This is a genomic window from Asticcacaulis sp. MM231 (assembly GCF_964186625.1).
Lineage (GTDB): Bacteria > Pseudomonadota > Alphaproteobacteria > Caulobacterales > Caulobacteraceae > Asticcacaulis.
Map to the genome: position 1 here is coordinate 288,357 of NZ_OZ075110.1, position 115,343 is coordinate 403,699.

At 58.9% G+C, this 115,343-nt stretch carries 84 protein-coding genes and 2 pseudogenes (2 of these 86 cut by a window edge); 47 read left to right on the forward strand and 39 right to left on the reverse strand.

Going from position 1 to position 115,343, the window contains the following annotated elements; all coding sequences use genetic code 11:
• Window positions 1-1,869 carry the 5' portion of a hypothetical protein gene (locus ABQ278_RS20480; protein WP_349322872.1) on the reverse strand. The gene continues 102 nt to the left of window position 1, outside the view, so only the first 1,869 of its 1,971 coding nucleotides appear in the window; it begins with the start codon at window positions 1,867-1,869; the stop codon falls past the left edge of the window.
• Between the two features lie 666 nt (window positions 1,870-2,535).
• Between ABQ278_RS20480 and trbB the strand changes: the two genes are divergently transcribed.
• The 10 genes from trbB to ABQ278_RS20530 all read left to right on the forward strand — a co-directional run bounded on the left by trbB (window position 2,536) and on the right by ABQ278_RS20530 (window position 11,934).
• The gene (gene trbB, locus ABQ278_RS20485; RefSeq protein ID WP_349322873.1) at window positions 2,536-3,516 is read left to right on the forward strand and encodes a P-type conjugative transfer ATPase TrbB; all 981 of its coding nucleotides are present in this window, start codon (window positions 2,536-2,538) and stop codon (window positions 3,514-3,516) included.
• A gap of 11 nt (window positions 3,517-3,527) precedes the next feature.
• A complete protein-coding gene (locus tag ABQ278_RS20490) occupies window positions 3,528-3,857 on the forward strand; it encodes a TrbC/VirB2 family protein (RefSeq protein ID WP_349322874.1) in 330 nt (109 codons plus the stop codon).
• Complete coding sequence (locus ABQ278_RS20495; RefSeq protein WP_349322875.1) at window positions 3,857-4,141, forward strand: VirB3 family type IV secretion system protein; 285 nt, start codon at window positions 3,857-3,859, stop codon at window positions 4,139-4,141. Before ABQ278_RS20490 ends, ABQ278_RS20495 begins: the two co-directional genes overlap by 1 nt.
• 6 nt (window positions 4,142-4,147) lie before the next feature.
• Window positions 4,148-6,574 carry a conjugal transfer protein TrbE gene (trbE, locus tag ABQ278_RS20500; protein ID WP_349322876.1) on the forward strand — a complete coding sequence of 809 codons (2,427 nt, stop codon included), beginning with the start codon at window positions 4,148-4,150 and terminating at the stop codon, window positions 6,572-6,574.
• Window positions 6,571-7,320: a P-type conjugative transfer protein TrbJ gene (gene trbJ / locus ABQ278_RS20505; RefSeq protein ID WP_349322877.1), complete on the forward strand. Its 750-nt coding sequence runs from the start codon at window positions 6,571-6,573 to the stop codon at window positions 7,318-7,320. Before trbE ends, trbJ begins: the two co-directional genes overlap by 4 nt.
• A gap of 263 nt (window positions 7,321-7,583) precedes the next feature.
• On the forward strand, window positions 7,584-8,942 hold the full coding sequence (trbL, locus tag ABQ278_RS20510; RefSeq protein WP_349322878.1) for a P-type conjugative transfer protein TrbL: 1,359 nt from the start codon (window positions 7,584-7,586) through the stop codon (window positions 8,940-8,942).
• Window positions 8,942-9,625, forward strand: a complete 684-nt coding sequence (gene trbF / locus ABQ278_RS20515) for a conjugal transfer protein TrbF (protein ID WP_349322879.1) — start codon at window positions 8,942-8,944, stop codon at window positions 9,623-9,625. The genes trbL and trbF overlap by 1 nt, the downstream gene beginning before the upstream one ends.
• Window positions 9,622-10,497: a P-type conjugative transfer protein TrbG gene (gene trbG, locus ABQ278_RS20520; protein WP_349322880.1), complete on the forward strand. Its 876-nt coding sequence runs from the start codon at window positions 9,622-9,624 to the stop codon at window positions 10,495-10,497. The genes trbF and trbG overlap by 4 nt, the downstream gene beginning before the upstream one ends.
• On the forward strand, window positions 10,494-11,711 hold the full coding sequence (locus ABQ278_RS20525) for a TrbI/VirB10 family protein (protein ID WP_349322881.1): 1,218 nt from the start codon (window positions 10,494-10,496) through the stop codon (window positions 11,709-11,711). The genes trbG and ABQ278_RS20525 overlap by 4 nt, the downstream gene beginning before the upstream one ends.
• A gap of 4 nt (window positions 11,712-11,715) precedes the next feature.
• Window positions 11,716-11,934, forward strand: a complete 219-nt coding sequence (locus ABQ278_RS20530; RefSeq protein WP_349322882.1) for a DUF2274 domain-containing protein — start codon at window positions 11,716-11,718, stop codon at window positions 11,932-11,934.
• 259 nt (window positions 11,935-12,193) lie between these two features.
• On the opposite strand, the gene ABQ278_RS20535 is transcribed toward ABQ278_RS20530, so the two are convergent.
• The 3 genes from ABQ278_RS20535 to ABQ278_RS20545 are packed head-to-tail and all read right to left on the reverse strand — an operon-like array spanning window position 12,194 to window position 14,827.
• Window positions 12,194-12,631, reverse strand: coding sequence for an EAL domain-containing protein (locus ABQ278_RS20535; protein ID WP_349322883.1), 438 nt, complete (start codon window positions 12,629-12,631; stop codon window positions 12,194-12,196).
• Window positions 12,564-14,330 (reverse strand): diguanylate cyclase domain-containing protein, encoded by a 1,767-nt coding sequence (locus ABQ278_RS20540; protein ID WP_349322884.1) that lies wholly within the window; start codon window positions 14,328-14,330, stop codon window positions 12,564-12,566. Before ABQ278_RS20540 ends, ABQ278_RS20535 begins: the two co-directional genes overlap by 68 nt.
• Window positions 14,331-14,380: 50 nt before the next feature.
• On the reverse strand, window positions 14,381-14,827 hold the full coding sequence (locus tag ABQ278_RS20545; RefSeq protein ID WP_349322885.1) for a hypothetical protein: 447 nt from the start codon (window positions 14,825-14,827) through the stop codon (window positions 14,381-14,383).
• 115 nt (window positions 14,828-14,942) lie between these two features.
• On the opposite strand from ABQ278_RS20545, the gene ABQ278_RS20550 reads away from it, so the two are divergent.
• The 4 genes from ABQ278_RS20550 (at window position 14,943) to ABQ278_RS20565 (ending at window position 19,523) form a co-directional block, all read left to right on the forward strand.
• Entirely contained in the window at window positions 14,943-16,043 is a 1,101-nt protein-coding gene (locus ABQ278_RS20550; protein WP_349322886.1) for a glycosyltransferase family 2 protein, read from the forward strand.
• Window positions 16,044-16,281: 238 nt separating this feature from the next.
• Window positions 16,282-16,632: a hypothetical protein gene (locus ABQ278_RS20555; RefSeq protein ID WP_349322887.1), complete on the forward strand. Its 351-nt coding sequence runs from the start codon at window positions 16,282-16,284 to the stop codon at window positions 16,630-16,632.
• Window positions 16,633-16,853: 221 nt separating this feature from the next.
• Window positions 16,854-17,648 (forward strand): metallophosphoesterase family protein, encoded by a 795-nt coding sequence (locus ABQ278_RS20560; protein ID WP_349322888.1) that lies wholly within the window; start codon window positions 16,854-16,856, stop codon window positions 17,646-17,648.
• A 213-nt stretch (window positions 17,649-17,861) separates the two neighbouring features.
• On the forward strand, window positions 17,862-19,523 hold the full coding sequence (locus tag ABQ278_RS20565; protein ID WP_349322889.1) for a polysaccharide biosynthesis/export family protein: 1,662 nt from the start codon (window positions 17,862-17,864) through the stop codon (window positions 19,521-19,523).
• On the opposite strand, the gene ABQ278_RS20570 is transcribed toward ABQ278_RS20565, so the two are convergent.
• The 3 genes from ABQ278_RS20570 to ABQ278_RS20580 form a co-directional block, all read right to left on the reverse strand.
• Window positions 19,464-19,931, reverse strand: coding sequence for a hypothetical protein (locus ABQ278_RS20570; RefSeq protein ID WP_349322890.1), 468 nt, complete (start codon window positions 19,929-19,931; stop codon window positions 19,464-19,466). The genes ABQ278_RS20565 and ABQ278_RS20570 overlap by 60 nt on opposite strands.
• 389 nt (window positions 19,932-20,320) lie before the next feature.
• Window positions 20,321-21,196, reverse strand: a complete 876-nt coding sequence (locus ABQ278_RS20575; protein ID WP_349322891.1) for a UTP--glucose-1-phosphate uridylyltransferase — start codon at window positions 21,194-21,196, stop codon at window positions 20,321-20,323.
• Window positions 21,197-21,310: 114 nt separating this feature from the next.
• Window positions 21,311-21,787 (reverse strand): hypothetical protein, encoded by a 477-nt coding sequence (locus tag ABQ278_RS20580; protein WP_349322892.1) that lies wholly within the window; start codon window positions 21,785-21,787, stop codon window positions 21,311-21,313.
• 314 nt (window positions 21,788-22,101) lie between these two features.
• Between ABQ278_RS20580 and ABQ278_RS20585 the strand changes: the two genes are divergently transcribed.
• Window positions 22,102-22,251: a hypothetical protein gene (locus tag ABQ278_RS20585; protein ID WP_349322893.1), complete on the forward strand. Its 150-nt coding sequence runs from the start codon at window positions 22,102-22,104 to the stop codon at window positions 22,249-22,251.
• 195 nt (window positions 22,252-22,446) lie between these two features.
• Window positions 22,447-22,743, forward strand: coding sequence for a hypothetical protein (locus ABQ278_RS20590; protein WP_349322894.1), 297 nt, complete (start codon window positions 22,447-22,449; stop codon window positions 22,741-22,743).
• On the opposite strand, the gene ABQ278_RS20595 is transcribed toward ABQ278_RS20590, so the two are convergent.
• Window positions 22,740-23,780 carry a PAS domain-containing protein gene (locus tag ABQ278_RS20595; protein ID WP_349322895.1) on the reverse strand — a complete coding sequence of 347 codons (1,041 nt, stop codon included), beginning with the start codon at window positions 23,778-23,780 and terminating at the stop codon, window positions 22,740-22,742. The two genes, ABQ278_RS20590 and ABQ278_RS20595, sit on opposite strands and share 4 nt — an antisense overlap.
• Before the next feature lie 208 nt (window positions 23,781-23,988).
• Here ABQ278_RS20595 and ABQ278_RS20600 point away from each other — a divergent pair, with 208 nt between their 5' ends.
• Complete coding sequence (locus ABQ278_RS20600) at window positions 23,989-25,068, forward strand: IS630 family transposase (protein WP_349319295.1); 1,080 nt, start codon at window positions 23,989-23,991, stop codon at window positions 25,066-25,068.
• A 391-nt stretch (window positions 25,069-25,459) separates the two neighbouring features.
• Here the strand turns inward: ABQ278_RS20600 and ABQ278_RS20605 are convergent, their stop codons facing one another.
• Together ABQ278_RS20605 and ABQ278_RS20610 are read right to left on the reverse strand one after the other, a co-directional pair.
• Window positions 25,460-25,969 (reverse strand): GNAT family N-acetyltransferase, encoded by a 510-nt coding sequence (locus ABQ278_RS20605; RefSeq protein WP_349322896.1) that lies wholly within the window; start codon window positions 25,967-25,969, stop codon window positions 25,460-25,462.
• A gap of 2 nt (window positions 25,970-25,971) precedes the next feature.
• Entirely contained in the window at window positions 25,972-26,274 is a 303-nt protein-coding gene (locus ABQ278_RS20610) for a DUF1778 domain-containing protein (protein WP_349322897.1), read from the reverse strand.
• Window positions 26,275-26,949: 675 nt separating this feature from the next.
• Here ABQ278_RS20610 and ABQ278_RS20615 point away from each other — a divergent pair.
• The gene (locus ABQ278_RS20615; protein ID WP_349321797.1) at window positions 26,950-27,981 is read left to right on the forward strand and encodes an IS110 family transposase; all 1,032 of its coding nucleotides are present in this window, start codon (window positions 26,950-26,952) and stop codon (window positions 27,979-27,981) included.
• Between the two features lie 311 nt (window positions 27,982-28,292).
• Here the strand turns inward: ABQ278_RS20615 and ABQ278_RS20620 are convergent, their stop codons facing one another.
• From ABQ278_RS20620 to galE, 3 genes are all read right to left on the reverse strand, one after another.
• Entirely contained in the window at window positions 28,293-29,366 is a 1,074-nt protein-coding gene (locus tag ABQ278_RS20620; protein ID WP_349322898.1) for a sterol desaturase family protein, read from the reverse strand.
• Window positions 29,367-29,703: 337 nt separating this feature from the next.
• On the reverse strand, window positions 29,704-29,832 hold the full coding sequence (locus ABQ278_RS20625; RefSeq protein ID WP_349322899.1) for a hypothetical protein: 129 nt from the start codon (window positions 29,830-29,832) through the stop codon (window positions 29,704-29,706).
• Window positions 29,833-30,062: 230 nt separating this feature from the next.
• On the reverse strand, window positions 30,063-31,043 hold the full coding sequence (gene galE, locus ABQ278_RS20630; protein ID WP_349322900.1) for a UDP-glucose 4-epimerase GalE: 981 nt from the start codon (window positions 31,041-31,043) through the stop codon (window positions 30,063-30,065).
• A 257-nt stretch (window positions 31,044-31,300) separates the two neighbouring features.
• Between galE and ABQ278_RS20635 the strand changes: the two genes are divergently transcribed.
• A complete protein-coding gene (locus tag ABQ278_RS20635) occupies window positions 31,301-32,467 on the forward strand; it encodes a nucleotide sugar dehydrogenase (protein ID WP_349322901.1) in 1,167 nt (388 codons plus the stop codon).
• A 27-nt stretch (window positions 32,468-32,494) separates the two neighbouring features.
• Here the strand turns inward: ABQ278_RS20635 and ABQ278_RS20640 are convergent, their stop codons facing one another.
• Entirely contained in the window at window positions 32,495-33,010 is a 516-nt protein-coding gene (locus tag ABQ278_RS20640; protein WP_349322902.1) for an acyltransferase, read from the reverse strand.
• Between the two features lie 1,440 nt (window positions 33,011-34,450).
• Between ABQ278_RS20640 and ABQ278_RS20645 the strand changes: the two genes are divergently transcribed.
• From ABQ278_RS20645 to ABQ278_RS20665, 5 genes are all read left to right on the forward strand, one after another.
• Complete coding sequence (locus tag ABQ278_RS20645) at window positions 34,451-35,026, forward strand: hypothetical protein (RefSeq protein ID WP_349322903.1); 576 nt, start codon at window positions 34,451-34,453, stop codon at window positions 35,024-35,026.
• Window positions 35,027-35,311: 285 nt separating this feature from the next.
• A complete protein-coding gene (locus ABQ278_RS20650; RefSeq protein WP_349322904.1) occupies window positions 35,312-36,469 on the forward strand; it encodes a GNAT family N-acetyltransferase in 1,158 nt (385 codons plus the stop codon).
• Window positions 36,470-36,850: 381 nt separating this feature from the next.
• Window positions 36,851-37,243 carry a hypothetical protein gene (locus tag ABQ278_RS20655; RefSeq protein ID WP_349322905.1) on the forward strand — a complete coding sequence of 131 codons (393 nt, stop codon included), beginning with the start codon at window positions 36,851-36,853 and terminating at the stop codon, window positions 37,241-37,243.
• A gap of 73 nt (window positions 37,244-37,316) precedes the next feature.
• On the forward strand, window positions 37,317-38,207 hold the full coding sequence (locus ABQ278_RS20660) for a hypothetical protein (protein WP_349322906.1): 891 nt from the start codon (window positions 37,317-37,319) through the stop codon (window positions 38,205-38,207).
• Window positions 38,208-38,717: 510 nt separating this feature from the next.
• On the forward strand, window positions 38,718-38,912 hold the full coding sequence (locus tag ABQ278_RS20665) for a hypothetical protein (RefSeq protein ID WP_349322907.1): 195 nt from the start codon (window positions 38,718-38,720) through the stop codon (window positions 38,910-38,912).
• 274 nt (window positions 38,913-39,186) lie between these two features.
• Here the strand turns inward: ABQ278_RS20665 and ABQ278_RS20670 are convergent, their stop codons facing one another.
• The gene (locus ABQ278_RS20670; RefSeq protein WP_349322908.1) at window positions 39,187-39,960 is read right to left on the reverse strand and encodes a prolyl oligopeptidase family serine peptidase; all 774 of its coding nucleotides are present in this window, start codon (window positions 39,958-39,960) and stop codon (window positions 39,187-39,189) included.
• 733 nt (window positions 39,961-40,693) lie between these two features.
• Here ABQ278_RS20670 and ABQ278_RS20675 point away from each other — a divergent pair.
• Window positions 40,694-41,713 carry a sterol desaturase family protein gene (locus ABQ278_RS20675; RefSeq protein WP_349322909.1) on the forward strand — a complete coding sequence of 340 codons (1,020 nt, stop codon included), beginning with the start codon at window positions 40,694-40,696 and terminating at the stop codon, window positions 41,711-41,713.
• Window positions 41,714-42,027: 314 nt separating this feature from the next.
• Window positions 42,028-42,861 carry an S-formylglutathione hydrolase gene (gene fghA / locus ABQ278_RS20680; protein WP_349322910.1) on the forward strand — a complete coding sequence of 278 codons (834 nt, stop codon included), beginning with the start codon at window positions 42,028-42,030 and terminating at the stop codon, window positions 42,859-42,861.
• Here fghA and ABQ278_RS20685 read toward each other — a convergent pair.
• The 6 genes from ABQ278_RS20685 to ABQ278_RS20710 all read right to left on the reverse strand — a co-directional run bounded on the left by ABQ278_RS20685 (window position 42,858) and on the right by ABQ278_RS20710 (window position 54,765).
• Window positions 42,858-44,972, reverse strand: coding sequence for a malate synthase G (locus ABQ278_RS20685; protein WP_349322911.1), 2,115 nt, complete (start codon window positions 44,970-44,972; stop codon window positions 42,858-42,860). The two genes, fghA and ABQ278_RS20685, sit on opposite strands and share 4 nt — an antisense overlap.
• A gap of 163 nt (window positions 44,973-45,135) precedes the next feature.
• Entirely contained in the window at window positions 45,136-46,803 is a 1,668-nt protein-coding gene (locus tag ABQ278_RS20690) for a peptide-N4-asparagine amidase (protein ID WP_349322912.1), read from the reverse strand.
• Window positions 46,804-46,890: 87 nt separating this feature from the next.
• Window positions 46,891-49,797 carry a TonB-dependent receptor domain-containing protein gene (locus ABQ278_RS20695; RefSeq protein ID WP_349322913.1) on the reverse strand — a complete coding sequence of 969 codons (2,907 nt, stop codon included), beginning with the start codon at window positions 49,795-49,797 and terminating at the stop codon, window positions 46,891-46,893.
• Between the two features lie 217 nt (window positions 49,798-50,014).
• Entirely contained in the window at window positions 50,015-53,170 is a 3,156-nt protein-coding gene (locus ABQ278_RS20700) for a TonB-dependent receptor (protein WP_349322914.1), read from the reverse strand.
• Window positions 53,171-53,237: 67 nt separating this feature from the next.
• Entirely contained in the window at window positions 53,238-54,212 is a 975-nt protein-coding gene (locus ABQ278_RS20705; protein WP_349322915.1) for a FecR domain-containing protein, read from the reverse strand.
• Window positions 54,181-54,765 (reverse strand): sigma-70 family RNA polymerase sigma factor, encoded by a 585-nt coding sequence (locus tag ABQ278_RS20710; protein WP_349322916.1) that lies wholly within the window; start codon window positions 54,763-54,765, stop codon window positions 54,181-54,183. Before ABQ278_RS20710 ends, ABQ278_RS20705 begins: the two co-directional genes overlap by 32 nt.
• Window positions 54,766-55,528: 763 nt before the next feature.
• Between ABQ278_RS20710 and ABQ278_RS20715 the strand changes: the two genes are divergently transcribed.
• The 8 genes from ABQ278_RS20715 (at window position 55,529) to ABQ278_RS20750 (ending at window position 66,936) form a co-directional block, all read left to right on the forward strand.
• On the forward strand, window positions 55,529-58,744 hold the full coding sequence (locus ABQ278_RS20715) for a TonB-dependent receptor (RefSeq protein WP_349322917.1): 3,216 nt from the start codon (window positions 55,529-55,531) through the stop codon (window positions 58,742-58,744).
• A gap of 276 nt (window positions 58,745-59,020) precedes the next feature.
• The gene (locus ABQ278_RS20720; RefSeq protein ID WP_349322918.1) at window positions 59,021-59,932 is read left to right on the forward strand and encodes a BadF/BadG/BcrA/BcrD ATPase family protein; all 912 of its coding nucleotides are present in this window, start codon (window positions 59,021-59,023) and stop codon (window positions 59,930-59,932) included.
• Window positions 59,929-60,234, forward strand: coding sequence for a copper homeostasis protein CutC (locus ABQ278_RS20725; RefSeq protein ID WP_349322919.1), 306 nt, complete (start codon window positions 59,929-59,931; stop codon window positions 60,232-60,234). Before ABQ278_RS20720 ends, ABQ278_RS20725 begins: the two co-directional genes overlap by 4 nt.
• Window positions 60,164-60,688, forward strand: coding sequence for a copper homeostasis protein CutC (locus ABQ278_RS20730; RefSeq protein ID WP_349322920.1), 525 nt, complete (start codon window positions 60,164-60,166; stop codon window positions 60,686-60,688). The genes ABQ278_RS20725 and ABQ278_RS20730 overlap by 71 nt, the downstream gene beginning before the upstream one ends.
• Before the next feature lie 89 nt (window positions 60,689-60,777).
• Window positions 60,778-61,503 carry a GntR family transcriptional regulator gene (locus ABQ278_RS20735; protein WP_349323059.1) on the forward strand — a complete coding sequence of 242 codons (726 nt, stop codon included), beginning with the start codon at window positions 60,778-60,780 and terminating at the stop codon, window positions 61,501-61,503.
• 152 nt (window positions 61,504-61,655) lie between these two features.
• A complete protein-coding gene (locus tag ABQ278_RS20740; protein ID WP_349322921.1) occupies window positions 61,656-62,396 on the forward strand; it encodes a GntR family transcriptional regulator in 741 nt (246 codons plus the stop codon).
• A 194-nt stretch (window positions 62,397-62,590) separates the two neighbouring features.
• On the forward strand, window positions 62,591-64,684 hold the full coding sequence (locus ABQ278_RS20745) for an alpha-L-fucosidase (protein WP_349322922.1): 2,094 nt from the start codon (window positions 62,591-62,593) through the stop codon (window positions 64,682-64,684).
• 35 nt (window positions 64,685-64,719) lie between these two features.
• Window positions 64,720-66,936, forward strand: a complete 2,217-nt coding sequence (locus ABQ278_RS20750; protein ID WP_349322923.1) for an endo-beta-N-acetylglucosaminidase — start codon at window positions 64,720-64,722, stop codon at window positions 66,934-66,936.
• 6 nt (window positions 66,937-66,942) lie between these two features.
• Here the strand turns inward: ABQ278_RS20750 and ABQ278_RS20755 are convergent, their stop codons facing one another.
• Window positions 66,943-68,436, reverse strand: a complete 1,494-nt coding sequence (locus ABQ278_RS20755) for a tryptophan halogenase family protein (protein WP_349322924.1) — start codon at window positions 68,434-68,436, stop codon at window positions 66,943-66,945.
• 378 nt (window positions 68,437-68,814) lie between these two features.
• Between ABQ278_RS20755 and rsgA the strand changes: the two genes are divergently transcribed.
• Window positions 68,815-69,807: a ribosome small subunit-dependent GTPase A gene (gene rsgA / locus ABQ278_RS20760; protein WP_349323060.1), complete on the forward strand. Its 993-nt coding sequence runs from the start codon at window positions 68,815-68,817 to the stop codon at window positions 69,805-69,807.
• 77 nt (window positions 69,808-69,884) lie between these two features.
• Here rsgA and ybaL read toward each other — a convergent pair whose 3' ends face one another.
• From ybaL to ABQ278_RS20820, 12 genes and pseudogenes are all read right to left on the reverse strand, one after another.
• The gene (gene ybaL, locus ABQ278_RS20765; protein ID WP_349322925.1) at window positions 69,885-71,603 is read right to left on the reverse strand and encodes a YbaL family putative K(+) efflux transporter; all 1,719 of its coding nucleotides are present in this window, start codon (window positions 71,601-71,603) and stop codon (window positions 69,885-69,887) included.
• Between the two features lie 294 nt (window positions 71,604-71,897).
• Window positions 71,898-73,958 carry a hypothetical protein gene (locus ABQ278_RS20770; RefSeq protein WP_349322926.1) on the reverse strand — a complete coding sequence of 687 codons (2,061 nt, stop codon included), beginning with the start codon at window positions 73,956-73,958 and terminating at the stop codon, window positions 71,898-71,900.
• Between the two features lie 274 nt (window positions 73,959-74,232).
• Window positions 74,233-75,354: a tetratricopeptide repeat protein gene (locus ABQ278_RS20775; RefSeq protein WP_349322927.1), complete on the reverse strand. Its 1,122-nt coding sequence runs from the start codon at window positions 75,352-75,354 to the stop codon at window positions 74,233-74,235.
• Between the two features lie 18 nt (window positions 75,355-75,372).
• The gene (locus ABQ278_RS20780) at window positions 75,373-76,386 is read right to left on the reverse strand and encodes a N(4)-(beta-N-acetylglucosaminyl)-L-asparaginase (protein WP_349322928.1); all 1,014 of its coding nucleotides are present in this window, start codon (window positions 76,384-76,386) and stop codon (window positions 75,373-75,375) included.
• Window positions 76,387-76,397: 11 nt separating this feature from the next.
• Window positions 76,398-78,689, reverse strand: a complete 2,292-nt coding sequence (locus ABQ278_RS20785; protein ID WP_349322929.1) for a GH92 family glycosyl hydrolase — start codon at window positions 78,687-78,689, stop codon at window positions 76,398-76,400.
• Between the two features lie 10 nt (window positions 78,690-78,699).
• Window positions 78,700-80,049, reverse strand: a complete 1,350-nt coding sequence (locus tag ABQ278_RS20790; protein WP_349323061.1) for a glycoside hydrolase family 125 protein — start codon at window positions 80,047-80,049, stop codon at window positions 78,700-78,702.
• A gap of 90 nt (window positions 80,050-80,139) precedes the next feature.
• On the reverse strand, window positions 80,140-81,999 hold the full coding sequence (locus ABQ278_RS20795; protein ID WP_349322930.1) for a beta-galactosidase: 1,860 nt from the start codon (window positions 81,997-81,999) through the stop codon (window positions 80,140-80,142).
• Window positions 82,000-82,009: 10 nt separating this feature from the next.
• Window positions 82,010-84,593: pseudogene (locus tag ABQ278_RS20800) on the reverse strand (glycoside hydrolase family 3 C-terminal domain-containing protein).
• Entirely contained in the window at window positions 84,593-85,720 is a 1,128-nt protein-coding gene (locus ABQ278_RS20805) for a glycoside hydrolase family 2 protein (protein ID WP_349322931.1), read from the reverse strand. The pseudogene ABQ278_RS20800 and the gene ABQ278_RS20805 overlap by 1 nt, the downstream one beginning before the upstream one ends.
• The gene (locus ABQ278_RS20810; protein WP_349322932.1) at window positions 85,635-87,233 is read right to left on the reverse strand and encodes a glycosyl hydrolase 2 galactose-binding domain-containing protein; all 1,599 of its coding nucleotides are present in this window, start codon (window positions 87,231-87,233) and stop codon (window positions 85,635-85,637) included. Before ABQ278_RS20810 ends, ABQ278_RS20805 begins: the two co-directional genes overlap by 86 nt.
• Window positions 87,234-87,285: 52 nt before the next feature.
• A complete protein-coding gene (locus ABQ278_RS20815) occupies window positions 87,286-88,917 on the reverse strand; it encodes an alpha-L-fucosidase (protein ID WP_349322933.1) in 1,632 nt (543 codons plus the stop codon).
• Between the two features lie 429 nt (window positions 88,918-89,346).
• Window positions 89,347-92,223 (reverse strand): TonB-dependent receptor, encoded by a 2,877-nt coding sequence (locus ABQ278_RS20820; protein WP_349322934.1) that lies wholly within the window; start codon window positions 92,221-92,223, stop codon window positions 89,347-89,349.
• A 571-nt stretch (window positions 92,224-92,794) separates the two neighbouring features.
• Between ABQ278_RS20820 and ABQ278_RS20825 the strand changes: the two genes are divergently transcribed.
• The 7 genes from ABQ278_RS20825 (at window position 92,795) to ABQ278_RS20855 (ending at window position 101,379) form a co-directional block, all read left to right on the forward strand.
• Window positions 92,795-94,399: a sulfotransferase gene (locus tag ABQ278_RS20825; protein WP_349322935.1), complete on the forward strand. Its 1,605-nt coding sequence runs from the start codon at window positions 92,795-92,797 to the stop codon at window positions 94,397-94,399.
• Window positions 94,396-95,526, forward strand: a complete 1,131-nt coding sequence (locus ABQ278_RS20830; protein WP_349322936.1) for a glycoside hydrolase family 95 protein — start codon at window positions 94,396-94,398, stop codon at window positions 95,524-95,526. Before ABQ278_RS20825 ends, ABQ278_RS20830 begins: the two co-directional genes overlap by 4 nt.
• A gap of 955 nt (window positions 95,527-96,481) precedes the next feature.
• A complete protein-coding gene (locus ABQ278_RS20835; protein WP_349323062.1) occupies window positions 96,482-96,763 on the forward strand; it encodes a glycoside hydrolase family 95-like protein in 282 nt (93 codons plus the stop codon).
• Window positions 96,760-97,446, forward strand: a complete 687-nt coding sequence (locus ABQ278_RS20840; protein ID WP_349322937.1) for a hypothetical protein — start codon at window positions 96,760-96,762, stop codon at window positions 97,444-97,446. The genes ABQ278_RS20835 and ABQ278_RS20840 overlap by 4 nt, the downstream gene beginning before the upstream one ends.
• A 105-nt stretch (window positions 97,447-97,551) precedes the next feature.
• Window positions 97,552-98,160, forward strand: coding sequence for an aspartyl/asparaginyl beta-hydroxylase domain-containing protein (locus ABQ278_RS20845; protein WP_349322938.1), 609 nt, complete (start codon window positions 97,552-97,554; stop codon window positions 98,158-98,160).
• Window positions 98,161-98,168: 8 nt separating this feature from the next.
• A complete protein-coding gene (secB, locus tag ABQ278_RS20850) occupies window positions 98,169-98,561 on the forward strand; it encodes a protein-export chaperone SecB (RefSeq protein WP_349322939.1) in 393 nt (130 codons plus the stop codon).
• 100 nt (window positions 98,562-98,661) lie between these two features.
• Window positions 98,662-101,379: a glycoside hydrolase family 3 C-terminal domain-containing protein gene (locus tag ABQ278_RS20855; RefSeq protein WP_349322940.1), complete on the forward strand. Its 2,718-nt coding sequence runs from the start codon at window positions 98,662-98,664 to the stop codon at window positions 101,377-101,379.
• A 6-nt stretch (window positions 101,380-101,385) separates the two neighbouring features.
• Here ABQ278_RS20855 and ABQ278_RS20860 read toward each other — a convergent pair whose 3' ends face one another.
• The 5 genes from ABQ278_RS20860 to ABQ278_RS20880 all read right to left on the reverse strand — a co-directional run bounded on the left by ABQ278_RS20860 (window position 101,386) and on the right by ABQ278_RS20880 (window position 108,133).
• Window positions 101,386-102,366, reverse strand: a complete 981-nt coding sequence (locus ABQ278_RS20860) for a BadF/BadG/BcrA/BcrD ATPase family protein (RefSeq protein ID WP_349322941.1) — start codon at window positions 102,364-102,366, stop codon at window positions 101,386-101,388.
• Window positions 102,367-102,426: 60 nt separating this feature from the next.
• Window positions 102,427-103,596, reverse strand: a complete 1,170-nt coding sequence (locus ABQ278_RS20865) for an SIS domain-containing protein (RefSeq protein ID WP_349322942.1) — start codon at window positions 103,594-103,596, stop codon at window positions 102,427-102,429.
• Window positions 103,589-104,899, reverse strand: a complete 1,311-nt coding sequence (locus ABQ278_RS20870) for a D-tagatose-bisphosphate aldolase, class II, non-catalytic subunit (protein WP_349322943.1) — start codon at window positions 104,897-104,899, stop codon at window positions 103,589-103,591. Before ABQ278_RS20870 ends, ABQ278_RS20865 begins: the two co-directional genes overlap by 8 nt.
• Window positions 104,900-105,117: 218 nt before the next feature.
• A complete protein-coding gene (locus ABQ278_RS20875; protein ID WP_349322944.1) occupies window positions 105,118-106,038 on the reverse strand; it encodes an EamA family transporter in 921 nt (306 codons plus the stop codon).
• A 10-nt stretch (window positions 106,039-106,048) separates the two neighbouring features.
• Window positions 106,049-108,133 (reverse strand): glycoside hydrolase family 36 protein, encoded by a 2,085-nt coding sequence (locus ABQ278_RS20880; RefSeq protein ID WP_349322945.1) that lies wholly within the window; start codon window positions 108,131-108,133, stop codon window positions 106,049-106,051.
• Between the two features lie 146 nt (window positions 108,134-108,279).
• Between ABQ278_RS20880 and ABQ278_RS20885 the strand changes: the two genes are divergently transcribed.
• From ABQ278_RS20885 to ABQ278_RS20905, 5 genes and pseudogenes are all read left to right on the forward strand, one after another.
• Window positions 108,280-109,365 (forward strand): amidohydrolase family protein, encoded by a 1,086-nt coding sequence (locus tag ABQ278_RS20885; RefSeq protein WP_349322946.1) that lies wholly within the window; start codon window positions 108,280-108,282, stop codon window positions 109,363-109,365.
• A 7-nt stretch (window positions 109,366-109,372) separates the two neighbouring features.
• Entirely contained in the window at window positions 109,373-111,295 is a 1,923-nt protein-coding gene (locus ABQ278_RS20890; protein WP_349322947.1) for an NPCBM/NEW2 domain-containing protein, read from the forward strand.
• A gap of 170 nt (window positions 111,296-111,465) precedes the next feature.
• Complete coding sequence (locus tag ABQ278_RS20895; RefSeq protein ID WP_349322948.1) at window positions 111,466-112,272, forward strand: FCD domain-containing protein; 807 nt, start codon at window positions 111,466-111,468, stop codon at window positions 112,270-112,272.
• A gap of 537 nt (window positions 112,273-112,809) precedes the next feature.
• Window positions 112,810-114,642, forward strand: a pseudogene (locus ABQ278_RS20900) (TonB-dependent receptor); the annotation flags it as partial.
• A 127-nt stretch (window positions 114,643-114,769) separates the two neighbouring features.
• Window positions 114,770-115,343: the 5' portion of a TonB-dependent receptor domain-containing protein gene (locus ABQ278_RS20905; protein WP_349322949.1), read on the forward strand. 137 nt of this gene lie beyond the right edge of the window; only the first 574 of its 711 coding nucleotides appear in the window; its start codon is at window positions 114,770-114,772; the stop codon falls past the right edge of the window.

A 115,343-nucleotide genomic window follows, 5' to 3' on the forward strand; every position in this document is an offset into this window, starting at 1 on the left:
CGCGCCAAAGAACGCCCCCTGCACGGCGCCTGTCAGCCCCATCCCGCCCGCGCTGCCGGGCAAGGCGCTTATAGCTGTGCCCGAAAACTGCGATGTGCCCGACGCAATGGTGGCCGAATAGGTGAAATCAAGCTTTTCGCTACGCGCGACCAGCAAACCATTGCCGTTCATGAACTTAAAGTTCGACGCCAAACCCGACACAGCCCCGCTGGCAAAATTGGCATTCAGCGTCACATCGCTGGCCGTGCGGTACAGCACCCCTGTATCGCCGGTAACATAGATGCCACGCGTGGCGCCTACATACTGCGCGCTCCCGTTTGTCGGCATATCTGCAGGCCGAGTCTGACGGCCAAAGACAAAGAAGGCGTCTTCGGCGGCAATCGCGCTGACCGTGCGGTCATAGGCCGCCAGTTGCACGAAATCGAGCGTGTCGCTCAGGCTTGAGGACAAATCAAACACCAGAAGGCTGGCGTCAAAGCCGTTTTGCGTGCCGCGAGCCAGCTTAGCCTTACCGCCCAGGCCGTCTTCATCGGCGATAAAGCCGGTGAAGGTTTGCGTGTAGTTCACACCGTTCGCAACATAGGCTAAGGTGTACACATCATCCGACGTAAAGCTGGTGGCGCCGGGCGAAACCGTTACACTCACGCCACTTAAGGTATTGTCGACCTTGGTCGTCGCCACGGGATTGGCAACACCGGGATTGGCATTGGTCACAGTGATTAACGCCGAGGGCCCGTAATAGGTCGTGGGCGTGGTGACGCAAGCGGGATGCACGCAGCCAGTCTGCAACGGAGACAGAGGGGCCGGCGGAGTTGGTAGCTCAAGCACGCCGAGGCTCGCCACCCCTGTGCCGACCATGGCCATGATGGGGCCCGATGAAGTCAGGAAATAGCTGAACCCCACTTCGTCAGGGGTCTTGCCCGCTTCGCCATAGAAATGGCCACGTACCTGGCCGTTAAGGGCCGAGCCCGTCGCCGAACCGGTAGCGTTGCCACTAAAACTGCCGTCCGAAGTGGACAGAAAGGTACTGAAATCAAAATCGGGGACATCCGGTAAGGTCGTATAAGTACCGGGCGCGGTCAGACTAGTGCCGGCATAACCCTGGAAATGGCTGGCCGAGCCGTTGATCACGCCGCTGGCGAAATTTGCCACCAACGAGAAATCGCTCTTGGTCTGCCATACGGTCTGGTCGCGGCCATTCATCTCACCGATGGTGAAGCCCTGATAGGTACCGGTGCCCACCTGCATCCCCGAAGTAAAAGCCCCCGAAAGCAGACCATAGGTGCCATAGCTACGCGTAACGCCTTCCTCTAATATGGTTGGGATCGCATAATCTGGTGTGCCGGTATTCGCACTTTGCAGATTGATCAGATAAAGATCGAAAGGCGTACAACCGGTACCGCTACACCCATATTTATATGTGGTGAAGCCGTGCACAATCGTCGGCGTCGAGAAGGCCGCGCCGGTCGAGAAGGTTTGTTGATTTCCGGAAATTTCTTTCCATTGGTAAACTTCGTCACCCGCCGTGCCCGCCGATCCGGCATTCATCGTCATATTGGGAAAGCCTGAGGCGCCCCCATAGACAGTGCTGCTCGACAAGCGATTTTGGGAATCGCGTGTTATCGACGCCACAGCCCCTATCAGGTTTTGCACACCGCTTTTGCAGGCCAACGAATTGGGCTTGGTGGCGCAGTCATTATTGCCGATCCCCACCGTGGTCGGTGGCGGTGGCGGTGGCGGTGGCGGAGGTGGTGGTGGAGAGATCGGCGGGGACATGTTGACGCCGGGACCTCCCCCGCCCCCTCCACAACCGGCAAGGCCCGAGCCAATCGCCAGCAATGCTATAGCCAGATAATAGGTCTTGTTCATGCGTTAGTCCCCCCGATTACGCCTTGCCCGTCTCAACCGTTCATTCAAGACGCGCCTGTTGCACCTATAAGCATAGTTTGTGACGGAAATGATATATAAGTTAAGACTAAGTCCGGCAATTTCATAAAATCCGTGCGCCTGCTGTAACACTTGGCAGAACAAGCTCAAAAATGGTAAAAGCGATCAGTAGCGGATAATCCGAACTGACTGCACTAGACAACATCGAAATTGATCGCAATTTGCGCCTAGCAATATGCGTCCCCTGAAGTCGTAAACATCGTCATGACACTGAACGAACAGTTCCAGGTCGAACGGTTTCGCGACGAGTTCATTTCCGTTCGTTGAAAAACAGCTCTGGCGGGTTCCGAAGCGCGTCAGGCGCCGCATTGCAAAATGAGACGACCAGCGAAACTGTCTTCGTGCCACAGCAAGACCATCACGTTGTCGTCTAGAATCGTGTTGTATGATGTTCGGGTGGCTGGTCGGGCGACACCTGCCACCCGAACATCGCCGTGACGGTTGAGCGTGCCGATCGACGCGATAACCTTTCCGATTGCCGGTATTTCTTTCCCAAACTACGATGACGCAATTTCCATGTTGCGGTCGCCGGTTTTGTGCGCCTCTTAATGACCCCCGCGAGCGTCGCTCAGTTTTTTGGGGGTTATTATGCCGACACCGTCTGCCATTCCGATCGAGACGTTTGCGCGGGGCACGCGCATGCTACACACGGCATTGGGTCCGGCGATTGTAGACCTGCTGGCCGACCCAGACGTCGTCGAGATCATGCTCAATCCTGATGGCCGTTTGTGGATCGATCGTTTGGGCCTCGGGCTTTCCGATACAGGGGTTTCCGTCTCAATTTCCGACGGCGAGCGGATTATTCGCGTGGTAGCGCATCACATCGGCGCCGACGTTCACCCCGGTGCCCCACGTCTTTCGGCCGAACTGCCTGGAACGGGGGAGCGGTTCGAAGGCTTGTTGCCACCGATCGTCACCGGTCCCAGCTTCTCCATACGCAAACCCGCTGTGGCTGTCTTTAGCTTGGATGACTATGTCGCTGCCGGCACCATGACGGCCGACCAAGCCGCCTGTCTGGCTGACGCCATCCGCGCTCGGCTGAACATCCTGGTCTGCGGCGCAACCTCAACCGGCAAGACAACCCTCACAAACGCCCTTTTGGCAGAAATGGCCAAGACCCGCGACCGTATCGTCCTTATCGAGGATACGCGGGAACTCCAATGCACTGCCCCCAACCTGGTCTCCCTGCGTACCAAGGAGGGTGTAGCCACCCTCTCCGACCTGGTACGCGCCTCCCTTCGTCTGCGTCCCGATCGTATCCCCATCGGTGAAGTGCGCGGCCCTGAAGCGCTGGACCTTCTAAAGGCCTGGGGCACCGGTCATCCCGGAGGCGTGGGCACGCTGCACGCCGGCCATCCGCTGGGTGCTTTGTTGCGACTGGAACAGCTCATTCAGGAAGCTGTTGTCACCGTTCCCCGCGCCCTAATCAGCGAGACCATCCATCTAATCGCCGTCCTGTCCGGGCGCGGCATGCAACGCCGCCTGACCGAATTGGTTCGCGTCAATGGCCTCACGCCCTCGGGAGACTACCGCCTATCGCCTGCCCTGCCGTCTCAACGCCACGCCTGAAAGGATACCCTATGCGTGTTTCCCTGACTGTCATTCCACATAAAGCCCGATATCTGACAACCGCGATTGTGCTTAGCCTGATGACCAGCCCGGCGCTGGCAGCCGGATCCAACATGCCATGGGAAGCGCCGCTGCAGTCGATCCTGGAGTCGATCCAGGGCCCGGTGGCCAAGATCATCGCCGTGATCGTTATCATCGTCACTGGCCTGACCCTGGCATTTGGCGACTCGTCCGGTGGCTTCCGGCGCCTGATCCAGATCGTCTTTGGCTTGTCGATCGCCTTTGCCGCCTCATCCTTTTTCCTGACCTTTTTCTCCTTTGGCGGCGGAGCGCTGATCTAATGGCTTCCGATCCGCGAGTGACACCCGAAATAACGTTTTCCTTTTCGGCACCCGTGCATCGCTCCCTGACAGAACCGATCCTGTTGGGTGGGGCACCGCGCGCCCTGGCGATCGTCAACGGTACGCTTGCCGCCGCTCTTGGCTTGGGTCTGCGGCTATGGGCAGCGGGCATTGTGATCGGTCTGATCGGGCATTTGCTCGCCGTCTGGGCCGCCAAGCGTGACCCATTGTTCGTAGAGGTAGCAAGACGTCACCTCCGTTTCCCCCCCTATTTTGAGGTTTGAGTTCTCATGTTCAACCTTGCTGAATACCGCCGTACCGCCGCTCGTCTGCCCGACTACCTGCCCTGGGCGGCGCTCATTGGTGACGGCGTCGTCCTGAACAAGGATGGTTCATTTCAGAGAACGGCAAAGTTTCGTGGGCCGGACCTCGACAGTTCCGTTAGATCTGAGCAGACCGCCGTCAGTCATCGCCTGAACAACGCCTTTAAACGTCTCGGCGACGGCTGGAGCGTCTTCATCGAAGCGCAGCGCCTGGCATCTAACTCGTATCCTTCAAACCTCTTTCCCGATGCGGCGTCAGCCCTGATCGACGCAGAGCGACAAGCCGATTTTGAGGAACGATCGTCTCACTTCGAGTCCGCCTATTTCCTAACCCTCAGCTTCATGCCGGCGGAAGATATCGCGGCCAAGGGCGAAACCTGGCTGTTCGAAGGCGGCCAACCGGGCACTGTGAACGCAAAGGCGCTGGTCGATGCCTTCTTGGACACTACCGATCGGCTGCTAAAACTCCTCATCGGCATCATGCCTGAATGTCATTGGCTCAGCGACGCTGACACCCTGACCTACCTGCATTCCACGGTGTCCACCAAATCCCAACGGGTTCGTGTCCCGGAGACACCGATGTATCTCGACGCTCTGCTGGCGGATCAGCCCCTGGCCGGCGGCCTGGCGCCAATCTTGGGAGCATCGCACCTCCGCATCCTTACTCTCAACGGCTTCCCCACGGCGACCGTCCCCGGAATTTTGGACGACTTGAACCGTTTGGCCTTTCCCTATCGCTGGTGCACGCGCGCCCTGCTCATGGACAAGACCAAAGCCAACCAGGTCCTGACACGTATTCGCCGTCAATGGTTCGCCAAACGCAAGACCATTGGCGCCATCCTTAAGGAAGTCATGACCAACGAGACCTCGGTCCTGGTCGATAACGACGCTTCCAACAAGGCCGTCGACGCGGATATCGCCTTGCAGGAACTGGGGGCCGACTATGCCGGCCTCGCCTATGTCACCGCCACGGTAGTGGTCTGGGACAACGACGCCCGGGTCGCCGATGAGAAACTACGCCTCATCGACAAGATCATCCAGTCCCGCGACTTCACCTGTATCACCGAAACCCTGAACGCTGTCGACGCCTGGCTGGGCACGCTCCCAGGACATCTCTACGCCAATGCACGTCAAAGCCCCCTCTCCACGCTAAATTTGGCCCATATGATGCCCGCCTCAGCCATATGGGCCGGTCCGGAACGCGACGAGCACCTCCAGTCCGCCCCCTTGCTGTACGGCAAGGCCGACGGCTCCACCCCGTTCCGGCTCTGCCTGCACGTGGGCGACGTCGGCCACGCCATGGTCATCGGCCCGACCGGCGCTGGCAAGTCTGTCCTTTTGGCGCTCATGGCCCTGCAATTCCGGCGGTATAAGCAGTCACAGATCTTTGCCTTCGACTTCGGGGCTTCGTTGCGGGCCGCCTGTCTCGCCATGAACGGCGACTGGCATGCGCTTGGGTCTGGCGATCCCGGTGATATCTATCTGCAACCCTTGGCCAGGATAGATCAAGCCGACGAAAAGGCGTGGGCCGCAGATTGGCTGGGCGCTATTCTCCAGCGCGACGGCTTGGTTGTCACGCCGGATGTCAAGGCCCTCATTTGGTCAGCGCTCAGTTCTCTGGCGTCGGCCCCGGTTGAGGAACGGACACTCACGGGACTATCGGTCCTCCTGCAATCTCAGACGTTAAAACAAGCACTTGCTCCCTATTGTATGGGGGGCGGCACTGGCGCAGGCCTCGATGGCGAGCGCGAAAGCCTGCGCTTCAACGCGATACAGGTATTCGAGACGCAAGGACTCATCGGCACGCCGGCTGCGGCGCCAACCTTAAGCTACCTGTTTCACCGCATTTCGGATCGGCTCGACGGCCGTCCAACCCTGATCATCATCGATGAAGGCTGGCTGGCGCTCGACGATCCCGCGTTCGCCGCCCAGCTCAAGGCATGGCTCAAGACGCTCCGCAAGGCCAATGCCAGCGTCGTCTTTGCCACGCAAAGTCTCGCCGACGTCGAGGATAGTGCCATCGCGCCCGCCCTGATCGAGAGTTGCCCGACCCGCCTATTTCTCCCCAATCCCGCCGCAGCGGAGCCCCAGATAGACGCCATCTACCGACGGTTCGGCCTGAATGATCGGCAAGTCCAATTGATCAGCCGGGCCATTCCGAAGCGCGACTATTACCTCCAGTCGCCCTTGGGCAATCGCCAGTTCGAACTGGGTCTGGGTGATATCGCCCTGGCGCTGTGCGCCACCTCATCGAAATCTCTACAAAAAGCAATCGATCAGGTGTCGGCCGACTATCCGGGCGAAGCCTTCCTGGCAGCCTGGCTCGAACATTCAGGCCTCCATTGGGCCGCTGACCTCATACCGACCCTCACCAATCTGGAGACACAGCCATGACGCACGCTTTGAACCGCCGGTCCCTTTTGTCCGTGATGAGTGGGTTGGGTGCGACGGCTGCCTTGGGCCGCCCCGCAACGGCGCAAGTGCTTGTCTACGACCCCACCAACTATGCTCAGAACATCCTACAGGCGACGCGTGCCCTCCAGACCGTCAATAATCAGATCATGTCGCTTCAGAACGAAGCGCAAAGCCTGATCAACCAGGCCCGCAACCTGACAGCATTGCCCATATCGGTTCTGGCCGACCTGCAGCAAACCATCAATAACACCCGCCAACTGATTGGCCAGGCGCAGCACATCGCCTATGACGTTAGCCGTATCGATCACGCATTCCAGTCGCTGTACGGCAGCGTCTCGCTCACGGCGTCCGATACGGCCATGGTGACCGATGCCCGTACCCGTTGGCAGAATACCGTCGGTGCCCTGCAGGACGCGCTGCGCACCCAGGCCACCGTCGTCGGCAATATCGGCGCCACTCAGGACCAGATGACCGCCCTGGTCAATGCCAGCCAGTCCGCCACCGGAGCCTTGGGTGTTGCCCAAGCGGGCAACCAACTCCTGGCCCTTCAGTCCCACCAATTGATGGATTTGATAGCGCTCTTGGCCGCCCATGGCCGTGCGGCAGCCCTGAAAGACGCCGAATCCTCTGCGGCGGTCGAACAGGCGCGCGAGCAGCGCAGGCGCTTCCTGACCGCCAAGTCTGGCTACCAGCCCGGCAACGCTCAAATGTTCTACGGGGACTGATCCATGGACCACGCCCGGGCCCCACGGCTGACGATCATGGCGCTGTCCGCGCGTCCGGTGACCTGCGGGTTCGGCAGGGCCGGACCGAAGACCGACACGTGTCCTCCCGAAACCCATCCGCTGGCATCTGCAGGCGTTGATGCGTCGAGCGCTGGGCTGCAACTCTGTCAGGTGCGGCGGGAACCCGAAGAAGCCTGCCGGCGTCTCTGGGCAGACAACCATCGCCGCTTCCTTAACCCTTCCTCCTATAGCGGATAACCGTCATGCCCACCAACACCGGCGTCATCGACCGCTTCCTAGAAGTCTTCACCCGTTATATCGACAGCGGGTTTGGGCTGGTGCACGGCGACGTCGCTTTCATCGCCTCAACACTGATCGTCATCGATGTCACCCTGGCAGCGCTATATTGGACGTTTGACGGCGCCGGCGAAAACGAGATTATCGCCCGCCTAGTAAAGAAAACCCTGTTTGTCGGCGCGTTTGCCTATCTGATCGGCAACTGGAACAGTCTCGCAGCCATCGTCTTCAACAGTTTCGCCGGTTTGGGACTTGAAGCTTCGGGTAGCGGCTTCAGTATGTCCGACCTGATGCGTCCGGGCAAACTGGCACAAACCGGGCTGGATGCTGGCGCCCCACTGCTTCAGGCAACCTCCGACCTGATGAGCAATCCGGCCGTCTTCAACAACCTCCTCCAGATCGTCTGCCTCCTTCTCGCCTGGATCATGGTCGTGCTCGCCTTCTTCATCCTCGCCATCCAGATGTTCGTAACCCTTATCGAGTTCAAGTTAACGACTCTTGCGGGATTTGTCCTCATCCCCTTCGGTCTGTTCGGCAAGAGCGCCTTCATGGCGGAGCGAGTCTTGGGCAATGTCGTTTCGTCAGGCATCAAGGTCCTGGTCCTGGCTGTTATTGTCGGCATCGGTTCGACCCTCTTCGCCAGCTTCGTTGAGACCAGCTCAAGCACTGCGCCGACGATCGAAGAGGCGATGTCGACCGTATTGGCCGCGCTGACCCTGCTGGGTCTCGGTATTTTCGGACCCGGCATGGCCAACGGCCTGGTATCCGGCGGCCCGCAGCTGGGAGCTGGCGCCGCTATCGGCGCAGGCCTGGCAGCAGGCGGGACACTTCTGGCGGGCGGCGCGATCCTGGGCATGGCAGGACGCGGCGCCACGGCGCTCGCAGCCGGCGGCGGGGCCGTAGCCAACGGCACAGCGGCTTTGGTCGGCGGCGCTTCTTCCGCCTATTCGGTTGGTGCCATGGGCAAGTCAGGCGCCTCCGCTGTCGCCGGCGGCGTGGGTAATGTCGCCAAGGCGGCGGCCGCATCAGCGGCATCGCCCCTGAAACGAGCGGCAGAGGCGGCCCGTTCCAGCCTTAGGTCGAGCTTTCAGTCGGGCGCGCGGCAGGCATTTGCCGCGACCGGTGGCGGATCGACCCAAGGCCCCCGCGTCAACGGCCTGTCACCGGCAAACGGGGTTACGCCATCAAATGACCCGCCTGACTGGGCCAAACGCATGAAGCAATCCCAGACTCTCCATCATGGCGCCAATACGGTGACCCAGGCGGTGCGGTCCGGTGACTCCCACGGCGGCGGGCATGCCGTCAGTCTCAAGGAGGGTGAGTAATGTTCAAACGCGCCTCTAACCACTACGGCCATGCCAGCGAGCCGGATACACCAGGCCAACGCGCGGCCAGGGTCTGGGATGATCGCATCGGATCTGCCCGCGTCCAGGCGAGAAACTGGCGGCTGATGGCCTTCGGCAGCCTGGTCTTGAGCGCAGGCCTGGCGACCGCCCTGACCTGGCAATCGACCCGCGGCACGATTGTGCCCTGGGTCGTGCAGGTAGACGCGGTCGGTCAGACCCAGACGGTCGCCCCGGCCAAGGTCGATTACAAGCCAACCGATCCGCAAATCGCCTATCAGCTCAGCACCTTCATCAGCGATGTGCGGTCGATCTCGGCGGACCCCGTCATCGTCCGCCAGAACTGGCTGCACGCCTATAACTTTATGTCGGACAAGGGCGCGCAGGCTTTGAACGGCTACGCCCAGACCAACGACCCTTTCGCCCGCGTGGGTACAGAACAGGTGGCCGTCGATGTCACCAGCGTGATCCGGGCGTCTTCGAATTCCTTCCGCGTCACCTGGACCGAGCGCACCTATGCCAACGGTCAATTGGTGTCAACGGCCCGTTGGTCGGCCATTCTCACCACGATCATCGATCCGCCTCGGGATCCTGAGCGCCTGCGCAAGAACCCGTTGGGCGTTTATATAACCGCTCTGGACTGGGCCAAGGAGGTGTCGTTATGAAAACCCTCATCACACTGTCATCCTGCCTTCTGGTCGCCGCACCGCCGGTTTGCGAGGCCAAGCCGCGCCCCTATGTGGGACATAAGACTACCGCTGTTTCAAGCCCCGCCCCGCCGGCGTCCGAGGTCCGGGTGGCGATGGAGGCCGCCCGCGTCCGGCCAGCCGCCGAGGCCTTTGCCAACGCCAATCAGGTTTACGCCTACGCCGACAATGCCCTGTTCCAGGTCTATACCAGCGTCGGCAAGGTTACGGACATCGTTCTGCAACCGGGTGAGCGCCTCGTTGGCGCAGGCCCGGTCGCGGCCGGCGACACCGCGCGCTGGATCATCGGCGATACCGAAAGCGGGACAGGCGACCGTAAGCAGGTGCATATCCTCATTAAACCCACGCTTTCGACCCTGTCGACCAATCTGGTCGTCAATACCGATCGGCGCACCTACCATATCGAGCTGACCGCCTTACGAGACACCTATATGGCATGCGTCTCCTGGCGATACCCACAAGACGAGCTACTGGCGGTGCAGCGCCGAGCCGAGCGCATCGCCGTACAAGCCCCCCTCGTCGCGGGTATTGATCCCGAAGCACTCGAGTTCGGCTACCGGATCGATGGCGCCCGCGTCCCCTGGCGTCCCGTTCGCGCCTTTGACGACGGCCACAAAGTCTTTATTGAATTGCCGGCCGACATTGGTAAGACCGACCTGCCCCCTTTGTTCCTGGTGGGTGGCGACGGCAAGGCGGAGCTGGTCAACTATAGAATAGCGGGAAAATTCCTCATCGTGGATCGACTTTTTTCGGTCGCGGAGCTCAAACTCGGTGACCGCACGACGCAGAAAACGGTGCAAATCAAGCGTGTGGGGATAGCGAAGTCATGACCGATGAGACAGCCGTTCCAGAGATTCACACGCCCGACCTACGCTTGCGCACCGAACCTAAGACGGTTCTTCGCCTGTCAAGAAAGGTGTTAATCGGTGGCAGTCTCGTATTCGCCATGACCGGTGGCGGCATTTTGATGTTCGCCATGCAGCCACAGCCGGCAACGCCCAAACCGGTAGAGGTGCAGCCTGGCGCCCAACGCCCGCAGGTGAGCGAAAAGCTATCTGGCTTACCATCGGACTATACCGCCTACCCGGTGCTTGGACCGCCCCTGCCAGGCGACTTAGGGCGCCCCATCCTCTCGGCACAGGCGGCTGAGTTTGGCGGCTCCGTACCGCTTGACGCAGGCTTAAACCCGACAGCAACCTATCAAAACAACGCGTCAGCATCTCCAGCCGTTTCGGCGGTGGAACAGGCGAGGCAAACGGCGATAACCAGCCAGGTGTTTTTCGGAGGGCCGTCGCGCGGCGCAATGGCGCTGGCCGATGGCGCGTCGGCCGTGCCCGTTTCGATGACTGAGATCTTGGACGGACTCGGCGTGCCGGGACTTACGGCCGCGTCCGAGCCACCTATGCCGACGAAGGACACCGACCTCAACCACGCTTCGGACCTTACGACCGTTAGCCATGAGCGCTTGCAGCGACCTGCATCCCCCTACCTGCTTCAAGCTGGCAGCGTCATTCCGGCCGCACTTATTACGGGCCTTCATTCTGACATCCCCGGCCAGGCCCTGGCACAGGTTACGCAAAACATCTTCGATACCCGAACCGGGACCTATTTGCTGATACCACAGGGCGCGCGCCTGATCGGGAAATACGACAGCGCAGTCGCCTTTGGACAAGACCGGTTGCTGCTTGTCTGGGAGCGTATAATCCTGCCCAATGGCGCTTCACTGGTATTGGACAAGGCGGGTACCGCGGATCCGCAGGGCCTGAACGGACTACAGGACCGCACCAACCTTCATTGGGGAGGCGTCATGCAGGCTTCAGCGGCCTCCACCGTGCTCAGCATCGGTGCAGCTAGCGGTAGCGCATCACGCGACAGTGACCTGGTGCGAGCCCTCCGCTCGGGCGCGGCCGATAGCGTCTCACGCGTCGGTCAGGCGCTGGTCGAGCGACAACTGAATGTGTCGCCCTCGATCACGCTGCGTAACGGTCTCCCTCTGAGGGTCGTCCTCGCTCGCGACCTCGTTCTCGAACCCTATAAGGAATAGGCCCATGACAAAGTTGAAGTTAGGCCCACTGGCCGACGACAAACCGATAAAGATCTCCCTAGACCTCCCGGCCGATGTGCACAGGGACCTCGTCGCGTATGGAGACGCTTTGGCGAAGCAGACAGGGCAGCCCGTCGGAGACGCCACGCGCCTCATCGCCCCCATGCTGAGCCGTTTCATGGCTTCGGACCGCGGCTTCCGCGGCACGAAAGGGCAGGTTTAATCTCGCGCACCACCAAAGCCGCCTCCACAGTGTTGTCTTTGCCTCAGCCGTTCCGCCGATGATGATGATGAAGCTGCCCAACCGTCCGGAGGGCCCGCCTGAGCACGAGTGGCCCGCCAAGATGACCTTGGACATCACAATCGATTCCGAGGCCTTCTATAGCAACGTCGTCAATAGGTTCTTGTCCCGGAACGCCTACGACTCAATTCAACGGACGATTTTGTGATCGCGGCCCTCCAGCCGTTCGTCGTCTGACATGTCAACCGACATCGGGAAGGCGCCCCCTATGCCCCACCCGTTTGACAGAACGGCGATCGGCTTTAACACCCGGAAGTTGTTCCGCACCGGTCGGCCGACCAAGCCAGTATCCTTGCGCCTGTTCGCAGCCTTCTGCCGCCAAACACGTATATTGCGCTTCTGTTTCAACACCTTCGGCAGTCACTGTCGCGCCGAAACTCTTGCCAAGTCCGATAATGGCACGGACAATGGCAAGATTCTCCGGCGACGTGGTCAGGTCGGCTATGAAGGAACGATCGATCTTAAGTTTGTCGAATGGGAAGCATCTGAGGTAGGCCAGACTCGAATAGCCTGTTCCGAAGTCATCCAAGGCCACACGAATACCCAGGGTTTTAAGCTGATGCAGAATGCGGATGTTCTCCTCGCTGTGCGTCAGAAAAATCGAATTCCGTAATTTCAAGCTCGAGGCGGTTGGGCGCCAGGCCGGCAAGATCAAGCGCACGAATAACCTCCGCGACCAGGCCGAATCCTTTGAATTGCAGCGGAGAAAAATTCACGGCAATGCGGGCGTTACTTGACCAACTCGCCGCCTCGGTGCACGCCCTGTTCAAGACCCATCTCCCAATGGGTTCGATAAGTCCCGACGATTCTGCAATGGGTATAAACTCGGCAGGTGAGATGAGCCCTCGTGTCGGATGTCGCCACCGCAAGAGCGCCTCAAAGCCCTCCAGCTTTCCTGTGGCAGTGCTCACAATGGGCTGGTATTCAAGAAACAGCTCGCTGTTTGCCAACGCGGTGCTCAGTTCCTCCCGCAGGGTCCGTTCATGATCAGCCCGTTCCTCCATGTCAAATTCGAACCATACGAAGTCGCCCTTACGCGCATTTTTGGCCGCGTAGAGAGCCAGGTCTGCCCGCTTCATAAGTGCATCGGACGTCGTCCCGTGTTTCGACTTCAGGGCAATCCCGGCACTACAACCCACCGATACTAAGTGCCCGTCGATAGTGAAAGGTTCACTGATGGCCTCGATCAAGCGCACGGCTAACGCCTCTGCGCTTTGTTCACTGACCTGTCCAATGTGGAGGATACCGAATTCGTCACCCCCTAAGCGCGCGGCGACGTCGTCTTGTCCGAGTTGAGAGCGCATGCGGTCAGCAACATGGCGCAGGAGCTGGTCACCTGCATGATGTCCCAACCGGTCATTGACAGCCTTGAATTGGTCGAGATCAAGCAGCAAGAGTGCGCAGTCTCCACCTCTCGCTCGCTTGCGGTCCATCTCACGGTCGAGACTATTCTGGAAATTCAAACGGTTTGGCAGATCGGTCAGAACATCGTGCAAAGACAGATGGCGGCTGCGCTCTTCAACGCGCAGCTTTTCGGTCACGTCTTCAGAAATTCCCAGGAGGTATCGCGGCTTACCTTCGATGTCTGGCACGCCAACTTTTTGGGTCCTGAGCGACCGCACACCGGTCGGCGTCGTCAACGGCTCATTGTCTATGCTCACAAGCTTACCGGAAGCGACGACCGCCTGGTCGGCTTGCCGGAACCGTTCAGCGTCTTCCGCATCAAACAGATCAAAGTCCGTTTTGCCGATCAGGTCATGACGGCCGACACCCAGTAACGCCTCACCGGCCTTGTTCAATAGAACGAAGCGTCCGTCACAGGCATCCTTCACGAATACCATCGACGGAATACTCTCTACGACCGCATCAAGGAAAATTTGCGTACTCTTGAGCTCAATGGACGCCTGTTCCCGCTCGGTGACGTCAATATTCCAGACGACGACGCAGGCCTTGTTTTGAAACCGGACCGGGCGCGCATAGCGTAGAACACGAATGCGAGTGCCGTCGGCTTTTACTTTCAGGCTGCGGTGATCCGGATTCAACACACCTTCGGACCCAATGATTTCCTGATACGCAGCCGCGCGCTCTTCCTCAACGTAGAGGTCGAGAATATTCATCGCCAGCAACTGCGCGCGGCTAAAACCATATAAATCGCAGGTGGCGTCATTGACCGCTAGGAATTCAAGCGTGCTGGCGTCGAAAATCCACATGGCGATGGGATTCTGCTCAAACAAAATGTCAAACCCAGAATCCTGCCCAGCCGTAACTGTAACCGCCATGGGTTTGCGGGCAGTAGCATTGTCCTTGTCGTTACGCACGCCTACTCACCTGATGACTAACGGGTGCCGATCCAATCGATCAGTCTGTTCTACAAGGCAGAATACCCCACCAGTGTTGCAAACCCCTTAACTATCAGAACGTCGTTACGTGACCTTCGATTCAATCGCAAAATATCCGCTATTCCAAAGGGATGATGAAGACCGTCATACCGCAGAAAGCCGTCAGGATCGCGGTCCTTCGTCAGCCATTTCAGTTCGGCCGCCTTCATGGGACCGCTTTGTGGCATTGGTGTTGCTGTGAAATGGGGAACGACCCACTCCTGTTCCAGAATGACACCATGCTTACCTCGCAAAAGGGCGCTCAAAGCGCCAAGTCCAATACAGATGGCCTGCCCCATAGTCGTGCTGGCCTGTCCGTACCGCCCGTCGCGCCGCCCTCGTCGATCCTCCGGTTGATAAGCCGGTTGTCGCCATTCAAGAAAAAACGCCTTCTCCGGCCCATGTTCTTTAACTGAGTCCGCTTCCCTGCCGGTCACGGGCCCAAAAGCAGGTCGCGCGCGAGGATGTCGACGACCATCGTGATCCACATTTGCATACGTCCGCCGTTTGGCCCTAAGATATCATCGTTCTAGTGGAGTCCGAAGAATTGCCATGGCGCCAGGCCCTCCTTCTTGCGATACCAATGCGTCAGTGACCCCGACCAGACTATCAGTGGCGATGGCGACCTGCAACGGAGCCACCTTCCTTGAGGCACAGCTCTCTAGCTTGGCCAAGCAAACACGATGGCCTGACGAACTGGTGATCAGTGATGACGCCTCGACGGATGACACCCTGACCATTGCGGCGGCCTTCGCCAAGACAGCGCCCTTTCCTGTCGTCCTTTCGAAAAACGACACACGACTGGGCTTTCAGGACAATTTTTTGAAGGCCGCGCGTTTGTGCTCTGGAAGATACGTGGCCTTCTGCGATCAGGATGACGTCTGGTTCCCAGAGAAGCTATCGATTGTGTATCAGACCCTGGTTCAAAAAAAGGCCAGCCTCGTCGCTCACGGCGCCACGATAACCGACGCCAGGCTCCGCCCAATCACCCGACTGGTCCATGGCGCCGTCGCCAATCGAACCTATGCACGGGGCACGTTTCAACCGTTACCGGGCAATGTTTATGGATTTACGCTTGCCTTCGACAAGGCCCTGCTCGATCTGATCGATCCGGCCTTACGTCCCGACGTCCCCGACCAGCCAGGCGTCAAGCTGTACCACGACGTCTGGGTGGCCCTGCTCGCCTCAAACTTCGGCACCATCGTCCACCTCGAGCGCCCCCTGGCCTATTACAGACAGCACGCCAACAATGTGTTGGGCGCCAGGCGCACCCGTCGCCTTGATCGGCTCGCCGAGCACCTCGACTCGCCGGTGAGCCACTATCGCAACCGTGCAAGGTTTGCATACCAGTGTGCCGAGGCATTTGAGGTAAGTGCCTCAAATCTCGCGGTCGACTTAGCGCTGATGGCACATCAAGGTGCTGCGCTCTACCGCAGGATCGCAACGTCTTTTGGTCAACGGGCGGACCTGTTCGAGCACCCCCAGCGGACCCGACGTCTTGCCACCTTAGTGACCATGCTGGCGTCAGGCGTATATACGTCGAGACGACGCGGCGGCTTGGGCACACTTTCACTTCTCAAAGACCTTCTGTCAGCTTGTAGCGATCAAAGGCTGCGGCTCGGCGCGCTGGAGACACCCCCGCATAGCCCCTAGTCAGGCGCCGCAACGGCTCTCCTGGGCCTTGCCGCGTCGCAGATGTCGCTTCCGCGTCACCGCTGACCCAGACGCCACCCCATAGCGGCCGAAACCAGGTGAGGCCGCGCCGGAAGCGGACGACGGACAAGCGTCTGGCCTAAAGTTACAGTTGCAGTTGCGCTCAGAGTTGCCCCTTGGTAACTATGCTCAAAAGCAACCCGCCCAACGAATCACAAGCGAATCGACAGAGGACCAGATGAAGCCCGCACTCGTTTTCGTTGTCGCCTCTGCCATGGTTTCGACATCCGCAGCGTATGCCTTCGACACAGGCCGCATGGATCGCGCAGGCGACATCGCTGCCGGACAAAACAAGACAGATGTCAGCCTTATCATGGGCGCGCCCGGCAACCGTGAATTTAAGGGCAACCAGGAAGCTTGGCAGTACTGTGGCCGGTCAGGTATGGCAAACAAATACATCGTCATCTATTTCACCTATGGTAAGGTTGAAAAACTGGCGACCTATTCACAAACTTGGGTGGGCAATTGCGATGATCACTATAAGCCGATCACCTGGGAGAAGCCCCAGCCCCAAAAAGCAAAATTCTGATACAAGGGCTCGCGCCGCGCAAAACCGAGATCTGGTCTGGCCGCGCGGCCACGGCTCCATTGCGCCTTCACCTAAAACGGGGCCCGTCTTGCACCGCAATAGGATTTAGGGTTAATAGAAGGATAAATAGGCGAGGCGGCCCTTTTAGCGCTCGTCAGCGCCCCGGCCATCTTCGTCTGGCGAAGCAAGGGTAACGAACGCTAAACCTGAAATGGATAACGATGTTCTGGTTTTCGCCAAAAGCACCGCCAAAGACGCGCGAAACGCCAGGGCCACCGGACGGACCCCAGGTATTCAGCTCGTCGATTGACCGGCTGACCTATGCAATCGGCGATATTCATGGTCGAAATGACCTGTTCCTGAAGATGCTCCTCGACATTCGCAACGACGCCGAAGCGGTGGGCGAAAAACCACGTATCGTCCTGCTGGGCGACTATATCGATCGCGGACCCAATTCCGCCGAAGTCCTCACCTCCATTCTGCGACTGCAGACCCAAACCTGGTGCGACACCGCGGTCCTGGTCGGCAACCACGAATTCGCGCTGATCAAGTTTTGTCTTGATAGCAGTTGCGGATGGTTATGGCTGGAACATGGCGGCACCGCGACCCTGGCGTCCTATGGCATACTGGTGGGGGCCGACAAATCCGACTTTTCTCAGTGGCCGGAACTCCAGCAGAAGGTGATCCGATCGATCCCCAAGTCGCACATGAAGCTGATGTGTGAGGCCAAAATCAAGTTTATTGCCGGCGACTACCTGTTTGTGCATGGCGGCGTCAACCCGGACCTGCCGCTCGACCTGCAAGACGCGGAAACCCTTCTATGGATTCGCGAGGCCTTCTTGTCGTCGCCAAAGTCCTGTGACTATGTTGTCGTGCACGGACACTCGGCTAAGGTGGTTGCGTCAAACCTCGAATGGCGGATCGGCGTAGATACCGGCGCCTATGCCACAGGGATTCTCACCGCCGTGAAGCTTTTAGGCACCACACGCGAGATTATCCAGGTCAGCACCCGATAGATGCGGCAAAGCGATCTATTTAAACAGCCCGTCTGGCAACCCCACCGCCGGGTGGCGGATAGGAGGGTTTCTTTTTACCAGAGCCTGTGTGTGCTCTGGCCACGCAACCCTAGGCCGGATTGGGTTTTACCCGCAACGAGGCAGAGGCTGAAACCATTCCTAAACCTCTGCCATGCTAGAGCCGTTAAGCTTAATGTCGATTGAGGATATGTCGTGACCCGGTTTTTGCTGATGACATGCGCTGTGCTCCTGGCGTCCAGCGCCGGTGGCCACGTCAACGCGCGTGAAGATCGCGCACCCAACCGCGCCGAGGCCTCAGCATCGCACAGCCTGGCCTCAGAGCACGACTACACCTGTCCAAAAGGCGCCTTTACCCGCGAGCAAGCGCCGAATGACGTTCCGGCCGCCCTGCGGACGCAGGCCAGGGCGGACCAGTGCTTTGTGTCACAGGCCGTGCCGGCCGTTACAGAAACCTACCAAGATACGGTTATCATCACCCCCGCTCAGACCACTCAACGCGTCATACCGGCCGTGACAACAAAACGTGTGCAAAAGATTCTGGTGACCCCTGCCCGCCAGGCGCGCGAGGTTGTACCGGCAGTCACGCATATCGTCCGCGAAAACGTCATAGTCACGCCCGCGACAACCCGGGAGGAAACAGTCCCTGCGGAATTCAGGATCGAGACGCAACGCGTTCTTGTTAAACCGGCCAGAACCGAGTGGGACGTCTCAAAACGTGACTTTGGCGGTAGCCGGGACGCGATCGTCACGCCGCATGACTACCAATCCGTCGACATCTACGCCGCGGGCAAATCACTTATCCCAGGCCACGCCACCGCGTCTGCCGACAAGGGCACCCTCGGGGAAACCGAGAGTACAAGCCCGGACTTCATTTATACCCTGAAAGAATACCCGGCCGAATATGAAGAAAGGCAGATACGCGTCCTTTTGAGGCCTGAGACGACCCGTAAAGTCATTGTCCCGGCCGTCGTGGAGAGCCGTGAGCGCGTGGTCATCGATACCCCGTCACGAGAGGTCGTGCACAATATCCCGGCAGAATACCGGGAGGCCGTCGAGGAGGTGGTCTCCGAACCAGAACGTACGGAGACCGTCGTGCTGCCGGCGGTTGTCAAGACCGTCGAGAAGCAACGCATCGTCAAACCAGCGCAGACTCTGTGGACCCTGGTCGCGGCCGTGCCAACGGCACCCGCGCCTATTGCCGAAAGACCCACAAGCCCGGCCGATGTGTCGACACAAGCCTTGCAACACCTAGTGGCAAGAGCTGCACCCGAGCGGCCATCCGCCACGACTCATCGTCCCACAGAACCACAAACCTCCACCGCGCTTGCATCAAACCCCGTGTCAACGCCGGCCGCTGCCGCGCCCTCACCACGCCTGGACTCCAAGACCGGAAAATTTCAATATAAGCTAGGTCCTGGCGATAAATTGCGGGTTCTTGTCTTTGGCGAACCGGACTTGACCGGAGAATTCGTAGTATCTGGCGATGGCCGCGTGTCCATCCCTCTCATCGGCGAAGTGCCCGCCGTCGGGTTGACCTCGCCTGAACTACAAGAAAGCATCCGCACGGCCCTCTCGCCCGCCTATCTGCAGGATGCCCGGGTCAATGTTGAGGTTCTAACCTTTCGCCCCTTTTATATTCTGGGCGAAGTCAACAAACCCGGCGAATATCCGTTTACAAACGGTCTGACCGTCAGCAAGGCCGTCGCTACGGCCTCGGGCTATACCTACCGCGCCAATGCGAAAAAATTCTATGTCAAACGCGATGGAGAAGACAAAGAGCGCCTGATTGACAGTTCATCGAACGCGGTCATCGGTCCCGGCGATGTCATTAGAATACCCGAACGGTATTTTTAAGTCCGGTCTGGTGCGCCGCGTTTGCGTGACACAGTTTGGCCCCTCACAGGCTGCGCTCGCCGCCGCCGTGCGGATGTAAACAGCCACGACCGTGCCAAAAATAGCCCCCAAAGCCAAAAGTTCGGCGATGACATCCTTAACGTCCATGTCGCGATCAATAAATGGCAGCCCCTGAACCAGTTCTATGGCCACGCCAAAGGCGGCGACGACCATGCCAATAACCGGGATGGGCAGTCTAGGAAAAGCGACCATGGCCAAGCCGGTGATGACAAAAAAAGCGCAAAAATGGTCGGCCTTGTCCCAAGCAAAGAAACCGCCCCCCATACCGCTTGGCTTAAACGCATAGTAACTGATGACGGCCAGGGCGACAACCAATCCAAACCGTGCCAAATTTATCCAGATTCGCAACACAATGTCCTTTCTGACTGGTCAGACGAGCAAAAAGAGCGGTCGTTTGAACCGCCATGCCCCTACCAGGAACTGTTATGCAAACGCCGTGCCTCGCGCGCCGCGACAGATGTGCAACACTTGAATATGCGGCCTCCTCATATATGCCCCTTCCAGCGCAGTGGCGCCTGACGAGACATGCAGGCCTGTCGACCTTGGAAAACCTCCGGCAGGGAAAACGGCCTGACCTGAGGGGCAAACACCCGGCCTTTTACACAATTGCTATCGGAATCTGCCAATGTGTAACCTTCGTGCTGCCAGGAGACGAATTGCCGTCCTGGAGGGCCGCGACGCCGGGCGTGACCTGTCTCAAGGCCCGCGCAGATCCAGGTTCAGATCCGCCTTGGGTCTTACTGGAAAAAAGGCAGAAGCGCTTCACGCGCGGCAGTGCCGAGTTCGGGGTTTTTCAGCGCCAGGGCTACATTGGCGCGCAGCAGGCCGATCTTGTCACCGCAGTCATAGGTGACGCCGTCATATTCGAGCGCATGGAAATCCTGGCTTTCCATCAGGCGGAACATAGAATCGGTAAGCTGGATCTCGTTGCCGGCGCCCCTTTCCTGATCGGCCAGAAGCGCGAAGATTTCCGGCTGCAGGATATAGCGTCCCGACACAATCAGGTTGGAAGGCGCGGCGCCCCTGGAGGGCTTTTCGACCATGCCGGTCATCTTGTTGAGGCGGCCGTTCTGGCTTTCCAGAGCGACCACACCATACTGATGCGTCTGGTCGTGCGGCACGGCTTCGACGACAATGATATTGCCGCCGACCTGCTCGTGGGCGTCGATCGCCTGTTTCAGCGCCGGCACCTCAGCGTCCATCACCATATCAGGCAGGATGACGGCGAAGGGCTCGTCACCAACGATATCACGGGCGCACCAGACGGCGTGACCAAGACCCAGCGGTTGCATCTGGCGCACGAAGCTCATCTCGCCGGGCTTGGGCAGTTCGGCCAGAAGCTCGTTGAGAATGGCGATCTTGTTCTTGGCGGCGAGCTGAGCTTCCAGTTCGATCTGGTGATCGAAATAGTCCTCGATGGCGCCCTTGGCGCGGCCGGTGACGAAAATAAAGTGCTCGATGCCTGCGGCGCGCGCTTCAGCGACCACATAGGAGAGAATAGGGCGATCAACGACATTGAGCAGTTCCTTGGGAACCACCTTGGTTCCGGGCAAGACACGGGTGCCGAGACCGGCGACCGGTACGACCGCTTTACGAACGCGCTTTTGTGACACATGAACCTCGAGACATTACAAAGGAAAAATGGGGCGCGGCCAGTCCAAACCGCGAAACCGAACAGGAAGGATGAATCGGAGCGGGCGCCTAGAATATGACCCGCACTTTGAGACTCATTTGGACAAAATGCCGTTGTTCTGTCCGGAATTTTCACGCGTCAGCTGCCTGACAGACTGACAGCGTCTTGCCTTGATTAGGCGCAAGCGCACCTGCCACTGGGTTAATCGCGTAGCAAGATAGGACCGAAAGCCCAGACAATATAAAGGTAACGCCGCCAGTGCCACGCCGCTTAAATCTGCCAGCCAAGCGTAAGGGAGCCCCCCCGCAACCACCGCCGAAGAAGGCGTCAACTCGACAGCGCCGAAATAGGCAAGACAGGCCGCCAAGACGATATACCTTTTCACCAAAGGCAAGGCTGTAAAGGCTATGACTGCTAAACCATAAGCCATCAAAACATGCCCTTGAGTCCCGGTCAGGCCAAGGGCCTCAGCGAGGCTATCCGGCAACGCAACCGCCGGCAACGCGTTGACGAATGCCAGCGCCACCAGACCAATTCGTAAGACAGTTAAACCTACAAAGGCTAGCGACATGAACAAAACGGCTCCAATGACTTAAGCCACAGATTACCGCACGCGAACAAAGAACTTTTTAAATATTATAGTTAACAAATTGTTTACTATAAAAATAGTGTATAAGTTTCACTTCAACAGTATCCAACCGGCAAAAAATAAGCATATTTACATCTTGCTGCACTCCCCGCGCGCTCAACATCAAAGGTCGCGACGGCAAGGTTACGCATACTGGTGTGGTAAAAAATTAATACCAAACGCCGCCGTCGACATAAAATCACGACAAAGGCGGCTCAGTGTTAATGATGTTAGGATACAAGCTTTAGGAGTGTGCCATGCCTTCGGAGAAGACGCCCATCGTCAAGGCTGACGCGACGGGCAAGACCGACGCAAAAAAGGGATCCGCAAAAGAGACGCTCGATCGCTTTCGCGAAAAGATCAAAGACATCCCCGCCAAGGACACCGACCCAAAATCGGAATCGTAAGCCAGCTTCCGCTCGCGGACACTCGACAGGGTAACCTACTCATTGTTTATTTACGTCGCCGCACGCGACGCCCCAGAGTCGATCTAAACCAAAACTCGCACGCGTTCGTCGGCTACGCAAATATCAAGGACGTTGTCACCCGGGTGGTCAAATCGCGGCGCCGTGTCCTTTTCAGCGACACTGAACCTATTGAAAGTGGACGAACTCACGGTTGATACCTTCAGTGCGACAGTGGTCAGTCGCCTGAAGGCTGAGGGGCTGCTGACCAATTATACCGATGGCATACACACCTTGGCGGGCGACAGCGATCTGACATTTATCGATGTGAAACGGGTAGATGGTTCGCTTATGGCGCATTGGATAAAACTGCAACACAAGTTTGGTAGAACTCTTTGGAGAGAAGCGAAACCGTTCCCTTCGCATTCGCGAAATTTAATCAAGCTTTCATCCCGATTGAGGGGTGATTTTTTCACGCCGATCTACACTGTTTAGATCTGCTTGCTATCAAGCGGTGGCGTTATGCGCAGATTAATTACGCCATGGGTATCAAGAATATAATCGACCCCAGCCGAGTTCATCGCCTCCAAAATCGACCTAAGACTTGACAACTTAAAAGTACCGGTAAGTGTGCCATTTGTTGTGAGAATTCGACTAACAGTGGCCTTTGATAGTTGGGACCTTAGTGCAAGGTCTGCGTAACTCCACCCAAGCGCAGCGCTACCGGCCTTGAGCATCGATCCATTTAAACAGGATAGAGAAGCGGAGTCATCTGCCGTCAGCGTTTTGGCCATCGTGGTCAGAGGGGCCGCACTGATATAGCCCGACCATCCTGCGAGCTCGCTGTGCTCATAGAACGGACCGCCTTGTACTTTATACGCACGAGTTACGCCATCCGATCCTGTAACCCGGACCGGCAGGGAAAAAGGTTCCACACTAGCGTTGAGCTTAAAAAGTTCCGCAGCTAGTTCCGCCCGATCCTCCTGAGGCACCACTTCCAGATACTGTCGCCCCAGCAGTTCCCTGTCAAAAGCTAGCTCATCACGCCCAATATAGTCGGTCAAATTCAGATCGGTGTCCGCCCACCATAGGGCACTCAGTTGCCATGTGCGCATGCTTTGCTCAATACGGGTTTGATACTCTTCCAGCCTTTGGAAGGTATAATTGCCTTCAGTTACATCCTTGAGAATGATGAGATTAAGTGTCTCGAAGGAGGGGCCTGGAACCTGACGGAAATCTAGATCAATTCTTCGCTCCGCTCCACCTGGCGATCTTACTCTAATTGTCCGGCGGCGTGGTACGGCTCTCTTGGTAAAAAGAGATAAATCTTGGAAGAAATTAGGGCGGTCATCCGGATGAACGGCGTTAAAAAATGCTGCTCGAACGGCACATTCCGTATCATCGAAGCCAACAATATTTTTTAAGGATTTGGATCCCTTCCAATTACCACCGTCAAACGGAACAGATATCCAGCCGAGCTGAAAAGTTTCTTCAAATAATGATAGTATTTGACTTGAGGATAGAAACGACATTTTTACTGAACCTGCATATATACAAATTGGCCAACATGCGCCAATCACCTGCCCCCTTAGAAGGTATTATTTTACTGCATTTAAGCAGTTGCATTCTATACCGCTTCGGAAAGGGTGCGAATAACAGAAAAAAAGCCAAAAATGTAGTTAGTGTTGCGGAATCAACGGATGGATTCCCTTGATCTTGCAAATATGCGAGTCTGTGTCGATGGACATGGACAAAAGGCTGTTGCTGTCGCCTGAGGCTCGGGTGCGGTTGGAAGGTTGGGTGGCGGACCGGAACACGCCGCAGAAGCTTGTTTGGCGTGCGCGGATCGTGCTGATGTGGGCGGACGCGGCGAGTTTGGCGTCGATTGTGCGGACGCTGGGCAAGACCAAGAAGACGGCCTACCGCTGGCGCGATCGTTATCTTGAGCAGGGTGTCGATGGGCTTGGGCGCGACGCGACCCGGCCTGGCCGTAAGACGCCGTTGAGCGCCGAAGTCATTGCGCGTGTGGTCGAGATGACGCTGCGACAGAAGCCACCGGCTGCCACGCAATGGAGCGCGCGCACGCTTGCCAAGGCGGTGGGTCTGAGCCACACCAGCGTACAGCGCATTTGGAGCGCGCATGGGCTCAAGCCCCATTTGACCAAGACGTTCAAACTGTCGAACGACAAGCAGTTCGTCGAGAAGGTGACGGACGTCGTCGGTCTCTATCTTGATCCGCCGGACCGGGCACTGGTGTTCTCGGTCGATGAGAAGTCACAGATCCAGGCGCTGGACCGCACCCAACCGGGCCTGCCAATGAAGAAGGGGCGGGCGGGAACGATGACCCACGACTATAAGCGGCATGGCACGACGACACTGTTCGCCGCCCTCGATGTCGCCACCGGCAGGGTGATCGGCGAATGCATGAAACGTCATCGGCACCAGGAATGGCTCAAATTCCTTCGACTCATCGACCGCAGCACGCCCAAGGGCTTCGACCTGCACCTGATCGCCGACAACTATGCCACCCATAAGCATCCGGCGGTCAAAGCATGGCTGGCCAAACATCCTCGCTTCCACATGCATTTCACCCCCACTTCGGCGTCCTGGCTCAATCAGGTCGAACGCTTTTTCGGCTTGATAACAGGCGATCGCATCCGCTGCGGCGTGTTCAAGAGTGTCGCCGAACTCGAAGGCGCAATTCAAGACTATCTCGATCATCACAACGCCGATCCAAAGCCCTTCGTTTGGACCAAATCCGCTACAGACATTCTTGAAAAGGTCGCCAGGGGGCGACAGGCGTTAAAGTCACAACATTAGTATACCAAATTACTCGCTGTCTGATGAGACCCATTTCTAATCTGTAGAAACCGGGTGGTCGATTTTGAGCGCTCATCCTTTACGACTATACGGTGCGCTCGGTGTCTTGCTTGTAGATAGCAGTTCTACAACGGAGACATTCGACGAACCGCCGGCAATGTCTGATATCTAGCATCGCGTTGATGGCCAGTGCCCACGCAGCAGCAGCTGATACGCGCGAACTGGGTGGCGCGATCACCCCGGAATCCGCAGGCACTTGGCTTGACGGAGCTGGCGGGTCTGGTAGTCGGGGATAGCCGTAGGTCCCATTACTGCTGGTGCAATTATGGCTTTTGCTCCAGATTTGAAGAGTGTCGACCTTTGGGCTCTAGATCTGCCATCTCAGCCAATCTCAAGACCCTGCTGCTCGAAGCAATTCAGCGATGTCAGCGATAGGTCGGAGCAACGTCAGCGGATCGTCATGAGAGGGCACAAAGCCACGGCGAGCCCAGAAGCTGGCCGCCTCATTGTCAATTGCGTTTACGATTAGCGCCCATCCCCCTAAAAGGTTTGCGGCAACTACACACCTCTGCAAGGCATGTTTAAGAAGGCCCGTACCAATACCCTGCCCTGACCAACTCTCATCTGTCGCAAGCTGACCAAGCAACAAACATGGAACGGGGTCCTGGGGCTGACCCGTTCGGATAGCGCGGGGTAGACGTGACGGAACGACGGCTGTTGGCGCCAGACCATAATACCCAACGACCCGACCTGCCTCGTGAACAACCAATACCGCCGTGAAGCCCTTTGCCTGATTTGAAAGCGCTCTGGTTGTGAGCCATCTATCGAGAGAAGGCTTTCCACACGAAAACAGTGAGACATCGTGCGACTCGCTTAAGAGCTCCGGGCTAGATAATGCCAACGTCAGCTCTCGCCCTTACAGGCGGGAGTTTCCCAAGGTGCAGGGCGGCGAAACAAATTGACCATCTCTTCGACGGGCACCGCAGGGCTAGAAAGAGCCAACGTGAAAGCATCAAAGCCGGCCGCGCTCATGCGTATGGGCATTACCTCCATCAACGCCTCTTCCGCGGCACGAACGGCCGCATCGCGAACGAAATCCGTTCGCGATCGCCCCCGCAGCAGCGCAGCTCGGTCAATCATTGCAATGTCTGCGTCCGGCATGCGCATTGAAACCGGATGATCTTTGCGCTCATTCATAAGTGCCATGGCTCGCTCCTTTGCAGCCAACCTAACAGATCGTACTGCAATTTACAATACAGACTTCAATGCGCCGATACTGCTGAAAAAGTCCAAAATCGCGTCGTCTCTGAAATTTCGCAAATTGAAGGGCATCCCTTTCACCCTATCCACCGCCGACCGTCAGCGATTGTCGGAGAATTGACAAACTTTTCTGACGGCGGCAAGCCGCGCATTGATCCGATTGAGCGTGATGTTTGGTTAGGAGCCTTCTTTAAGGCTTAATGCACAGCCTTCCTGTGGCATGAGAAGACTGTGCGTCAAGCCGTAAGGCCCATGACATCGAAACGGCACACACAGGGTTACGATCATTTTCACACGTCACAACAAATAGACGCAAGCGCCAAACGGCCTGATGGCGACGCTATCGCGCACGGACCGAGCCTGCATCTGACATGAATTGCAGATCATACATAAAGAGTGCCCCTGAGCGCCCTACCCAAGCCAATCCTTCATCTCGGGCACAGGCCTCCAGCCGTCGACAACCTAAATCAGAAAGTTTTCCGAACAGTGTGGCGCATTTTTCAGACCAAAAAGCATGTAAAAACAAAAAATTAGATGGGGTGGTTGCCGCCCCTCCCAGACGGCATCGCAATGTGCCAAAATAGTGGTGTTATAGGCCACTGAGCGGAAAGGACGGCAACCGTGACGAAAGATACAATGATTGGCGTAGATTTGGCAAAGTCTGTTTTTCAACTGCATGGCGCCTCAATGACGGGTGATGTTCGGTTCAAGAAGAAGCTTTCCAGGGATGGTTTTTTGAAGTTCATGACGGGCAAGGCTCCGGCGGTTGTAGTGATGGAGGCTTGCGGCAGTGCGCATTACTGGGCCCGTGAGATGGTCCGGCTCGGCCACGAGGTGAGGCTGATCGCACCGCAGTACGTAAAGCCGTTTTTAAAACGTCAGAAAAATGATGCGGCGGACGCTGAGGCCATCGTGATCGCGGCACAACGGCCGGAAATGCGCTTCGTCGAGCCGAAGTCCCCAGAGCAGCAAAGCCGGGGCATTTTGTTTCGGGCGCGTGAGCGGCTTGTGCATCAGCGCACCGAACTGGTCAACGCCGTTAGGGCCTGCCTTTATGAGTACGGCCACGTGGTTCCGCAGGGGATACATCAGATCAACCGGATCGAAGAAATCCTGAATGAGTCGAACAGTGACTTGCCTGATTTGATGCGCGAAGAATGTCAGGACTTGCTAAAGCAGATCGCTGAAAAAACGGCGCGCATTGATGCACGAACTCACAAGATCAAGGCACTGGCTGAAGAAACTGACGTGGCGCGGCGTTTGCAGACCATTCCTGGCGTCGGCCCTTTGACGGCCTTGGCCGTCGAAGCCTTTGCCCCGCCTATGGAAAGCTTTGAGTGCGGTCGCGACTTCTCAGCTTGGCTCGGCCTTGTCCCACGCCAGTTCTCCTCCGGCGGAAAGGAAAGGCTCGGCAAAATTTCCAAGGCCGGACAGTCCGATATCCGCAGGCTACTCATAATCGGCGCGATGTCGCGCCTGAACTGGTTGGGACGTAAGTCGGTTCCAGAGGGGTCTTGGCTGGCGCGGATGATGGCGCGAAAGCCGCGGATGCTTGTGGCAATCGCCTTGGCAAACAAGATGGCCCGAACAATCTGGGCCTTGCTGACAAAAAATGAGGAGTATCGAGTTCCGGCCCAGGTGGCGGCATCATGATCCATGTGATGCGAAATCTGCCTGGCGTCGGCTAAGGGAGGGTGAAAGAAGGCGATGACCCGAATGGGCGAAAAGATCGAACAGATCTGGATCAGGAAAACCAGTAAAGCTCTATGAGCATCAAGCTCGAAAATTAGATTTGGACCTGGTCCGCAGATCACCATACCGGCTAGCGGTTTCTGAAATACCGCACTTAAAGGCCTTACAGAAGACCGCACTCGATCACTCGCAAATTTAGTTCAGATTCTTCTTGCACTACGGACGGCAACCACAGAAGAGCACCGATCTGATTCAATCAGATCGGAACACATCTAGCCGAAGTGCAGACGACGACGACGTAGCCGCTGGACGACTTCACGTGCCGTCATACTGGCACTCAAGGGAACGGCGCCATCATAGGCATCGTTCGGAAGCTCCGGCATCGGTTGCGGCGCCTCAACACCCGTCAACACCTTTATCGATTTAACGACAGGGTGCACGTACGCACCATAGACGCTTTGATATTCAAGATCGACGTCCGCGCCCCGGCCAATACCATATACATAGGCCTCGCCCGTCTTCGCACGGCAATAGGTACCAAACATGCGATCCCATATAGCCAGCGCAAAGCCCATATTCTTATCCCAATGCTCGAGTTTCACGCTGTGATGAAGATGGTGCATACGCGGGCTTATAAATATCGCTTCCAATGGACCAAAACTGATCGGAAACTGACTATGGCGTAACGGATCCATCACAGCGATCGTGACAATCATGTTCATATTGCCAAGCATAATCACCATGTCGGCTACCGAGAAGTCGTAAATATGTTGGCCAAAACCAAACAGGATGCCGACCAGGACGCCACCGATCGTGAGATCAAGTTTGTCAGCCAAAGGATGCAGGCGCTTGGATGTGAAAGGCGTTAACTGCGTTGCAGAATGGTGCACCTTGTGGATCTCCCACAGGAACGGCACCTTGTGTTGAAGGTAGTGGGAAAGAAAATTGCTGAAGTCCCAGACCACACAGCTGAGGGCGGAAAACACAATGATCGTGATGACGCCGGCCGTCTGAGCTACATAGCCCTCGAACACGACACCAAGAATTGCATTCACGCCCCCACTTACCAGAAGCACAAGCGCAATATGCCCCAACAGGACAATAGCCTTGGTGTACTTGCTGACGAAGTACATCATAATATCGATATAGCTCGACTTATCGCGCCAAGTGTGGAGGGGAAAGCAGTGCTTTAGAAAACCAAAAAAGCTCAGATCTTTGCGAACCAGATAATACTGGTAGCCATAGCTGGCGATCGCAGCGGCAAAGAGAAAGCACCATGCGATCGCAAACATCGGCAAGTGCGTCAGTGATATCCCAGATATATAGGACTTCAGAAATTCCAGCATTCTACCCAGCTCCGTCGAAAATTTTGTCACGACGCATTTATAAATTATTAACAAATTGACTTTCGAAGAATATTGTAAAATTGGCAAACTGATTCGCTGTGATCGCGAATCATGTTCAAAAAAGTGTTATTTTTGCAACGCACAACCCAGTGGGGAATTCAGCAAGGCGAGGCAGCGCCCCGCACTGAAACCAAGCAACCTCGCGAGACCCCAAAGCCACACAACCGCCCGCCTGGATCGCACGAAAAGGCCGCCCAGACCTTGCCGGGCGGCACGCAAAAAACTCAAATGAAAAGCTAAGATGAGCGAAAACGATCGCGAAGCATCGCCCCAAAGACTAAAGCGCCAACACCAGCCATGCGACCAGCGCCCAGAAACCGGTGCAGAAAAGCGCCACAGCCAGCAGCGTCAACCGCAAGGGCACCTTTCCACCCTCAACGCCACGAACATCTTCTGGCGCGCGCACGTCCCGGTCCACAAAAGGGCGCGGCGATCGAGACAGATCGCGGGGCTCACCGCGCGAAGGGAGGAATCCCATTTTATTGACAGGTGAGTCAAATTGGGCGAGGTCTACGGGTAAAAGCTTTTGCACTTCGCGCTCTCCGAGAGGTCGGGTTGCGCTTTATATTTTTATTTTACAAAAATGTCAAAAACTATTTAACGAAAACTTAACCCCTTAACGGCGCACAATCACGACTAATAAGGCCGGGACTTCTGCCAGTTGGCCGCCGTCGCAATCAAGGTGGGCAAATCGCTGTAACGCGGCGCCCAGTCCAAAACGCGCAGAATCCGCCCGCAGTCGGCCACCAAGGTCGCGGGATCGCCTGCGCGTCTGGGACTGAGTGCATGCGGAACCGGAACGCCCAGCACGTCCTGAGCGGTGTTGATAACTTCTTGCACCGTGACGCCCGACCCGGTCCCGACATTCAGGGTCTGGCTATCCCCCCCGGCCAGCAACCGCTTTATCGCCGAGACATGGGCCCACGCCAGATCCACCACATGAATATAGTCGCGCATGGCAGTGCCATCGCGCGTGTCGTAGTCCGTGCCGAAGACGTTAAGCGCCTTGCCGGTGCCAAGGGCCGCCTTACAAACAAGGGGAATCAGGTGGGTTTCCGGCTCATGACTCTCGCCAATCTCACCGTCCGGGTCGGCGCCGGCCGCATTGAAATAGCGCAGCGCCGTGTAGTTCAGCCCGTGCGCGCGCTCCAGCCAATAGAGGGCCTGCTCGAAGGCCAGCTTGCTCGCGCCATAGGGGTTTATGGGGACGGTCGGATGGGCTTCACCAATCAGCTCCGACTGCGGATTGCCATAAACGGCCGCGGTGGACGAAAACACCAGAGCCTTGACATCGGCTTCGATCAGCGCCGACGCAAAAGCCACCGCTGCGCCCAGGTTGTTGTCGTAATATTTGGCGGGATTGCTCGTGCTCTCCCCAACCAGGCTATAGGCCGCGAAATGGATCGCGGAGGTAATACCATAGGTTTTCACCGCCGCAAGAACCGCCTCGCGATCACGCAGATCCGCCTGAATGAAAGGCCCCCATTTGACAGATTGCGCATAGCCCGTCGACAGATTATCCAACGTTACCGGCAAATATCCCGCACTTGCCAAAATCTTGCATGTCTGGGAGCCGATATAACCCGCGCCCCCGGCGACCAAAACTGCGCCAACCATGATGAAAATCCCTTAGACGGCGACTGAAACATCGCCTGAAAATTGAATAAACCATACAAAAATAAAATCTTTGTTGAAATTGTCCCGCAATGCAACAAAAAAGCGCACAAGATCTAGTCTTGTGTATAAACTGGGCTACAGACGCAGGTGAACGACACGCTTGGGCACGCTGAAAGCCCGACATGTCGCCTTGCCGTAAGGTCGCGTTGAAAAGCGCACCTTAGTCTTGACACCACACTCGAACGATGAGGCTTTCCATGAAGATCGCAATTTCCGGGCTGGGCTATGTCGGCCTATCAAACGCCGTCCTCCTGGCACAAAAGAACAAGGTTGTCGCCTACGACATCGTCCCGGAAAAGGTCGCCTTGATCAACAACAAGGTGTCGCCCATCATCGACGATGAGATAAGCGACTACCTTGCCAACCACCCTCTCGACCTCACCGCCACATCGGACAAGGCCTCGGCCTATGAAGGGGCAGATTTCGTCATCGTGGCTACGCCGACCAACTACGATCCGGAAACAAATTATTTCGATACACGTTCCGTTGAAGCCGCGATCCGCGACGTGATCGCCGTGAACAGGCAAGCGACCATAGTGATCAAATCGACCATTCCGGTTGGTTTTACCTCGCAGATCCGTGAAAAAGTCGGCTATGACGCCATCCTCTTTTCACCGGAATTTTTGCGCGAAGGCCGTGCCCTTTACGACAATCTCCACCCCTCTCGTATTGTGGTCGGCGAACGTTCTGAGCGCGCCTTCCAGTTTGCCGCCCTTTTGAAGGCGGGCGCTATCAAGACGGATATTCCAACCCTCTTCACGGGCTCGAGTGAGGCCGAAGCGGTCAAGTTGTTCGCCAACACCTATCTTGCCATGCGCGTGGCTTATTTCAACGAACTCGACACCTACGCCGATCTGGCAGGCTTGGAATCGCGCGACATTATCGAAGGCGTGGGTCTAGACCCTCGCATCGGCCAGCATTACAACAACCCCTCTTTTGGCTACGGCGGCTATTGCCTGCCGAAAGATACGCGTCAACTCCTGGCGAACTACCGTGAAGTACCCCAGAATATGATCCGCGCCATCGTCGATGCCAACACAACCCGTAAGGATTTCATCGCCGACAGTATTATTCGGCGAAAGCCAGAAGTGGTAGGAGTATACCGACTCACCATGAAAACGGGCTCCGACAACTTCCGTGATTCCTCGGTTCAAGGCGTCATGAAGCGTATAAAAGCCAAAGGCATTGACGTCGTTATCTATGAGCCAGCGCTCGAAGAAGCCACCTTCTTCAACTCAAAGGTTATTAAAGACCTGGCAGAGTTCAAGACCATGTGCGACGTCATAATCTGCAACCGGTCAGCCCCCGATCTGGCGGATGTGGCCGACAAAATCTACACCCGCGACCTGTTCGGAACCGATTGATGGGCGCTGCATACCAACCGTAAGGCTTTAGACAGGCAGGTCCCTTATACGCTTGGCGGGAACGCCAACATATAGGCCGTTCGGCTCTGTACTGGTGGTCACCACGGCGCCCGCGCCGACCACGCAACCGCGCGCAATCGTGACCCCCGGAAGGACCGTGACGCCGATACCGATCCAACAGCCATCTTCCACCCGGGTGTGCAGGTTAAGATCGGCACCAAACTTTCGCCTGGGAACCGTGCTTTCGATGGGATGGGTCGTGCTCAGAATTCTAAAGAACGGCCCGGTTCTGATATCTTCACCAAGCGTGATAATCCCGTCGCCGTCAAAAAAACTATGACAAGCGACAGCGGTGTTGCGTCCGATTGTCACGTTCCTCGCGCGACGGATAACACCCCACTGAACCGCGGATTTATCCGCCATTTTCCAGCCCTTACTGCACAGGATGGCCTTGCGAACCTTATCAGGGCACAGCCGGCAGGCCAGGACAATATCGAGAACCGCGCCAAGCTTTATCGCTATGGCCTCACCGATGTTTCGCATATCGCTTTCCTTTGTTCTAAGCCTGCAATCCCGGCGCCAACATGAGTCTGGCTTTGCAAGACCCGTACCAGGTCTTCCACTCTCCTTGGAAGGTCGCTCCTGTCGCGAGACATGGTGGTAACAGAAGGCCAATAATCATCGGTTAATGCGCCAGGCAACTGCAGTGGACAGCGAAGCACAAAAGAAACGGCAAAGACCGGAACCTACAGCCGCGATGGTCAAAGGGGCAGGGTTGCAGAACGGATCCTCTCTCCCCCTTTTTTGCACGCACCATGCCCCTACCGCCGTCATATTCAAAGCAAGAGCTTGTTTTAGATTGCGCAGGCGGACCACGTATGAGACGTGTGTTTTCGCCAGCGTCTGAGATGGATTCGCCGGCGTTCGACCCGCCCGTATCCCAGCCAAAAAGGTATGAGCGGGCCGGACTTTTCCTTTAGTGGCACCCCACGGTCTTCGAGCAGGGCTAAAATGTCGCAGGATCTGAGCACCATTGGTGATCCCTTCTGGCCCCTCCAGAACTTGGTGTGTGTTACTGAAGCGCTTACGTCTGTCTCAGCCGCAATGCTGGGTAATGGCATGGGGTCTAATCGGCCCGTGCACAGATGAGGTCCCTGCCTCGCACCATGTCTGAAACCCTGGCCCATCTGTCTCGGACGGTACCGGTGATAGCCCTTTTCGGGCCACGGGGATCCGGCAAGACGACCTTGGCAAAGAGGTGTGGTGGACCAAACCGAACCTATCTAACACTTGAAGACCAAGGCTTACGCCAGCAGGCGCGTGAAGATCCAGACGCCTTCCTGAACAGCCATAGAGCACCGCTCACAATTGACGACATTCACCTAGCGCCCCAGCTTGTTGACTGTCTCTTGGCGCGACTTGGTGACGCGACCGCCTTCGGCAGCTATTGGCTGATCACATCACATGACGAGGCCCTCGCCGGCCTCAAGGTCGGCCCTGCGATGAGGCCAATGACGGCATATCTTCGGTTATTGGGCTTATCTCAGGCCGAATGCAGCCACCGAGCCCTAATCCAGGTGCCATTCTTGCCCACGCCCTCATGGGTGGAACAAGCCGGCCAGTTGGCGCCCCCGCCTCCCCTTTGGTATCTATCCAGCCATATGGCAGGGCGCCTGAACGCAACGAAGAATGTTTCCGTCTTGGACACACTGGACACCCTGCGCCCACCCCGCGGGCCAGGCGCCGTTGTCGCACTGCACACAAAAGACCTGCTATTATCCGAAGATGTGCGCGCAATACCCGTTCATTACATTTAGGCTGGACAAGACGCGTCCGCTCGCACGTACGGTGTGATGAATTTATCGATGTCAAACCCTGACATTAGCCCGGCGCAGGCAAGAGATTGACGTGTCACAAAACACAACCTAAACCTTAAGCGCCTGTCTGGCTCGTCTTGAGCCATGCCATCTTTGTGAGGTTTTCATGAAGGCGATCTTCGTCGCAATCCTCTTGGGCGTCCTCATGGGTTGCACCGGCGCATCTTCCCAAGATTCCAGTCAGAACATTGAACCGGCGACCCATTCGACGGATCAGGCACCCATACCTTTTGGGGCCAGGGTGCAAGTTGGTTCGCAAGACTTTATCACTGTGACCCGCGTAGAAATGCGCTCAGAATTGGCGCTGCAACCGGACTCCCGGCGCAAGTCGGCCGGTCACGTGTTTGTTCTGCTGGAATATATTATCAAAGCCCCTGAGGTTACGCCAGAAACGATTGCGTCCTTCCCAACCCTGTCTCTGGTCTCGCCTTCGGGAGAGGTGTATACGAGCCAGTCTGAGTTGGAAAGCGCGGTCGCCAATGAAAAGGGCTTTACGCATCGCGCCATCGATGTCCTGAAAGTCAACGGACAAATTCTCGACGTTTTGGTGTTTGAGGTCCCTAAGGGCGCCTTTGAACGTGACACCTGGCAGGTGGTCACAGACAATGACACCCATATTGCCCTAAAAGGCCCCCCTGCGAAAGCGCAAGACCCATCTGGCCCAAATCTGCGAGCTCTCTGACTGACCGTCTATCACGACTTTCGCTAAGCTCATAGCACACCGTCGCAAGGGCTGAACCAGAAAGCGCCGCGACGGATCCGTGCCACCCGCAAATCGATCAACGCATAGGTAAGCCGAGAGCGCCCTTGACCCTCATGAAGCGAGGCAAAGTTGATCGGCTTAAAAAGACCGTCAAGGTCCGGGTCCGGCCCACCTTAAGGTAAAACCGATACCGATGCGCCTACAGTTTGGCCCGATCCTTGCAAAAGATCAGGTCTATTTTGTTTTTGAACCAAAGGCGTGCCTGTGCTGACCTGTGATCTCATCCGCGTTGAAAATCTTACCCCCCAAGACCAGACGATCTGGCAGGATATGATCGACGCCACCGAAGCCTTTCAGTCACCCGTCCTGTCGCCGGCCTTTATCCGCGCCGTGGCGTCGGTACGCGATGATATCGTCATCGCCGTCTATAGCCACGATGGCGAGACCATAGGCTTCCTGCCGCACCATCGCCGCCCCAACCGCTTCGCCCGCCCGGTCGGCGCGCCCTTTGCCGATTACAGCGCCCTGATCACCTTCCCTGACACCGACCTCAAGGCCCGTGACGCCCTGGCCGCCGCCCGTATCGACCGCTATCAGGCCATCGGTCTGATTGATCCTTATGGCGTTTTTGGTGAGGTCGACGGCACGGACGATGTGGGCTACGGCATCGACCTCGGCAGCGACAAACCGATCAATGCGGTCAGCAAAAAGCACAGCAAGAACATCAACCGCCACCGCCGCAACCTGATCGCAGCGCACGGCGAAATCACCTTCCGCCTGAGTGAATTCGACCGCGAGCACTACGAGAAAATGCTGCGCCTCAAACGCGAGCAACTCGAGAGGAACGGCCTGCACAATTTCCTCGATGCGCCCTGGGCCTCAAGCCTCCTCGAACAGGTGTTCGACGCCCCGCGCGACGGCCTGCACGGATCGCTGCTGGTCATGATGGTCGGCGATGCCCCGGTCATGTTCCACTATGGCCTGCGCTACGGTGATCGTATGCACCCGTGGGTGTCCAGCTTCGATCCGGCCTTTGGCGCGTTTTCTCCCGGCCAGATCTTCCTGTGCGACGCCCCCGCTGCGCTCAAGGCCGCCGGCGTGCGCTATTACGATCTTTCGACCGGTCAGACCCACTACAAATCCTCCTTCTGCAACACGGAGTTTCCAGTCCGCCATGCCCGCATCTATGGCGGCTCGGCCAGCGCACATTTGAGCGAACGTCTGGCGCACCTGGCCTCGGACGTGCAAAAATCGATGAATCGTTACCGGATTGGTCGTGGCGTGGCCAATGCCCTGACCCGCCTGAATCGTCGCGTCGATCAGATCGCCTGCCTCGAACTCGATTTCGCCGGTCGTGCCAAAGGGGTCGCCCATGCCTTCGCCAACGCCCGACGCCGCATCGGTGCCGTCGATGCCGGATAGTGCCGCCCACCTTGAGGCCCGGCAAATGACGCTCACTGCACCGGCTACGGACCCGACACCTGCCCTCTGACAAGAACAGCAATCCGTGCGACGTCCCAACGCTAAAAGGTTGCAGCAAATAACCGGCCGTGGGCCTATGGCATGGACCACACTTTATTTCACAATTGACACACGGTAGCCCTTAACCTACTTATGCGTGCGTCGCTGGCGTTATCAATTTTGAGCCGGCGCTATAGGGGAAATACCATATGCGAAATTTGATCTTGATAGCGCTTGCCGCTATCTCTTTGACAGCGTGCGCCTCCGCGCCGCCCAACCCGATCGCTCTCACAACACGGGACACCTTCTATGTCAAAGCGGCCGAGATTGCCTGGCACGTCGATGAGTTCGAAGAAGGCGGCCGATGCGGCCTACGACATGGGTAAGGCTGACCTGCAGGCGCGCCTGAAAAGTGCCGTTGAAGCGCAATTCAAGACATCGCCGTCGGGCTCAGACGCCGTTGTTTTCGAGATCGACGTCAAGGGCTACAGCCGCGTCGGCGCGGCCATGGGCAATATGATTGGTGGCTCTAATACGGTTGTCGCCGACGTGCACGTCCGTCGCGTCTCCGACAACGCCGAAATTGCCGTCTATACAGGTGTTTCCGGCGCCTATACCTCAAACGGAGGTATTATCGGCGCCATTGCCCAGTCGGCGATGAAACCCGACATCGTGGGGGTCATGGCCAACACCTTCGCGAATAATCTACGAACGCGCTTCGACTCGCCCAAATAGAGTCCGGTGAAGGAATCCTATAATGCCCTGTGTACGTAAGGGGCTTTCCATCCGTCTCATCCGACGGACCGCCATGCTCGCCAGTGCGCTGGTCAGCATGGCGGGCATGTCGGTCAGCGCTGCCCCGGCCCCGCCTCTCATAAATCCGGATGCCCTGACGATCAGTGGACGGTTTGGCTTGCCAGAAGGTCAAGGCCTGATCACCTATCAACGTCTGCGTGTGGGACAGATTACCCTGGCACCAGAGGCCATGGCTGGACTTGCTGACGATACCGCGGCTTTCAGGTCTGCCCTCGAGCAGGGTCTGACAAAATCGCTACACAATCATGGACTGCACGCCAAGCCTGACGATACAGATCCTGTCGTCTTGACTATCGACATTCCGGCTTTGACCTATAAAGACGTCGCTGACACAGCCACCGGGCCCGGCTCTACCCTTGCTGAGGCCACCCTAATCGTTACAACCACAAGCGTGGATGCACAGCTTGTGGCCTGCGTGACCTACTCCGCGCATGGGGCCTACAAGGCCTTGCATCGCCAGAAGTCCGGTGGCGGCAAAAGGGCGGTCGGGATCATGGCGGCCGTCGTTATCGGCGCACTTAATCCCTACGCGATCAATACCTTTACCCCGCAAAGTTTCAGCAATGCCGATCTCGAAAACAAGAATTTGAATGCGGGCCGCTCAGTCAGCAGCAACGAAGGGGTTTCGCCCGGCTTCAATGCACAAAGCAACACCCTCTTCGCCGCCACCAATGCACTACAATTGGCGATCTATAATTATCTGTTCCACCAATTGACGGAGGAGGCCGCTTGCTTAGGGATCACTCCTCAGGTGCCGTCTACGCAGGTGAAGCTGCCACAGAATAGTCCTGAGGCTTCCGCAGAGCCAAGCGCCGGCAACCAGATCGACAGCGACAGGATGTCCGCACCGGCACAGCCTCCATCAGCCCAGCCAGCGCCGTAGGTTTAGGCAACCGCCGTAAGGCGGCCCGTCCCGAAAACGGAAAAACATCGCCTATACTTTAATGTAACGACCCTCTGTAAAACGACGTTGATCTGGCGGCACCGTTAGACGAAAACGTCGCATGGTCAAGTTATGCAACGGAAGGCACGCGGCCCTGATGACACAACAAAGTCCTCCGAAAGATCCTTATAGCCTCTACCAAAGCGGCGTGAAGGTCGCGGAGGTCGATGGTGTTCGGGTCGATACCCGAAACCTTTATATCGATCACCTTGTCGCCCAGAAGCCTTTCCGGCTCGACAAGCCATTTGAATTTCGGGGTAAAATTTTCCAGTTCAACGCCGGCTCTCCGCCGCGGACATGCGGGTCCACAACCCTATATTCCCGCCTGTCGGCGATCGATCTTTGCCAAGTCTAGTTCAGCCCAAAAGCCAAAGCCTCAAGGCACTTGCTTGTTTACGACAGGTAAGTGGTTCATAATCCAAACCTTAAACGACTCCAACCGGAAATCAGATGCCTACAAACGCGACCGAAGAAATCGCCGCGCCAAGGCTTGAACACCTCACCTTGGAACAGATGAGGCAACTATGTGCAAACGCTGCGATTGAAGCCGGCGCCATCTCCGTGGCTGATCCGGTGAATCGGTTGGCCAAACTTGTCGAGACATTGGCTTTGGTACTTGAAGCGCAACTCGAAAGAGACCTTTAGCATACCCTGCAGCGACGTTGCCGCTTGCCCAGCATCACGGGCAACCTTAAACAGGGAAAAGCCGCGATCTCAAACCTTGTCCTTATAAGCCGTCAGATCCGGCTGGTAGCCCGCGTCGTCGACATCTGCCGCCAACCCTTACCCGTAAGTAATACAGTCTGTCGACGGCAAAGGCAGATCCACATGACGCGCATAACCAGGCCAGCGGCTCCCGACAGCGCTACGTGACACGGCTCACATCACACGATGCATGTTTTTTCTGTGACAACAGGTATCACTCGCGGCGATAGCGCTTCAGAAACGCCCACATCGCCTCATTATCGACCACCCAGGCATGTTTGCCGCCGACCGTAATGCGACCGACCACATCGGCATCATTGCGGCAGCCGCTGTAACGTTCTTCATAGACATAGGCTGTTACCCATTGCGTTGTCGGCGCGGTCCCACAGGCATTAAGCTGCGCCCAGCGCTGCTCGGCGGCATGCATGGTGTATTGCCAGTAGCCGGCGCCGCCCCCCTCGATCGGGTTGACCGTATCCTTGTCGCCGGCAAAGGCAATGACCGGCATAGGGCGCGTTGGCCGACAGGTGGTCGGATCGGGGCGTGTCTTATCCTCCGCCTGCGGATTGCCGGCGCGCAAACCTACGACGGGGGCGATGGCGGCGAAGCGATCGGCGGCGACGCAGCCAAGCCACGAGGTCATGCGGCCGCCACCCGACAGTCCCGTGGCGTAGACCCGGGCGCGATCGATGCAGCCTTCCGAGGCCAGCCGGTCGATCGCCGCCTTGATATAGGCAACGTCGTCGGCGTCGTCCGGGCCAGGTATCTTGCCCGTGACGGTCGGCACGCCGGGGATATTCCATACGAAGCCCTTGCCAGCGGGGATGCCGCCATCCGGTGCGGCCAGGATAAAGCCGTTGCGGTCGGACGTCGCTTCGAGCTTTGCGTCTTTCAGCATATCCGCGCCGGTGCCGGTGCTGCCATGAAAGAGAAACAGGATCGGTTGGGGCGTAGCGGCATCGGAATCCTTTGGCAGGTGGATGAGCATAGATCGCCCCATACCAGGAATGGCGACGGATTGCGTCTGCCCGGCGTGATGGAGGCTGCAAGAGAACGCGGCCTGGGCAGGCGTGGTCCATCCAAGCGCCGCCAATATCCCTAAAAGAAGCCACATATGTTGCGGAAATCCCTGAGTGTGCGGTCGCATGGCCAGTCTGTCCCTGATGGTCTGTTGACGATTCAATGTAACGCATCCAGAAGACAGTCGAAAGCCTGCCATCTCTTGAGTGGGGGCTAGCCAAACCCAAGCTTGAAACGGGCGACATCTCCCCTGGCCCAATCTAAAGCCAGGGCGTGAGGATCCAGCCGCCACACGTCCGCGCATCCGAAGCGTTGCCGCGTCATCGCTCGCGTCCCCAAGCTAGGTGGATTTTGCGACGCGCACGAAACGGTGGTATGGCGCGGCGGGCGCAGCCCCTGACGCCGTGTCATTTTACACACACCCAACCATAGTTTTATAAACCATAAGTGGAAGTCTGGATTTTTATCGGCCGCCATAGTTTCCTGCGGAAACCGGAAAAGATACGTAACGAGCGAACGGGTGACTGAGCGCTGTGCCGTTTGTCGCGTAACGTCGTACCGAATAATCTAGGCTCTGAAAAAGATATGCCAAAAGGAAGGGCAGCTTTGATTGACACGTAAAAGCGGAGTTTTTTGATACAAATAGGTCGCGCATCAAGGCGTTGTGCTTCTTTAGAATAAAATATAACGGCGGCGGAAATATGCTAGATTTTTTATACTCGAAATTACACAACCTGCATTGGGAGCAGTTTACGGTTGTAGGCAGCACTCTGCTCACATTTTTCTTTGCAGCGATCGTTAGTTTTATAGGGCAGTTTCAACGACTGCGCATGCACGTCTCTTTTGCCGGGTTCTGGGAACACTGCTTTCCCGCCGCCGGCTGGACATCGACGTCCAGCCGCATTGACATCATCATGTATGTTGCGGGCAAGTTGACACGTGGCCTGCTGGCCATCGGTGATGCGTTTCTCGCCGTGGGCGTGGCTTCTGGTATCGCGGCAGGGCTTCATAGCGTCATGCCGCAGCATGTCCCGTTGCACGCAGGATTTCTCACGGTCGTGTCGTGGTCGATCGTCTTCTTTCTGTTCGCGGACTTCGCGAATTTTTTTACCCACTACCTTCAACATAAGGTCGGCTTTTTGTGGGAACTGCATAAGGTGCATCATTCTGCGACCTTCCTGACGCCTCTGACAACAGCACGGATGCATCCCTTAGGCGACAAGTTTGACCACATCGGTGCAATACTTTTGGGGGCCCTTCCGATGGGGCTATGCCTATTTTTATATCAGCTCTCGCTCGCGGACATGCTGATCATGATGGGCAATGCGAACCTGATAGGCACGATCTTGGTCTTGGACGCACTGCGCCATAGCCACTTCCCAGTAAGCTTCGGAAAACTCGACTTTGTCCTAATAAGCCCACACATGCACCAGTTGCACCATAGCGCTCGATTTGAGCACTGGGACAAGAACATGGGCAATAAGTTATCCATCTGGGACTTCATGTTCGGAACCGCCTTTATTCCAGACAAGGGGGAGATCCTCACCTACGGCATTGGAAGGGGGGCGGCGCTTGATGCGGAATATCACACGCTTGCAGGCGTTTATGTGCGTCCTGTCATAAATATGTTCAAGGTCATGGTTTTTGGCGCTCAGGAACCACCGCCCATACCAATAGAAGCGCCACGGGCGACGCCCTCCGCGGATCACCCTTCGCCCTAGACAGATGAACCGGACCTGAGCCTTGCTATTGGCAAGGCTCAGGGATTGAGACGAAAGGGGACCTCGTCCGGTCTGGTACCATGGCACGGCCAGGGCTTGGATGTGATGCCAACAGGCCCCGTCTTGTGAGCTTTCCGTAGAACCTTGACTTGGTCGATCTGGATTTTGCAAATCTGCCATACGGGATAGATAGGGTAACCCCTTTCGGATCAGGCCTCCCGCAAACAAGCGGATGCGCCTACGCTCTTGACCTCACCTTGGTCGAGCCCCTATGACGACGCCGCCTCCCCCCTGTCCGCACAAAAGGAAATCCCATGTCGCTCGAACAGCTCGAAGTCCACGAATCCCATGGTGGAAAGCTTGCGGTCTATCGCCACGACAGCGCCGAGACGAAGACCCCGATGACCTTCAGCATCTTTCTGCCGCCACAGGTCAAATCAGGCAAAAAACTACCGGTTGTCTGGTACTTGTCAGGCCTGACCTGTACCCACGCCAATGTGACCGAAAAAGGCGATTACCGCCGCGCCTGCGCAGACCTTGGCCTAATTTTTGTCGCTCCGGACACCTCACCGCGCGGGGAGACCGTCCCCGATGATGATGCCTATGATTTCGGACAGGGTGCAGGCTTCTACGTCGACGCCACCGAGGCGCCGTTTGCCGAAAACTACCGGATGTACAGCTATATCACCGAAGAATTGCCGGCACTGATTGCGGCCAACTTCCCGGTCGACATGACCCGCCAGTCGATTATGGGCCATTCCATGGGCGGACATGGCGCACTCGTGATCGCCCTGCGAAATCCGGTCTATCGCGCCGTCTCTGCCTTCGCCCCGATCGTGGCGCCATCGCAGGTGCCATGGGGCGAAAAGGCCTTCACGGGTTATCTCGGTCCAGATCGCGCCGCCTGGGTAACTTACGACGCTTGCGCCCTGATCGCAGCCGGTCATCGCGTGCCTGATATCCTGGTCGATCAAGGCATGGCGGACAGTTTCCTGACCAACCAGCTCAAACCTGAGCTTCTACAAGCCACGTGCGGCAACGCCGAACAGCCCCTCACGCTCAACCTGCGCACCTGCTATGATCATAGCTATTATTTCATCTCAAGCTTTATGGACGAGCACCTGCGCTGGCACGCCGCAAGACTTTAGCGGACCTTCGCCTCGCGTCGCCGTTTGTGCAGGATGAATTCGGTGTAGCCATTGGGTTGCGCGCGTCCCATAAAGACCAGATCGCGCGCCGCCTGAAACGCCACCCCGTCAAAATCCGGCGCCATCGGCCGATAGTGGGGGTCGCCGGTGTTCTGACCATCCACGACCCGCGCCATATATCTGAGGCGGCCCTCGACCTGAGCCTCCGTGATCAGGCCATGGTGCAGCCAGTTGGCGACGTGCTGCGAGGAGATGCGCAAGGTGGCCCGGTCTTCCATCAGCCCGACATCATGAATATCGGGCACCTTGGAACAACCCACCCCCTGATCGATCCAGCGCACAACATAGCCCAACAGGCCCTGCAGATTGTTGTCGAGTTCCAGGGCGATCTCTTCCCGTGACAGGTTGCGATCGAGCACGGGCGGGGTCAGGAGCGCGTCGAGCGACGCGCGCTGGCGTTGCCGGATCTCGTCTTGCCGCGCCGTCACATCGACACTGTGATAGTGGAGAGCGTGCAAGGTCGCAGCCGTCGGCGACGGCACCCAGGCCGTGCTCGCGCCTGACTGCGGATGCGCGATCTTCTGAGCCAGCATGTCCTTCATCCGGTCAGGCGCCGCCCACATGCCCTTGCCGATCTGGGCATGTCCCGGCAGACCGCACAGCAAACCCGCATCGACATTGGCGTCCTCGTAAGCCTTGATCCAGACGGCGTTTTTGATGTCGCCTTTGCGTAAGGTAGGCCCGGCCTCCATCGAGGTGTGGATCTCATCACCCGTGCGATCGAGAAAGCCGGTATTGATGAAGAACACACGCTCAGAAGCCGCCTTGATGCAGGCCATCAGATTGACGCTGGTGCGGCGCTCTTCGTCCATAATGCCGATTTTCAGCGTAGCCGCCGGCAGGCCCAGCGCCGCTTCGGCAAAGGCGAAGGTCTCAACGACAAAGGCCACCTCGTCGGGCCCGTGCATCTTCGGCTTGACGATATAGGCCGAACCCGTGCGGCTGTTGCCACCACGATCATGGCGCGCGATCAGGGCGGTGATCATCAGATCGACCAGACCTTCCGGCACCGGCTGCCCCTCCGCGTCGGCGACCATATCCGTATACATATGCAGGCCGACATTGCGCGCCAGCATCAGACTGCGGCCGTGCAAGGTCAGGGCCTTGCCGTCCGGTGTCATGTAGTCGCGGTCGGGATTGAGTTGTCGCGTCAAGGATTGATCGTCCTTGCGGAAGGTCTCGCTCAGGTCGCCCTTCATCAGGCCCAGCCAGTTGGTATAGAGCCCAACCTTGTCCCAGGCATCGACAGCCGCGACGCTGTCCTCCATATCCATGATCGCCGATAAGGCAGCCTCCATGACGATATCGCAAACGCCCGCCGCGTCAGCGCGCCCGACCGGGTGCTCGCGATCAATCAGGATATCCATGTGCAGGCCGTTATGGCGCAGCAGGATCGACGCGGGCGCATCGGCGTCGCCGGCAAAACCGGCAAAATGCGCAGGATCTTTCAGCGTGATACCGCCATTGGCGATCAGGGCGCCATCGATAACCCTATAGGCCGTGACATCGGCGTGGCTCAAACCCGCCAGCGGCACAAACTGATCGAGCCAGGCTTTCGCCTGCGCCTGCACCAAAGCGCCCCGCGCCGCATCGTAACCTTTCGTTTCGATCGGTGGCGCCAGGGCATCGGTGCCATAAAGCGCATCATAGAGCGATCCCCAGCGCGCATTGGCGGCATTCAGGGCATAGCGCGCATTGGAGACCGGCACGACCAGTTGCGGACCGGCCAGATGTGAGATTTCATCATCGACATCCTTGGTGGTGACGCTGAAAGCGGCCGGCTCCGGCAGCAGATAGCCGATCTCCTGCAAAAACGCCTTATAAGCCGCAGGTGCGAAGGGGTTCGCCTTGTGCCAGGCATCAATCTGTTCCTGCAAGCGGTCGCGACGGGTCAGCAAGTCCGCGTTACGCGCGCTGAATGTCGCCAGCAGATCGCTCAGTCCACGCCAAAAAGCCTCTGGCGCAACACCCGAACCCGGCAAGGCCTGCGCGATAACAAAGCGATGCAGGGGTTCAGCAACGGTATAGGAACCAATAGAGACACGGGCCATGGGCCACCTTTGATCTGACACGGACAGATCTCAAGGTTAGGCCTGACCTGGCCAGCCGTCAATTTTTCTGAAAATTATTTCCGTTTTTAGAAATAATTTACAACACTCTGATTTTACTTTCTTTTCAATTTTCCATCACCAGCGCAAACTATCGGGTGAACGCTCAGGGTTTCATCCTACAGCCGTCCGACACCGTGACGACGACATTGTTGCGGCTCGTGATCGTGCGGTCATAACAGACGCCATCGCTATCGGTTACCCTGACCTTATGAACAGATGTGCCGGTCGTGGCCTTCGTCCGGTGCGTCTTGGGATCAAGCAGGGCGTGGAGCTTCGGTGCTGTGCTGAGCTCTTCGCTTCTGATCCGCACCCGCCCATCGATGCCGGTTTCACGGATGGTCCGCTTCAGACCCTGATAGAGATCGATATCCTGAAGGCCATAATCCTTATGGAAGGTGTCGTGGTAGTCGATGGTCAGGGGAAAGGACTCCTCAACCATGCGCGTTTGTACACCAGCCACGTCCGTCGTTGTGAGGGTGGTCGCGAGCTCTGTCGACTGACGCACGCGCCATATTGCTTCAGTTGGCGAGGTCTCATAGGCCTGATGATTGGAAAACCGGCTCGTCTGCTGCAGGCGGGTCGTGACGCGGCCATGCGAGGTCTCGACATAGCCTTCGATCACATAGTCGCGCGGCAAGGTGGTCGTCATCTGGCCGTTCAGATCGCTGCCCTTCGCCAACAAGCGTGCATCGTCAACATTGATTTCTGGTGCTGTCAGCGTGTTGCGCGTCAGGCCGCCGGTCACGACGTCCGCACCTTCATCGAGCCACGCCATCAGCGTGCCCATGGCATAGACATAGCGGCGAACGCCCTCGACCTGCAAGGCGATCGTGTGCGGCTGGCCGTCATTGAGCGAGGCCGCAAACGGGGTCAGGTCAACCCGGTAGGGCTCGAAGTTAAGCGTCTGCACGCCCGGTGACGGGAACCACAGATAGGGGTTAATGCCGCCGGTATAGATCCACGGATAGATCGGCGCCACACCGGCCGGTTTGCCGTCGATCAACACCTCGGTCTCGCGCAGGCTGCCGCCGCCGCACAGATTGGCGTCCTTGGTGATGAAACGGTCGGAGACGCAGCCGTACCAGAATTCATCGTCGCCTTGCGGTTCGGCCATGACATCGAGATAGAGACGCTCGACATTGCGCGGCAGGGTCAGGGTCCTGGTAAGAGCGGGGGCGGCCTTGGTCAGTGACGCCTGACGATCGCTTAAGGGCATAACAAGCTGTGCCGTGGCGGGCGCCGGATTGTGTGCATCAGCCGGATAGAAAAGCAGCCGCGCCGCGCCAAAAAGATGGCCCGTATAGGTGTCATCGACATAGTTGGCGAGGAGGAATTCCCCGCTCTGGGGCGTGGTCAGCAGACTTGTATAGTCGGTAATGTCGCGCTCGGCATGCCAGACCGGCGCGATATCGCGGCGCGGCTCCATCGTCGTGCCGAGATAGAGATTGACGCCCCCCAGATGGATGATGGCCGTGCGATCGAACTGACGGCCACGCGTCACGTTGAAATCGGTCTCGATGACGACCTTCGCCCACGGACCGGGGCAAGCCGCCGGCGGGGCATAGGTCATGGCCACGGGTTGTTCGCCGATAAATTCATGTTTGGAGAGAAGCTCAACCACGCAAGGGGTTGTGCTGGGGCGAACTACATAAAGCTCAGCGCTGGCCACCGTGTTGGTGCCGATGGGTACAGATGGCGGAGGCGCCAGAGTCTCGGCCTGCGCCGAGGCAGCCAACACGGCCAATAAAGGTGTCAAACGCATAAGCCACATAGCCGTCTCCCAAGAGTATAAAAAGGAAATGCGCGCTGACCGGGGAAAGCCAGCGCGCATCCGCACATGATCGTTGAAGCGACTCTGTTAGAGCTTCAGTTTGAAGCTCAGCAGGATCGAACGACCAAGAGGATCATAGGTACCCGTCCAGGTGTTCGGGTTGTTCGAGGTGCCGTCGACGTTCTGCGAATAGGTAATCGGCGGGGTCAGATCGAACAGGTTGTTGACCGACAGGTTGAGCGTCAGGTTCTGGCGCAGGCGCACCGAGCCGCTCATGTCGATATAGTCATAGTCCGGCAACTTGGTGAAGATGGTATTGGTGTAGCCGCCACCATTGCTAACGGCCGGATCCGAGCTGTTGCCGCTAAGCGTCGTGCTGCCGATACGGCGCCAGTTGACCGAGACGGACGACTGATACCACGGCGTTTGCCAAGTGGCGCGCAGGTTATGACGCCACTTGGGTTGCGGCGCGTAGCAGTTGGGCTGACCGAAATAGCCGGTGCAGTTGACACTGGCCGTGATCGGTGAATCCTGGCCACCGGTGATCGACAGGGCCGTGGCCATGAAGTTGGTGTCGACGCGGCCATACTTGCCGAGATCGAAATTATAGGCCGCCTGCAAATCAAGGCCGCGATTGTGCAGACGATAGGTGTTGAGCGTACCGCCTTCGACATAGCCGCCACCGGCTTGCGTGAACGAACCATCGGTGCCGCGGTGGATATATTGGCAGTAATAGTCCAGGCCGGTGGTCAGGCACTTGCTGTAATTATCGACGGCATCGAGATAGTTGATGTAATCGTTGATCAGGATATCATAGTAATCGACCGAGACCATCAGGCCGGGCACCTGATGCGGGGTATAGACCAGACCGTAGGTCAGGGTCTCCGCCTCTTCGGGACGCAGGAGCGGATTGCCACCGCCGGCGAAGGTCCAGCACGACCCAGTTGTACATTCACGCATAGTGCCGTATTGCGCCGCCGTCACACCGGTATTGGCGCATTCAGCAGCCGTGTGCTTTTTCGAGGTACCGCAACCGTCTTCAAGCGAACCATTGATGCTGAGGGTCTTGCCGCTGAACAGCTCCGAGATGTTCGGGGCACGCTGAGCGTTATTAAAGGTCGCGCGCACCAGCAGGTCCTTGATCGGACGGTACTGAAGCTCGAACTTCGAGGTGCCAAGCGCCTTGTCGAGATTGTCATACTTGGACTGACGGAAGGCGGTGTTGAAGTCCAGGCTGTAGACAAACGGCTTATCCGAGACGAGCGGAATTTGCAGTTCGCCGTAGAATTCCTTGACGCCGTAGTGGCCCGAAACCGTGCTCGGCCAGCCCTCATACTCCTTGGTGGCGGCATCGACTTCGTTGCGCAGGGAATCGCGGCGATATTCGAGGCCGGCGGCCAGGGCCACACCGTCCTTGGCCCACGGGCTCTGGACGCCGTATTGCGTCAGGTCGCCGTTGATATTGGCGGTGTAGGTCTGCTGCTGCGTGACCGAACCCCACGAATAGTTGCGGTAAGCATAGTCGTAGAACTTCGGATCCACCGTGTGGTAGCTGAAGATATTGGCCGGTACACACTTCGGGTCATCGTTGGTGGTGATCGCATCGGCATTGACCAGGCAGGTCGCGGTGCCGTTGACATTGACGACCTGGATCGCGTTACGGAACGACTGCGGATCAACATTGTTATTGTCCGACAGGGTCGTCTCGACGCGCGAACCGACAAAGCCCACGTCATAGGACCAGCCATCGGCGATATCGCCGCGGACGCCAAAGGTGTAGCGATAATCCTGGTTGGTCGCCTTGTTGTCGAGTTCCTTCGAGCCCGGACCGTCCAGCTGATAATTGACCGTGGTGGACACGGTGGCGCTAGTGCCGGCGGACGCGCCGCACATGGTCTGGGCCTGAGCCGCCGACAGGTACGGGTTGTTACAGTTCAGATCGACCGTCTCGGACATGAGGGCTGGATAGAACTGCGACGAGCTTTCGTCCTTCATATAAAGGAAGGTGCCGTGGACCTCGGCGTGCTCGTTGAACTTGTAGTGACCGAAGATACCGCCGGTGAAGCGATCGTCGGAACGCAGGAAGTTGAACTTTTCGCGAGTATTGATGCCATAGGCGTCGCTGCCCCTGACGAAGGTGTTGCTGCCATCCATGGCGCCGTAATAAGTCGCTACTTCAGGCGGGCGATCGTTGAAGGTGTAGCGACCATAGGGCGAATAGCTGGTGTTGACCGAACAGAGCCCTGTCTGCAAAATACGGCAGGACGAATAGTCGCGCTGCGACCAGGTGACGGCGTCCTGATGGCGCTGATCAAGGAAGATGCTGATATTGCCGCGGCCATCGGCAAAATTCTTGCCGGCGGCGATATTGATGTCGGTGCGCTGGCCGTCGAAAACATTCTTCTTCGGCAGGTTGATGCTCGGCACATTCTTGATCAGGGCCTGGATATCGCTGGCGTCGTTGGTGTGCTGATAGCCGCCCACGCTGCCATTGATCTCGATGCCGTTGAATTCCTTGTTGAGCACGAAGTTGACCACGCCAGCGATGGCGTCGGAACCGTAGGTCGCCGAGGCCCCGCCCGTCAGGACGTCGACGCGCTTAACCAGCGCGGTCGGGACGATGTTGAGGTCGATGGCCTGAACCGGCAGCAGGCGCTGACCATCGAGCAGGACGAGCGAGCGCTGCCAGCCGAGGTTACGCAGGTTGATCTTGGCGCGACCATCGGAATCCGAACCGTTGGTGAACTGCGTCGAGTTGGCGCGGACCTGCGGCAGACGGTTCAGCGCTTCTTCAAGGTTGAGGACGCCCTGATATTCCAGCTCTTTTTTGTCAAGCGTTGTGATCGGGCTCGTCGAGGTCAGGTTCGGACGGCGGATGCGCGTGCCGGTCACCACAACCACTTCGGGCTTGTCCTGAGCGCCGCTGTCCGCCGGTGCGGCGTCCTGCGCGAATGCTTGCGACGTAAACATGGCGCATGCGGCCATCGAGGTCATAAGACCAATTTTAAAATAGGATCTGTTCATTACGGACATCTGTTGTAACTCCCCAGGCCCGGGCCAATCCCCGCCTTCACTAGAGACAACGGATGGCCGAAAGTTTTCCTTGGTGCGAAAACGACTTTTTTGTCATCGAACCGTCAAAAATATGCCTTATGATATTATTTGTGACAATTTTATCGCGCTGCAACACGCTAAAAACTTGTCATACCCTTTAAAGCTTGAGATCGAAGCTCAGCATAACGGCGCGGCCCAGCGCGTCGTAGGTGCCCGCCCAGGTGTTGGGATTGTTGGTCGTGCCGTCGACATTGGTCGAGGGCGTAATCGGCGGCGTCAGGTCGAACAGATTGTTGACCGAAAGATGGACTCTCAGATCGCGGCGCAGCCGAAGACCCGCAGACATATCCATATAATTGTAGGTCGGCACCTTGGCGAAGACCGTCGACCGTGCCACGCCGCCATTGACCGCCGGATCATCGCTGTTACCGGCATAGGCCGTGGCGCCGATGTGACGCCAGTTCAGCGACAGCGCCGCCTGACGCCACGGCGTCTGCCACGTCAGCCGGGCATTATGCCGCCATTTTGGCTGCGGCGCGTAGCAGTAGGGGCTACCGAAATAGCCGGCGCAATTGACGCGGATCTCCGAAACCGAGTGCTCAAACGAGGTCGTGCCCTGCCAGGTGCCGATCAGACTGATGTCGGCGCGACCGAAGCGGCCGAGCCCCCGGGTATAGGCGGCCTGAACGTCAAGGCCGCTGTTATAAAGCCGGTAGGTGTTCTGCGTGGCGCCACCGACATAACCCTTCCCGCTTAACGCACCCGTCAGCGGATCACGGTGCACAAATCCGCAGTAATAGCTGAGACCCGTGGTCAGGCAGGCGTTGAAAGCCGAAACAGGATCGATATAGCCGATAAAATCGGAGACCACGATCCGGTAATAATCGACCGAAAGCATGGCGCCCGCTTTTGGCGTCCACACAAGGCCGTAGGTCAGGGTCTGCGCCTTTTCAGGCCTGACCAGAGGATTGCCGCCCCCGCCATAGGTCCGGCAGGCGTCTGCGCAGTCGGTAACATGGCCATATTGCGCCACTGTTACGCCCGTATAGGCGCATTGGGCCGCGGTCGCCGCGGGGGCCGCCCCGGCGCAAGGATCGCTGAGGGCGCCATTGATGCTAAAGTAGGAGGATGCGTAGAGTTCGGAGATATTGGGCGCGCGGGTGGCGTTGTTGAGCGTGGCGCGCAACAGAAGACTCTTCACCGGCCTGTACTGGATCTCGTAGCGGCTGGTGGGCAGGACGTCCGCCTGATTGTCATAGCGCGACACACGATAGGCCCCATTAAGCTCCAGCGCGTAAATAAAGGGGCGTCTCGACACCAGCGGCACCTGGAGCTCGCCATAGGCTTCGGCGACGCCATAATGACCGGCCACCGTGCTAAGCCAGCCCTCATAGTCACGTGTCGCCTGGTCCAATTCATGGCGCAGGGAATCGCGCCTGTATTCCACACCAAAGGCTGTGGCGACGCCTTTGTCAGCCCAGGGGCTTTGCAGGCCGTAAGATGTCAGGTCACCGGAGAGCGCAGCGGTATAGACCTGCTGCTGAGTCACCGAGGCCCATCTGTAGTGACTATAGGCATAGTCGTAAAAGGCGGGATCTATGGTATGGTAACCGAAAATATTGGCGGGTACGCAATCGGGGTCGAGACCGCTCACCTTCGCCAGGCATGTGGGTGTGCCCGCCACATCGACAACCTGCAGAGAGCGGGCGAATTTGGTCAGGTCGACCTCGTTATTGTCCGAAAGCGAGGTGTAGACCCGCGAACCGACAAAGCCGAGATCATAGTGCCAGACATCGGCAAAATCTCCTTTGACCCCGAGCGTTATGCGGTAATCCTTGTTGATCGCGCGGTTGTCGAGGGGCCGGCTTCCGAGGCCATTGAGCTGGTAGGCGACATCGGTCGCCACCGTGGCGCGGGTGCCCGCATAGGCACCACACAGACTCTGCGCCTGTGACGTCGACATATAGGGATTGTCGCAGTTGAGATCGACCGTCTGGCGCACCAGTGCCGGATAGAACAGACTGCGCGTGCGATCGTCGATGCCAAGCCAACTGGCGTACCCCTCCAGCGTTTCGGACCAGCGATAGCGCGCAAACAGTCCGGCACTGAGGCGCTGATCGGGGCGCTGAAAGCCAAAGCCCTGGCGCGTGCTATAGGCGTAGTCGGCGCTTTCACTGCCGGGCGTAAACACACCGCCGCCATCCTTGGCGCCATAATAGACCGCGCCAGTCATGGGGCCGCCCGTCACAGCGAAGCGGCCGTATTCGGAATAGATCGTGTTGACCACGCAATCCATCCGACCGTTGCTCTCGATGAGGCGGCAAGCGGAAAAATCACGATCTCCCCAGGTGATCGCCTGCTGGTCCCGGCGTCCGAAAAACACACTGATATGGCCCCTGCCCTGATCGAAACTCTTGCCGCCCGCCAGACTGATATCACTGCGAAAGCCGTCAAAAACCTGGGTCTTTGGCAGGGTGATCGCCGGATAGGCCGCCGCCACCGCGCGAATGTCGCTGGCGTCATTGGTGTGCTGGAAGCCGCCATAACTGCCGGTCAGAGCCAGACCTTCAAAGTCTGTGTCGAGCACGAGATTGACGACGCCGGCCACCGCATCGGAACCATAGGTCGCCGAGGCGCCGCCGGTCAGCACATCGATGCGGCGCACCAGCGCCTTAGGCACCAGATTGAGATCGATCGCCTCAACCGGCAACAGCCTCTGGCCATCGAGCAGCACAAGCGTGCGCTGCCAGCCGAGATTGCGCAGATTGACCTTGGCGCGTCCGTCAGTATCGGAGGCATTGGCGAACTGGGTCGAATCCGCCCGCGCCTGCGGCAGGCGGTTCAGGGCTTCTTCGAGATTGAACACACCCTGATCATCAAGCTCCTGCCGATTGAGGCTGACAACCGGGCTCGCCGAAGTCAGGTTGGGGCGGCGGATGCGGGTGCCCGTGACGATGACCTCCTGTGGCGGCGCGGGGTCAGACGCAATGTCCGGTTCGCGCCGCTTCGGCAAGGCGGTCGACGCTTTTTTCGGCGGCGCCGCCACCACAAGACTATAGACGCCCGGACGAATCTGAACCGCGCGCAGGTCGCTGCCCCACAACATCAAACGCAGCGCCTTATCCACCTCATAGCGCCCCTGGACGGCGCGCAGGCGCCGTCCGCGCGCCGCCTCTTCGGAGATCAAAACCTGTACATGCGCCTGGCGCCCGAAAGCCGCCGCACCCGTGGCCGCCGCTTGCGCCGGAACGTCAAAGTCGAGCGACGTTGCGGGTTTTTGAGCCAGCGCGATCACAGGCCATGCCAAAAGCACCACCACAAGCCCTATCACCCCGAACCTGACGCGTGGCCACCTCAATGCCTTCCCCCGCCCTCCACAGTCAAGACGACAAGGCCGTACGGCGGCCTATGTCAATGCGATCGGACTGCACCGAAACAGGCGTTCCCAAACTGACTTCGACCGCCCTGGCGAAAGCTTCGGGATCGTTGGCATGGAAAACACCATAAAGCTTTCGGGTCGATAGGGCACGATCGGCTATAACCAGCTGGCGCTGATTGTGACGATTGAACTGGCTGACGGCATAGGCCAGCGTGTCGCCCGCCAGGTCGATATTGCCCTCGCGCCACGCCAGTTTACGGTCAACGTCCTCAAGGCCAGGCGCCTGCACGGAGATCACACCCGAGGTCGTCTCTGCCACTTCGCCGGCGGATACCGACACCGGAGCAAGACCGCGCAAAGAGGCGCTCACAACCCCCTCGCTGACCAGAACCTCTGCGCCGCCCTCAAGGCGACGAACGGAAAAAGCCGTACCCGATGCCTGCAGCCTCAGCGCGCCGGCCTCAACGACAAACGGGCGGTCCTTGTCAGGCGCAACCTGAAACCACGCCTCCCCGGACTCAAGCCGGATGCGCCGCTGCGCTGATCGCATCGAAACGGAAATCCGCGAGTTCGTATTGACCGCGACCACCGAGCCCTCGCCCAGCGGAATCTTGCGGATTTCGCCGACAACCGTGGCATAGCTGGCGTCGGGTCGGCCAAGCGCCCAGACACCAGCGCCCGCCGCGACCACCAACCCCAACCCGCCCAACAATACCTGACGCCGATGGGGCGGCTTGGCGGCAGCACGGATCACAGCCGGGTGCGGAGCCTCTTCCTCACGCGCCGGCCAGGGCATCTGGTCAAGCATCGCCCAGGCGGCTTCGGCCTGCAAAAACGCGCCGCGCCGCCGGTTGTCGTCTTTCATCCACGCTTCAAGATCGGCCTTCAGCTTCGCATCATTCGGAGAACGGTCGAGGCGTAAAACCCATGAAGCCGCAGCGGCCTCAATGTCGGCTGCGGTTTCGATATCTGTCATTCTTCACCTGTAACCAGTCCGGGCTTTCCGCACCGGTATCATCTCTCAGGGCCTGCAGGATAAGCCGCATGCCCTTTACACCTTCATTTTCGACCGCGCTCTCGGAAATATTGAGCTGTTGCGCGATATGTTTCTGCGACATGCCATGCACCTTGCGCAGCTCAAACACCCGACGGCAGCGCGCTGGTAAGCCACGGATGACGCGGGCCACCGCTTCCCACTCACGCCGCGCCGAAATAATGCGCTCCGGCGACGGATCGTCGGACGTCATGTCCAGGCTGTCCATTTCAGCCAGCCCCTCAAAGCGGATCACCTTGGCGCGCCGGCGCTTGTCGTTGAGCAGGTTGCGGGCGGTCAGAAAAAAATATCGGTCGGGACAGACGATATGGTCAATCCGTTCGAGACCAGCCAGATTACAGTAGGCCTCCTGGATCAGATCGTCGATCTCGTCCTGATCGACCTTGAGGCGTCGCAGCCAGGCGCGCACAGATCTCTCATGCGGCATGATCTCAGCCGCAATCCAGTTCACGATCCTTTTGCGATCCATAGCCATTCAGCTAGCCGGTCCCATGCCATGTGAAAATTGAGGGCGGCGCACGCTCTGGGAGCACCCGTTATCCCTTAAGCTGGCAGAGTTAGAGCAAACGCCCGCCAAGTCAACACGCTGTCATCCATTTGTTATGACATTTGCCCATCGCGAACGATGCCAACGGCATCCAATATCGAGATGAAAGCACGAAGAGAGGGCAGGATCGGACATGAGGCGAAAAGATCAGATCTCTTATAGGGACAAACGCCGCGCAGACGTCAGGCGCCTTCTGAAGCCTGCGGAACTGAAGTCAGTAGATCTGAGAAGTGATGCCGTTTTTAGTGAAACTCCGAAAAGCTGATGTCCAAGTGCACACCCTCTTCTCTGCCCAAGAGCACGGCACATTGTGGCCAATATATTTCACCCATGTTATATTGTATATGGCTTTATATTGGCATAAAAATTGCGGCAATCCTATATCTATAAAGACATAATAGATATGTATACTAAGAAAAAGACTGAAATATATATGTCATTGACGTAATAACTTGCGATAATTATCTCACTACATGACGCGGAACGTCGTTACATGAGCGAAGGTTGTAGCCGACACTACAGCTTCGGCTCTATAAGCCAAATTGAAATAGTTATTGCTTCCGAAGCGCCATGCGCCCGTCCACGCTGTCAGACGTGAGGCGCATGCGGACCCGGGAAATAAACTGGATCAAAACTTATAAACACAGGCGTCGCTGAAAAGCCCCTACCTGTAAACAAGACTGGGAGAGACATGAGACCATTCCGCCGCAAGGCCCCCTCGCACCTGAAATCCGCCGTTTCCCTGATCGCCCTTGGCGCCCTCGCTTCGGGTCTGGCCGGTACGGCCATGGCGCAAGCCACGACGCCTGGGGATGACTCCCAAGCCGCCAGCACCAGCGCACCCCAGGAGGTCGTCGTTGTCGGCGTTCGCAAGTCCCTGCAATCCGCTCAGCAGATCAAGAAAAATGCCGACACGGTGGTCGATTCCATCACCGCCAATGACATTGGCTCCTTTCCTGACAAATCTGTTGCCGAGGCGCTGCAGCGCGTCGCCGGCATCACGGTCAACCGCTTTGCGGCCACCGGTGATACCGCTCACTTTTCGGCCGAGCCGTCAGGTGTCATCGTTCGCGGCCTGCAGCAGGTTCGCTCTGAATTCAATGGCCGCGATATCTTTACGGCCGATTCCAACCGCGGCCTGAGCTGGTCGGACGTCTCGCCTGAACTGATGGGCGGCATCGACGTCTACAAGAACCAGACGGCCGATCTGGTCGAAGGCGGCATAGCCGGCACCATTTCGCTGCGTACACGCCTGCCGTTCGATCAAAAGGGCCGGGTTCTGGCGGCAACCGCTGAATATACCTATGGCGACCTCGTCAAGGACGGCAAGCTCGGCGTCTCAGGAATTTATGCCGATCGCTGGCAGACCGACCATGGCGAATTCGGCGTGATGCTGAACCTCGCGCACTCAGAGGTCTCCACCAATTCCGAAGGCATCAAGTACGGCCGCATTGGCAAGGTGTCGAGCGCGACGAACTGGGGCACGACCGACACACGGTACATCCCCTCATCCATCGGCGTCAGCGATAATACCTATAACCGCGTCCGGGACGGCGGCTCGTTCGCTGCCCAGTGGCAGAACAACGACCACACCATGCTGGCCACCTTCCAGTACAACGTGTCCCGCAAGCATGAAACCTGGGAAGAATACGTCATGACGGCCGCTACGGGCGTCAGCACCTACGGCAAGGACTACGACTACGTCTCAACCTCCGACAGTGAGGTGCAATGCCTGAGCGGCACGACCTGCACCTTCGATGACGGCGGCTTCCTGACATCGGGCTCCCTGGTGACGGGCACCGTCTGGAAGGGCCAGGTCGCCATGAACGATGGCAGCAACTTCATCGATTATGACTGGAGCGGCGGCGGTCAGATGGGTAACGACTTCACCACGACCTCGCGCTACAGCGACGGCGTGAACGATACCCGCGATGCGGCGTTCAATTTCAAATGGGATCCGACCGAGCGCCTGAAGCTGAATTTCGACATCCAGTACATCAAGGCGACACAGACAAACTATGACATTTCGGCCGAACTGGCCACCTATCAGAACCTTGACCTGGATTTGACCGGCGACCTTCCGCACTTCACCGTCAGCAATCCGTCGAATATCAACACGACGGAGGGTGGCATTTCGGACGCCGCGAATTATCGCCTGACCGACCTCATGGACCACGTCACCGATAGCGACGGTAATGAATTCGCCACGCGCTTTGATGCGGAATACAGCTTCGACTCACCCTGGCTGAAAAGCCTGAAGGTCGGCGCACGCTACGCCGACCGCGACCAGACCGTGCGCTGGACCACCTATAACTGGGCCAGCGTGGTCAATTACTGGAGCAGCTACAGCGCCGAAGACTATTTCGTCACCGGCAGCGCCTTCCCGGACTCCAACGCCTATGGCGTCAAAACCTTCGATTCCAATTTCTTCGGCGGCGACATTACCAATGCGACGTCGGCCGTGTTCTTCAATATGGATTACCTGAAAGACCAGTCCCTTATGGCAAGCCTGTTCGGCAAGGACAGCTACAGCGCTGGTGGCGCCAACGCCTGGGAATCGGTGTGTGATCGCGAGGGTCTGGCCGAAGGCTGCTTCAAGGCATCCGAAATCGCCAAGGTCTCCGAAAAGACCAAGGCGCTGTATGCCGTGCTCAAGTTTGGCGGCAGCGAGGCCACGATCTTCAACGGCATCACGGTGAACGGCAATATCGGCCTGCGCTACGTCGAAACCCAAAATGAAAGCACCGGCGGCATCAACTACAGCAGCGGCCTGGTCTATTCCGATACAGACACAGAAACCCAGGCCGACGGCACCGTCATCCCCAGCATGACCTATTATATCAGCGCCGATGACCGCCTGTTCATGACGTCGAGCGACACGACCTACACGGCCACGGCCAACCACAAGAACTGGCTGCCGAGCTTCAATGTGCGCTTCGGACTGTCCGACACATGGTTTATGCGCCTTGCGGCCTCCAAAGCCATGTCCCGGCCCGATATCGGCAATCTGAAATATTATAAGACGGTCAGCGCCACCACGCCCTCTTCCAGTGAATTGACCTGTGGCACAGGCTTTACCTGTGATGCGTCGGGCAATATCATCAGCACCAACGTCACCTATACGGCGCAGGCCAACAATCCTTACCTGAAGCCTGTCACGGCCGATCAGTTTGACCTGACGCTCGAAAACTACTTCTCAAGCACCGGCTCGTTCACCTTCAATCTCTTTTACAAGAAGTTCCACGACTATATCCAATACGGAAAATGGTACCAGGACTTCACCAATGGCGGCGTCACCCGCACGGTCGAGGTGAGCGGACCGATCAACGGCCAGGGCGCTTCCGTCAAAGGTTTCGAAGTGGCCTATCAGCGCTTCTTCGACTTCCTGCCGGCGCCGTTCGATGGCCTGGGCATTCAGACCAACTACACCCACATCAAGAATACCGGCGTCAGCAGCACGGGCCTGTCGGTGAATTCCGGCGACGGCTCGTCCGGCCAGTCCGGTGGCGGCACCACCAAAAGCGCCAACACGTTCAACGACCTGCCTTTGGAGGGCATGTCAGACGATACGGTCAACCTGGTCGGGATGTACGAAAAAGGCAAGTGGTCGGCACGCGCCGCCTATAACTGGCGCTCGGCCTATCTTGTAACCGCGCAAGACTGCTGCGTCGCCTACCCGGTCTGGCAGCGCGCCGCCGGCTATCTGGACGCACGTTTGGCCTACCGGCTCAATGAGAACTGGGAAGTGTCAGTGGAAGGCACGAATTTGCTGAACACCCGCACGGAGCTGATGCAGCAGGTGGAGGGCCCAACCGACGCCAGTCCCGACACGGCGCGCAAACTGGTCGATTATGCCTGGTATCAGAACGACCGTCGTCTGCAAGCCACGGTACGTATGAAGTTCTAGCCACGCACCTGAAAGCCGTCTCTAAAACAAAGCCCTCGGACCGATCGTCCGGGGGCTTTTTCGTATCTGTCGTTCAGATTGCGCCAATTTTTACATCCAATACGGTTTTTATAGACAAATCGCCAATCTTTGTATTATTTGACATGACAATAGCCAGATTGGTCAGCATTAATATCGCGCCAACTTGCAAAAAACGATGTCGACGCGCGAGCCTGCCATGCCGGGGCGAAGGAGACCTATCCTCCAATGCCCAAATCCTGGAAATAAATGACTGTCATGAAAAGCAAATTTTCACCCGCTTTTTACATTGGTGTCGATGGTGGCGGCACAAAATGCCGCGCAAGGCTGCGTAACGAGATAGGCGATATCCTTGGAGAGGCCGAAAGCGGCCCTGCCAATATTCGCTTAGGCCTGGAGCTCGCCTGGTCCAACATCATGGCGTCGATCGACAAGGCGCTGGCAAAAGCCGGTCTGACCCGTGACATTTTCCCGCAAACGGCCGTGGGGCTGGGCCTCGCCGGCGTGGTGACGCCGAACGACTGCACACGCACCCTTGAAGCCGCGCCAAAGGCGGGTTTTGGCGCTCTGCGTGCCGCCGCCGATTATCATGTCGCCTGTCTCGGCGCCTTTGAGGGCCGCGATGGCGGCATCCAGATCGCTGGCACCGGCAGTTCCGGCTATGCCATCATCAGCGGCAAGGGTCATCCGGTCGGCGGCTGGGGCTTTGTGTTAAGCGAAAAGGGCTCCGCTGCCGCGCTGGGCCGCGATGCAGTTGCCGCCGCCCTAAAGGCTCATGATGGACTGGCGTCCGATTCGCCTTTTACCCGCGCTCTTATCGCGCATTTCGGCCATCCCGCCGCCATTATCGACTGGTCAGAACGCGCACGTCCGTCCGATTACGGCGCGCTGTCGCCCATCGTTTTCGACCACGCCCGCCAGCGCGATGCGATCGCCATCGGCCTGATCGAACAGACCGCCGCCGATATAGACACCTTTATCGCTCACCAGATCAAACTCGGCGCGCCGCGCGTCTGCCTGGTCGGCGGGCTCGGGCCGCACATCCGGCCGTGGTTGTCCGATGCCACCAAGGCGGTTTTAGCCGAACCGGCCACCGACATTCTCGACGGCGCCATTCTGCTGGCGCGCCAGTCGGATGACGCCACCATCGCGCTCAGGGAAGACGCATGACCGGATCCGTTTTGCTCGAAGTCTGTGTCGACACCGCCGAAGGCCTTGAAATCGCCGCCGCTCATGGCGCAGATCGCATCGAACTGTGCGCCAGCCTCGGCATCGGCGGCCTGACGCCCAGCATCGGCATGATGCGTCTGGCCAAGGCTATCGGCTTCCCGACACGCGCCATGATCCGTCCCCGTCAGGGTGATTTTACCTACAGCGATACCGAGCTCACCATGATGCTCGATGATATCGAACTCGGTGGCGGCCATTGGCCTGGAGGGCGTCGTTGTCGGCGCCAACCGGCTAAGCGGTGAACTCGACGAGCGACTGATCGAGCGCCTGGTGAACCACGCCCAGGCCGCCGATCTTAAGGTCACATTGCACCGCAGTTTCGATCTGGTACCCGATCCGCTTACGGCGCTCACCCTCGCCCAAAGCCTGGCGATCGACACCATCCTGACGTCCGGCTGCGCACCGTCGGCAATCGAGGGGGTTCATGTCATCGCCGAGCTTATAACCTATCTGGAAAGCCACCCGGCGACGCCACGCGTCGAGATCATGGCCGGCGTCGGCATCCATGCGCAGAATGTCGGCGAGATCGTGCGCAACACCGGCGTGCGCGCCGTCCATGGCTCGTGCAGTCAGGCGGCGACGGTCACGTCGGGTGCCTCGGATTTTGGCTATGCCGATCATCGCCGAACCGACCGGCAGCGCATCGTCGATCTGCGTGAAGCCCTGGCGCCCTTCCACGCCGTCGCCGCCCAGTAACGGGCGCCAACGGGCGGTGACAATGTAAGTATGTCTTTTTTGAACAACTCCCTGCCCTTGAGCCCGCACGTGGCCCGCTCTATCTTCAGCTGGAACGCATCCTGCGCGCGGCCATTCTAGACGGCGACATGAGCAGCAGCGCCCCCCTGCCGACCGAACGCGACCTCGCCGATCGCTACGGTATCTCGCGCATGACCGTGCGTCGCGCCCTTAGCGATTTGCAGCGAAAGGGCCTTCTGACCCGTCGTCAGGGCGCCGGCACCTATGTGACAGCACGCGCCCTGACCCAGTCGCCCGGACTTAAGGGCCTGCGCGAAGACATGGCGGTGAGCGCAGCCAGTACACACAGCATCGTGACGGAGCGCAGCATCGACGCGGTGACACCGCAGGACGCCTTAGCGCTCGACCTGGGTCCGGGGGCTCGCGTTTACCGTTTCCAACGTGTTCGCTATGTCGGCTTAAGCCCCGTGGCCACCGAGATATCCCTGGTCCCGTGGTATTGCCTGCCTTCGGAACATACCGTCGAAGAGTCACTCTACAGCGCCCTGAGAAAGGCCGGCAACGCGCCAAGCCGCACCCTGCAACGCTTGCGCGCGATAGCGCTCGCGACCGCCGAGGCCAGCCTCCTCAAGGTGGCGGCTGGCACGCCGGGCCTCTTCATAGAGCGCCACAGCTATCTGCGTGACGGCCGGACCGCCGAACTGACCCGCGCCTGGTATCGCGGCGACGCCTCCGATGTCATAGCGGAGATCTCCCTGACCGAAGATGGTACCCACCTGTCGCATGACCACGCCGCGCCCCGTCTTTACACCTGAGACGCGCTGCACCGACACGTAAAGGTTGAGGCTCAAGAACGAAATTCGATTTGACCCTATAATACCAATATCATATATAAAAAGCGCAGCCTTCTGACGGTTGTTATGACAATAGCCTGTTGTATAAAATTGAACCGGGGCCGCAGGAACAGATGACGTCAACCAAACGTGTGACTTCAGACGGTAGTGTCAAGACCGCCTCACTTTACCTCCAGCTTCAGGAATTGCTGCGACAGCAGATCACCAGCCGCCAACTGGCGCCCGAAGACGCTATCCCCACGGAGCGCGAACTGGCCGAGGAATTCAATGTCTCGCGCATCACCGTGCGCAAGGCAGTCGACGGCCTGGTCTATGAGGGCCTGCTGACGCGTCGCCAGGGTGCCGGCACCTTCGTCGCCACGCGCGTCGAAAAGAGTTATTCCAAAATGACGTCCTTCACCGAGGACATGATCTCGCGCGGTCGCATTCCGAGCAGCAAGTGGCTGTCGAAATCGGCCGGCAGCGTCAATCCGGAAGAGGCCATGACCATGGGCCTGTCGCCCGGCAGCCTGGTCTATCGTTTCAACCGCATGCGTTTCGCCGATGGCGTTTCCATGGGCCTCGACTATGCCACCGTTCCTGGCGACTGCCTGCCGTCGCTCGAATTGGTTAATGACTCGCTGTATGAGGCCCTGGAACAATTCGGCACACGCCCGATCCGCGCCCTGCAGCGCCTGCGCGCGGTCGCCTTTAATGCGGAACAGGCCGGTCTGCTCGATATACCCGTGGGTTCGCCCGGCCTGCTGATCGAGCGCCGTGGCTTTCTGGCTGATGGCCGACCGGCGGAATTCACCCAGTCCTATTATCGCGGCGATGCCTACGACCTGATGTCGGAACTCAGTCACAACCCGTGATTTTTTTATCAGGAAAACGATTTTTACCGTTGCCAATCCTGAAGGCATCGGTAGAGTTGTCATGACCAATAAGACGCAGGTCCGGCCCCACATATATGCGGCTGGATGGCCACATTTCGTTCCTGGTTTAAGTGCTACCATCCCCAAACCTTTGGGACATAAGCTTAAGTCACGGGCAGGAAGCAAGGATGGACATGACCACTTCAACGCGACGCCACCTGTTGATCATGGGCGCAGCCACAGCCGCCAGCCTGCCCGCGGCCAGCGCCTTCGCCCGTTCGTCCGCGCGCCCCAAACCTTTTGGCGCAACCCCCTCCCCGCGCCAACTGGCCTGGCACAGACGCAACACCTATGCCTTTGTCCACTTCACCATCAACACCTTCACCGATCGTGAGTGGGGATTCGGCGATGAGCCTGAATCCCTGTTCAACCCGACGGATTTCAGCGCCGACCAGATCGTCGAAGCCGCCAAGGCTGGCGGCCTGACCGGCCTTGTCCTCACCGCCAAACACCATGACGGCTTCTGTCTGTGGCCCAGCCGCTATACCGAACATTCGGTGAAAAACAGCCCCTACAAAAACGGCAAGGGCGATATTGTCGGCGAGATCTCCGACGCCTGCCGTCGCCATGGCCTGGCCTTTGGCGTCTATCTGTCGCCCTGGGACCGCAACCACGCCGAATATGGCCGCCCCGCCTATGTCGATTATTATCATAACCAGCTCGAAGAACTGACCACGCAATATGGCAAGCTGTTCGAGGTCTGGTTCGACGGCGCCAATGGTGGCGACGGCTATTATGGTGGTGCACGCGAACGCCGCAAGATCGACCAGACCTATTATCAGTGGGACAAGGTGCGCGCCCTGGTGCGCAAGAACCAGCCCGACGCCGTCATGTTCGCCGATGAGTTTATGGATATTCGTTGGGTCGGCAACGAAGAGGGCGTCGCGGGGGATCCCTGCTGGCCGACCTGGGACACCTCGGCCTACAGCCTGCAAAAGGCCAATAGCGGCGTGCGCGGAGGCCCCCAATGGAATCCGGCTGAAACCAATGTCTCGATCCGTCCCGGCTGGTTCTGGCACGCTGACGAAGCGCCGCGGTCGCCGGCCAACCTGACCAAGATCTATTTTGAATTGATCGGACGCGGCACCAACCTGCTGCTCAATCTGGCGCCCGACCGCCGTGGCCGCGTGCCCGATGCCGATGTCGCCTCGCTGAAAACCTGGAAGGCCATCCGCGATACAGGTTTTGCCAAAAACCTGGCTTTGGGCGCCAAGGTGACAGCCAGCAGCCGGTTCAACACCGCCTTCGCCGCCGGCAATGCGCTTTCCACCAAGAGCTTCTGGGCCGCCGCCGAGCGCGATGCGGCCGGCGCCTGGCTGGAGGTGGCCCTGCCGCAGCCTGCGACCTTCGACGTGATTCGCCTGTCGGAAGACCTGACGCTCGGCGTGCGGGTTTATGACTACGCCGTCGACATCTGGAAAGACGGCACCTGGGCCGAGATCTCGCAACACAGCTTAATCGGCGACGAACGCCTGATCCGCCTCGACCAGCCGCTGACAACGACGCGCGTCCGCCTGCGCATCCTGACAGCGGCGGCCTCACCGGTCATCAACAATTTCGGGCTGTTCCGTCTGCCCGACACGCTTGAAGAACCCGGTATCAGCCGTGACCAGCAAGGCGTCGTTACCCTGTCAGCAGCTGAAAAAGGCCTTGAGGTGCACTTTACGCTCGACGGCACGACACCGACCGCCGCCTCGCCACTTTTTACCGCACCCTTCCCTCTGAGCGATGGCGGTGTTGTCACCGCGATCGCCCGACGCCCCGAGACCGGCGTGACCAGCGCGCCGATCACACGCGACTTCGACGTGTCACCCAACCTGTGGAAGGTGCTGGCCGCCAATGGCGATGCGCCGGAGAACCTCCTGAAAGGCGGCACCTTCGCCGGCACGGACGGCCAGCCGGTCGAGATCGTGCTCGATCTCGCCAAGAGCTATAATCTGAAGGGCTTCACCCTGCGCCCCGCCGTACATAATATCTTCTTAGCCGTCGATATCGTCGCCCGCATGGGCGCACCTGCCGGTTATGAGGCCTTCGTCAGCGAGGATGGCAAGACCTGGGGCCAGCCGGTCGCCAGCGGAGAATTCTCCAACATCGCCGCCAGCCGCGCCGAACAGAAGATCCGCTTTGCCACCCCGCATCAGGGCCGTTACCTGCGCCTGCGCCTGCCGCACGCCGTGCAGGACAAGCCCATTATCGTCACCGGCAGCCTCGGTATCATCACCCGCTAAACGCCCGTTACCGCCCGCCATAGATCAGAGACACCATGACCCGACTTGACGCTTCCCGCCGCCAGTTCATGACCCTTGCCGGCGCCACCGCCGCCATGCTCACCCTGCCGGCCGCTATGGCGCGCGCCACAGACACGGGCAGTATCGCCCCGGCCTATCCGCTCACCGGCGGCGATTCCTGGGACGTCTTCAAGGCCTACGATCCGGCCACCAACCCATCGGCCCCCTTCTTCCGGTCGCATGTCCGCCGCGCCAAGCGCATCGCGCCCTTTGCCGCCACGCAAGCCCATCCGGCGCAAAATCCCGATGTGCCAGGTGGCACGCTCCTGGCCGCCTACCTGACCCTGGCCGGGCCGGATGAGGATCTGAACCGGACGCGCTACCAGACCGGCGCGCGCAGCCGCGTCCATGTCGAGCGTTCATGGCAGTATCAGGATATCGTCGTCGCCTGGAACACGACGGGCTATGTCCCCAATGCCGCTCTGATCGACGCTGCCCACCGCAACGGCGCACGCATCCTGGCCACCATGTTCCAACCCGACAAACGCATGTTCGACGGCTCGGATCTGCCACGAACCGAGGTGGCCAAAAAGCTCGTCAATCTGGCCGCCTATTTCGGTTTTGACGGCTATTTCGTCAATTTCGAGAGCTATACCGACGACGATGCCCGTGCCGTGCAGGATCTGATCGGCCTGATGCAGGTCGAAGCGGCCGGACGCGGCCTCAGCGATTTCCATATCCAGTACTATAACGGTTACACCGATGCCGCAGCCGTCTGGCCGGGCTCGCCTCATGTCGATGGCCGTCCGCGCGAAGCCGATGCGCCCCGCGCCAATTCGATGATGCTCGATCAGGGCTGGAGCAATTACGGCCTGACGCGCGGCTGCTGTTCCGGCCATCCGATACCAGACGTCTCCACCCTCGCCCTGCCGCAATACGATCCGCGCAACATCTATTATGGCCTGCAACTCTATCCCGGCCCCGGCTATCTCGGCCTGATGGCGCCGGTTGTCGTGACGCCCAATGGCGGCCCCGCCTCCGGTGGTTTGCAGGTTTACAGCGCCGAAGACGGCCTGCGCAAGATCGGTCGCGCCCGCCTCGATCAGCTCAAGGCCTCGACCAGCCTGTCGGCGCAGGACCGCGAAGACCTCGCCGATCTCACCGATCCGAAACGCACCCGCAAGGCCTGGTATCGCTTGCATCGCCAGTTCTGGTCGGGCAAGTCGGGCAATCCGGCACGTAACAATAGGCCGACCGCCGCAGAAGCCGCCATCTATGGTCCGGCCGATGTGCGCAAGATCTATACCGACTACGAAGCACCCGGCAAACCGACCGACCAGTTGCGCCTGCCGATCACCTATGGCGTCGCCAATTTCATTGCCGAGCGCTCGATGATCGGCGCCCTGCCTTTCGTGACGCGCTTCAACACCGGCGAAGGCGACCGTTTCTTCCTCGACGGCGTCAAGGTCGCCGAAACCCCGTGGTTCAATCTCGGTATTCAGGACGTGCTGCCGACCTGGGCGTGGTGGACCAAGCCGCTCGACCGTCCGCTCGATGCCGATACGGGTGCCGAAGGCCTGCTGGAGGTCGATTACGATTTCGACGACGCCTATAATGGCGGTGCCTCGCTGGCGATCTTAGGCCAGCTTGGCACCGAGAACGCCACGGAGGTGCGCCTCTACAAGACGAAGATCACCATCGACAACACGACCAAACTTGGCCTGGTTTTCAAGGGCGGCGCAGGCGGACTGATGAAGGCCGGCCTGGTCTTCGAGGACGCACCCGAGGTCACCGAGTGGATCGACATCAAGGCGGGCAAGGCGCTCACGTCCGGTTGGAAACAGTGGACAGGGGCATTGGGCAAGTATGCGGGCCGCACGCTTGCGGTCGTATCACTGGGCTTCGTCTCCACCGGCAAGGCGGCCGCCTACCGCATCCATATCGGCGAACTGTCGCTGACCGATGGCGCAAAGGTCAGCCAAGCTCAGCCGCAGGGCTTCCGAATTGCGCAAAGCCGCGTCCAGACCGATGGCCAGTCGGCCGAACTGCAACTCCAGTGGACCTTTGATCCCGACGTGGCCCATTACGACATCCTGGCCGTCGCGGGCCAGAGCAAGACCTGGCTTGGCCGCATCACCGGCGACGCCTATTATGTCAGCGCCCTGCCGCGCGATAAGGGCACAACGCAAACCGTCCTGCATCTGGTGCCGGCCGCTGGAAAGCCGGCGACCGTGACCTTCACTTGGGCCTGATCGGCGTCAGCGCATGGCCTTGAGAAAAGCGTCATGCGCCGGCATGGCCTGCGCGGCCTGTGATATCCTAGTGCGCATGGCGTCGAATTCGGCGTTCATGCGCTGGCTCGGAATAATGTCCGCCAGCGGATCGTAACCGACAGGCTCGATCTCCTGCCCCAGCATAACCGACAGCCAGCTCATCGGCTGGAACAGGTCCGATGCCGTCACCACCAGCCGTGACGAGGCGCGGAAATGCTCGATCTTGTAGGTCAGGCTGTCCGGCACCGCCATGGTGCGGCAATAGTTCCAGAAGTCGGAATCGTCACGCGCCGTCGCCTTATAGTGCAGGATGATGAAATCACGGATGCCCTCATACTGCGTCTGCATTACCCTGTTATACTGCTCGCTGAGCAGAGGATTGATCTCGGCGTCGGGCCAATAGTCCAGCAGCCTCACGAGTTCGGAATGGATCAGGTGAATGCTGGTCGATTCCAAGGGTTCCAGGAAGCCCGCCGCTAAGCCGATGGCCACCACATTACGGTTCCACGCCACTTTGCGGCGACCAGTCTTAAAACGCAGGAACTTCGGATCGGCCAGGGCCGCGCCGTCGAGGTTGGTCACGAGTGTTTCGGCGGCCGCTTCGTCGCTGGTGAAGCCAGAGGCATAGACATGCCCGTTGCCGGTACGATGCTGCAAAGGGATACGCCATTGCCAGCCAGCCTTGTGCGCTGTCGAGCGCGTATAGGGCGTGATCGGATCGGTTCTGGTGCTCGGCATAAAGGTCGCCCGATCACACGGCAGCCAGTGACTCCAGTCCTCAAATCCGCTGTGCAGGGTCTTCTCGATCAAAAGACCGATCAGACCGGAACAGTCGATAAAAAGATCACCCGTGATCTGCGATCCGTCTTCCAGGGTCAGGGTCTCGACAAAACCGGTCTCAGAATGCTGGCCGACATGGGTGATCTTGCCCTCGATACGACGCACACCGGCGGTCTCAGCATGACGACGCAGAAAAGCCGCGTAAAGGCCGGCATCGAAATGATAGGCGTGGTTGAGGGTCGAAAGCGCCGAGCCATCGTTGGTCGGTGTGCGGAAACGATTTTGCCGGGAGGCCACACAGTTCAGACAATAGTCCTCGAAGGATTCCCTGTGCCCTTCAAGACGCCGCCGCGTCAGAAAATGCTCGAACCCTGTGCGACCGATCGGTGCGCCGATGGCGCCGAAGGGGTGGATATAGGCACTACCAGGCCGGCTCCAGTTGACGAACTCGATCCCCAGCTTAAACGTCGCCTGGGTGTCTCGGATGAACGCGACCTCGTTGATCCCCAGCAGGCGATTGAACCGCTTGATCGGCGGAATGGTGGCTTCGCCCACACCAATCGTGCCGATGGATTCAGATTCGATCAAGGTGATATCGGCCAGCTTGCCTTGGGTAATATGAGCGATAAAGGCCGCCGCCATCCAGCCGGCTGTGCCACCACCCACAATGACCACCTGCCGCCGTGTGTTGATTGTCATAATATTCCCGATATCGACGCACAAAAATGACGATGTGCGCGGTCATGCAAAAGGGCATGATGTTCCCACACAGCTCTCGCCAGATCGCCGTGTCTGATGTGAGCCCAAACGAGTGAAATCTATTTCACGGCCGACATCAATAGCGAGGTTATATAACGCGGATTTTTCCACTGATTTGTTATGACCTTTAGCTTCCCCACAAAATTTATAGCCCGACTACGGTGACAAGTGTTTTGCTGTCCGCCGCTTTAATTGCGTGTCTCCCGATCAAGACATCTGCTATCAGACTATGGTGTTCGTCTCAGGGTGCTGGCCTTGACCCAGACTATGCTCATGGAAAAACAGTAAGTGGAAAGCGCCATAGACAATCTCTCCTTCATGCTCGACCTGGGATGGTCCGAAGTCTTTGCCGATCAGATCACGGCGGACGATAAAGGCCTTATCCCTTATCGCATAGCTGAGGTACATCGCGCCCGCCTGAGCGTCATCTCGGACACCGGACTTCTGCGGCTCACCCTGCCGCCCCGCGCCAACACCGCCGAATACGCCGTGGGCGACTGGGTGCTCGTCGCACCAGACACCCAGCTTCTGCACCGTCGCCTCGGTCGCAAAACGGTCCTGCAACGGCATGTCGAGCGCCAGCACATGCAACAGCTTGCCGCGGCCAATGTCGATACCCTGTTTATCGTGACCTCATGCAATGCCGACTTCAACCCGGCGCGGCTGGAGCGCTATCTGGTGATGGCGAATGAAGCCGGCACCACACCGGTGATCGTCCTAACCAAGGCCGATACGGTCTCAGATGCCGAGACCTATGCCCGCGAGGCCGCCGCCTTACAGCGTGACCTTCCCGTGGTTACGCTCAATGCCCGGTCGGACGAGGCCGCGACGGCCCTGGCGCCGTGGTGTCTAAAAGGCCAAACCGTCGCCCTCGTGGGCTCCTCCGGCGTCGGCAAATCGACACTTGTCAATACCCTGGCCGGCACCGGCCAGTCTCCACAACAGACGGGCGGCATACGGGAGCACGATGCCAAAGGCCGCCACACCACAACCGCTCGCTCTCTCCATGCTATGTCGGGCGGCGGCTGGATCATCGACACACCGGGGATGCGCAATCTGCATGTCGGTGACGTGGCCTATGGTATCGACACCCTGTTCGCCGAAATCACCGAACTGGCGCCCTTGTGCAAGTTCAGCGATTGCAGCCACGCCCACGAGCCGGGCTGCGCGGTGCGCGCCGCCGTCGCTTCCGGCGCCCTCGATGAAGAACGTGTGGCGCGCTGGCGCAAACTGCTCGAAGAGAACGTCAGCAATACTCCGGTCCAGACCGGACCGCGTGGCAACAGGACCTTCCAGCGCAAGAACAGGTGAGTGCGCCGCCTCGGCTTCGAGACCTGAACGGGCATAGCCTGTGGTCACGACGAGATGGGTCAAGGTTGGCAACCCTTTTACCCATGGGCCATGACCGGCGTATCGAAACGCTTTCGGATATGGTCGAGGATATTCTTCGCCAGTTCTTCTTCTCCGAAAAACACCTCGCCCATCTTTTCGCGGCGCAGGAAGTCCACCTCGTCCTGGCTATGCGTTCGCAACACGATCTCAACCGCCGGATTGATGCGCCGCGCCGTATCGACCATCTGGCTGATATTGATCAGATCCGGCGTGGCGACCACCAGCATGGACGCCGTGGCGATATGCGCCTGTATCAGAACATCCGACTGCGTGGCATTGCCAAAAACAGCCGCCTTGCCCTGCGCGCGCAGTTCCTCGACGCGGTCGCGGTCTTCCTCCACCACAACATAGGCGATTCCTTGCGCATCGAGCGACTCGGCCAGCCATTTGCCGACACGGCCAAAGCCCACGACAATCACCTGGCCACTGAGATATTTATCGGCCGTGGTATCCGGCAGGACCGCCAGCACGTCGTCGCTGCGTTCGTGAGCGCGCGCCAGCGAAGAATGTTTCAGCACCCAGGCACTGGCTGGTTCGATCGCCTTGAAGACGAAGGGATTGAGGGCAATGGAAATCAGCGCCCCGGCCAGAAGCAGGTTCATGCCCTCCTGCGGCAGAACGCCCAGGCTGACGCCCAGTCCACCAAGGATGAAGGAAAATTCGCCAATCTGCGCCAGACCGGCCGCTACGGTCAGGGCCGTGTTTAACGGATAGCGCAGGATGAGCGCCAAAACGGCCGCGGCAACGCCCTTGCCGACAATAATGATGGCAACGACAGCCAGAACCTCAAGCGGCTTTTCGACCAGCACCATGGGATTGAACAACATCCCCACCGAGACAAAAAACAGCACCGAGAAGGCATCACGCAACGGCAGCGACTCCTCGGCTGCGCGATGGCTGAACTTCGATTCCCGCATCACCATGCCGGCGAAGAAGGCACCAAGCGCGAAAGACACGCTGAACAATTCAGACGCGCACCAGGCAATGGTGATCGCGGCGGCGATGACCGCCAAGGTGAAGAGTTCGCGTGTGCCGGTGCGCGCGACCTGCAGAAGAATCCATGGCAAAACGCGGCGCCCTACCAGCAGCATCAGGGCAATAAAAGCGCCGACGCTCAAAAGCGTTTTGCCGATTTCCACCCACAGATTGCCGGTGAAAGCCTGGCCTGTCCCGCCGGTGGCCCCTAAAAGCTGCGCCAGAGGCGGCAGCAAGACCAGCACCAGAACCGTCACCAAATCTTCGACGACCAGCCAGCCAACGGCGATGCGGCCGTTTATGCTGTCGACGGCCTTGCGCGCTTCCAGGGCCTTTAGCAGCACAACCGTCGAGGCGCAGGACAGTGATACACCAAACACAAGCGCCGCGCCGAAACTCCAGCCCCACCCCCACATCGCCAGCGCCATGCCGAGCAGTGTCGCCAGTGACATCTGCACGATGGCGCCCGGCAGGGCGATACGCTTCACCGACATCAAATCCGCCAGTGAGAAATGCAGGCCCACGCCGAACATCAGCAGCATGACGCCGATCTCGGACAATTGCGCAGCGATGTTGGTGTCGGCCACAAAACCGGGCGTGGCCGGGCCTATCAGTATACCCGCGAAGAGATAACCGATCAGCGCGGGTAGTTTGATTTTTTCGGCAAGAAAGCCAAACACAAGCGCCAGTCCAAAACCGGACGCCAGTGTCGTGATGAGAGATATATTATGATGTTCCATAAGCCGCCTTTAGAGTTTTTGACAGAAAAGGCCCGCAACATTACGACTATACAAGGCGTATAAAGCGGATTGCCCCTATAGTTCGGGGCACAAGTCTTGATGTCAACCCAGGAACAGGCACTTTATAGTCACAGTTTCGTTGATCTGATGGATTTTGGCCTTGGTGCTGGCCACGGCGCGCGGTTTTCAGCATAGAGCGTGTTCCGATCTGATTGGATCAGATCGGAACACGCTCTAATTTTTTGTTTTGACGCGCTTTTTCGAAAAGTGCGTCACACTTTTCGAAAAAGCGCTCTAACGCGGCAACAGCCAGACCTGCGCCACCTGATGCCCGCGTCCGCTGCCCCCCAGACCGTCGGGCCGGGTCCATTCCAGGGTCAGCTCGCCATGACGTGTCAGGGCTTGCGGCACATCCAGTTCCACCGTCATCGGATTGGACGTGCGTTCACTGAAATCGCGCAGCACCACGCCATTGGCGGTAAGCCGGATCGGCAAGGCGTAGCCTTCGCCGGCATAGACGATTTTCAGACGATAGGCGGCCTTGGGATCGAGATGGTCATAGCGCAGGGTGATCGGCACTTCGTAAAGGGTTTCGGCATAGGTCACCCAGGCCATGCGCCAGCCGTCATCGGGCGTCATATCGGCTATGCCGTCGATGGCGCTGTCATACATTTCCGGATCGCTGGCAAAGCCGGCCCCGCGCACCAGATGCGGTTCAAGGCCCGGATCGCCGAGATCATCGTAGAAACCACCCGGCGGCGGGGTGTCACCGTCTGCGAGGGCCTTGAGGCGGGCCGCCCTTTGCAAGGGATCTTTCAGCGCCTCGATCTCATCCATCTGCCGCGTCAGCCATACACGGTCATTCAGCGACATATCGATCCGGTCGAGATTGGCGCCGCGCTCGATCGCCGAGGCGCCATAAAGTTTGACGCTGAGTTGCAGGCCGATATGGCTGTAAAGCTTGCCCGCCAGCTCAAAAAGACGCGTCCGCAAAGCGCTCACATCGGCTGTATCGGCCGCCGCCAGCGCCAGACGTGCCGCGGGCATGTCGCCCGTTTTGAGGGCCGCATAGGCCTGAGTCTCTCGCATCCGCTCCGCGATGACGCGGCGGCGGACATAGGCGTCATAGGTGGCGCGATACCAGGCCATTTCAAACCGCCAGTTGTCCTGATGGGATGGCGCCATGTGCTCGAAAAACGCCAGGGTCGGTTCGATACCGTCATTCCCGGCCACCGGTCCGTCCCAGTTGCGCTCCAGCGCCTTCAGCCCTTCGGCAAACCCCGGATCGCCAAGAAAATAGCGGCCATAATCGGCGAGGATAGTATCGCTGTCGGTGTTGGCATTCCAACCCAGTTGTGACCACAGCATCTTGTTGACGTCATCGTTCACGCCTTCGGAGTAGGTGACGAAACCATCAATATCTCCGGCGAAATGGCGAAAAATATGACTTTGGGCGCGCGGCTGCGGATTGATCGGTTCGCGGCCTTCGGTCAGGGCGAACGCCGGGTCCCACTGGGGCACCGGAAACTGCGCGTGCATCGTATGGGCGATGTCGGGGTAGAAGATAAGCTTGTAGCGCGAAGGAATGCGCGCCCGCTGCACCGGCAGAGGATCGCGCGATTGCGGCCCGAAAAAGACGCCGGTCAGCCAGTCCGGTTCCTTGGCCAAAAGCGCGTAAAACCGCTCATACTGCGCCTTGTCAAACCCTTGCGCTGACAGCCAGACCGTCGCTTTGGGATGATAGCGGTGAAGAATAGCCACCTCGGCGGCCACAAGAGGAAACAGCACGTCCGGTTGCGTGTGACCGGGGTCACCGCCGGGAATATAAAGCGCATCCACCTTAGGCAGGCGCTTCACCAGCTCTTCAAAGCGCGCCAGTTCCGCCTCGCGCGTGGCAGGCTTCATGTAGTCGTCGCCCATCTGCGGATAGTAGAGATCAAAATCGAGGCCGTATGTCTTCATAAGGCCCGACACACCGATCGCCATGTCCAGCGGCGCGGCGGTAAACAGCGGACTTGCCGCGGCATCGTCCGACACCGGCGCGATCCACTGGACGCCGTTGGCGCCGAAAACCGCCAGATCGCGCACCTGCTGCTCAAACATGGCAAGCGTAAAAGCGTCATAGCTGTTGTTCTTGAAGCGGTAGCCGATCTGATGCGCCCTGAAAGCCATCTGAGGGGCGGCATAGGTGTCCGGTGCCGCAGGGCCTTTGCGGAGCAGGTAACCAACGCCAAAAAGGAGGCCGCGATCGTCGTCACCAGCCACGATCAAACGGTCGCCGATGCGCATGATCGCGTAGGCTTCGGGCGTCGGCGGCGGCAGGGCCTTAAGCTTTTGCCGCCATGCAACGCGCATCGAGGGGGGAAGAAGACCCGCAACGTCACTGCGCCTTGCAATAATCAGCACGCTGGGACGCCCATTCGTCACGGGACCAGGCTGTTGCCTATCCTCGCGCAGCAGGTTGACCGCCGCCATAGCCTGCGGCGTGGCCCCTGGGGCAGTTATAATATGGCAACACTCAAGATCAGCCGCACGGAGGGGTGTGGCGACAAAGAAGACGCCAAGGATCAACATCAGGCAAGCGTACCGCGCAGACCGCCAAATAAGCTCTTTGGCTCTCCTCAAGGCATCAATCCGGGAACACGATAGCGACACCGGCTTTGAAGCGCGACTGCGCCATGCGATTGCCGGCCACGTCATATTCAGGGGTGGAAATCCGGCCGTCCCATACGGCGTGCAGAATCCGGTTGATGTTGCGGGCCGCGGGGAATTCACGCGTGGCAACGCACAGATCTACGTCACGTGACGTGCCAATATAGCATTCAAAATAGGCATAATAATAAGGAAGGTTATTGCCCGGCGCGGGCATGCCACCCAAATTCGTCCGCAACAATGATGTTATTCGGCTGGACGTCAAGGTTTCGCTCTTGCGGTCCCGCCCATAGGTGTGGACCAGGCTGACCTCGGATGTTTCGTTGGCCAGACAGACGAGCGGCGCCTCGGCACCCGGATGCGCCGCCATCCATGCCGCGGCATGCGTATGGCCACGTTGCGCCGCCAAGCCATAAAGCCAGGCCGCCTCCACCGTATCCTTGACACCACCCTGCCCCTGTTCGACCATGGCCGCCAGATGATCCATGGCGTCGATCGATCCCAGGGCTGCGCCCTTGCGATACCAACTGCGCGCGGCGTCAAGATGCCCGCCGTCAAAGGCCAACTGTCCGATCGCGTCCGCGGCCTCACCACTCCCATTCTCATACGCCTGCTGGTACAGAACTTCGGCGGATGTGATGTCCTTCGGGCCACTCAGGCCATGCTGATAATCATAGCCACCCCAGAAAAAGGTCACCGCGTCCTTGCTATCGATCCGGTTACAGAAGCCAGAGGCCTTGACCACATCCTTCGGCCGTCCTTCCCCAAGCAGATAGGCCAGACACATTTTTTTCACGGCGTCCGGATTGCCACGCGCGCCGGCCCGCTCGTACAGATCGAAAGCGCCGGCCAAGTCAGCGGTTTCTGCGTCGTCGCCCTGTTCCTTGAGCGTCGCCAGATAGACCATCGCTTCAGTATCACCCGACCCCACGCGCCGGGTCAAGGCTGCGTGCAAGGCCTCTGCACGCTCTTTGAAAGGCTTATCCTTTTTTACCGGCGGCGGCGTATCTGCTGCAAAACCGCTTGATCCCAGACAGCCGCCAAAGCACGCCACCAAAAACGCGACCCTGATCACGCGAACGCCAAATATCTTGTTCATATTCCCCCCTTGAGCCGCTTAGCCAAAAACGCTTTTCGCCGGCACCACCAGATCGGTTTTCGCGGCGTCGCATTGCGCGTAGACAAAACCCTTCTGAATCGCAAAGGCGCCAACATCACCCTTGGTGTTCAAGGCCAAAAAGCCGACCTGCAGGGTTTTTACCGCTTCAGGGCGACGCTTGACGATCCGCATGACCGCCTCTTCACACGCCTGTTGCGGCGTGCGGCCCTGACGCATTAACTCGACGACGAGGAAGCTTCCGGCATTGCGGATGACCTCTTCGCCAACACCGGTCGAGGTGGCAGCGCCAATCTCACCATCAACATAGAGGCCCGCGCCGATGATCGGGCTGTCGCCGACGCGGCCGCGCAGTTTCCACGCCATGCCGCTGGTGGTGCAAGCGCCCGACAGGCGGCCCTGCGCATCCAGCGCCAGAATGCCCAGCGTATCGTGGTTATGCACATCGCCCGGCACGACGCTGCCCGGGGCATGGCCGTAGGTCGACATCTCGCTGTTGGCGACCGGCGCGTAACGGGCTTCTTTCAGCCAGTCCTTCCACGCCGCTTCGGAGTCCGGCGTCAGCAGCTCTTCCGGCTGGAAACCCTGTTCGACGGCGAATTGCAGGGCGCCCGCCCCGACCAGCAGGACGTGCGGTGTTTTTTCCATGACACGGCGCGCCACCGAAATCGGGTGGGCGATGTGCTCCAGCGCCGCCACCGCGCCGCAGCGCCAGCGCTCGTCCATAATGCTGGCATCGAGCGAGACATGGCCGTCACGATCCGGATAGCCGGCGCGACCGACGCTGTGGTTCTTCATATCGACTTCGGGAATGCGCGCGCCGGCCTCAACCGCATCGAGCGCATGACCGCCGCTTTTGATAACCTCCCACGCCGCCTGATTGGCCGCCACACCGAAGTCCCAGGTCGAGACGACGATGGGCTTTGACGATGACGCGGCTGACGCCGTACCGGCGATGCCGAGCAGGGACGAGACAGCCAGGGTGGTTTTGAAAAAATCGCGGCGATGGGTCATGACGGTGTCTCTCAGATAAAGGAAGGCGGACGATCGGTGATCTTGGCGCCAAAGGCCGGATTGGGCTGTGGCCCCATGTCGAAGGTGAGCCGGCCGCCGCGCATCAGATCAGCGTGGGCTATCCAGCTTTTTGTATAGGGTTTGCCGTTCCAGCGCACCCCTTGCACATAGATATTGTCGGGGCTATTGACCGGCGCCTCAATGATCAGCTTACGGCCGCCACCTATGGCGATCTCTGCGTGTTTCACCAAAGGCGAGCCGAAAATATAGTTCGTGCTGACCGGATCGACGGCGTAGACGCCAAGCGCGCTCATCAGATACCAGGCGCTCATCTGGCCGCAGTCCTCATTGCCTTCCATACCGTCGGGTGCAGCGCGGTACATGTCACGCATCAGTTCGCGGACGCGGCTTTGCGTCTTCCACGGTGCGCCGGTGTAGGCATAGAGATAGGCGACGTGGTGGCTCGGCTCGTTGCCGTGGGCATATTGCCCGACCAGGCCAGTGATATCGTCGAGGCTCTTCTCATTGGCGTCAGACTTTTCGCTGAACAGGGCGTCGATCTTGGCCTCGTAGGCTTTCAGGCCGCCGAAGAGATTGGCATAGTTATAAATATCGTGCTGGTTCAGGAAGGTGGCCTGCCAGCCATTGGTCTCGGTATAGTCGCGCCACTTCGTCTGGTCGTGCCCCAGCGAATGGGGGTTGTAGGGGGTGACCCACTGGCCGTCCATCTGCTTGCCGCGCACAAAGCCAGACGTGGTGTCAAAGACATTGCGGTAATTCTGCGAACGCACTTTCAGCGTTGTCGCCGCCTTGCCGTCGCCGACATAGGCCGCCAGTTTCGAGGTGCACCAGTCCGAATAGGCGTATTCGAGTGTGCGCGACACCGCCTCATCGACCGTATCGGCCGGGATATAGCCCATACGGCGATAGAGCCCAAGGCCATGCACGTCATCGACAAAGGCGCGCTTGGCCAGCACGGCGTAACCGGCCTTGTAATCGACGCCCCTGACGCCCTTGGCCGCGGCCTCGGCCAGCACCGAGGCGCAGTGATAACCGATCATGGTGTCGGTTTCGCGCCCCTGCAGGGGCCAGATCGGCACACCGTCCGGGCTTTGCTCACCCATGCGTACCAGCGCGCCGATCATGCCCGGCAAGCGCTCTTTTTGCGTGATCGTGAAGAAGGGGTGGACGGCGCGATAGGTATCCCACAGGCTGTAGGTCGAATAGCTGGCTTCGCCGGCTTTAAGCGTGTGGACCGCGTTATCCATACCGCGATAACGACCGTCGACATCCTGGAAGATCGAAGGCGCCAGAAGCGTATGATAGTGCGCGGTGTAGAAGATTTTTGTGTCGGTCTCGCTCGCCATGTCGACGCGCACCCTCGACAGTTCCTGCTCCCAGGCGGCGCGCGCCGAGGTGCGGACACGCTCGAAATCGAAGTCAGGCAATTCCGTATCGAGGTTCTTCAGCGCGCCGTCGATATCCACCGAGGAGATACCTACCTTGATGAGCAACGGCGCGCTTCCGGCATCTGGGAAATGCAGGGCAGCCTTAAGGTTTTTGCCCGTCAGCTCCTTGCCAGTGGCTGGCTGGTCATCGCTATAGAGGTCGGCGCGTGCAAACGGCCGCGACAGTTTGAGCGCGAAAAAGATCCAGCGCCCCTTGGCCCACTGGAACACCTGACGGCCGCCAACGATCGTGTCGTTACCGATGAGCTTCAGCGACAGATTGTCGAGAATGAGATCGCGTTCACCCCACCACTTGATCGCACCGTGCGCCAGATCGAGCAGGACGTGCCCGCCCTCGCCTTGCGGAAACGTGTAGCGATGCAGGCCAACGCGCGTCGTGGCCGTCAGTTCGGCCTTCACGCGACTGTCGGTCAGTTCGACGCTGTAATAGCCAGGCGTCGCCGTTTCCGTCGTGCGGTCATAGCGCGAGCGGTAGCCGGCGTCGGGATCACTGATCGGACCCGGCGTCAGTTTGACCTCGCCCGTGGCCGGCACCAGCAGAACATCGAGCATATCAGGACAGCCGGTGCCGCTTAAGTGGGTGTGCGAAAAGCCCATGATTGAGCCGTCGTTCTGGTGATAGCCAGAGCAGGAATCCCAGCCCTGATTGCTGGTATCGGGCGAAAGCTGCACCATGCCAAACGGCACGGTGGCGCCGGGATAGAGATGTCCGTGCCCGCCGGTGCCGATAAACGGATCGACATGGTCGCACAGGGAGCTTGAAGCCGCGAAACCGGTATGCGGCAGAACGCTGATCGCAGCACTGCCGGCTAAGACCTGACGACGGGAGATCATGGCCATGTCCTTAAGTCAGCAGGGCCGGCTTTTCAGCCAGCAAGGTCAAAATCAGTTCACCAAAGAGGCTGTTGGCCCAGGCGAACCACGAGCGCGTGAAGATCGCCGCGTCATCCTTGCCAACCGATTCATTCATGAACCCACGCGATGCGGCGGCGGCTTTCAGCTCGGCCAGACAGGCCTTGATCTCGGCATCGTCCGTGCTGGTCAGGGCCTGCATCATCAGTGCGATCGGCCAGACGGTGTTCAGGCCCGAATGCGGGCTGCCGACGCCCTTGAGCACCTTGCCGGCATAGTAATAGGGATTGCGTGCGCTCAAAACCGCCGCGCGGGTGCGCACATAGAGCGGATCATCCTTGGTGCAGAAACCAAGATAGGGCAGGCTCAACAGGCTCGGCACATTGGCATCGTCCATAAAAAGCGCATTGCCATAGCCATCGACCTCATAGGCCCAGATGTCGTTGCCGTCCGCATCCTTCATCTTGCCATAGGCGTGCATCGCGGTCTCGACCTCGGCGGCCAGCGCCAAACAGCCGGCTTTGAAGTCCGTGCCCAGGCCGGTCATCTCGGAGATATCGGCGAGCTGGCGCAAGGAGACCACGGCGAACGCATTGCCGGGGATAAAGTACGGATAGGTGCAGGCGTCGTCCGACGGCCGGAAACCGGAATGGATCATGCCGGTGACGCGGGTCGGCCAGCCATAACCATGCGCCAGGGTTTCGGTCGGCTCCGAAGCGGTGCGATTGAACTTGTAGGGACCATCACCCTCTTTACGCTGCTGATCACGGAAGGTCTGGACGACGGTCCGCATGGCAGCGCGCCAGGTGTCGTCGAAGGGCGATACGTCCTTGGTAGCTACCAGATAGCCATGAGCCAGACCGATCGGATAACACAGGCTGTCGATCTCCCATTTGCGTTCGGCCACGCCCGGTTTCATATCGGTCTGGTCGGTCTGCGACCACGACAGATCGGTCATGGCCTTGGGATCATGCATATAGGCGTTGGCGTAAGGATCGATCAGGATGCAGCGCGCCTGACGCTGGATCAGGCCGTGAAACAGGGTGCGTAAGGCTTTGTCGTTCACCGCCAGCGGTAAATAGGGCGAGACCTGCGCTGAGGAATTGCGCAGCCACAAAGCCTTGATATCGCCGGTGATGACGAAGCTGTCGGGCTTGCCGTCCATCACGCCGGTCTCGACCGTTGTATCGAGCGTATTGGGGTAGCAGTTGGTGAACAGGCGCGCCAGTTCCGGGTCTTTCAGCGCCTTGGTCGTCTTTTTAATGACCGCCTCGACGGCTGCGCTCTTGAACTTGCGTACCCCCACCGGCGGCCGCACGCCATCCGCGACGATCGGCGACATGGCCGGTATATCGGCCAGGGCCTGTGACGCCGCCAGAGCGACGATCGCCGCACCGCCCAAGATCAGTTGCCTGCGCTGCATGGCTTACTCCTACAGTTCCACCAGACCGGGACGATCCCAGATCTGGTTCTTGCCCCCGGCCAGCGAACGCTCAGCCCCTTCGTGCAGATCAAGCACGATGACCTCGTTCAAACCCGCCTTAAGATAGGGCGCCGGCACGAAGACGGCGTGCTGCGGCCCGACTGACCAGTAACGGCCGAGATTATGACCATTGACCCAGACATAGCCCTTGCCCCAGCCCCGCAGGTCGAGGAAGCTGTAACCGACCTCCGTGACCTCAAAATGGCCACGATAGAAGGCGGGTCCATCGACATGGCGCCTGGCGAATGTAAGCGCGCTCACATCATCAAGCGGCAGGCTGTAATGCGCCCAGCCGTTCAGGGTGGCGTCGCCCAGCTTGACCTCACCGATCAGGCCCTTTTGGTCCTTGCCGATCTGGTCGCCATAGTTGATACGGCCCATGGTATCGACCAGCACCTCGACCACCTCGCCCTTTCTGGCGGTGATATCGAGGCTGGTCTCGTGATAGCGACGGTCGAGCGTGCCCGCCGGCACACCGCCGACCGACACCATGGCATAATCGCGCACCTCACCAAAACTGAGAGCCCCCTTAAGCGCGGTCATAGCCTTGTGTCGATAAATCATAATGCCATGCGGCTGATCGAGTTGCTCCAGCGTCCGGGGCTGTGCCGCGCTCACCGGTTTACCAAGAAGCTGGCTTAAGGGAGCGGCCTCATTCAGGCGGAAACGCTTGATGTTGATGGCCTTTTCCGGTTCAGGCATGGCCGTGAAACGCTCGGCCGGCAGATACTTCTGGAACAGGACCTTGGCGGCCTCATATTTCGGCGTCGGACGGCCAGCCTCATCGAGCATGGCGTCATAGTCATAGCTCGAAATATCCGGCTGATAGGTTTTTGTGTTCTTGTCAAAATTGGCGCCGGCGTCGAAGCCGAACGACGTGCCGCCATGCAGCATGTAGAAGCTGATGGAGATCTTGTTGTCGAGCATCCATTGCAGGCTCTCGATCAGCGGCGGGATCGGCATGGAAGAGTGCATCTCACCATAGTGATCGAACCAGCCGCCCCACAGTTCGGTACACATGCGCGGACCGCCGGTCTTGAACTTGTCATAGGCGGCAAACTCGTTCTTCGCCTTGTCATGCGTGCCGAAATTGATGCCATTGAACAGTTCCGGCAGGGCGCCGTTCTGCAGCACGGCCGCGCCGTCGACCGTATAGAGCATGCCGTCGAAACCGGCGGCACGCACCTGATCCTTGACCGCCCGCATATAGACGAGATCGTTGCCATAGGAGCCGTATTCGTTCTCGACCTGGGTCATCAGAATCGGCCCGCCCTTGTCGATTTCGAGGTGGGCGACCTCCTGACCGATCCGTTTCATCCATTCGCCGGACGGCTGCATGTAGCGCGGATCGAGCGAACGCGGCTTGATATCCGGATCGTTGAGGAACCAGCCGGGATAGCCACCACTATCCCATTCCCCGCAGCTATAGGGACCGGGGCGCAACAACACCCACAGGCCCTCTTCCTGCGCCATCTTGACCCACGCCGCCAGATCGAGATTACCGGAGAAGTCGTATTCACCCTTGCGGCGCTCATGCGCATTCCAGAAGACATAGGTGCACAGGGTGTTGAGGCCCAGGGCCTTCATCTTCTTCAGACGATCGCGCCATAGCGCGCGCGGAATGCGCGGATAGTGCATCTCGCCGGCCATCAGATGGATCGGCTTGCCGTCGAGCACGAAATCATCACCGACAATGCCGAAACGGGCATTGGCCGCCAGCGCCGCACCGGCCGGGATCAGGCCGCCAATAGCTGCTGCGGCACTCACTGTTGCGCTTAGGGCGGTCAGGAAATCTCTGCGGGTCGTCATGATTGACTTTCTACTTGGGTAAGGATTGATGACCGGTAAGGGTCAGTGTCAGTTGGGCGTCGGTTGGCGTTGGCTGGCCACCGCCGACAAACAGGCCATAGGTGCCAGCCGTCTGCGCGCGATTGCCGCGGCGATCGACCGTGCTTAGGTCACGCGGCGTCAGGTCGAAGGTCACCTGACGGCTTTCGCCTGGCTTCAGGTGGACGCGTTTGAAACCGACCAGACTGTGCTTCAGGCCCTGCGCATCGGCCGGCGGCATCAGATAAACCTGCGCCACCTCATCGCCTTCCACCTTGCCGGTATTGGTGACCGTGGCGGTGACCGTCACGCCCTGCCCTGCCGCCACCGACGCGCCCGACAGGCGAATATCGCTGTAGCCAAAGGTGGTGTAGCTCAGGCCGTAACCGAAGCCATAGAGGGCCTCGCCCTTGAAATAACGATAGGTGCGCCCCTCCATGCGGTAGTCGATAAAGGGCGGCAGGTCCTGCACCGACTTGTAGAAGGTCACTGGCAATCGGCCGGATGGATTGTTTTGGCCCAGCAGGGTTTCCGCGATGGCGGTGCCGCCGGATTCGCCGGGATACCAGCCTTGCAGAAGCGCATCAGCATGGGCCTTCGCCCAGTTGAGCGCCACCGCGCCGCCGGACAAATTGACGACGATCAACGGCTTGCCGGTGGCTTTCAAGGCTTTCAACAAGGCTTCCTGACGCGCCGGCAGGGCCAGATCTGTGCGGTCGCCGCGATCAAAACCGGGCACCAGGATCGACAGTTCTTCGCCCTCAATATCGGGGGACAGGCCGACAAAGGCCACCACGGCATCGGCGGTTTGCGCCGCCTTGACGGCTTCGGCGATCTGCGTGTCTGCCGGGGCTTGCCATTGCAGACGCACGCCCCAGTCCTGACCGGTATGTTTAAACTCCAGCCGGATCTTGCGGGGTTTGGTGTCCTCAAAACGCACATCCGCGCTCAAAGACTTGCCATCGCCCGTATCGCTGATCACCGGCTTGTCGTCGATGTAGAGCATGAGCACATCGTGCTGGTTGTCGCATTCCCAGCAGCGCTCGGTGTAGAGTTTAAGCTGGTAATCACCGGCGGCCGGCGGGGTCAGGTAACCGCTCCAGCGCACACCGTAAGGCTTGTTTTCAAAGCCTTTGACCGGCACGACATTGTAGAGGTCGAGATTGATCGTCTTGTCGATGCGCGTCAGCACCGGCTGGCCGATAAAGTCCGGATTGTCGAAATATTCGCCAATAAGGCCCGCGTCCTTACCCGTGGAGAGCGCGGTTTCCGGAATAGGTATCGCCACGCCCTCGGCGATATTGGCACCTTGCGCATAATTAACCTTATCGGCGCCCAGCGCCGCGCGCAGGCCTTTCAGCGGCGTTACCGGATCGATGGCGGTGCCGTGATAATTGGCCTGAAGAATTTCCAGCGTATCGGCATTGGGACCGACCACGGCGATCTTGGCGGAGGATTTGAGTGGCAGGACACCGTCGTTTTTCAGCAGCACGATCGAATTCACGCGCCGCTTTCAGCGTCAGATCGGCGGCGGCTTGCGTGTGAATCTGATCGGCGCCGATCGTGCTGTAGGGACTCAGAATGCCATCAAGACCGAGCTTGGTGCGCGCATCCCACAAACGCGTCACGGCGGTATCAAGCTGGCCTTGCGTTACCAGCTTCTTTTCGACGGCGGTTTTCAGGTGCTTGTAATAGGTGCCGCAGTTGAGATCGGTGCCGGCCTTGAGGGCTTCGGCCGCGTTCTCTTCCGGTGTTTCGCGGTAGAAGTGAAAGGCGTACATATCCTCGACCGCATCGCAATCGGTCACGACATAGCCGTTGAACTTCCAGTCCTTGCGCAGGCGGATATTGAGCAGGTCATCCGAAGCGCAGGCCGGAACGCCATGCAGCGAATTGTAGGCGCACATCACCGACTGCGCCTTGCCTTCGGTCACCACCTGACGGAAGGCTGGCAGATAGGTGGCCTCGCGATCGTAGGGCGAGGCATCGACGTCGAAACCGTGGCGGCCAGCCTCCGGTCCCGAATGGACAGCGAAATGCTTGACCGAGGCGATGGTTTTCGGATGCAGCGGATCGGGCCCTTGCAGGCCCTGCACGAAGGCGGTGCCGAGCGCGCCGGTCAGGTGCGGGTCTTCGCCATAGGTTTCCTGACCACGGCCCCAGCGCGGGTCGCGGAAGATATTGATATTGGGCGACCAGATCGTCAGGCCAAGATAACGGCCATGGTCCTTGTCAGCCCCCACCGTGTTGAACTTGGCGCGCGCTTCGGTGGCCACCACATCGCCGACACTGTGCATCAGATCGACGTCCCAGGTCGCAGCCAGACCAATCGCCTGCGGGAAGACAGTCGCCTCACCCGCACGAGCGACACCGTGCAGGCCCTCATTCCACCAGTTATAGCCGGTCACGCCAAGGCGCGGGATGGCCGGTGCGGCTGCCTGGAGCTGACTGACCTTTTCGTCCAGCGTCATCTGAGCGACCACCGGCGGCAAGCTGGGCTTCGCCGCCGGTTTCGCCGCGACAGCGGCGGGGATATACGCAGCCGTCAGCAGGAGGGAGATGGAAAGCGCACGCATCAGTTCGCCACCGGACCAGCCGAGCCGTAATAGGAACGGACTTTCAGTGTCTTTTTCAATGCGGCCAGAGAGACGCCCGTTGTGACATGAACCGTCACCATCTCCCCACCGGTCATATCGAAGCTGTTATCCGACAGGTCGGCCTTGAGATCGCCGATATCCAGCCAGACGCCGCGCGCCGCCGCCTTCGACGTCACCGTGATATCGAAACCGCCCGCGGCGGGTTTGATCGTGGTAGTCAGTTTCGGATCAACCCAGTCGAGCGCCTTGGTCGCGGCTGTGTAGCCAAACGCTTTCGCCACGACCTTATCGCCATCCAGAAGCTCAAACAGGATTTGCGTTGTTTTGGCGCCGGCGCCTGCGAGAAGCTCGGCATCGCTATAGCTGCCAACCTGCGGGCTCGACAGCGCGGCCACCGTGGTCGAACCCGTCTTTTCGTTTAGCACCTTGCCGGAGAAATCGAGCGTGCGCAGGCGCCAGGTCAGGGCCTTTTCGGTCGTCAGATCGGAGAGGATATGGGCCTCGGTCACGCCGTCCTTGCGCAGCAGGCTGACGGTGAGCGGCGCATAAAAACGCCGGGCGCGGAATTGCAGCGCCTTCCAGCGACCGTAATAGTCAACGCTGGCCCAGGACGCACCCGGCCAGACATCGTTTAACTGCCAGTACATTGAGCCCATGGTCTGCGGGCGGCTGGCGCGATGGTGCGACGCTGCCAGCTCGATACCATCAGCCTGCATCAACTGGCTAAGATAAACGAAATCGCCAAAGGTCTTCGGCTCACCGTAATTGTTGCGGATATAGAGCATCAGGCGCTTGTTGCCATTGCCCTTGTCGTACTTCTGGTGCGCGCGCATGACCGGCGCTTCCGGTTGCATGTCCTTGTCCGAGGCAAACGCCTTGATCGTGGCCATGACCGGGAAGGATTGCAGGCCGTATTCGCTCATGAAACGCGGCGTAACCTTGAGATATTCCTCGACCGGCTTGCCGCCCCAGACGCTCCAGTAGTGACGATCGCCGTCATTGTCCTGATCGGCGGCGCCGTCATAGTCGGTGGAAGGCGACGACGCCCAGTAAGGTGTGCCGGGTGCATTCTGATCGACCGCACCGCGCAAGACCTGATCGAACATGCGAACCATGCCGGTGACGAGTTCGATCTCGCTCTTCCGGCGAGACGCTCTTTTTCAGATCGGCCGTGCCGCCGCCCCAGTTCTCCCAATCGGTTTGGACCTCGTTATTCCCCGCCCAGATAACGATCGAAGGGTGATTGCGCAGGCGCTTGACCTGTTCGACCGCTTCAACCCGTGTGCTTTCGCGGAAATCACGGTCATAGGGTATGATGGCGCCGCCAAACATAAAGTCCTGCCAGATCATCAGGCCCAGTTCATCGGCCTTGTCATAGACGTGGTCATCCTGATAGGTACCGCCGCCCCAGACACGCAGGATGTTCATATTGGCGTCGACCGCCGATTGCAGCATCCGGTCCTGCTCGGACGCGGTGACGCGCGTCGGGATCATGTCGAACGGGATCAGGTTAGCGCCCTTGGCGAAGACCGGCACGCCATTGATCACGATCTCGAAGCTCTTGCCCCACTGATCTTTTTCGCGCCGGATCTCCGTGGTACGCAAACCAATCTTGCGTGTCGACTGTCCGATGACGTCCGCGCCTTGCGTGACAGTCGCCTTGACCGTGTAGAGATTGGCCTTGCCGTAACCGACCGGCCACCAGCGCTGCGGGCTTTTCACCTGCACCGGCACGCTGATCGGATTGAGGCCGGCGAACAGGGCCACCTCTTGTTTGACAGTCTGGACCGTGCCATCCGGCGCGGTGATATCGGCGCTCACCGTAACGGTCTGGACCGTGTCGGACTGGATATCAAACGACGCCTCTAACGCCGCCACCTGATCATCGAGATGAACTTGCGCGACGTGGAAATCGGCCAGGCGCGCGTCATCCCAGGCTTCCAGCTTCACCGGCTTCCAGATCCCGAGCGCGACAATGCGCGGACCCCAGTCCCAGCCATAGTGATAACCGGCCTTGCGCACATAGGTCGAGGAATTGCGGCCAAGCGGTTCATCGCCCCAGACGGAATCGTAGGCGCCCGGCATGACATAGGGCATGTCGGCGACCAGCGGCTTCATTGTCTTCAGCGGCGAAGCCAGATCGACCGTAATGATGTTGGCACCGGTCTTCAGCACGCCCTTGACCGGCACGCGCCAGGTGCGGAACATGTTGTCCGATGCCAGCACCTTCTGGCCATTGACCGAGACCTGCGCAAAGGTATCCAGCCCCTCGAAAATCAGGTCAAGGTGATCGCGCTGCAGCGTTGCTTCCGTGACGGTGATCTCGGTCTGGTACTGCCAGTCCGACAAACCAACCCACTGCACCTTGCCCTCGTTATCCGAAACATAGGGGTCCGGCAGCTTTTTCAGCGCCAGCAGATCGCTTTGGGTGGTGCCGGGTACAGTCGCCTTGAGCCAGTCGGCCATGTCCGGATGCGCCTTTAAGGCCTCATCACCCGGTGCCATGCGGAAGTGCCAGCCGTTGTCGATCACCTGCACTTGCGGCGGTGCGGCCAGCGCACCTGTCGCCATCCACAAAACCGACAGCGAAATAAGACCGAATTTGGCGGTTTTCAGCATGGAGGCTTCCTCTTTTGATGTCAGTTTTTAGAAGGTTGGCACAAAGCTGCGCTTAACGGGTCTCGATCCGGTAGACATAGGCGAGCTGTTCCGGCGCGTTGGCCGGGAAGGTCAAGGTCAGACCCTCTGCCGTCTGGCGGAAAGCCACGCTTGCGTCCGTACCCAGGAGGTGCACGCTTTTCACCGGGTAATCGCTGCGGATCGAGGTGATGGTCACTTCGCCAGCCGGGCGCGTCATCTCGATGGCGTAGAGCACGTCGTCCTTCACCGTGAAGCGGAAATCCTGCGCGGTATAAGGCCGGCTCTTGCTCTCCGCGAAAGTGCCCGATGCCGTTTCGGTCGGGCCTTCGCCAAAGGTGACCCACGGCCGCGAACCATAGATGGCCTCGCCATTGACCTTCAGCCAGGCGCCCATTTTCAGGAGCGTATCTTTGGCGCCATCCGGGATGCGGCCATCGGCGTGCGGCCCGACATTGAGCAACAGATTGCCGTTCTTCGAGACGACATCGGCCATCAGGTGAATAAGCTGTTCGGCTGACTTGTAGGTGTCGTTTTCGATATAACCCCACGACTTGTCGCTGATCGAGGTACAGGTCTGCCACACATCCTTGCGGATGCCCGGCGCCTGACCGCGTTCGATATCAAGCACGCCCGCGCCGTCGGCGAATTCGCCAAGCTTGTAGTTGACGATGGCCGAGCCGCCTTCACGGGCCGCCTTGTTGTAATACCAGGCGAGGAATTTCGGCAGGGTGTTGCGGAAGGAGGGCTGGCCGATCCACCAGTCGAAATAAACCAGCTCGGGATCGTAGCGTTCGACCAGCTCGGCCTGACGCGCCAGCCAGTCATCGAGCCAGTCTTGCGAGACATAGGTGTAGTCACCGAAGAGATCGACATCGCCGCCAGCGCCGATGATGCGGCTCTGCGCTGGGCCATAGAGGCCGGCATGGGCGGGATCGGAGACATCCGACGGGAACTTGCGGCCTTCATCGAAGAACCAGTCATGTTCGGCGCGGTGCGATGACAGGGCGAAATGCAGACCTTGCGCTTTTATAGCCTTGGACATTTCCGCTAAAAGGTCGCGCTTTGGCCCCATCTTGACAGCGGTATAATCGGACAGATGGCTGTCATACATCGAGAAGCCGTCATGATGCTCTGCGACCGGCACGACATAGCGCGCGCCGGCGTCGCGAAACAGCTTGGCCCAGACGCTGGCGTCAAAGGCCTCCGCCTTGAATTGCGGGATGAAATCCTTGTAGCCGAACTGGGTATGCGGACCATAGGTCTTGATATGGTGCTCGTAGGCCGCACTGTCCTTGATGTACATATTGCGCGAATACCATTCGCCGCCAAAGGCCGGGATGGAATAGAGCCCCCAGTGCACGAAGATGCCGAACTTGGCGTCGGCATACCATGTCGGTGTCTGATAGGCCTGCAGCGCCGCCCAGTCCGGACGGAACGGACCGTTGGTATCACCCTTGTCGACCTCGGCCAGCCAGCGCTTGCGCTCAGGCGCATATTTCTGCGTCGCCTTCAGCCACTGCTGATCGCGTTCGACCGGTGTTGTGTTGTCGTTAGAAGCCGCCAGCGCCAGACCAGGCACACCGAGCCCAGCTAAAACCCCTATCCCCAGAGCGCCTTTTAACAGATTACGGCGCGACATCGTGTGGTGATCGTCGGACTTCATGGGCAGTCTCCGGCAGGCAAACAAAGGTGGCAGGACAGACGCCTTGACCCTTGCAAAAAAAGATCAGCGTCTCGGTTTAAGAGGCGCTGTACCAAAGCCCGTAAAGGGCTCGCAAAGCAAGGATTTGTGCGTCGGGTCCGGTCAAATAAACGTTTACAAAAAGGAAGCGTGCATTCGGCGAAATCTGGGAAAAATCTTCCGCCGAATGCAACGCACAATGTTCTCAAGGCCAGCGCAAAAGCGCCTTCAGGATATCGACCCACACACACATTTTATCGAAATCTCAGGCGGTTCATCAAGGGATAGTCAGGGAGGAGAGCTATCGGGAGAAGCCGCCTGCCGGCAAGACGCGCGAAACAGCAACGAGGCTTTAAGAACACAGACAGGAATCTCCCCGCGCCCTGAGATCAGAGCACGGGGAGGATAGGCTTACTGCATCTTGTATGTCACACCGAAAGTGATGCGCGTACCATACTTGGACCAGCTAAGCGGCAGACCGCCAGTGGTGTACGGGTGCTGCAAATCGTCAATGATGTTTTGCGCCGATACATTGAAGGACAATTGGTCATTCAGATTATACGAAGCAGAGGCATCGAGCTGGCCCCAACCATCAACGTAATTGGCCGGCACCAGATCGCTGGCGAGCTGAGTGTTATACTTGCTGCGCGCCGTGTAGGAAATACGTGCCTGAATCGGGCCCTTTTCATAATACGGCGAGATTGTGTAGCTCCAACGCGACAGATAAGGCATCGGCAACTTGCCGCTGGTCTTATTGAAGTCGTCAGTGAAGGAGCCATACTGCTGATCAAGGAAGGTCACGTTGGCCTGGATGCCGAAGCCCCACCACAGGTTGCCTTGGTAACCAACTGAAATGCCCGGGATCTTCGCATTACTACCGTTGAGCGGCGCGTAAATCAGCATGTTTTCAACGCGATTACAGTTACGGCCGACCGTACCCATGCAATAACCTAGGGCACTTTCGGGCAAAGTCACGTCGACGAAGGTGTACTTCTTGACAATGTAGGACTCAACGTCCTTATAGGTCAGGTCGACGTTAAACAGGCTGTTCGGTCCGAAATACCATTCGTAGGAAGCGCTGTAGTTGGTGGCGCGGTAAGGCTTCAGGTCGGGATTGCCACCCGTGCCGCCGAACACTTGCAGGCCTTGTGCGACTGTGCTGTAACGATCGAGGCTATACTCAACCTGGCCGGACATGTCGGCGAAGGTCGGACGCGACATAACCTTGCCCGCCGAGAAACGGATCATCATGTCATCAGTCAGATCGTAAGCCGCGTTGAACGACGGCAGGACGTCATCATAGCCCTTATTGATCGTAATCATTTCTTCATTCCACGGATAGTAGTCCATGGTCGAACGATAGGTTTGCTCGTTCTGTGTCTTAGCGTAACGCACGCCAACATCACCGTGCCACTTGCCAGAACGGAAGTTGGCCTGGACATAGGCGGCGTCGGTCTTCTCAGACGTATCCCAGAAGTTGCCGGCATCACGGAAATCACCCGCCGCATTGCCTGGGCTCTTGTTGGCGATCGAGTAATCGATCACAGCTTGCTGGGTCATGGCGACATAGGAGAGCAGATCGCCACTGGCACCCAGACCGTCTACAAGTGCGGGATCACTCAAGTAAGTATCAAAATCAGCCATCGTGCCGGTCACGTCAAATACCGTGTTGAAAAAGTGCGGTTTATTGACGTTTTCGTGCTTCTGATACTTATAGCCGAACAGGATTTCGGTGAAAGGACCCCACTCAACTTCACGCTTGAAGTCGAACTTGGCATAGTCGATCTGGTCGGTCGTCACAGCCGTTTTGACGAAGCCCGCCTGATCACCCTTCTTGCGGGTGGCGAACAGGGTCGGGTCAGAAGCCGGCTTGTCAAGCGTCAGGGTCGCGCCATCCGGCGTCATCGACCAGCTGCCCGAATCCGTTCCATAGAAGCTCAGGTAATACTCAGGATCGGAACCACCCAACGCCTTAGTGCTTCCGATATCCGATTCAATAGTCCACATACCAGGCGTCCACTTGCCCTCCAGGTTATAGCTGGTGGTATTGAGTTTGGAGCGCTTGTAATATTCGTCCATACGCACCGCGAATGTACCGGTGCCGCCAGTGACACCAGATTCGTTGGTTGTCACAGAATTCATCTTGGTCGGATAGAGATTGCCGCCTTGAGCGTTCAGGATCGCATCGCCCGCTCTGGCGATCCGCTTACCATTACTGTCATACTGGTCGGTCATATAACGAGTGTAATAGGGATTGGTCTCATTCCAGTTGACACTGAGATCAGTTTCGAAGAACTGCGAATAGCTGGAGAAATCGCTATCGATGGCGGTACCGGTGAAGTTAAATTCCAGATCATCGCTGGGCTTGAACTGCAGGGCCAACTGATAGGTCTTGCGCTCGCGGCTTTCAAGGCTAGACGAAAGAGCGATATAGGTCGGCACCAGCATGTCTTCGGTCAAAGCCGGACCGCTTGTTACTGTAGGTAAAGCCGACGGGTTTGTGAAATTGCCGTCAGCATCGCAGGTTTTGGAGCTATTCGAGACACCACCCCAATGCGCTGCGTTACAAACCGACTGGTATCCAGCACCGATCGAGCCACTGCCCAGTACGGATTTATTGTAGGCGTAGCTGACCAGCATGCCAAAGCGGCCGCTATCATCCTTGGTGCTGTAGAAGAGGGAGTAACGAGGATCTTTTTCTTTGTTGCGCTCGTTGATGTTATAATTGTAGTTGAAAGAGGCGGTGTTCTTCGGCAGCGACAAAGGCTTGCGCGTATTGACGATAACCGAACCACCGATCCCACCTTCTTCAAGGCGAGCTTCCGTCGTCTTGTAGACTTCAACATTGCCAATGAGTTCAGGTGCCAGAGTGCTGAAGTTGAAGCTGCGGCCGTTGTCACGATCACTCGCTCCGGCATCGGCCGTGGCCAAAGGATTGCCGTTCAGCGAAACATTGATCAGGCGCGAATCTATACCGTTGATAGCGACCTTGTCGCCCTCACCGCCGCCCGTGCGATCCACCGTGATGCCCGGCAGACGCGACAGCGATTCGGCCACGTTCACGTCAGGGAACTTGCTGACGTCTTCAGCTGTGATGACGTCGATGTGCGCGGAGGCCTTGCGCTTCACGTTCAGCGACTTTTGCAGGCTCTTGCGCACGCCTACGACGATGACTTCCTGCGCTTCAGGCGCTGCAGCCGGAGCCGCAGCCTCTTGCGCAAAAGCGCCCCCTGAGATCATAACGCCCGTAAGGGCCGTCGTGATCAAAGCATAAGATTTTAATTTCATTCCCTATTTCTCCAACTTTCCGCATGGCGGAAATGCTTCAATACATGTGCAAATTACTCGCCCAGGCCGTCGCTAATACCTTTTTGATACCAAAATTCCCCGGTACGTAGCCACTGGTGAAACAATTCTTACATATAAAATAAGAAATGCGTCAAACCCTAGTTTAATCATCCTGTCATATTTCAAGCAAGTGAGGAACCAAAGTCCAACGTTGTCATTACCATTCGCACCTTGTCACAATTTCGCAATAACATTTGGATTTAATCTTTTACGCGAAAAGTGATTGAATTATAATCGAATTGTCGCGCTGCGAAATCGAACTTTCGTACATGCATTTCGTCATAGACGTGTTGCTTTTCCATCACATACTCTGCGATGAAATTAGCAGAAAGCCATGATTTTAACGCTTTGCAAAAATAACGTCTCGACGCGCGGCCATATTTTGGCAAAGGTTATGACACATTTCCAGTATTGTCTTAAAAGGGCATTCTGAACTTAAATTGGTATTGCAAAAATGGGTAACCGGCTATGGTCGCGGCCACCCAGAACCTATGAGTTTTCTAGATTATCCATGATCCGCCCCCCACCAGACCACCCCACCCTTCTCGCTGCGCGTGACGCCTTCAAGCGCGGCGACATGCGCGCGGTCTTAACGCAAGCGCGTCTGGCGACAAGGACAATGCCCGTGTCAAGCGAAGCCTGGTGGCTCCTCGGCACCGCCGCCAATGCTGAGAGTGACGTCGTCACAGCCGCCCATGCTTTTGAACAGGCCGCTCTGCATGCGCAGCCTGGTTCGCCGGCCAAGTCGCAAATGTTCGTGCTGCGCGGCCCGCCACTCATGGGCGACGGTCGCATGGCCGAGGCCGTGGAGACCACGCGCTCAGGTGTCCGCTTAGGGCTTGGTGATCCCGCGAGTCTCGTCAAGGCCAGCTACACCCTGACCAACGCCGGCCTGCCGCAAGAGGCCCTGCCACTGGCGCAAAAGGCAGCAGAGCTTAATCCCAGACACGCCGAAGCCTGGTATAGCCTCGGCAGTGTTCAGCGCACGCTTGGCGACATCGAAGCCGCTGAGACCGCCTTCAAGACCTCAATCACTCTGACAAAATCGCCGATATCGGCCTATTTCAACCTGGCCTATCTGAAGCGCTGGACGCCGGATAACAATCACATCGCAGAGCTTGAAGCCTTGTCGTGCCAGAGTAGCCTGGAGGCCTGCCGCGTCGCTTACGCCCTCTTCAAGGAATATAACGACACCGGCCAGTTTGATGCCGCGCTCGACTGCCTGCAACTGGGTGCCAGCCTTGCCAGGAAGCTGGAGACCTGGACCTCGGAAGAGGAAGCGGCCATGGTCTGCGCCTGGAAAGAACACCTGCCAGCACAGCGTTTCACCACGCGCGATGATCGTCCCCGCAGCGGCCCCAAACGCATCTTCATCATAGGCCTGCCACGTTCCGGCACCACCCTGATCGAGCGCGTCCTGGCGGCACACAGCCAGGTGCAGGCCATAGGCGAACTCAAAGCCTTCGGCGTCGCCACCCGCAAGCTGTGCGATCTGGCGACCCCCGCCCGTCTGGACCCGGAGGTCATCGCCGCCGCCGTCAAGCTCGATCCGCGCGACATAGCCGAGCTTTACACCCGCGAGACGGCCTATCTGCATGATGGCAGCAGCGCCTACGTCATCGACAAGCTGCCGAACAATCACGAATACGCCGGTCTGATCAGGCTGGCCTTCCCTGACGCCCTTATCATTGGCCTCGACCGCAATCCGATGGACGCCCTGTTCGGTAGCTATAAGCTGCTGTTCACCGGCGCCTACGGCTGGTCCTACACGCTGGACGATCTCGCCGACCATTACGGCCATTTCCGCGACCTCATGACGTATTGGAAACAGGTGCTGGGCGATGGCCTGATCGACGTCTCGCTGGAGGCGGTCATTCAAGATCCCGAGACCGAAATCCGGCGCTTGCTGGACGCCTGCGGCTTGCCGTTTGAAGAGGCCTGCCTGCGTCCGCACGAAGCGAAAGGTGCGGTCTCCACGGCCAGCGCCGTGCAGGTGCGCAAGCCGATCAACGCCGAAGGCGTCGGAGCCTGGAAACGCTACGCAAACCATCTGGAGCCCCTGCGACAGCGCCTCGGCGCCATGGGCTACCTCCCCCTCAACAAGGAATCCTCATGACCGATCTGACCCGCCGCGCCGCACTGGCCTCGCTTGGCGCCCTGCCCATCTGGAGCACCTTGATCACGACGGCCGAGGCCGCCCCTAGCGGTGAGCGAGCCACCAAGCGGCTACGCTTCAAGGCGCCCGCACAACAGTGGATTGAAGCCCTACCCGTCGGCAATGGCCGGATCGGCGCCATGGTTTTTGGCGGTATATCAAGCGAACGCCTCCAGCTCAATCATATCGAACTGTGGTCGGGCCGCCCCGCCGAAGACGATCGCCCCGAAAGCCTGGCAGCCCTGCCGGACGTGCGCCGCCTGTTGTTTGAAGGTCGCTACCTGGAAGCCAACCGGCTGGCGCAGGCCCAGATGATGACGCCCATGAACGCGGAAACCTACGGCTCTTACCAGATGCTGGCCGACCTGTTGCTGGACATCGAGCACGACGGGGCGATCAGCGATTACACCCGCGAACTGGATATGGCCACCGCTTCGGTCCACGTACGTTACAAAGCCGGCAAGGCACTCTATACGCGCACGGTTCTGGCCTCCTTCCCCGACAAGGTGCTCGCTGTGAAGCTGGAGACGACCGCGCCCACCGGTCTGAACCTGACGGTAAAACTGGCGCGCGGTCAGGATGCGACCACCACTACTGAAGGCGATCATCTCCATCTGTCCGGTCGGCCAAAGCCGTTCGGTACGCAGTTCAGTGCCCGCCTCACCTGCACAAACGTCGGGGGATCAGTGACCGCCACGGGTGACGGCTACAAGGTGGCCGGCGCGAAAAGCATCGTGCTTCTGCTGACCGCCGCCACCGACCTTCTAAACCCCGATGCGAAAAGCCAGTCCCTGCAAGCCCTGTCAGCGGCGCGCTCCGCGACCTGGGCCACACTGGTACGCCGCCAGCAAGCCGATCACTGTGGGCTGTTTGACCGGGTCGCGCTTGAACTGGGCAAGGCCCCGGCCGACACGACCGCCGAACTCGCGCCTGAATGCGGTCAAGCAGGGCACCAGCGATCCGGCCATGGCCGAAACCTATTTCAATTTTGGTCGCTACCTCTTGATCTCGTCGTCACGGCCCGGCTCCCTGCCGGCCAATCTGCAAGGCCTGTGGGCGGACGGTTTCGCACCGCCCTGGAGTTCTGATTACCATACCAACATCAATGTGCAGATGAACTACTGGCCGGCCGAGGTCTGTGGCCTCGGCGAACTGCATACCCCCCTGTTCGATTACACCGAACGCCTGCTTCCGCACGCCGAAACCACCGCCCGCGTCGCCTATGGCTGCAAGGGCGCCACCGTTCACTACACGACCAACCCGTGGGGGCACACGGCGCTCGATGGCCAGCTTGAATGGGGTATGTGGCCCGAAGGGCTGGCGTGGCTCAGCCTGCACTTCTGGGAGCATTATCAATTCAGCGGCGATGAAGCTTTCCTGCGCGCCCACGCCTATCCGCTTCTGAAAGCCTGCGCCATGTTCTCGCTCGACTACCTGGTGCCGCACCCCAAAACCGGCAAGCTGGTGGCCGGACCGGCGACCTCCCCGGAAAACACCTATGTGTTAGATAATGGCGATCGCGGCAACATCACCATGGGACCGGCCATGTCGCAGTCCATCGCCTTCTCAGTGCTCGATCATTGCCGCCAGGCCGCGCGCCGGCTCGAAATCGATCCGGAGTTGGAGGCCAGGTGTGATCAGGCGATCAGCCGATTGAAGCGTCTGGAAATCGGCACCGACGGCCGTATCATGGAATGGCCGGAGGCCTTCAAGGAGGCCGAACCGGGGCACCGCCATATCTCTCATCTGTTCGGTCTCTATCCCGGCGATGAGATCGACGCCCACGCCACGCCCAAATTGGCCGAGGCCGCGCGCAAGACCCTGACGGCCCGCCTTGTCCACGGTGGCGGCCAGACCGGCTGGAGCGCAGCCTGGCTGACCATGTTCCGCGCCCGCCTCGGTGAGGGTGATACGGCAGAAGCCATGCTGACCAAACTGTTCCGCGAATCGACCGCCGCCAACTTCTTCGATACCCACCCGGCTGACAAGGCGCCCATCTTCCAGATCGACGGTAATCTCGGCGCTACGGCCGCCATGGCGGAAATGCTCATTCAGAGTCATGGCGGCGTTCTGAAACTGTTGCCAGCCTTACCCGCCGCCTGGCCAAACGGCCGCGTCACCGGCCTGCGCGCTCGTGGCGGCATCAAGGTCGACCTCCTGTGGGATAAGGGCGCAACCCAGGCCGTGATCCGGCCGTCGTACGATGTCAACATGGCCATCCTGCCGCCACCGGGGCAGGCCTTTGTGGCCGGCGCACCCAAGACCACCAAGCTGAAGGGCGGGCAGGTCTATAAACTTACCTGCGGAACAATAGGCAAGACATGATCGTTTCCGACACCTTTGCCTTTCTCCACCTGCATAAATCGGGCGGCACCTTCGTCAATCATATGATGATCAAGTGCCTCGCGTCGGCCAGGCGCGTCGGTTATCATCTGCCGTATAGTGAAATGCCGGACACCTGCCGTCATCTGGCTGTGCTTGGCACGGTGCGTAACCCGTGGGCCTATTATGTGTCGTGGTACCATTTCCAGAACGGCCAGGAGCGGCCCAATCCGCTCTTCCTGATTTGCAGCGAAAACCGCTCGCTCGACTTTGCCGGCACGATCCGCAATCTCGTGACCCTGGCTGATGACTCGGCGCGCGTTGAGCGGCTGGCTGAGGTGTTCCCGGATCATTTCGTCAATTACGGGCTCAATCTCAGGCAACAGTGTATCGAGAGGATTCGCGGTTCCGGCGCGGGATTTTACAGCTTCCTCTATAACCGGCTTTACGCGGGCGCCGCCTCTCCGAACATTATCCCTATGGAGCGTCTGCGCGAAACCCTGTTTGACATGCAACTCGGTCTGAACGCTCAGGAAACCCTGCTAACACGCGACTTTCTGCGATCGGTGCCGAAGCTGAACGTCAGTGATCACGGCGCTTATCAGGATTACTACACGCCCGAACTCAGAGATCTGGTGGCGCTGTGGGATCACCAGGTGATTGACGCCTATGACTACAGATTCTGACATTCCCATGGGTATTGGCAAGGCGGATAACAAGGAAACGTTATCTGTAGACATCGCTATTTTCTTGAGGATAGGCTTCCAACAAAGTCCGCAACGGTTACGCATATGAATTTTGCCCACGATGCCCAGAAACTGGGAGCCTTCGATATTGCCGAGCTAAGAGCCGTGGTCGCAGGCTTCGACGACGAGGTATGGAACGCCGACGCCAGCCGGCAGAAGGCCTTCGACGCGCATACCAGCACCCAAACCCTCAAGCTGATTGCCGACAGCGACTTTCGTCATACGAACCCCACCGTTCATCCGGCCTTCACGACCCTTGAGCACCTGCTTAACCCCTTTATGGCTCATATCCGCGGGTATTATTTGCAGACCATGCGCCAGCGCATCGTGGCGGAGAAGAACGGCCCCGGCTATTTCATCCGCGCCCTGCTGACGCGGCTGCCGTCTAAGGCGTCCATCAAGCCGCATATTGATGATGGCGAGTCCCTGAAGCGCTGCCATCGCATCCACGTCCCCATCATCTCGAACCCCGACAGCCTGTTCATTGTCGGCAACAAGCGCTTTCATATGCCCGAAGGCGAAATGTGGGAAATCAACAACCGCCGCACCCATGCCGTCATAAACGACGGCGCAGAGGCCCGTGTTCACCTCATCATGGACTATGTCCAGCCCGGTGAAACCGTATTCGACCTCGAAGGCCCCCTTACCGCTTAGGATATCACATGACGCAAACCTTAAAAATCCGCCAGATCTACCTCAAGGACCTGTCCTATCAGGCCCCGACCGGAGCCGAGATCTTCACGCGCGAATGGTCGCCCAAGGTCAAGGTCGATATGAAGCTGGAAAACAGCCATCTGTCGGGTTCGCTTTACGAGGTCGTCCTGACGCTCTCGATCGTGACCACCAGCGCAGGCAGCACCGCCTATATGATCGAGCTTATGCAGGCTGGCATCTTCGAGCTCACCGGCTACACCGATGCCCAGCGCGAGCAGGTTCTTGGCGGCAAATGCGCCAGCATTCTCTTCCCCTATGCGCGCGAGACGGTTGAAGGCCTGTTGATGAAGGCACGCCTCCCGGCGCTCATCCTCGACCCGATCGACTTCGAAACGAACTGAACAGGTGCGCGGCAGATCGTCTTGACGGCCGCCGCCTTTCAATGATACCGCTAACATAATAGCGCACCCAGAGGCGCGAGGTTACACAGGGACAGCTCACATGTTACAATCGGCCACGCTCGCAGACCGCCTGTTACTAACCGCAGCGCCACTCGCCGTGGGACTGGCCGTCATGCTGTCGCCGATGGCCGCACAGGCCGCGACGCCAGACGCGTGCACGAGCGCGCCTTGCGCCTTTCTCGACAAAAACCTGACACCGGAAGCGCGCGCCCGCGATCTCGTCAAGCGCATGACGCTTGAGGAAAAAGCGGCGCAGATGCAGGACAATGCGCCGGCCATTCCGCGCCTCGGCCTGAAGCGCTATGGCTGGTGGAACGAGGTGCTGCACGGCGTTGCCCGTGCCGGTTCCGCCACCGTCTATCCGCAAGCCATCGGCCTGGCCGCCACCTGGGACGCACCGCTGATGGACCGTATCGGCGACGCCATCGCCACCGAAGGCCGCGCCAATCACAACGCCGCCCTGAAACGCGATCCTTCCGGCACCGATCGCTATTTCGGCGTCAATTACTGGTCGCCCAACATCAATATCTTCCGCGATCCGCGCTGGGGCCGGGGCCAGGAAACCTATGGCGAAGACCCTTACCTGACCGGCCATGTGGCGACCCGCTTCATCCACGGCATCCAGGGCGATGATCCGCTCTATTACAAGGGCATCGCCACACCGAAGCACTTCGTCGTCCATTCCGGACCGGAACCCTTGCGCCACGGCTTCAATGTCGATGTGTCGCCGTTCGATCTCGAAGACACCTATACGCCCGCCTTCCGCGCCGCCATTGTCGATGCCAAGGCGGATTCGCTGATGTGCGCCTATAACGCCATCGATGGCGCGCCGGCCTGCGGCAGCCCCTTGCTGCAAAACCTGCTGCGCGACGACTGGGGCTTCAAGGGCTTTGTCGTCACCGACTGCGATTCCATCGATGATATGTTCACCGGCCACAAACTCTATCCCGATGCGGCGGCCGCTTCGGCAGCGGCGGTCAAGGCCGGTTCCGATCTTGACTGCGGCCCGACCTATCAGGCCCTGCCCGACGCCGTAAAGCGCGGTTTGTTGACGGAAGCCGATATGGACCGTTCGCTGGAACGCCTGATGGCGGCGCGCATCCGCATGGGTCTGATCGACGGCGGCGTCTATGATCAGATTCCGGCCAGCGCCATCAATTCAACGGCGCATAGGGCTCTGGCGCTCGAAGCCGCAGAAAAAGCCATGGTGCTTTTAAGTAATCCTAAGGGCGTGCTGCCGCTCAAAGGGTCGGAGCGCATCGCCGTCATCGGGCCCAATGCCGATCTGCTGCAAAGCCTTGAAGGCAACTATACCGGCGCGCCGGTCGATCCGTCCTTCCCGCTCCGTGCCCTGCGCCGGGCTTTCGGCGCGGACAAGGTGACCTATGCCGCCGGTGCACCGTTGATCGACGGCATGCGGATGCCGGTGCCGGAAACCTTCCTGAAACCGACGGCCGATAGCTCAGCGCAGGGCTTAAAGGGCGAGTATTTCGACAACACGAGCTTTGATGGCGCGGCGAAGATAAGCCGCATCGATCCGGTCATCAATTTCGACTTCTATCGCACAGCACCCGAAGGCATGAAGCCGCTGGGCTTTTCGATCCGCTGGACCGGCGTCATCACCCCGCCGGTGGCGGGCGCCTACAAACTTGGCTTCCGTATGTCCGCGCCGCGTCAGGGCCAGCCCCTGCCCGACGTCAAGGTGTGGGTGGACGGCAAGCTGGTGGTAACGCCCGAGCTGTCACAAGCCGCCGGCAAGGACCAGGCCTTCTGCGGCGACGCCTGCGCCAAGCCACCGATGGCGCCGGTGGATATCACCTTCACCGACACCAAACCGCATGACATCCGCATCGATTACGTCCGCGCCGTCGAGGACCGCGCCCTGTCGCTGGACTGGATAGCCCCCACGCAGCCGCTGGTCGCCGCCGCGGTCGAGGCGGCCAAGGCCAGCGATGTCGTGGTGGCCTTTGTCGGCCTGTCGCCCGATCTCGAAGGCGAAGAGATGGCGGTCAACTATCCCGGCTTCTCCGGCGGCGACCGCACCAGTCTGGCCCTGCCGGCCGCGCAAAAAGCGATGCTTGAAGCGGTCAAGGCGACGGGCAAGAAACTGGTCGTCGTCTATATGACCGGCGGGCCGGTCTCCGATCCGTGGGTTGAGAAAAACGCCGATGCCGTCCTGCAGGCCTGGTATCCCGGTCAGGCCGGCGGCGAGGCCATCGCCAATACCCTGCTCGGCAAGAACAATCCGGCCGGCCGCCTGCCCTACACCATCCACCGTGATGTCGCCGATCTGCCGCCTTTCGAAGACTACGCAATGGCCAACCGTACCTATCGCTATTTCAAGGGGCCGGTGATGTACGCCTTCGGCCACGGCCTGAGCTACACAACGTTCGCTTACGACAAGCCGGCCTTGTCCGGGACCGCGATCAACGCCGGTGACGGCGTCAAGGCCCGCGTGATGGTGCGTAATTCAGGTCAGCGTGATGGCGATGAGGTGGTGCAACTCTATGTCACCAAGCCGGGCGATACAGCCAGACCAGTGCTGGCGGGTTTTTCGCGTGTGCATTTGAAAGCCGGCGCCTCGCAAAGCGTGACGCTCGATCTCGACGCCCGCGCCCTCTCGCAGGTCGACAACGCCGGCGCCCGCAAGGTCTTGCCCGGTCATTATGTCATCTATCTTGGCGGCGGCCAGCCGGATGACGTCAAGACGGTATCGGCGGAGCTAGTGGTCAGCGGCGAGAGCAAGCTGCCGAAATAGCTGTCGTTAAGACGCCGTTACGGGCCGGGCGAGCGCGTGCAGGAATTCCGGACGCACTGCGCCCAGCGATTTACGCTCGGCGAAGATCACCGACCCGATCGCCGGCGAATAGAGCGGCGCCCGCACATCGTACATCATCGAGAAGCTGTTGAGGTGCCGGCGGAAGGGCTCCAGAATAAGCGCCCCACAGCGGAACACGCCGCCCGAATAGGACAGGGCAACAGGTTCATCGGCGCCATAGTGGAGGTTAAGGCGGATGGCGTCGACGATGGCGGCCAGTTCGTAACCGGCGCAATCGAAGATGCGCAACGCTACGCGGTCGCCCTGCTCCGCCGCCTCTGCCACAAGTTTCGACATGGCGGCGATACGATCGCGTGATGGCGCTTCACGCCCAAAGACATGGCCGCAGATATCAAGATCGTTTTTCAGATCCATGGCCTGCATGAAGATATCGTAGAGCGGCCCTTTGGCCAGGCGGCCATCGCCCATGCGTGAAAAGGCGTTTAAGCCCGAAATCGCGATCCAGTGCGCCGAACCCTCATCCGAGAAAACCTCGCCCCAGCCGCCACCGCGCGCCGAAATGCCTTTTCGTTCGCCATAACCGATCGAGCCCGTGCCGGCGACGATATTGATACCGTCGGCACCGCCGAGCGAACCGGCCCAGCCGCAGATCATGTCATTGCCACAGGTGTAACGGTGATGGCCGAGCACGGCTTCGGGCACCACATCGAGCATGGCCTCGGCGGTCGAATCCTCGCCATAGGCCGGCAAACCAAAAAAGGCATGGTCGACGTCGGCCGCCGTGGCGCCCACTTGCTCAAGCACGGCATGAACACCCTGTGACAACAGTTCATGCAAGCCATCAAAGCCGATCTGGATATAGTAGCTTGTGCCGGTCTGATGGCTGGCGACGACACGCCCACCCTGATCGACCAGAACGAATTCCGTCTTGGTGCCACCACCATCAACGCCGAGAAGATAGCCCATAAGCGCTTTCCAAAAAGTGTGACGCCCTTTTTGGATCAAAAAGCGCACCACTAAAGTGTCCTATACTACCCCAGTTCGTGAAATCCGCACGCCCTGCACCACGCGATTGACCGTGCCCGACGTATTGGGCTTATCCGGCGTCAGCTTGTGGTTTAGGGCCTCCTGGAAGGCGAAGATCTGCGGTCCGATGATATAGGGGAAAAGCAGATCGGTATCATCCGCCGTTTCCAAGCCATGGATGCGCACCGTATCGGCGGCCTCGACGCCGACACCGTCCTGCCCCGTGATGGCGATGACGCGAGCGGCGTCATTGTCCTTGCGCAGTTCATCGAGCAGGTCGGCATCGTAACAGCGCGTATAGGCGTTGTTGGAAAAGAACACGACAACGAGGGTCTTGGCATTGACGATCGTCTTCGGTCCATGGCGGAAGCCGAGCGGCGAGTCGAACATCGTGACGCGCGCGCCATTGGTCAGCTCCAGCAGTTTGAGGCCAGATTCGCGCGCCAGGCCTTGGAAAATATGGCTGCCGAGATAGACGATGCGCTCATAGCCCTGCGAGGCCGCCGTCTTCATCATAACGGTGTAGTCGTTGATCGCGCCTTGGGTGGCGGAGGCGATCGCTTCGATGCGGCCTTGCATGGCGTCGATGCCAGAGAAGACGGCCAGGCCCGCATACATCATGCAGGAGAAGCTCGACGTCATGGCGAAGCTGCGATCGTGGGTGGCGTCGGGCAGCAGGATGGTCAGGCCTTTCGAACCCTTGCCATAGCCGGCGAGCGCGCCATCGGCGTTGCAGGTGATGACGAGGTGATGCAGGTCGGTGACGAAACGGTCGGCCAGTTCGACAGCGGCAACGCTTTCGGGGCTATTGCCCGAACGGCCAAAGGAGACCAGAAGCGTCGGCGTATCGCTCTCGAAATAAAGCTGAGGCGCACAAGAGAAATCAGTCGTCGGGATCGCCTCGACGCGCTGTTTCAGCCTTGCCGACAGCGCAGGGGCCAGGCAGTCACCGATAAAGGCTGAGGTGCCGGCGCCGGTCAAGACGATGCGGACCTTGCGGGCCAGCAAGGGGGCGAGGAAGGTTTCGATCTCTTTTTGCTGCGCCACCAGCAGGCCTTGTGTCTGGCGCAACATCTCCGGCTGTTGTTCGATCTCACGCGCCGTCCACAGGCCACCCAGCTTTTCCAGAGTGGTTTCATCCAGGCCCAAACGGGCGACTGTCTCAGGCATAAATCAACTCCAGGGCACTTACAGTTTCAGGGGTACAGGCAGCGTAATAGGCATCAAGCGTGGCGCCGATATGCGCGATGACCAGATGTTCCGGTGTCAGCTTCAGCCCGCCATCGCGGATAATAGCATAGGCGTCGGGCAAATACTGACTGACCAATGCCAGGGGTGGCGCGCTGCGCGTCAGGTTTTTGAACATCACCTCTTGCGCGGCGGTGATCTGGCCGTCCGGCCAGTAATAGCGGATGCGGTCCGACAGGCTGTATTGCAGGTCGAACCGCAGATCAGCGCCGGTGGCGTGATAATACTTGGTCCAGTTCTTTGGCTCGGCCTTCATGCGCTCGACAACGACATCGCGGAAACCGGACTGTTGCTCAGGCACGATCCACTCGCGCTCGATCGCGTCGAGCGCCCACAGGGCTTCACGCAAGGCGAAGGTGACACCGGGCCCCACCTTCAGAACAGCGAAATGATCCTCCACCAGTTGTTTCAGCGCCTTCGGCGTCTGGTAATCGGTCGAATGCGCCTCAAAGACAAGCGTATCGAGCTTATCGAGCGCATGGCTGAGCTTGACGGCCTTGGCGCGATCATAGTCGATGACCTTGTGGTGATCGAACTCGACGCCCGGCTGAACGACGGTGGCGATGACACGTGGCCAGGCCTGATTGAGGCCCAGTTCAGCGAAGATAGCCTTGTGGGCGTTGATCGTGACGAGCGCCGCTTCGGGCGTGGTGACTTCCAGCTCTGGCAGGTCTTCGTGTGCGCCACCGGGTACCGGCACTTCGGTACCGATGACGTAGACGGGGGCTTCGCCACCGACGCGCTGGTGGGTTGTTTCGGCGATCGCGATCAGACGCGCCGCACGACGGGCGATCGTATCTTCCGGCAGCGGCACCGGATCATCGGCGCACGACATCGAGCAATCGGCGTGGATCTTGCGGAAACCGGCGGCGACATAGGCCTCAATCAGAACCTCGGCCTTGAGCATGGCCTCATCGGCGGACAGGTGGGTCCACGGGTTCGGGCCGAGGTGGTCACCACCCAGCACGATACGGTCACGCGACAGGCCGATACGATCAGCTATGGCGTAAACGAAGGCGACGAAATCGGCCGGCTGCATGCCAGTGTAGCCGCCGTCCTGATTGACCTGGTTGCAGGTCGCTTCGATCAGAGTGATATCGGCGCCGACCTTGAGGGCATGGGCAAAGCTTGCCTCAACCACAAGCGGATGGGCCGAACATACCGACGTTATGCCAACGGCCTTGCCAGCCTTGTGCCTGGCGACCAGATCGAGCATGGCCTTCATGGGATATCCTTACGAAGAGGAATGGGTGTTGCGCCGACCCTAGCGCTTTGACGACAACAACGCAATCAAAACAATGAAAACGAAACATGCAAAATGATCTTTTTGCCGAAAAACGTCCCTGCATCCGGCAAGAAAGGTTACAAAAAGAAATAACAGACACAAAAGGCCGGCCTTGGGGGAACAAGACCGGCCTCACGCAGCACAGGAAGGAAAAGGACTCAGGCCGCCAAAGCCAGCAAGGCAGAGGCGATCACCGCCAGAACAAGACCGACGATCTTCAATTCCCCGGGAATGACATTGGCGACGATGAGCGAAATGACCGCGGTCACCAGCGGGCCACCCGCATTGGTCAGCGGCGCCACCACGATAGCCTTGCCATAGCGAAAGGCAAAGACAAGGCAGAGCGCGCCGATGGCATTGAGAATCTGGATACTCGCCGCCAGCCAGGGACCATCGAGGCCGAAATTGATCGGCTTGGAGACGTCCGTCATCATAAGGGCGACCGGAATCAGCATCAGGCCGGTCAGCATCATGTAGAAGAAGATGCTCTCGCCGGTCATGGAGTTGTTGGCCAGCTTCATGAAATAGGCCTGCACGCCCCAGCACGCCATAATGATCAGGGCGAGCGGGAACCACACCCCGCCGTTCATGAAGGAAAAGCCCTTATCGGGCGAGAAGTCGAACATCGGCAGAGCGATCAGGGCCAGCACAACACCGAGCAGGCCAAGCTTCGTTGTCCGTTCTTTGAGGAACAGGGCCGACATCAGGATGGTGACGAGCGGCGACAACGAAATCACCGGAAAGATCAGATAGGCCGGCCCCGTATTGACGGCATAGAACAGCACCATCTGGCCGCCGGCGCCCAAAAGCCCGATAACAAGACCGTAGAGGATGGCGCGCGGAGTATGATCGAGCTTCCAGCCGGCCTTCCACAACACGTAGAGCGCCGGCAGGATCATGGTCAGGGCCCAGACGCAGTAGGTCAGGGTTTCCGGGAAGCCGCGTTGCGCCGAAATGCCGGTAAAGGCGCCCCAGACGCCCCACAAACCCACCACGCCGAGTGCGTAGATCAGCCAGCGCTTGCCGTGGGTCGTCACGGGTGTTGCAGAGGATGCGCCTTCCGGCATGGGCTCGTTCATCTTATCCCCCTTAGATTGGCGTGGCTTCGATCAGCAGGAAGCGCTCGAAACGGGCCGGTATACGGTTGGCGACCGGCGTCACCTCGCCCAGCGCCTTGTCGTTAAAATAGTCGACCAGCTTGTAGCGCTTTTGGGTCAGACCACGCAGTTCAACCTCGCCGGCCCATGCGTCGGCGTAGAAGGCATAATAGAGCTTGCCGTTCTTCTCGACCGCATGGGCTTCGGGCGTGTCAAAGCCGATATCGTAGAGTTCGCCACGATACTGGCCGGTGGCAAGCTGCTTGTCGTTGTAGAGTCCGATCCACTTGCGCCACAGCGCTTCACGCTCCGGCGTGAGCTGGTAGTTCTCATTTTTTTCATGCCCCGGACCCGGCCAGGCGAACTTGGTCGATACGATGCCGCCGATCCCGACGGTCGAGGCGAAATCGTTACCGCCATCGGAAAGCTCGACGTGATCACCGGCATAGGCGGCATCACCCCCCATCAGAGCCTTAAGTGATTTGCCCTTCAGGCGCACCTGCCACGAAGACAAGGGATCGGAGGCCGGTACATGGTTGGTATAGGGCAGATTATGGAAGGCGTAAGACGTGCCGCACGGACAGAACTCAACGACGGCTTCGGGATTGGCCTCGCGCGCCGTGTCGTAGATCAGCTTCCAGAAATCCTGCAACTGCTCGACAAACTCTTCCGGGCGCGCGTGGTTATGCGCCGGATTGTAGCACGGCGCGACGCCATTCATATGCTGGCCATCGAGCTTCAAGCCCTCATAGCCCCACTCGCCGATGATCTTCCTGATCAGCGCCTTGTGGTAATCCTTCGTCGGCTGATAGGCCGGGCACAGATAGAAGGCGTTCCACCAGGTGACGTTCTGCACCGCGCCGTCCTGATTGAGCAGCAGCATGTCGGTGTGATCGTGCAGCAAGTCCGTGCCCGGATCCGTAGCCAGTGGCGCCAGCCACAGGCGCGGCCGCAGGCCCGCCGCCTTGATCGAACGCACAAAGGCGATCATGTCGGCATCCTTGCGCGGGAACTTCTTGGTGTCGAGATGCCAGTCGCCTTCAGAGGTCTGCCAGCCGTCGTCGAGCACCGCCCATTTTAAGCCCACATCCCTGGCCTTGGCCAGGGTGCCCTCGATCTCCTCGACTGTGAAATTGCGCTGATACCCCCAGGCGCACCACACCGGCTCATAGGACGAGGCCGGCGGTTTCGGCGCCGCCAGACCGCGATCGGCCATGACCTTGCGGTAGGTGTCGAGCGTGGAGAAATAGTCGCGTGTGTGCACGCTGACAAAGGTATCGAGCGTTGTCAGACTGTCGCCGCCGGCCAGTGTCACGGCATGGTCGTAACGGATGGCGACGCCCGCACCGGCGGGCGTGGCGATCAAAGGCAGGGAGATCAGTTTCGGCGCGGTTTCGATATGGCCAACCGCCAGACCGGCATCCGGCCGCCAGACATCGACGACCGGTGTACCGCTGCCATAATCGGAAGCGTTCATGCCCATGAAATTGGGCTGGTCGAAACCGGCCTTGACCGGCTGCACCCAGTCGCGGCGATCGTCATGTGACGAACCGGAGAATGACCAGAAGCCGGCGCCGCTGGCTTTAAGGATATGGGCGTGGCTGGTCCAGCTTGCGATATCGAGAGGCGTGGACCTGGTATTGCGATAGGTGACACGCGTGACGGCGAAACCGGGATAGCTGTCATAGAGGGTGATCTGGACGGTCTTTTCGACACCCTCGGCCGAAACGCCGCGAATCGTAAACGCCCTGCCCTTGCCGTGCGCATCCTTGACCGGTTTTTCCGCCTTATCCTTGTACGTAAAGCGATCAATGCTCTTGCCATCGGCAAGGATAAGCGTTTCCGATGGCGCAAAATCGGTCAAGGCCACGGTCGTGCCCCTGGCGCGCAGGCTGACGCGGCTGCCAAGACCCAGATCAAAATCGAGCATGACAGCATCATCGCCAAAGCTGGCCACGGCCGCCGATTGTGCGAAACCGGAACGGGCCATCAGGCCGGAGGCGATCACCGTGCCGGACAGAAGCGCAAGCAGTCCGCGCCTGTGCAGGCCGCCAGAGGTCAGTCCTTGAGGTTTCATGCGTTTGCCCTCCGTGTTGGCCGTCATCTGAGGCAGGGTTCATTTTTAATCTTGCATATGTCAAATTAAAAAGGCAAACAAAAAGACACGAAAACGCAACATTAAATTTCGTTTTATTTGTTTTCATGCCAATTGGGAGCCGACTGATGATCCGCAAGCGCCGTCTGTTGATAAGCCTTCTCACCACCTCGGCCTTGCTGGCCACCGGCGCCTGCGCCACCGAGGCCAGCTACAGCGTGGCCGATTTTGCCGCCGTGAAGAAGTTCGACGCCCACGTCCACGTCAATGTCACCGATCCCGCCTTTGTCGATCAGGCCAGGGCCGACGGTTTCGAGATCCTGTCGATCAATGTCGACTATCCGGCCTTTCCGTCGATCAAGGATCAGGCGACCGCCGCGCACAAATTCCACACCGCCGACCCGAAACACTTCCACTACGCCACCACCTTCACCATGAAGGGCTTCACAGGCGCGGACTGGGTCAAGACCACCAACGCGCATCTCGATTCAGAGTTCAGGCAGGGGGCTGTCGCCGTCAAGGTCTGGAAGAATATCGGCATGATCGAGCGCGATGCCGACGGCAAGCTGATCTTCCTTGATGATACGCGGTTCGATCCGGTCATCGCCCATATCATCGCCGCGAAGAAACCCCTGATCGCCCACCAGGCCGAGCCGAAGAATTGCTGGCTGCCGATGGAGCAGATGACGACCAATAACGACCGCGAATATTTCAGCCACCATCCTGAATATTACATGTATCTCCACCCTGAGATGCCGACCTACGAATTCCTGATGGCGGCGCGCGATCGCTTCGTGACGCGCCACCCCGATCTTGCCTTTGTCGGCGCCCATGTCGGCAGTCTGGAATGGAGCGTCGATGAGGCGGCCAAATTCCTCGACGCCCACCCCAATGCCAATATCGAGCTGGCAGCGCGCATGACGCAGATCCAGTATCAGTCGGTGCGCGATTACGACAGGGTGCGTACCTTCTTCATCACCTACCAGGACCGCATCATGTACGGCACCGATCTGACGCTCAATCCGGGCGAGGATACGGCCGCCTTCAGATCAGCGGCGCACGCTTACTGGCTGGGCGACTGGACCTATCTGGCCACGCCCGAAGCGCAGCATGTCGATGATATAGACGCCGATCCGAAAGGCCTGGCCCTGCCAAAAAGCGTGATCGACAAGATCTACTACGCCAACGCCCGACGCGAATTTATCCGTAAGTAGGATCACCATGCTTAAGGCCACCCTCCTCGCCTTCACCCTGCTGACCGCCCCGGCGCTCGCCCAAACCGCCACGGCGCAAGCGACCACGGCGCAAGCGTCCATTGATCCGCTGGCCCCCGCCGGCCGCTGGACCGGCGCCACAGCGGGCCGCAGCCCTACCCCGCCAATGGGCTGGAATTCGTGGAACGCCTTCCACACCGAAATCGACGAAGCCAAGGTGATGGGCACAGCCAGGGTGCTGGTCGATAGTGGCCTGCGCGATCTCGGCTACACCTATGTCAATATCGACGACGGCTGGTGGCTGAAACGCCGCACCAGTGACAACCGCATGCAGGTGCGCACCAAAATCTTCCCGTCGGCCAAGATCAAGGGCAGCGATACCTCCAGCTTCCGCCCCTTCACCGACACCCTGCACAGCATGGGTCTGAAGGCCGGCATCTATAGCGATATCGGCGGCAATGCCTGCTCGCAGGCCTATGACCTGCAGTCTCCCAACCTGCCCGAAGGAACGACTGCCGAGCGTCAGGTGGGCCTGCATGGCCATGTCCAGCAGGACATAAACCTCTACTTCGATGATTGGGGCTTCGACTATATCAAGGTCGATGCCTGCGGCCTCAATGTCTATGGGCCGGACGCCGCTATCGTTAAGCAATATAAGTATAACGGCTTTCCGCCGCTGATCGATCAGACCAGCATCAACCGCACCGATATTCCGGCCGTGCGCGCCCTCTATCAGGAGGTCGCCGACGCCCTGGCCACCAGCAATCCCGATGGCGATTACATCTTCTCGATCTGCGCTTGGGGTTCAGCCGATGTGCGATCATGGGGCAAGGAGGTCGGTAATCTGTGGCGGACCAGCGGCGATATCACACCGCAATGGACGCGCATGCTGCACACCTTCGACAGCGCCTCAACACGTGCCCTCTATGCCGGTCCGGGTCACTGGAATGACCCCGACATGCTGTTCATAGGCCACGGCGATTTCGATGAAAAGCATCTGACCGAGGCACGTACCCATTTTTCACTGTGGGCCATGATCAACGCTCCGCTGATGATCGGCTATGACCTGCGCAAGGCCCCGCCGGAACTGATGCGCATCTGGGCCAATAAGGATATCATCCGCCTCAATCAGGACAGCGGCGGTCATCAGGCTGTGCTGGCCTACAACTCCGACGACGTACAGATCTTCGTCAAGACGCTGAGCGATTCCGGCAGCAAGGGCGTGCTGTTGTTCAATCGCGGACTGACGCCGGCGGATGTGACACTAACACCTGAGCAGGTAAAGATGATCGGCGATGTCGCTCTCACCGATCTGTGGTCAAAAGAGGCGCTGACGCTGAAAGGCGAACTGAAAGTCACCCTGCAGCCGCGCGAATCCCGTGTATTTGAGGCCAAGGGGAAACTACAACTCCCTAATGGCGCCTATCTGTCGGAGATACCCGGCGCCATCAATGTGGCCCGTGACGGCATCATCACGCCGGAACCCGATCCGATCGTCCACCGTATGAGCAATCCGTGGGGCGCCACGATCAATGGTGGCGAACGCCCGACCTACACCGGCTGGGGCGGCGCGCAGGCCGATGCCACGCCCTATGATCAAACATTGAAGATCGATGGACATGCCTTTACGTCCGGCATCGGCATCCTGGCCAATTCGCGCCTGGAGGTGAAGGCAGACGGCTACACGCGCTTTGAGGCGAAGGTCGGCGTCGATGACAGCACGCGCAACCTGAAAGACAAGGTGGTGTTTCAGGTCTTCGGCGACGGCCGTCTGCTGACCGAGGCGACGGCGGCTTATGGGCAGGCGGCGCAACCTCTCAGCACCGACCTTGCCAATGTGAAGATCGTTGAACTGGTCGTGCGTAACACCGCTCAATCCAGCGACCTGCCGCTGGCTGTCACCTGGGGCGATGCGGCCTTGAGGCACTGACAGCGGCCCGCTTGGAGGTGAGCTCACCCCAGGGTAATCAACCACAACGTAACAAGGTTGTAAAAATTGTTTGACCAATTTTTTGTTATCATTAAATTGGGTTGCAAATGAAATGTTGGGCACACACAAGAGCCCCGCGATACCCGTTGATGATAGGTCGGTTATAAGCCATGACAGCTTCCCGTGACGACCACCCAGCGCATATCGACACAGATAAAGACGTCCGAGCCTATCAAGTCGTCGGCAATGCCCTGCTAGACCGGATTCGCGCTGGCGAATTCCGCGCGAGCGGCAAACTCCCTCCCGAACGCGAACTCGCCGAAATCTATGGGGTAGGCCGCGCCGTCATCCGCGACGCCCTGGTCATGCTCGAAGTCAAGGGACTGATCCAATCCCGCCAAGGCTCTGGGATCTACATAACGCGCCGAGCTTACCAAATCGAACCCGACGACAGCGCGAATCCAGCCCACACTCAGCCCCGGAACCATCTGCCCCCGGCCGGCCGCTCCGAACTGTTGCAGGCCCGGCAATGGCTAGAAAGCCATATGGCACGACTAGCGGCTACCAACGCCACCGATGATGACCTGGTCTCGATAGAACAGGCCTATGACGAGCACCGCAGGGCATATTTTGGTGAACCCAAGGAAAGTCTGGACATGATTTTCCATCTGTCCATCGCGCGCGCGACGCAGAATCCCGAACTCGTAAGTCTGGTCGACCAACTCTGGCTACGTCGCGAGAGCAATCCCGTCTGGAAAAATGTCTACGTCCCGGCGGCAGAGATGCAACTCCGCGATCGCTGGGTCCTCGATCATGACAGACTGGTCGATGCCCTGCGCCGTCGCGACGGCGACGCCGCCTATGTCGCCATGTGGCAGCACATCGAGAACGTCAAGACCTTCATCATGGCTATGGAGTCGCCGCCCGAAGACAGCGAGGCAAGACTTGCCCGACGCAATCTTAAGCTGACTGTTTAGAAATGTTCGCCCAGAACGATCAAAGTCAGTCTGACGAGCCCCGCAAGAGATGGCCGGCAATGTGGCCGTTCGACCATACCACGGACTGAAATAGGCGCTTCATTGGCCAACCAATAAAGCATTCGGGAACCCTTCTCGTTCATTTAGGCGCCGCGGGAGCAAACCAATATAGTATATTTGCAACATAGGCCGACCAATTCCTAGGCGCACGACAAGGGAATCCGGCCGCGTGATTTTCACTAATTCAATGATTTATAAGGTTTATATTTCAGCCTTCCGTTTGCGTCATCTCGTCCAATGACTCGGCCTGTCATCTAAGTGTTAAAAAAAAGACGTGGGCCACAATATTGAAATTGACAGGCCAATTTTGCGCCCATAGTCTCAAATTTGACAATTGGCGCGCCAATCTCCTCCCAACTGGTATTAGTGGCGCGAAAGGGGTCGTAGCAGACACGACCACGCCAAAGTCGCAACACGCCATGCCCGTGATTTTCACGCGAAGGCTCGGTTCGAGACACACTCAAAGGGGATATGATAATGACTTTTAAGAACTATGCCTTACTCAGCACGGCCTTGGCCGGCTTGCTGTCCGCCTCGTCTGTTTTGGCCCAGGATGCGGCACCCGCCGCTGAAGCGGCCCCGGCACCCGACGCCGCCACAGAAGTTGTCGTCACAGGTTTCCGCAAAAGCCTTGCCTCCGCACTCAACAACAAGAAGCGTGACGAACGCATCTCGGACGGCATTTCAGCCGAAGACCTTGGCAAGTTCCCGAGCGAAAACATAGCTGAAGCGATTCAGCGCATTCCGGGCGTCCAGATGGCCAATGTCAACGGCCGCGGCGCCACGATCAGTATCCGTGGCCTTGGGCCGCAATATGCCATGACCACGGTCAACGGCCAGACCTTTAAGAGCGCCGACTTTACCGACGGCTTCCGCTACGACATCATCCAGACCGAACTCGCCAGCAGCATTCAGGTCTACAAGTCGCCCTCGGCCGATATGGACGCCGGCGGTCTGGCCGGCACGGTCAATATCGAAACCGTCCACCCGCTCGATAGAAAGAAGCGCGAAATCGTCATCTCGGTCAAAGGTCAGCAGTCGCAGCTCTCCGGCGACGGCCTGACGCCAAAAGCCAGCATCTCGTATGTCGATCAGTTTGACGGCGGTAAACTCGGCGTCTTCTTGGGTGCCAACTATCAGGAACTGAGCGATCGCGCCGACTATCTGTGGATGGACCGCTGGACCACGCAGGCCGACGCCAACGGCGTATCCGTCGTCACCCCACGCCGCCTGCGCTATCGCCGCATTGACCGCGACACGCTGCGCCAGCAATTCAACGCCGCTATTCAGTATCGCCCGATCGATGGGCTCGAATTTGGCCTGACAGCGATCCACGCCAAGGACAATACGCGCTATGACGTCAACCAACAGGTTTTCCTGTTCAACACGGCCCGCATCAACATTCTGGAAAGCGACGGCCTGACCGCCACCAAGACAACGCAGACCAATTACACGCTGGAAAACAACCGTCAGCTTGAAACGCGCAACCTCTCCAGCGATGCCTTGACCGGCACCGTCAAATGGAGCGGCACCGAGAACTGGACCATGAAGGGCGTGCTGCACTATACGCAGGGCAAGGCGCGCCTGACCGAGGAAGCGGCTATTCTCGGCATCAATATCGCCTCGTCGACCCTCGACATCAGTGATCCGAGCGACATCAAGTTCACCACTTCGGTCGATCTGTCCGATCCAGCGAGCTATGAATACAGCCTCCTGAACCGCAACGAATATCCTGACGGCGCACAGCATTCCGACCACTCCGACGAAACCGCTGCTCAGGCCGACGCCACGCGCTGGATTGACAAGGGCATCCTGAGTTCGCTCACCTTCGGTGGCAAGCTCAAGCGCGAAACCCTCTCACGCTACTCGACCCGCCGCGATCTGGGCGGCAGCCTGGCCGAGGCCGATACGCCGGTCTTCGCGACCCACAATATCCCGGTCACCGATTTCCTTGATGGCAACAGCAGCATTGCCCATGCCTGGGTGGCGCCTGACATCCTCGCCTACCGCGAAACCTTCGCTGCGTCGGGCATCGATGTCCCGACCGTGTTCGATCCAGCCGGCTCCTATGACGTCAGCCGCAATATTTCGGCCGCGTATGTCATGGCTAACCTCAAGGGTGAAGTCTTCAACGTGCCCTTCCATGGTAATGTGGGCGTGCGCTACGAAGACACCAAGCAGGTCGTCAAAGGTTACCTGACCTCGGGCAGCAATGCGCTCAATGAGAACGTGGCGAATGTCATCGGCACCTATGAGACGCCGTCCGACTATTCGAACACCCTCCCCTCGGTCAACATGACCTTCGCCTTCACGCCCAACCTTTTGCTGCGTGCCGCCGCCGCTAAGGTGCTGGTCCGTCCGATCCTCGAACTCCAGCTCAAACCTGGCCACGACGGTCAGCAGCAGCACCGACTCCAACAATGTGACCAATGTCTCGGTGGCCCTGGCCGCCGCGACCCTGAAGCCTCTGACCGCCAACCAGTTCGATCTCGGTCTGGAATGGTATTATGGCGCCGGCAACGGCCTCAGCGTCTCCGGCTTCCTCAAGGACGTCAAGAACGGCACCTTCTCCGATATCGTTTGTCCAACGAGCTTCGAGGGCACGTCACTTTCGACCAACGCTGACGGCGACTGCGTATCGAGCACGGGCAGCGTCTACACCATCACCGAGACGCGGAACGATCCTTCGGTCGTCAAGATCAAGGGCTTTGAAGTCAACTGGCAGCAATCGTTCGACGACTGGCTCCCGGTCAAGGGCTTCGGCGTAATCACCAACTACACGCACGTCCAACCGTCCAGCAAGGGCACGACGGGTTTTCATCTGGCCAACCTGTCGGAAAACACCGCCAACGCCACCGGCTACTGGGAAAACAAAACCTTCAGTGCCCGTCTGTCGGCCAATTACCGTAGCGCCTACACCCAGACCAGCGCGGAAAGCTTCTTCGCCCGCGAAGGCCATACGATCGAGGGCCGCACCCTTTACGACATGACGCTCGGCTATACGATCAATG

Excerpts from the sequence above, each read along its gene's own strand:
- trbB (WP_349322873.1), top strand. The coding sequence starts at position 2,536 with ATGCCGACACCGTCTGCCATTCCGATCGAGACGTTTGCGCGGGGCACG.
- ABQ278_RS20490 (WP_349322874.1), top strand. The coding sequence starts at position 3,528 with ATGCGTGTTTCCCTGACTGTCATTCCACATAAAGCCCGATATCTGACA.
- ABQ278_RS20495 (WP_349322875.1), top strand. The coding sequence starts at position 3,857 with ATGGCTTCCGATCCGCGAGTGACACCCGAAATAACGTTTTCCTTTTCG.
- trbE (WP_349322876.1), top strand. The coding sequence starts at position 4,148 with ATGTTCAACCTTGCTGAATACCGCCGTACCGCCGCTCGTCTGCCCGAC.
- trbJ (WP_349322877.1), top strand. The coding sequence starts at position 6,571 with ATGACGCACGCTTTGAACCGCCGGTCCCTTTTGTCCGTGATGAGTGGG.
- trbL (WP_349322878.1), top strand. The coding sequence starts at position 7,584 with ATGCCCACCAACACCGGCGTCATCGACCGCTTCCTAGAAGTCTTCACC.
- trbF (WP_349322879.1), top strand. The coding sequence starts at position 8,942 with ATGTTCAAACGCGCCTCTAACCACTACGGCCATGCCAGCGAGCCGGAT.
- trbG (WP_349322880.1), top strand. The coding sequence starts at position 9,622 with ATGAAAACCCTCATCACACTGTCATCCTGCCTTCTGGTCGCCGCACCG.
- ABQ278_RS20525 (WP_349322881.1), top strand. The coding sequence starts at position 10,494 with ATGACCGATGAGACAGCCGTTCCAGAGATTCACACGCCCGACCTACGC.
- ABQ278_RS20530 (WP_349322882.1), top strand. The coding sequence starts at position 11,716 with ATGACAAAGTTGAAGTTAGGCCCACTGGCCGACGACAAACCGATAAAG.
- ABQ278_RS20550 (WP_349322886.1), top strand. The coding sequence starts at position 14,943 with ATGGCGCCAGGCCCTCCTTCTTGCGATACCAATGCGTCAGTGACCCCG.
- ABQ278_RS20555 (WP_349322887.1), top strand. The coding sequence starts at position 16,282 with ATGAAGCCCGCACTCGTTTTCGTTGTCGCCTCTGCCATGGTTTCGACA.
- ABQ278_RS20560 (WP_349322888.1), top strand. The coding sequence starts at position 16,854 with ATGTTCTGGTTTTCGCCAAAAGCACCGCCAAAGACGCGCGAAACGCCA.
- ABQ278_RS20580 (WP_349322892.1), bottom strand. The coding sequence starts at position 21,787 with ATGTCGCTAGCCTTTGTAGGTTTAACTGTCTTACGAATTGGTCTGGTG.
- ABQ278_RS20585 (WP_349322893.1), top strand. The coding sequence starts at position 22,102 with ATGCCTTCGGAGAAGACGCCCATCGTCAAGGCTGACGCGACGGGCAAG.
- ABQ278_RS20595 (WP_349322895.1), bottom strand. The coding sequence starts at position 23,780 with ATGTCGTTTCTATCCTCAAGTCAAATACTATCATTATTTGAAGAAACT.
- ABQ278_RS20600 (WP_349319295.1), top strand. The coding sequence starts at position 23,989 with ATGGACATGGACAAAAGGCTGTTGCTGTCGCCTGAGGCTCGGGTGCGG.
- ABQ278_RS20610 (WP_349322897.1), bottom strand. The coding sequence starts at position 26,274 with ATGGCACTTATGAATGAGCGCAAAGATCATCCGGTTTCAATGCGCATG.
- ABQ278_RS20620 (WP_349322898.1), bottom strand. The coding sequence starts at position 29,366 with ATGCTGGAATTTCTGAAGTCCTATATATCTGGGATATCACTGACGCAC.
- galE (WP_349322900.1), bottom strand. The coding sequence starts at position 31,043 with ATGGTTGGCGCAGTTTTGGTCGCCGGGGGCGCGGGTTATATCGGCTCC.
- ABQ278_RS20635 (WP_349322901.1), top strand. The coding sequence starts at position 31,301 with ATGAAGATCGCAATTTCCGGGCTGGGCTATGTCGGCCTATCAAACGCC.
- ABQ278_RS20640 (WP_349322902.1), bottom strand. The coding sequence starts at position 33,010 with ATGCGAAACATCGGTGAGGCCATAGCGATAAAGCTTGGCGCGGTTCTC.
- ABQ278_RS20645 (WP_349322903.1), top strand. The coding sequence starts at position 34,451 with ATGAAGGCGATCTTCGTCGCAATCCTCTTGGGCGTCCTCATGGGTTGC.
- ABQ278_RS20655 (WP_349322905.1), top strand. The coding sequence starts at position 36,851 with ATGAGTTCGAAGAAGGCGGCCGATGCGGCCTACGACATGGGTAAGGCT.
- ABQ278_RS20660 (WP_349322906.1), top strand. The coding sequence starts at position 37,317 with ATGCTCGCCAGTGCGCTGGTCAGCATGGCGGGCATGTCGGTCAGCGCT.
- ABQ278_RS20665 (WP_349322907.1), top strand. The coding sequence starts at position 38,718 with ATGCCTACAAACGCGACCGAAGAAATCGCCGCGCCAAGGCTTGAACAC.
- ABQ278_RS20670 (WP_349322908.1), bottom strand. The coding sequence starts at position 39,960 with ATGCTCATCCACCTGCCAAAGGATTCCGATGCCGCTACGCCCCAACCG.
- ABQ278_RS20675 (WP_349322909.1), top strand. The coding sequence starts at position 40,694 with ATGCTAGATTTTTTATACTCGAAATTACACAACCTGCATTGGGAGCAG.
- fghA (WP_349322910.1), top strand. The coding sequence starts at position 42,028 with ATGTCGCTCGAACAGCTCGAAGTCCACGAATCCCATGGTGGAAAGCTT.
- ABQ278_RS20685 (WP_349322911.1), bottom strand. The coding sequence starts at position 44,972 with ATGGCCCGTGTCTCTATTGGTTCCTATACCGTTGCTGAACCCCTGCAT.
- ABQ278_RS20690 (WP_349322912.1), bottom strand. The coding sequence starts at position 46,803 with ATGTGGCTTATGCGTTTGACACCTTTATTGGCCGTGTTGGCTGCCTCG.
- ABQ278_RS20695 (WP_349322913.1), bottom strand. The coding sequence starts at position 49,797 with ATGACCTCGATGGCCGCATGCGCCATGTTTACGTCGCAAGCATTCGCG.
- ABQ278_RS20705 (WP_349322915.1), bottom strand. The coding sequence starts at position 54,212 with ATGACAGATATCGAAACCGCAGCCGACATTGAGGCCGCTGCGGCTTCA.
- ABQ278_RS20710 (WP_349322916.1), bottom strand. The coding sequence starts at position 54,765 with ATGGCTATGGATCGCAAAAGGATCGTGAACTGGATTGCGGCTGAGATC.
- ABQ278_RS20715 (WP_349322917.1), top strand. The coding sequence starts at position 55,529 with ATGAGACCATTCCGCCGCAAGGCCCCCTCGCACCTGAAATCCGCCGTT.
- ABQ278_RS20720 (WP_349322918.1), top strand. The coding sequence starts at position 59,021 with ATGAAAAGCAAATTTTCACCCGCTTTTTACATTGGTGTCGATGGTGGC.
- ABQ278_RS20725 (WP_349322919.1), top strand. The coding sequence starts at position 59,929 with ATGACCGGATCCGTTTTGCTCGAAGTCTGTGTCGACACCGCCGAAGGC.
- ABQ278_RS20730 (WP_349322920.1), top strand. The coding sequence starts at position 60,164 with ATGATATCGAACTCGGTGGCGGCCATTGGCCTGGAGGGCGTCGTTGTC.
- ABQ278_RS20740 (WP_349322921.1), top strand. The coding sequence starts at position 61,656 with ATGACGTCAACCAAACGTGTGACTTCAGACGGTAGTGTCAAGACCGCC.
- ABQ278_RS20745 (WP_349322922.1), top strand. The coding sequence starts at position 62,591 with ATGACCACTTCAACGCGACGCCACCTGTTGATCATGGGCGCAGCCACA.
- ABQ278_RS20750 (WP_349322923.1), top strand. The coding sequence starts at position 64,720 with ATGACCCGACTTGACGCTTCCCGCCGCCAGTTCATGACCCTTGCCGGC.
- ABQ278_RS20755 (WP_349322924.1), bottom strand. The coding sequence starts at position 68,436 with ATGACAATCAACACACGGCGGCAGGTGGTCATTGTGGGTGGTGGCACA.
- rsgA (WP_349323060.1), top strand. The coding sequence starts at position 68,815 with ATGCTCGACCTGGGATGGTCCGAAGTCTTTGCCGATCAGATCACGGCG.
- ybaL (WP_349322925.1), bottom strand. The coding sequence starts at position 71,603 with ATGGAACATCATAATATATCTCTCATCACGACACTGGCGTCCGGTTTT.
- ABQ278_RS20770 (WP_349322926.1), bottom strand. The coding sequence starts at position 73,958 with ATGCGCGTTGCATGGCGGCAAAAGCTTAAGGCCCTGCCGCCGCCGACG.
- ABQ278_RS20775 (WP_349322927.1), bottom strand. The coding sequence starts at position 75,354 with ATGAACAAGATATTTGGCGTTCGCGTGATCAGGGTCGCGTTTTTGGTG.
- ABQ278_RS20780 (WP_349322928.1), bottom strand. The coding sequence starts at position 76,386 with ATGACCCATCGCCGCGATTTTTTCAAAACCACCCTGGCTGTCTCGTCC.
- ABQ278_RS20785 (WP_349322929.1), bottom strand. The coding sequence starts at position 78,689 with ATGATCTCCCGTCGTCAGGTCTTAGCCGGCAGTGCTGCGATCAGCGTT.
- ABQ278_RS20790 (WP_349323061.1), bottom strand. The coding sequence starts at position 80,049 with ATGTCGCCGATCGTCGCGGATGGCGTGCGGCCGCCGGTGGGGGTACGC.
- ABQ278_RS20795 (WP_349322930.1), bottom strand. The coding sequence starts at position 81,999 with ATGACGACCCGCAGAGATTTCCTGACCGCCCTAAGCGCAACAGTGAGT.
- ABQ278_RS20805 (WP_349322931.1), bottom strand. The coding sequence starts at position 85,720 with ATGTTCGATCAGGTCTTGCGCGGTGCGGTCGATCAGAATGCACCCGGC.
- ABQ278_RS20810 (WP_349322932.1), bottom strand. The coding sequence starts at position 87,233 with ATGCTGAAAACCGCCAAATTCGGTCTTATTTCGCTGTCGGTTTTGTGG.
- ABQ278_RS20815 (WP_349322933.1), bottom strand. The coding sequence starts at position 88,917 with ATGAAGTCCGACGATCACCACACGATGTCGCGCCGTAATCTGTTAAAA.
- ABQ278_RS20820 (WP_349322934.1), bottom strand. The coding sequence starts at position 92,223 with ATGAAATTAAAATCTTATGCTTTGATCACGACGGCCCTTACGGGCGTT.
- ABQ278_RS20825 (WP_349322935.1), top strand. The coding sequence starts at position 92,795 with ATGATCCGCCCCCCACCAGACCACCCCACCCTTCTCGCTGCGCGTGAC.
- ABQ278_RS20830 (WP_349322936.1), top strand. The coding sequence starts at position 94,396 with ATGACCGATCTGACCCGCCGCGCCGCACTGGCCTCGCTTGGCGCCCTG.
- ABQ278_RS20835 (WP_349323062.1), top strand. The coding sequence starts at position 96,482 with ATGCTCATTCAGAGTCATGGCGGCGTTCTGAAACTGTTGCCAGCCTTA.
- ABQ278_RS20840 (WP_349322937.1), top strand. The coding sequence starts at position 96,760 with ATGATCGTTTCCGACACCTTTGCCTTTCTCCACCTGCATAAATCGGGC.
- ABQ278_RS20845 (WP_349322938.1), top strand. The coding sequence starts at position 97,552 with ATGAATTTTGCCCACGATGCCCAGAAACTGGGAGCCTTCGATATTGCC.
- secB (WP_349322939.1), top strand. The coding sequence starts at position 98,169 with ATGACGCAAACCTTAAAAATCCGCCAGATCTACCTCAAGGACCTGTCC.
- ABQ278_RS20855 (WP_349322940.1), top strand. The coding sequence starts at position 98,662 with ATGTTACAATCGGCCACGCTCGCAGACCGCCTGTTACTAACCGCAGCG.
- ABQ278_RS20860 (WP_349322941.1), bottom strand. The coding sequence starts at position 102,366 with ATGGGCTATCTTCTCGGCGTTGATGGTGGTGGCACCAAGACGGAATTC.
- ABQ278_RS20865 (WP_349322942.1), bottom strand. The coding sequence starts at position 103,596 with ATGCCTGAGACAGTCGCCCGTTTGGGCCTGGATGAAACCACTCTGGAA.
- ABQ278_RS20870 (WP_349322943.1), bottom strand. The coding sequence starts at position 104,899 with ATGAAGGCCATGCTCGATCTGGTCGCCAGGCACAAGGCTGGCAAGGCC.
- ABQ278_RS20875 (WP_349322944.1), bottom strand. The coding sequence starts at position 106,038 with ATGAACGAGCCCATGCCGGAAGGCGCATCCTCTGCAACACCCGTGACG.
- ABQ278_RS20880 (WP_349322945.1), bottom strand. The coding sequence starts at position 108,133 with ATGAAACCTCAAGGACTGACCTCTGGCGGCCTGCACAGGCGCGGACTG.
- ABQ278_RS20885 (WP_349322946.1), top strand. The coding sequence starts at position 108,280 with ATGATCCGCAAGCGCCGTCTGTTGATAAGCCTTCTCACCACCTCGGCC.
- ABQ278_RS20890 (WP_349322947.1), top strand. The coding sequence starts at position 109,373 with ATGCTTAAGGCCACCCTCCTCGCCTTCACCCTGCTGACCGCCCCGGCG.
- ABQ278_RS20895 (WP_349322948.1), top strand. The coding sequence starts at position 111,466 with ATGACAGCTTCCCGTGACGACCACCCAGCGCATATCGACACAGATAAA.